Genomic DNA, 115,343 nt, shown 5'->3' with positions numbered 1-115,343 from the left:
TTTGTGCTTAAAAGCAGGTAATGCTGCGATTTTGCGCGGTGGTTCGGATAGCTTTCATTCTTCTCATGCTCTTCATTTAGCTTTGGTACAAGGTTTAGAGCGCTCTGGTTTACCCAAAGATGCTATCCAAATGGTTGGAACGACAGATCGTGCTGCCGTTGGGGAAATGCTCAAAGGATTGGATGGAGCGATTGATGTGATCGTACCACGTGGTGGAAAGAGCCTTGTTGCTCGTGTTCAGTCTGATGCACGTGTTCCAATTTTTGCTCATTTGGAGGGACTTTGTCATATTTATATTGATAAATCGGCAGATTTAGATATGGCACGCAATATTGTTTTAAATGCAAAGCTGCGGCGAACAGGGATATGCGGTGCTGTTGAGACAGTTCTCATTGACGGCCAAGCATTAAAAAAATTTCTTCCTGTTTTAACTGCTTTACAGGAAAAGGGGTGTGAAATTCGTGCCACAGAAGATATTGTTTTTCTTATGCCAGATGTCAAATTAGCTTCTGAAGAAGATTGGTCGCATGAATATCTTGATGCTATTCTTTCTGTTAAAACGGTTGAGGGTGTTGAGGGAGCCATTTCTCATATCAAGCGTTATTCATCAGGACATACGGAATCGATTATTGCTGAGGATTTGGAAGTGGTGAAGAATTTTTTTAATCATTTAGATTCAGCTATTTTATTACACAATGCATCTACACAATTTGCTGATGGAGGTGAATTTGGTTTTGGAATGGAAATTGGTATCGCAACAGGAAAAATGCATGCACGTGGTCCCATAGGTGTTGGACAGCTAACATCATTTCAATATCACGTTAAAGGAAATGGTCAGGTTAGAGCTTGAGAACACCATTTTTTCCATGGAAAAATTGTATGCCACATGTTGAAAGATCTAATGTTGTGGGTCTTTTTGGTGGTTCCTTTAATCCACCGCATGCGGGGCATCTTCTTGTTGCAAAAATTGCCATTCGGCGTTTGCATCTTGATCAGTTATGGTGGATGATCACTCCAGGAAATCCTTTAAAGGATTGTACACAGTTGCCCTCTTTAGAGGAGAGAATGCAATTAAGTTTTAAACTTATTGACCATCCAAAAATTCGCTTAACAGGTTTTGAACAGGCTATAGGGAGCAAAGTATCAGTAGATACGATTTTTCATATTCTTACCCATTACAGTGGCGTAAATTTTGTATGGATTATGGGGGCAGATAGTTTTGCGACGATACATCAATGGTATCGATGGCATGATATCGTCTCTATGCTTCCTATTGCGATTATTGATCGTCCTTTAGGCAATCGGTCAGCACTTTCTTCTCCTATGGCACATATTTATCGCCGTTTTCGTTTGGATGAGAGAAAAAGTAAGCGATTACCTTTTATCAAGCCACCAGTTTGGACTTATTTGCATGGACCTTTATCTTTTCAATCTTCAACAAACCTTCGTTTGAAGAAGAATGATTTTTCTTGAACATTTCATAAGATTCTGCTTCTCTTTAGAGAAGTCTCTTTTTTAGATTCCACAACGATAAGAAAGGATATTGATCTGAAAAACGTTGCACACAAACACTCTTACGATATTATGCCTTCAAAAGAAAAAAAAGTTTTTTCTGTTAGTGAGAGTCTTGAAGTTATTCTCAAGAGTTTAGAAGATACAAAAGCAGAAGATATTGTTGCTATTGATATTCGAGGGAAGTCATCTTTGGCTGATTATATGGTCATAGCTTCAGCAAATTCGCAGCGTCATGTATCGTCTGTTGCTGATCATTTATTACATACTTGGAAAGATAGTGGGCAGGGGCTTGCGCGTGTAGAAGGGCTTGCTGGAGGTGACTGGGTATTGATTGATACAGGTGATATTATCACTCATCTTTTTCGTCCAGAAATTCGTCTTTTTTATAATTTAGAAAAAATATGGATGACACCGGATTTAAACGATACGGCTTTGCTTCTCTTCGGAGATCATTAAAATGCAAATTTCTATTTTTGCGGTTGGTCGTATGAAAAGTGGGGCGGAGCAAAAATTAGTTCAGCATTATTTGGATCGTTTTTCTAAAATTTCTGGAGATGTAGGCTTTCATTTAAAAAAGTTACAAGAGATACCAGAAAGTCGTGCTCACACAGTTTGTCAACGTATGGAGGAAGAGGGGAGAAAACTTATTGAATTTTTACCTGAAAAATGTCGATTAATTGTGTTAGATGAGCGTGGAGAATCGATTTCGTCAATTTCTTTTTCTGAAAAATTGAGGTGTTATCGTGATGAGGGCATTCGAGATGTCGTCATTGCTTTGGGAGGACCTGATGGGCATAATGAACAAATAAAGAAGCGTGCTGATTTTCTTTTATCTTTTGGTTTGATGACGTGGCCACATCAAATTGCACGTATTCTTCTTACAGAACAACTTTACCGCGCTGTAACAATTGAAAATAACCATCCGTATCATCGTTTTTAATATTTTTGTGCAATTTTTAGCACTTATTTATATGTTTATTAATATTGTTTTAGCTGACACCATTTAAAGCATCTCTAATGTATACGATGAGGTGTCATGGTTTTTGCAAATGAAAAAGCTTCTTCATAGAAAGATGCTATATTTATATGAGGAGTGCGTCATATTTGTCATTCTGCTCTTGAGTATGTTTTTTTGCTTTTCTGTATCGCGTGCGGAAGATACAATGAGGAGTACGGAAGTACATAAAGAATTAGGAGAAATTCGCCAAAATATTTCACTTTCGCGTGAGCGTGTTGCTTTTCTTATGCATCAAGTTGAGCATTTAAAAAAAGATCAACGTGTTTTGAGTGATGCACTCATAAAAGCGGCTAAAGAAGAACGTATAGTAGCAGATGATATTGCTAAAAGGGAAGAAAAGCTTAAAAAAATGATAGAAAAGCGGGTACAAGTCTATCAAAGTTTAAAAAATCGTCGTGCTGAATTTGCGGAAGTTCTTGCAATTTTGGAGCGTATGGGATTGAATCCGCCTCCTGCTCTTATGATACAGCCAGAGGACGCGTTGGCTTCTATACGTAGTTCTGTTTTATTAGGTACTGTTATTCCTCAGATGCAGGAGAAAACACGAGATTTAACAGAAAAACTCAAGGAGTTGACCAATTTGAGTAATTCCATTACTACGGAATATAAGGCATTAAAGACAAAACTGCAAAATCAAGCAGAGCAGCGAAAACGTCTAGAGCTTTTATTAGACCAAAAAAACAAACTACAAAAAAAATCAGAAAAAGAACTTACAGAACAGCAACAAAAAAATATTGCTCTTGCTAAAAAAGCGCAGTCTTTGGAAGAATTGATTTTAGAGCTCGATCGTCAGTCAAAACTTAACTCTGATGCATCAGTACAGGTACGGAAAAGTTTGCAATTGTTAGAACAGTCCAATTTTGAAAGCCGAAAAGGTTCTTTACTTTTTCCTGTTTCAGGAAAAAGAATACATCTCTCTAACAAAAGTTCGCAGATTACGCGCTTTGGTGAAACGATAGAAACAGAGGCAGGAGCTGTTGTTATATCACCTGTGGATGCTTTTGTTGCTTTTGCAGGGCCATTTCGTTCTTATGGACAGTTAATCATTCTCAATGTTGGAAATGGTTATCATATCATTCTTACTGGAATGTCGAGAATTAATGTAAAACAGGGGCAATTTGTTCTTTCAGGTGAGCCTCTGGGTATAATGGAGATGCAATTTATTTCAAACAGTGTTGCATTGGATATAGGAAAAACTTCTCCAATGCTTTACATTGAGTTTAGAAAGCAGGGAAAACCTGTAAATCCAACTCCTTGGTGGCAGACTGAAAAAATAAGAAGGAGCCAAAATGATTCGTAAAGTTATTCTTTTGGTCGCTGGGGTATTGCTCGGCGCCTGTTCAATGATTATGGTGCAGTCTGTTGCTGCGAATAATGAAGATAATGCATATAAAAAGCTAGCTATATTTGGCGATGTTTTTGAGCGTGTGCGTATGCAATACGTTACAGTTCCAGATGATAAAAAGCTTATTGAAAATGCTATCAATGGCATGCTCACATCACTGGACCCTCATTCATCTTATTTGAATGCTGAAGAAGCCAAGGATATGCGGGATTCTACGAAAGGAGAGTTCGGAGGTCTTGGTATTGAGGTCACTATGGAAAAAAACTTAATTAAAGTTGTTTCACCAATGGATGATACTCCCGCTTCAAAAGCAGGTATTCTAGCAGGAGACCTTATTTCAAAAATTGATGATGTACAAACGAATGGTCAAACATTGAATGAAGCTGTTAATAAGATGCGAGGTGCTCCTGGAACACCAATTACCTTAACAATTATTCGTTCTGGTGTTGATAAGCCATTTGAAGTGAAGATTGTTCGTGATATTATCAAAGTAAAAGCGGTGAAATATCGGGTTGAGGGTGATATTGGATATTTAAGAGTTATCCAGTTTTCTGAGCAGACATTGAATAATCTTCTGGCGGCAATTAAAGATATCCAATCTAAAATTCCTGAAGATAAGCTAAAAGGTTACGTCCTTGATTTGCGGCTTAATCCGGGTGGGCTTTTAGATCAAGCTGTTAATGTTTCGAGTGCTTTTCTCAATAAAGGTGAAATTGTGTCGACTCGTGGGCGCAAAAAGAGTGATGTGACAAGATTTGATGCGAAGCCAGGTGATGTCATCAATGGAAAACCGCTCATTGTCCTTATTAATGGTGGTTCGGCAAGTGCTTCTGAAATTGTTGCGGGTGCATTACAAGATCATCGTCGTGCAACAATTTTAGGGACGCAGTCTTTTGGTAAAGGATCTGTTCAAACAATTATTCCTTTGGGTGAAAATGGGGCTTTACGCTTAACAACAGCACTTTATTACACGCCATCTGGCACTTCTATTCAAGGAACAGGGATCACACCTGATATTATTGTAGAGCAACCACTCCCTGAAAAATATAAGGGTTATGATGTAAAAGTTGGTGAGTCTGCATTAAAAGGACATATCAAAGGAAAACGAGAGAGTAATAAAGGATCTGGTTCAGCTGCTTTTGTTCCCAAAGACCCTAAAGATGATATCCAGTTGAATGAGGCTTATAAATTGTTACGAGGTGAAATGGCAAATGCCGCATTTCCACCAGATCCCAATAAGGATGTGTTAAAGTGAGAATTGATATCTATAGCTTGCGATTTTGAGGAATATTAAATGGATGCAGGTATTAATTTGAAGGTTCTTCCATATCGCAAATGTGTTGGGATTGTTATCTTTAATCATGACGGTAAAGTGTGGGTTGGGCGTCGTTTAATGATGCCCATTCATGCAGATATTGAAATATCTCATCGCTGGCAGCTTCCTCAAGGAGGGATTGATGAAGATGAAAAACCATTAGATGCAGCATATCGTGAACTTTATGAAGAAACGGGTATTCGATCTGTGAAGTTGATTAAAGAAGCACAAAATTGGTTCCATTATGATTTTCCACAAGAACTTATTGGGTGCACATTAACAAATAAATATCGTGGGCAAATACAAAAATGGTTTGCTTTCCAGTTTACAGGAAAGCTTTCTGAAATTGCGATTAATCCGCCACCAGATGGCAATAAAGCGGAATTCGATCAATGGAAATGGATTGATCTAGAAACCCTTCCGTTGATTGCTGTTTCTTTTAAAAAGCACGTTTATACGAAAGTTGTCAGCGAATTTCGAGGTAGCCTTAGACCATTATAAAAGCTATATGATTACGAGAAAGCTTTTTTTATTAAGATGCTTTATATTATAATAAATAATAAACATGTTTCTCTTTTATGTAAAGAACAGGAATATAAAATGAAAAAGTTATTTAATTTACTTATAGTTTTTACTCTCTTGAGTATTTCATCTGTTGCATTTGCAACAAGTTCAAAACCTCCTGCATCAAAAGATGCGGCAGCGACATTGCCAAATGGAGCTTCTTCTTTGACTGAAACCTACGGTTTGTGGACTATTAACTGTGGTATACAAGAAGGGAAAAGAATTTGTTTTATGCACCGTCAAGAAGTGAATGAGCAGGGGCGTGTTGTTGTGGCTATGGGCCTTACTCTCGATGCTGAGGGTGTTGTATCTGGTAATTTAACAGTTCCTTTTGGCATTTTGGTTTCTAAGCCTGTTCGTTTACAAGTTGATGAGGGAAAAGCTGTTATCGAAACCGGTATCCGGACTTGTGTACCAGCAGGTTGTGTGGTTCCTGTCGTTTTTGACAAAAATCACGTAGCAGCTTTACGTTCTGGAAAACAGTTAAAGTTGGCGATGACAATTGCTGCTGCAGGTGAACCAGCTTTGAATGATTTATTTGTTCAGCTAGATGGTTTTAGCAGTGCTCTTAATCGTTTGACTGCTTTGCAGAAATAATTTTAAAACTAAAAGCGGCCTTTAAAAGGCCGTTTTTAGTTTGTTTGTTTTTTATATATTAATAATTAAGACGATGAGATTTAAGATTAATCCTATAAGGGATATTCAGATTTTTTGCCGTTTCTTCTATTGTATGTGCTATTTTTAATTTTGATATTTGTTTTCTAACTGCATCGTCATTAAATAGAGAGATGAAGAATTTAGATGTCTGGTTTTTATTCAAGAAAAAAGAGTATTGAAATATAAAACCATTTTTTGATACACAGACCTGCTTTAATGAAGGTTTTCTATACGCTCTTCTGTTTCCTTGATTGAAAGGGATGACGCATGATTTATGCATTGCTTCGAACGATTGATTTGATTTTTGAGATTTATATTGATATTTTGATCGCTAGTGTCATTTTTTCTTGGCTTTATGTCTTTAATATCATAAATTCACGCAATCGCTTTGTTGTTTTGATAGGAAGCTTTCTAGATCGTCTTACAAATCCCGTTCTAAGCCGTATCCGGAAAATTTTACCAAATTTGGGAACGATTGATATTTCACCTATTGTAGTGTTCATTATTATATATTTTATTCGTACTTTTATGTGGCGCGTTTACGCAAACATGTATGTATAGAAATATTACTTGAGGCGAATACATGTTTTATCAAGTTGATAAAAATAACTTGATTTTGTTTGTATATCTCATTCCCAAATCGTCCGTTGACAAAATAATAGGGATTGAATGTAGGGATGGTGAGAAACAATATCTGGTTATACGCCTTCGTGCTGTTCCTGAAGATGGAAAAGCGAATAAAGCTCTCATTAAATTTCTTGCCAAGCAATGGAGAATACCATCTTCTTCTATTTCTCTGAAAAACGGTGCAATATCTCGCTACAAACAACTTTACTTTTCAACACATTTAGAAGAGCTAAAGCAGATATGGCAATCCTTTAGAGATTGCATCTCGTAGAAAAAATAAAGAATAAAGCCTATTTTTAAATAGGCTTTATTTTATTAAAATCGTTATATTTTTTTATTGCGCTCAACAGCTTGCTTAATTAATTCATGCGCAAAGTTTTTATCACGCCATCCTTCAATTTTAGCCCATTTTCCAGGTTCCAGATCTTTGTAATGCTTGAAGAAATGTTCAATTTGTTTGAGTGTAATCTCGGGTAGATCTGTATAGTCATGAATATTGATATAGCGTTTTGTTAATTTTGTAGTGGGAATGGCAATAATTTTTTCATCTTTACCACCATCATCTTCCATCATTAGAGCTCCGATGGGGCGAACATTGATAACACAACCAGGCATAAGTGGACGGGTATTACAGATAAGGACATCAATAGGATCACCATCATCTGAAAGCGTATGAGGGACAAAACCGTAATTTCCAGGATAAACCATTGATGTATGAAGAAAACGGTCAACAAATAATGCACCAGACTTTTTATCCATCTCATATTTTATTGGTTGCCCACCAAGGGAGACTTCCACAATAACGTTAATATCTTCTGGTGGATTTTTGCCTACGGGTATTTCCTTAATATTCATAGAGACATCCTTTCTGGAATATAGTGAGGCTCAATACAATTAAATATTTTACCAAAGAGATTATGAAATTAACTTGAAATTGATGCACGTGTTTTTTCAAAACGTTTACGTTCATTAGGATCAAGATAGAGTTTGCGGAGACGAATATTTTTAGGGGTTACCTCCACAAGTTCATCATCTTGTATCCACGATAAGGCACGTTCTAATGTCATTTTAATGGGAGGCGTTAACTTTACGGCCTCATCTTTTCCAGAAGCGCGCATATTGGTGAGTTTTTTCCCTTTTAAGACATTGACTTCTAAGTCATTATCTCGTGAGTGGATGCCAATAATCATACCTTGATAGACTTTCACACCCGCATCGATGATCATAGGACCACGATCTTCAAGATTAAAAAGAGCATAAGCGACAGATTCACCGTTGTCATTTGAAATCATAACACCATTAACACGACCAGCAATGTCTCCTTTATAAGGTTCATAAGCATGGAAAAGGCGATTCATAATTGCTGTACCACGTGTGTCCGTTAAAAGTTCAGATTGATAACCAATGAGTCCTCGGGTTGGTGCATAAAAGACAAGGCGGACACGATTACCTCCAGAAGGACGTAATTCCACCATTTCGCCTTTACGTTCAGACATTTTTTGTACAACAGTACCGGAATATTCTTCATCAACATCGATAACAACTTCTTCGATTGGCTCAAGAGTTATTCCATTTTCATCTTTTTGCATAACAACACGTGGGCGTGAAACACTAAGTTCAAATCCTTCACGGCGCATATTTTCAATGAGAACTGCAAGCTGTAATTCTCCTCGTCCTGAAACGTAGAAAGAATCTTTATCGGCTGATTCTTCAATTTTAAGAGCGACATTGCCTTCTGCTTCTTTTAACAATCGGTCACGAATGACACGGCTTGTTACTTTATCGCCTTCAGTTCCAGCAAGGGGACTATCGTTGACGAGAAAACTCATAGTAACAGTAGGAGGATCAATTGGTTGGGCAGTAAGGGGTTCATTGACAGTAGGATCACAGAAAGTATCAGCTACGGTACCTTTTTGCAGACCTGCAATCGCAACAATATCACCAGCACTTCCTTCTTCAATAGGTTGCCGTTCTAAGCCACGAAACGCTAAAATTTTTGAAATACGCCCAGTTTCTAAAAGTTTTCCATCTTGTCCAAGAACTTTGACATTTTGATTGGGTTTTAGACAGCCAGAATGAATCCGCCCTGTAATAATTCGTCCCAAAAACGGATCCGCTTCAAGAATAGTTCCAATCATGCGAAACGGTCCTTCTGCTACACTAGGAGAAGGGACATGCTGCGTCACAAGATCAAATAAAGGACCTAATCCATGATCTTTTGGTCCTTCAGGGGCTTCAGCCATCCATCCATCGCGTCCAGATCCATAAAGAATAGGAAAATCAAGCTGTTCATCGGTTGCATCAAGAGCAGCGAAAAGGTCAAAAACCTCATTAATGACTTCATCAACGCGTGCATCCGGTCGGTCAATTTTATTAATAGCAACAATAGGGCGCAATCCTACTTTCAATGCTTTGCCAACAACAAATTTTGTTTGTGGCATTGGTCCTTCAGCAGCATCAACAAGTACAATGGCTCCATCAACCATATTTAGAATGCGTTCAACTTCTCCACCAAAGTCGGCGTGTCCTGGTGTATCAACAATATTAATTCGAGTATCTTTCCAAACAACAGATGTCACTTTCGCTAGGATTGTAATTCCGCGTTCTTTCTCAATATCGTTTGAATCCATCATACGTTCGCTTGTACGCTGATTATCACGGAAGTTTCCTGATTGCTTGAGAAGTCCGTCTACAAGCGTTGTTTTCCCATGGTCAACGTGGGCAATGATGGCAATGTTACGCAATTGCATAAATTTTCTTCTTTTCGTTTAATGAAATTTCATTTGAGGCAAAGTCTTTACATTCTTTGCCTGACTATTAAAAAACCTTTTACATGTTTTTTTATAGTTTTGGAAGATGGAGGCAATATTTTTATGACAAAACTATTTATCCAAGTCTTTAGGGTTCTATTAAGCTTCAATTGCTGGAGCTTCGTAAAAGGATTTTTATAGTGCGTATGTTCTATTCTCGAGCTAAGAATTATCCAAAAAATCACCGTCAACTTGATTTCTATCAATATGACACAAGGAGTTTATATAAGCTCTTGTAAGAGTAAGTAAGTATAAAGCTAGCCATATTATTGTTGTTGTTTTGCAAAGAGATTAATAAAAATCCGGAAGATCTCTCAATCCATAGCCAATTTATTGACAATTGTACAACATTCTTATTCTAAATAAAGCTTTTTCTTATTCTATAACTTGTCAATCAAAATCCAGATCTAATGCAACCGTGTATTTGAGGTAAATATTGAGATGATTAAGAATTTTATAAGAAGTTCTAGCTTTTGTATGCCAGATTGGGGCAAGAGTTATATCTATTTTATTTATTTATGAACCCGGAATAGAGTCTTATTTAGAAAGAATATGAAGGCATCCAAAGAAAATTTCCATCTTTGCCGTTAATCCAATTTATGCTTTCAAAGGCATCTAAAGTAATATCTTTTAAACCATGGAGATAGTGCTTTGCCCCCTCACACTTTTGTTAATCGTATTCTCTAATAGGAGCATGCTTTTCATGCCAAACAGAACACTTTAAACAGAATATACTTGTTGTTACATATTCATGTACTTAAGAGAGATTGCTTAACGTACACTACATCCATTCCATGATAGGGCTCATAAATGATATAATATACGCGAATAGTATACTATTAACGCCTTTGTGAAAAAATATAAAGCTGTTGAGCATTATCATTCTTTCTCAGCTGTCAATATTGCGCCAGTTTTTGATACGAGAAAGAAGATATAAGAAGTATTTTATTTTTTCTTGAATAGTTTTTAGCCATACACCGATCTCGTTTGTGACTGGCAAGAAGATGACTTTAATCGATTTAATATGAGAAGCTTTATGATGAGGTAAATTTACGTTATTCGGAGCTGTTATTCAAAAAAAATAATAAATTATCTATGGAGCGGTGCGCTAGAAAATAAATAATAAAGCTTATTTTCTTATGGAAAGAATCTTAGGTTACATGACAAGATCTTTCCATAAGTAAGAGTTTTTACTTTACATGTTTAAAGAAGAGTTCCTGACAAAATGAGGGAAGCTACAGAAAAATAGATTATAATGCCCATGACATCTACTAAAGTTGCCACAAAAGGAGCAGAAGCACTTGCTGGATCAAATTTTAAACCTTTAAGAATAAAAGGCAACATAGATCCAGAAAGAGAACCAAAGGTAACGATTCCAACTAAAGCTGTACCCACTGTTGTCGAAATAGCAATCCAATGTTGTCCATAGTCGTAGATACCCAGTTTTTGCCAAAGAGCAATGCGCGTAACACCAATAATTCCTAGTAAGAGACCAAGGGATAGTCCTGTTGGAATTTCACGAATGATCACTTTCCACCAGTCTTTCAACGTGAGTTCACGTAAAGCCAATGCACGGATAATAAGGGATGTAGCTTGTGAGCCGGAATTTCCTCCTGAGCTCATAATGAGAGGTATGAACAGTGTAAGAATAATCGCTTTTTCGAGTTCTGTTTCGAAATGTTGCATAGCGCTTGCTGTCAGCATTTCACCGATAAAGAGTAAAGCGAGCCATCCGCCACGTTTTTTCATCATTTCAGGAAACTTAATTTGCATATAGGGCTTATTAAGCGCTTCCATACCCCCAAATTTATAGGCATCTTCATTCATCTCATCGACCATAGTATCAAGCACGTCATCAACGGTTACAATGCCAATGACATGGTTACTTTCATCAACTACAGGCACAGAGAGAAGATCATGGCGCTGGAAAAGGCGTGCGATATCTTCATGATGTGTGAAGGGCGATATTGTAATGGGCGAGTCATGGGTAGGGACATTAAGAATTAGTTCATCAGGTGAGGCAAGAATAAGGTTACGCAGGGAGACAGCTTTTAGAAGAGTACCTGTTTTAGGGTCAATTACATAGCTGGTATAAACTGTTTCACGTGTTCGCTCGACCTCACGGATGTGATCCAAAGTTTTTTGTATGGTCCAGTTTGAAGGAACGGCTATAAATTCTGTTGTCATCAGTGCCCCTGCTGTATGGTCAGGATAACTGGTGAGTTTTTTAAGTTCAGCGCGCGTTAAGGGGTTAAGCAAGGCATAAAGTCGTGTGCGGGTTTCTTTATCCATTTCTTGAAAGACGTCTGCAGCAGCATCGGCAGACATGCCATCAAGAATTTCAACAGCACGATTTATAGGGAGAAGTTCTAGGATGGCAGCAGGTTGCTCAAGCTCTGGTTTATCAAAAAGTTCGATAACATAATCAAGAGGCAGAAGACTAAGAATAGTTACACGTTCCATGCTATCGAGGTCATTTATGATATCAATAGAGTCTGCAAAATGCTGGTTCTTTAACTTTTCAGCAAGAGCTTCAGGAGAAAAATTTTTGAAGTCGAAGGCCGTTTTGATTTCAGTCATGATAAAGTACCTCCTGAAGAGTTGGAGAGTTATAAATCTAGATAATAGATGAGATAAAAACAAAAGTTTATGGAAGATTTAAAAAAAACTCCCCAGCTATATTCCCAATTGTTAATATTTGAAGTAAAGTCAAGGGTGAATTATAAGTTATAAACAAGTTTCTGAATCACTAAAACGAGAATACAGCTTAATTTGAGGATAATATAAAAGCGTAAATGTAAAAATCAGTTCTGATTTTTACCATCATTTCTTTAATGCAGTTTTGTGATTTTCAAAAGAATCTACAGCAATATTTTGTAAAGAGTGGAGATTATGCCTTTCTCCAAGTGTTTTTGTTAATATGCAATTCTATTGTGATGTGTGAGCGAATAATCTTTATTGCTTCAATATAATATGGTTTAAAATGAAAGAACTTTGCGATTTTCAGGTTTTTTATTCAATAGCGTTTTGAAAGGTAGTTTTGAAATTCACGAGATAGTTTTAGTATGTTATCAATTTGTGTCGTAAAGATAATTGTTACAGTTTAAATTTATAATGGAGACATAAAGTATTATGGCAAAAGAAGCAGTGCTGGAGTGGAAGGGATTTTCATGTCTTCCTGATTTTTCTTCTATAAGTGATGAAGATTTTAAACCCGCTTTTGAACAGGCTCTTCAAGAAGCCGAAGAAGAACTAGAGGCGATTGCGATGGTGCAAGAACCACCAACGCTTGAGAATTTTTTACAGCCTTTTGAGCTTTGCGGCAAAGCGCTTGATCGTGTCTGTTCAATATTTTTCTTACGCACCAGTGCTCATACGAATGTATTAATTCAACAGCTAGAGCAAGAGTTCGTTGTAAAACTTTCTCGTTATTCTTCAAAAATGATGATGGATGCGCGGATATTTGCGAAAATAGATATGCTTTATAAACAGTCGCAGCTGGGCACATTTGAGAGTGAAACAACACGTGTTCTTGAATTATGGTGGAAAAAGTTTGTTTGTCATGGGGCAAAACTCGATGAAAAAGCTAAGAAACGGCTTTTGGAAATTAATGAAAGACTTGCTTTTTTAAATGCTACTTTTGGACAAAATGTCTTAAATGATGAAGCTGAATGGATTCTATTTTTAAAACAAACAGACTTATCTGGTTTACCGCAAGATCTCATTGCTTCAATGAAGGAAATTGCGTGTGAAAGAGGCAATGAAGAAGCGTATGCATTAACACTAGCACGTTCGATTGTTGAACCTTTTTTAAAATTCTCTGATCGTCGTGATTTGCGTGAGGTTGCATTCCAAGCTTGGGCTAAACGTGGTGAAAATAATAACAAGAATGATAATAAAACAATTATTGTAGAGATTGTTGCGCTTCGAGATGAGCAGGCTAAATTATTGGGATATAAATCTTTCGCAGATTTGAAGCTCGATAATACTATGGCTAAAAGTGTTGATTCCGTTATGGATTTGCTTATGCCTGTATGGGAGCGCGCAAGAGCGAAAGCTTCTACTGAGCAAATTGACTTACAAAATTTTGCCAACAATCAGGGCTGCAATGAATCTTTAGCTGCTTGGGATTGGCGTTATTATGCTGAAAAACTTCGTACTGAAAAACTTTCTTTCGATAGCGCGGAGATTAAATATTATTTTCAGCTTGATCGTATGATTAAAGCGGCTTTTAGGGTAGCAGAAAAACTCTTTGGCATTACATTTGAAGAAAAAAACGCTGTTACACTTTGGCATCCTGATGCACGTTTGTGGGAAGTAAAAAAGTCTGATGGAAGTCTACTTGGGCATTTTATTGGTGATTATTTTGCGCGTTCTTCAAAACGCTCCGGTGCGTGGATGAGTAGTTTGCAATCACAACATAAATTGGATGGCGGACAAAAGCCTATTATCTACAATGTTTGTAATTTTGCTAAACCGCCCAAAGGAGAAGTTGCTCTTTTATCACTTGATGATGCACGTACGCTTTTCCACGAATTTGGACATGCATTGCATGGTTTGCTTTCTGATGTCACATGGCCATCTGTGTCGGGAACATCTGTTGCACGTGATTTTGTTGAGCTACCTTCTCAACTTTACGAACATTGGTTAACCGTGCCAGAGATATTAAAATCTTATGCTATACATACAAAAACAGGCCATCCTATGCCACAAGAGTTGATAGATAAAGTTTTAGTAGCACAGACATTTAATGCAGGATTTTCTGCCGTTGAATTTATCTCATCAGCTTTAGTGGATATGGCTTTTCATCAAGGCGAAACAGTCACTGATCCAACAGTGTTTGAACGCCAAGAATTAGAAAAGCTGCAAATGCCTGACACAATTATTATGCGTCATCGTCCCCCACATTTTATGCATGTGTTTGCAGGGGATGGTTATGCATCTGGTTACTATTCTTATATGTGGTCGGAAGTTCTTGATGCAGATGCTTTTCAGGCTTTTGAAGAAACGGGAGATGTTTTTAATTCAGAGCTCGCTGATCTTTTAAAGCGTTGGATTTACTCCGCTGGAGGAAGTCGTGATCCAGAGGAGCTTTATAAAGCTTTTCGGGGACGGATGCCTTTACCAGAGGCAATGATTAACAAACGTGGACTATAAGATATAACGGTATGGTTAACACCATGCCGTTTTCATATTATTCGAAAGGTGCAGTTGCGAGTTATGCAAATTTCCTCTTCATTATAGCTCTGTAAACAGAGTTTTTTATCTTATTCGCTTTTTGTTTATAGAGGAAAACAGATTTTGTATTTTAAATAGACATTATGGGAAAGAAAAATCATCAGCTCGATCTTTTTGATGCCCATTTGGTGGAAACCATGATTTTTTTATAAAACTTGACTTTCTTTTGCCTAAAAGGTGAGTGTTTTGTTGTGCCATATCATCGAGGCTCATTGGAAGCTGACGCATAATTTTACTCCGCTCTTGATTCTCTGATTCTTGTATAAGTTTTTGAATAGCTTGATCGGTTGAGTAAGGATTTCCATGAGAAAAGGCATAAAAATTTAAAATATTTTTCAATGGCTTTTCTAAATAAGAGGCAAGTTTTTTCTTTCCTTCAGGGGTGAAATGCATGCCATTATTGGTGCGTAATTTGGTTATTTTCCCATTAATATCATAGCCTGAAAAAGAAAAATTTCCTGTCTCATCACTAAAGCCGCTCCAGATATCGAGAAAATACCCTCCTGCTGTTTCTGTTTCTTGTTGATAGAGCGCATTAAAAATTTTTATTTTTTGTGTCAAAAGATCATTTCCAAAAGAAGGCTGACCTATCCATATCCATGGTTTTCCAGAGGCATGAAGACTTTCAGCAATTTCGATAATTCTTTGTTTGTAGATGCGCATCCATTCTGACTGATCTGTGTTAATCATGTTATGAGAGTCTGTGATGGGTTGATTATCATTTGCACCGATCATCATGATAATAACATCGGGATTATTTTGATCAATGAGTTTAGAAATATTGCCTTGCCAAGAATAATAATCCGTTCGAACTAAGCCGGAAGCTGGTATTGTGTTGTTCATGATAACGATATCGCTATTATTTATAAAAGACTTCTTAAGTGCATCGGCAACAGCAGAAGCTGCAAAATCCCCTATGACAAGAACGCGCTTTGCATTCTCATTTTTTAGCTTTTGTATGTTTTTTTGTGTTACGATCTTTTTTTGCGGCTTGTCTATTTTTTGTTCTATAATTTGCGGTGGCTGCTGTGTCTGTTTGTTTTGTTGTGACAACCATTTGAAGAAGTTCGTTGCTTTACTTGGGGATGGCTGTAAGATCCCCACAATAGAAAGTGAAAACAGCAATAATGTCAAGTATATCAGGCGAAAAGAAGACAAAAATTTAGTCTCCCTTATTGTTTGCGAAGGAGAAAAAGCACTTGAGATGATGGATATCCATTTGCTTTTAGACCGTGACGCAGTTGAAAAGCTTTAATTGCTTTGCGAGAAGCTGTTCCGATTTTTCCATCAACATTCCCTTTATAATAGCCCAGTGCACTTAAGCGAGATTGTAGTTCTTTACATTCCTGGAAAGTAAGAGGTTGAAAAGGTCTTTGCCAATCATTTACCAATCCAGGATGTCCAGCAATGCGATCAGCAAGAAGGCCAACAGCAAACGCATAACGATCTGCATTATTATAATGTTTCAGAACAAAGAAATTTTTTGTGACTAAAAATATAGGTCCTTTTGCTCCATCTGGATATTTTAATATTGCTTGTTCAGTTGATGTAGGAAGAGGGTGCCCATTTGCGTGTTTTACACCTAATTTTTTCCATTGTTCAAAGGAATACCAGCCTTCAGGAAGGTTTTTCCCCTGCGGCACTTTTACCTCTACTCCCCAAATAAGATTAGGTTGCCAGCCATTTTTGTGGAGAAGGTTAGCAGCAGTAGCCAGAGCATCTGGAACAGAGTTCCAGATATCACGCCGTCCATCTTGGTCCATATCAACTGCATAGGCGAGATAACTGCTTGGAATAAATTGTGTATGCCCCAATGCACCGGCCCAAGATCCAGTGAGTTGAGAGCGTTTAATTTCGCCACTTTGTAGAATTTTCATAGCAGCAATCAGCTGTGTATATGCATATTTTGCACGTTTTTTATCAGCATAGGCTAAAGTTGCAAGAGAGCGAATGGTATCACGCATTACACTTTTATTGGCTAAAACCTTCCCATAGTTGCTTTCCATTGACCAAATAGCAAGCAGAATATTGCGATCAACACCAAAACGTTTTTCAATTTGAAGAAGCCATTTGTTCCATTTTTGAGTTTGGCGCCGTCCTTCCTCAATTGCAATATCATGGACACGATTATCGAAATAGTTCCATGAAGGAGCAACAAATTCCGGTTGGTATGCGGCGCTTTTTAGAACTTCTGGATCAATGGCATTAACACCTTTAAACGCCATATGAAACGTAGAAGGGGTAATATTGTGAGCAATAGCTATTTTTTTAAATTCTTTAATCCAGTGTTTAAATCCGCTATCAGCATATGAAAGGGATATAAAAAACATAAAAAAAGCAGAAAAAATAACGGCAGAGACAGTGAAAAGAGTTCTCCAAGTTATTGACTTCTCTAAAAAGAGAGTCTTCAATTCTGTTTTTTGCATTTTGAAATCCCCATTAATATTCAATTCATTAGATGTGCAATAACTTTATTTTGTATTTAGTTTAATCGATAATATGATCAAGAAGAGGAAAAAACTGAATAAATAATACGTTTTAATCCTTTCAATAAATTCTCAGACTCTTTTTACATTTTTATTATCCATTATAATGATAATCAAAACAATAAGATATCTTTTTTACCATTTCGTAAAAACATATGATAAATAAAACAAAAAAGTTATATGAATTCATTGAGGAGGGTGAGTGTGCGTAAAATCCGGAAAGCAGTATTCCCAGTAGCAGGTCTTGGGACGCGTTTCCTTCCTGCGACAAAAACGATTCCTAAAGAAATGCTAACAGTTGTTGATAAACCTGTTATTCAATATGTTGTGGATGAGGCGAGGGAAGCTGGTATTGAGCATTTTATTTTTGTGACTGGACGTAACAAAGCAGTCATTGAGGATTATTTTGATGCGCAAGTTGAATTATACACGACACTTGCTGAATGTGGAAAGAAAGAAGATCTTGCACACTTATACCGTTTACAGCCATTACCAGGGTCAACTTCTTTCACTCGGCAACAGCAACCTTTGGGATTAGGGCATGCTCTTTGGTGTGCGCGTGAATTAGTTGCAGGGGAACCTTTTGCTTTATTATTACCCGATATGTTGATACAGGCGAAAAAGGGCTGTCTTTCTGAAATGATGAGCCTTTATGAAAAGGTGGGTGGGGGAAATATTATAGCAGTTCAGGAATGCGATCCTAGAGAAACACATAAATATGGTATTGTTGGGAAAGGCAAACAGATTGCAAATGGTTTTGAAATCACAAAAATGGTAGAGAAACCAGTACAAGGAACGGCACCATCAAATTTGTACATCAATGGACGTTATATTTTGCAGCCAGAAATTTTTAATATTCTTTCTACTCAAGAACGGGGAACAGGAAATGAAATTCAATTAACAGATGCTATGATACGGCTTTCAAATGAGCAAGATTTTTGGGGTTTGCAAGTAAAAGGGCGCACTTTTGATTGCGGTTCTAAAGCTGGTTTTATTGAAGCCAACGTTGCATTTTCTTTGGCACGCGCTGATATGCACAGCCACGTTTCTGCCTCATTGAAAAATTTACTGGAAACCATTAATGTTGAAAAATAATATAGATCTCTCACTTAATTTTATTGATCGAATTTGATTATGATAATACCGTCTCCTCATATGGCTTTGCAGGGTGCTGTTGTATCAGCGCTTAAAACACTTGCCAGTGAAAAGCAGGGGCTTGAAGCCCTTGAAAAAGCTCTTCTGGAAAGTCTTTCTTCTTCTTTTGAAGCGGCTGTTCAAACTATTAGAAATGCTCGTGGACATGTGGTCATTACTGGTCTTGGAAAAAGTGGTCATATAGGGACAAAAATTGCAGCAACCTTAGCCTCAACTGGAACACCTGCCTTTTTTGTTCACGCTGCAGAAGCCAATCATGGTGATCTTGGTATGATTGGATCTGATGATGTTATTCTTGCTTTATCATGGTCTGGTGAAACTCAAGAGTTAAGTGGTATTATGAGTTATGCGGCGCGTTTTCGTATTCCCCTTATTGCGATGACATCAAGTAAGCACTCTGTGTTAGGACGACAAGCTGATATTGTGCTATTATTACCAAAGATAGAAGAGGCTTGCCCCCATGGTTTAGCCCCTACAACTTCAACAATTATGCAATTGGCAATGGGAGATGCATTAGCGGTTTCTCTTTTAGAAATGCGTGGTTTTACCGCAACGGATTTCAAAATATATCATCCTGGTGGTTCTCTTGGTGCAAGCCTTAAATACGTGTGTGATATTATGCATGAGGGTGATAATATTCCTTTGGTAATGCAGGGAACATCTATGACTGAAGCGATGAATGTTTTGGTGGAAAAACATTTTGGTTGTGTTGGTGTTGTGAATCAAGAAGGTGAACTAATCGGAATTGTAACTGATGGCGACCTTGCACGTAACATTCATTTTAATTTATCAAAATTTAATGTTGACGAGGTGATGACCAAAGCTCCTAAAGTTGTAAAGCCAAATACACTTGTTGGTGCAGCAACAGCTTTTATTAATGATCATCAGATTGGTGCATTTTTCGTGGTTGAAGATAAAAAACCGATAGGAATTGTCCATTTTCATGATCTTTTGCGCATTGGCGCTGCTTAGATTAAGCTTCCTTATCAAATAAAATGTTATTTTAGGTTGAAATAGATTGCAGGATACAAAGTTACAATTTTATTGTAGGTGGCTTTACTGATATTTTGTGGAAGAAAATGATTATTTTACGCATTTCATAATGTTTAGAAAATTCTCAGGGTAAAGATTATACCAGCCTCTTTGCGTATTTTAGAGAGGATTTTCTATCAGGAGGAGAACGGATCGCCTCCTGCTTAATGTGTGTGCTCCCTCTGTTCTTAAGAGAGGTTTCCCTTGTACTTTGTTTAAGATTTCCGCTTAAGGAAAAACTGTGCTCCTGTATGTGAGGTGCAGAGAAGTTGTGTGGCGTCATATGACATTGTACAATTGACTCTAGAAATTGTTCCACGGAGAATAGAGCGTATTTCAATTTCTATATTTTGGGCATTGAGATAATTATATGCCCCTTCTGATAGTTTTTCTTCTGTATCTGCTGCACGCGTTTCAAAAACACCATTGTGGAAAGAAGAAATAATACCATTCTCATCAACCCATTTCCCATCAATTCCAGTTGGCATATTTGAATTATAATATTGCGAAAATTTACAGGCACTTAACAGCAAGGCGGTGATTGTAAGACATAAAATATGAAAGGTATGTTTCATTTATTGCACTCTATTTAGATTATTTTCTCTCGAGTTTCTATAACATTATTAAATTACCCCATGAGTCAATATGAAAAATTTAATGAAAATCAATGAAAAAGCAAAAAAATGGAAAAAAATGCCTTAATGTTGTATTTAATTGATAGCTTGATGAAGTTTGTAAGTGAAACACAAGAGGTGAAATATTTCTTATGGTTTACAACAATTTTGATATTAAGCTGCTGAGTAGTCTCAAAGGAGATTATTGACATTATGGTTGGTCCCATTCTTGTTGCGAGTGAAGATTATGGAAGACGTATAGAACTTTCTGCTATGCTGAGAGGTTTTGGTTATCGTGTCATTGAAGCAGAAAATGGTCTCCGTACGATTGATCTTTTACACAGGCGTAAAAACATTGTGCTTGCACTCCTTGATGTCGTTATGAGTGATTTGAGTGTGAGCGATTTGATTAAAATGATTAGAGTTGCTGGTGTTTCTGTTCCTATTGTCGTTATAGCACAACAAGAGAATCAGCATTTACTCCAGAAAGCTTTAACAGCTGGAGCTATTGATTATTGGATCCATCCAGTAACATTATTACGCGTAAGAGTTACTTTGGATATTCTTGCTCTTATTTCTGCCTTGGAGCATGAGGTTCGAGATATTCGGCGAAAAAAAGAGAATCATTTACGGTTTTCTGATCTTTGCGTAAAAAGTAGAGCTATGCAGATAGTGTTAGAACAATCGAGACAAGCAGCAACTTCTTTACAGAATCTTTTGATAGAGGGGGAAGCTGGAACAGGACGTGAGACATTAGCTCGGATTATTCATCATGAGGGATTATTTTCGGAGGGTGTTTTTGTTCGCTTTCAATGTTCAGCCATCGTTGATCCAGAAGAAGAAAATCAGCAGTGGTTTAAAGAATTCCTACCATTGGTTTCTTCTCTTGAAAAAGGGACACTTTGCCTTTGTGATATTGATCGACTTGAGCCCATACAGCAAAAACGGTTTGCTCATTACCTTAAAGAGAGGGAAAGGGATACAAAAGGAGGATTTTTCCCTTTTCGGATCATTGCTATTTCAACATCGCGTTTAAAGGACTTGGTTAATGAGAACTTTTTTTTGCATAGTTTGTTTGAACAATTTTCTCACTTGTCTATTAGCGTCCCTGCTTTACGAGAATTAAGGGATGATTTTCCAGAGATTACACAACGTTTGATTGATCGCATTATCACAGAAACAGGGCGATCACATGTCCATGGTTTAGCAGGCTCTGCTCTTTCCTTGCTTATGCAGTATGATTGGCCTGGCAATAGAAATGAGCTTGAAACCTTTTTATTTCGTGCGATTTTACTCAGTGAAGGACCGTTATTAACTGTTCGAGATTTTCCGCAATTAATGGGAAATTCATTAATGAATGTTCCCAATATCATTGAGGGTAATATACAAGAAGATAATGAACAAGAATCGATAAAATTTTTGAATACTGATGGGCATGTGCGTACTTTTGCAGAGATGGAACATGATATTATAGAGAAAGCGATTAAACATTATAAAGGACATATGAGTGAGATTGCACGCCGCCTTCATATTGGTCGCTCTACACTTTATAGAAAAATGGAAGAATTGAGAGCAATAAGAAATCAAGAACGAAAGTAAAATTCATAACAAATTTCTCTTCATGACAAGCATGAGTTTCAAAAAAATAGAGTGGATTTTGATAAAGTTCGTGGGGGAAGCTTAAGAAAACAATTATTTATTGTAAAATTTATCTATAGAGGATGATTTTGTAGATTTAAATCAAATATAAATTTTATGTGATTATTTTAATCGTTTGTTTCAATTTATACAATTTTAGTTAAGTTTACATTTATTAAAACAGAGAAGCATTTTTAAAAAATTTTAAATACTACCGCTAAAATTTTTGTATCATCAATATTAAATTTATACTCTCTTAAGCAAGAAGTGGCATTTTATCTGCTATACGATTAAGATAAAGTGATTAGTGTTATCGTTTGCATTACTGATGATGTGATAGTTTAAAATAGAAAGTTTATCCTCTTTGACTCTTTTACAGATTGTTATTGGTTTTGTCCTCTTTTTTTTATTGCATCTATGTTGGCAATCTACACCTATGGGCGTTTTGTGAAAAATGCTAGGGGGCAGTGTTCTTATGCGTTACCTATTCAGAAAGATGAAACTAAGCTTGATCGTATCGTCAGTCAATTAGCTGAGGAAGAAAATGGATTGGGGATTGATAAAGATGCCCTTTCCCTCATTATCAGCAATTTGGATGCGTTTTGTGTTCGTGCAATAGGAGCTGCAGAGGCTGGGCGTAGCCTTGATCTGATGTATTATATTTGGGACGATGATTTAACGGGGCGCCTATTATTAAGTGAAATAGTTGAGGCAGCAGATCGGGGTGTTCGGGTACGGCTTCTTTTGGATGATATTAATGCTCAGGCACGTGATCCAGCTTATATTGCGCTAGATAAACATCCTCATATTGAGGTGAGAATGTTTAATCCAGGGCGATCTCGTAAAGGTGGTTTACGCCGTGGTTTAGAAATTATATTACGGGCAATTACCGTAACACGTAGAATGCATAATAAAGCTTTTATTGTTGATGGCAGGGTCGCTTTTGTAGGAGGACGTAATCTTGCAGATTCTTATTTTGATGCTGGTAAAGAATCCCATTTTCGAGATTTAGATTTGATGTTAATCGGTCCCTCTGTTAAAAAGGTAGAAAGTATCTTTGATGATTTTTGGAATAGTGCTGTTGTTTTGCCAATTCATACTTTGGTTGTTCCTAAAAGCGCAAGTGATCTTAGCTATTGGAAAGATAAATTACGAAAGTTTCGTGATTCCAAGGTTGCAAAAGTTTATTTAGATTATGTCAAAGAGCACATTAACTTTAATTGTTTTATCCAAACAGGAAAGCGGTTATTTTTAGCAGACAAAGTTGTTGTTCTTTCTGACCCTCCAGAAAAAGCATTGCGTAAAAAAGCAAGCAATTGGCTTATGAAGGCACTTTCAAAGGTTATTGGAAATGCCCAAAAAACGGTTCAGATTACGTCACCTTATTTTGTTCCTGGTAAGGTTGGCACGCAGAATTTTAGTAATTTGGTTTCAAAGGGTGTTGATGTCAAAATTCTGACAAATTCTTTAGCAGCTACTGATGTAGCATTAGTGCATGGTGGTTATGTACCGTATCGTAAGGCATTGTTGAAAAGTGGTGTTAATCTTTATGAATTAAAAGCGGAAGGCAATACTCATGGGTTACGATTGTTTCGATCGAGTAAGGCAAGTTTACATGCCAAAGCTTTTTTAATTGATCGTAAAACAGCTTTTATTGGATCTTTAAATTTTGATCCAAGATCAGCATCATTAAATACAGAAATGGGCATTCTTTTTGAATGTGCTCCCATTACAGCAAGATTAGATTTGTTGTTTTCTGAAGAAACCACAGGGGAAATGAGCTATCATCTGCGTCTTGGTGATAATAATCGTATTTATTGGGATTTTATTGAAAATGAAAAAAAATATAGCATTGACTATGAGCCAGAAAGCAATTTTTGGCGTCGCGCATTTGCAAAAATAATAAGTTGGTTACCTATTGAATCACAATTGTAAATTTTTATAAACCACACTTAAAAAAATATTTTATTTTTCTTTTCATTTTGTTTGTAGCATGGCATAATTTTTTGCCAATCTACCATGTATGAGAACCGCAGTTGTATTTTAAAGCTCCTTGCGGTGTTTTATTATAAAAGGAATTTTGCTATGGCAAAGATTGTTGAAACGGGGACAGGTGCATTGGCACTGACTTTTGATGATGTACTTTTACAACCCGGTCATTCTCTTGTTATGCCTAGTCAAGTGGATCTCAGTACGCGCATTGCAGCGGATATTAAGCTCAATTTGCCATTGCTTTCTGCGGCAATGGATACGGTAACAGAATCGCGTTTGGCTATTGCGATGGCTCAAGCTGGTGGTCTTGGGGTTATTCATCGTAATATGTCTCCTGCAGAGCAGGCAGAAGAGGTCCGCCAAGTAAAAAAGTTTGAATCTGGTATGGTTGTTAATCCAGTCACCATTGGACCAGATGCAACACTTGAAGAAGCAAAATCTTTGATGCGCTCTCATGGTATTTCCGGTATTCCGGTTGTTGAAAATGGTGCTAAAGGTGAAACTGCTGGACGGCTTGTTGGCATTTTGACAAATAGGGATGTACGTTTTGCATCGGATCCCAAACAAAAAATTTATGAATTAATGACGCATGAAAATTTAATCACAGTGCGTGAAAATGTTCAACTCAATGAAGCAAAGTATCTTTTACACCATCATCGTATTGAAAAATTATTAGTTGTGGATGAACAGAATCGTTGTGTCGGACTGATAACAGTTAAGGATATTGAAAAAGCAAAATTAAATCCAAACGCTGCCAAAGATTCGCAAGGTCGCTTGCGTGTTGCAGCTGCAAGTAGTGTAGGGGACGATGGGTTTGAGCGGGCTGAACGATTAATTGATGCAGGTGTTGATATTCTAGTGATTGATACTGCACATGGACATTCTCAGCGTGTATTAGACACAGTTGAGCGTATTAAAAAAATGACGTTTTCTCCAGCCATTATTGCTGGTAATGTCGCAACTCCGCAAGCAACACAGGCTTTGATTGACAGTGGTGCGGATGCTATAAAAGTTGGTATTGGTCCTGGTTCTATTTGCACAACGCGAATTGTTGCAGGTGTTGGTGTTCCTCAGCTTGCAGCCATTATGAGTGCGGCAGAAATTGCTGATAAGGCCGGTATTCCCGTTATTGCTGATGGGGGGATAAAAGCTTCGGGTGATTTTGCTAAAGCCTTAGCAGGTGGGGCTTGTGCTGCTATGATTGGCTCTCTTTTAGCGGGTACAGAAGAAAGCCCTGGTGAAGTTTATCTATATCAAGGACGATCCTTTAAAGCTTATCGCGGCATGGGATCTGTTGGTGCTATGGCACGAGGATCGGCAGATCGCTATTTTCAAGATGATGTTCGTGATGAACTTAAGTTGGTTCCTGAGGGTGTAGAGGGGCAGGTGGCTTATAAAGGTCCTATAGCATCAGTTCTACATCAGCTTGCTGGTGGACTTCGTGCTTCGATGGGGTATGTTGGAGCAAAAGATCTTGTAGAGTTTCGTGAAAAAGCAACGTTTGTACGTATTACGAATGCGGGACTCCATGAAAGTCATACGCATGATGTTTCTATCACACGAGAGAGTCCAAATTATCGTGGGCCAGTTTAAAGATACAAGATCCTAATGTCATATTGCATAAATATAAAATCTTCCGAGAATAAGAAAGAGAGACTGCGCTTTTTTCTGTTTGTAATTTGGTGTAATAATCCCAAAAAGGAAAGAATTAGAGGTCAAAACTCTAATTCTTTCTGTTAAGACTATATGAAATAAGTTATATAAAATTAGAATTAACTTTTTGTTGTCTTCCGTCCAGTCTTTGACGCACGTTGGCGAGTGTTTGTCTGATCACTTTGGATGGATTTCTTTCCGTTGTTTGAGGGCATTGTATTATGACGGCTTTTAGACGAAGTTGTTTTTCCATTATTATAAGTCATTATTTTCTCCTTTTAAATTGTCTGGCAGTTGCCATTAGAGTAAAAACGGTCATGCCAAATAGTGGTTCCAAGCATTTTCTAAAAAGTTAATTTTTTGTTGAACGTAAGATGAAATTGTTTAATTTTATGAGAAGACTTTTTCTATTTTTTCAGCAGGATAGCCGTACAAAGATGGGAGATATTTGATTTTTTCGTAATGCATGGCGGAAATAAGTTCTTTATGGATGGCTACGTATCTTTTAGCATAAGAGGTAGAAGGATAAAAAGCGAATGGGCAGAAGATGAAAGGAAAAATCTAGATACTCTAAATTGGATTTTATAAAAAAGTATGATCAGATCATTTTAATATTGAATGTAAATTTTTTATGGCTTTGAGAAGGTTCCATTGGCAAGAAGACGATAATATTATTTTTTTAGATGATTTAAAATTTTATTATTTTAATGGGAGAAATGAATGCGATTAGGTGGGCGTTTGCAAGCAGCAATAGATGTTCTCAAAGAGATAGAAATGAAGCATCGCCCAGTAGGAGCAGCTTTAAAGGATTGGGGGCTTTCTCATCGCTTTGCTGGAGCAGGTGATCGCGCAGCTATTGGTACAATCGTTTATGATGTTTTAAGACGACGTTATTCTTTACAATGGCGTATGGAGAGTGATGATATCCGAGATATCGTTTTTGGTGCCTTATTAGATTATGGAAAAATGACGCTGGAGCAAATTGACGGTGAGTTGGCAGAAGATCGGTTTGCACCACAGTTATTAGGGGCTAAGCAGCGTAAATCGTGGCAAGGTCAGCAATTAGTGGATGCTCCAGACTATATTCGTGGTGATATTCCGCAATGGTGTCAAGCGCATCTGCGTCCTTTATTTGGTGATAATTGGATCACTGAAGCGGCTGCGTTAGCAACGCGTCCTTCTTTAGACCTACGGGTAAATAACCTAAAGGCAACACCAGAAAAGGTGCTGAAAGAATTAGCAAAAACCAAACTTAAATCTTTTCCATGGTTTGGGCAAGCTTTAAGAATTGCACCGATTGAAAAGTTTAATCGTCATCCCAATGTTCAAGTGGAACAAGCTTTTCAAAAAGGACACTTTGAAATACAGGATTTAGGATCTCAAATTGTTGCTCACCTTGTGGACGCGCAAGAGAGCATGCAGGTATTAGATTATTGTGCAGGTGCTGGGGGCAAAACATTAGCTTTAGCTTCCGATATGAACAATCGTGGGCAAATTTATGCTTATGATTCCGATAAAGCGCGCTTAGCTCCTATTTTTGATCGTCTTCGACGCGCTGGTGTTCGTAATGTACAAACACGAGCACAAAAAGAAGAATTGAAGCCATTAATAGGCCAGATGGATAGAGTTCTACTAGATGCACCATGTAGTGGGACAGGAATATGGCGTCGTCGTCCAGATGCGAAATGGCGTTTAACATTAGAACAGGTGAAACAACGCCAAACAGAACAGAGGGCTATTTTGAATGAAGCGATAGCTTATCTTAAGCCAAATGGGCGCCTAATCTATATTACCTGTTCTCTTTTTACAGATGAAAATGAGGAACAAATTTCCCATTTCCTTCAACAACATTCTCATTTTTCTCCAATAGATATGCCAGCGCTTTGGCAGAAACATTTTAGTTTTTCTCCTGTGCAACCAGTTTTTTCAAATTATGGACTTACTTTGTCGCCAGCCACAACACAAACAGATGGGTTCTTTTTATCTGTGTTGCAAAAAAAACATTGATCCATATTTTTGCACTTTTTATCATAAACTTTACGAGAATAATCTTTTTCTTAAGAAAACAGGCTTGTGAAAAGAGAAAGATTAAATCATAACTCTCATGAGTTTTCTTTTACAATTGTTGATTGGTTTTCTATGAGCATATCACATCCAGACACTGTTCTTATTATTGACTTTGGTTCACAAGTTACACAACTTATTGCACGACGGGTACGAGCAATGGGGGTATATTGTGAAATTGCTCCTTTTCAATTGGCTTTAGAAGCTGTGCGCCGCATAAATCCTAAAGCTATTATTTTATCAGGGAGTCCTTATTCCGTTATTGATGAGGGCTCTCCGCGTGCTCCAATGGAAATTTTTGAGGCGGGTATTCCGATTCTGGGTATTTGCTATGGTGAACAAGTCATGTGTGTTCAGCTTGGAGGAAAGGTTGAAGTTGGGCATGAGCGTGAATTTGGGCGTGCTTTTTTGGAAGTGCAAGAAGAGAGTGCCCTTTTTGATGGAGTGTGGAAAAAAGGTTCTCGTTATCAAGTATGGATGAGCCATGGTGACCGTGTGGCAGCTTTACCAGAAGGTTTTCGTGTCATAGGAACCTCAAAAGGAGCTCCCTATGCGGCTATTGCGGATGAAAAAAGACATTTTTATGCGGTACAGTTTCATCCTGAAGTTATCCATACACCGAATGGTACAAAACTTTTGCAAAATTTTGTTCATAAGATCTCTGCTATTACAGGCAATTGGTCAATGGCTTCTTATCGTGAGCAGGCAATTGCTACGATACGACAAAAAGTTGGGAAAAGTCGTGTGATTTGTGGTCTTTCAGGGGGAGTGGATTCATCTGTTGTAGCGGTACTCCTTCATGAAGCTATAGGAGATCAACTGACATGTATTTTGGTAGACCATGGGCTGATGCGCAAGAATGAAGCTGAAGAAGTTCTCACGCTCTTTCGTGATCACTATAATATAGAGCTTATTCACGTTAATGCTGCTGATGTGTTTCTTAATGCTTTAAAAGGTGAGACAGATCCAGAAAAAAAACGCAAAACAATTGGTCGCCTTTTTATTGAAGTTTTTGAAGAAGAAACGAAAAAAATAGGAGGTGCAGAGTTTTTAGCACAAGGAACACTTTATCCAGATGTTATTGAGAGTGTGTCTGCTATTGGTGAAACGGTAACCATTAAAAGCCATCATAATGTGGGTGGGCTACCAGAACAGATGAAGATGAAACTTGTAGAACCGTTACGTGAGCTCTTTAAGGATGAGGTTCGCTCGCTAGGACGAGAGTTAGGGCTACCGGAGCAGTTTATTGGTCGCCATCCTTTTCCAGGTCCCGGCCTTGCAATTCGGTGTCCAGGTGCTGTAACACGTGAAAAATTAGAAATTTTACGCGAAGCAGATGCTATTTATCTTGAGGAAATCCGTAAGGCCGGTCTTTATGATGAAATTTGGCAAGCTTTTGCTGTTCTTCTTCCAGTTCAAACTGTTGGTGTTATGGGGGATGATCGCACTTATGAATTTGTTTGTGCTCTTCGCGCTGTCACATCTGTAGATGGAATGACCGCTGATTTTTATCCCTATGATATGGCATTTTTAAGTAAGACAGCAGCACGTATTATTAACGAAGTTAGAGGGATTAATCGTGTTGTATATGATGTAACCTCAAAGCCTCCTGGTACTATTGAATGGGAATAATTGAAATGAAGAATAAGCTTTTATCTGACAATCTGTACGTCAATATCGTTTAAAATTGAGAAGTGTGGGATTTTGCATGTCTGAGAAAAAAATTGTTGCACACCGTGGAGGAGCTCATCTTTATCCTGAAAATACCCTTTCAGCATTTAATAATGCTATAGCGTTAGGTGTTGATGAAGTTGAATGCGACGTTCATTTGCTGAAAAGCGGTGAAGTGGTTGTCTTTCACGACTTCCGTTTAGACCAATTGGTTGGGAAAAAGGGGTATATTCACGACATTGATAATGAAACACGCAAACAACTCTGCGTGAAAGGAAGCCAAGAAGCACCTCCCTTATTAGAAGAAGTGCTTGATCTTTTAGCACCAACGAATGTTGCGTTGCATCTTGAAATCAAAACATGTGGTGAAGTGGAGCGTGAAACAATATTATCCCAAAAAGCGCTTGCACTAATAAAAAGCCGAAATTTATTAGAACGGGTTTCTGCAATTAGTTTTGATCCTTTTATCCTTCGTCCTTTTATTGAAGCAGGAATACCATCTGGTCCATGTGTTGATAATTTTGAAGGTGATATGTACCGTCATTTTTCTGAATGGAAGCAATTAGGTTATTCTGATCTAAGTTTAGATGGCTCTATTGTTTCACAGGACTTTATTGAATCAGCTCTTGAGGCTGGTTTTACTGTAGGGGTATGGACAATTAATGGAAAAGTTCGGTTATCATATTGGCTTGATATGCCTGTACATTATATTACGACAGATCAACCTGATCTCGCATTGCAATTGTGTGCACAAAGGTAAAAAATACATCAACACAAAAGGAACTATATATCCTCGTAAAGCTAGCGTAATGGAAGAAGAAAAATTATCTAATATATAACAATAATACATTGATTTATAATGATAATTAATAGTTTATTCATGTGAATAAGAGTCTTTAATACGTGAGTTTCTCTTATTTCAAGTTTTTTTACAATGAATCAATCAAAATCATTCCTTTACACATTACAAGCAGGGTTGGTGTGTGGATAAAAAATGATTGAGAAAAGAATAAAAATATTCATTTAACGTATTTTAAATGCAAGATTTGTTGAAGCATTAGGGTCTCACATGATGATGTCGTTTTGCACTTTTATGAAGTGTAAAAGTGATGGTATACAAAAAGTCTTATATACTTTAGTGGAGAGGCTTTATGGCTTATATTATAGGAGCTATCACGAAATGTAGATGTATTGAAAGATTTTTTAACAGCATGGAAATTGGTCATACATTGTCATTTTGTTTTGCGTGAGGGGCGTGATCTTGTTACAGGGAAAGAGACTATTAAGCGCTCAAAATGATTTTTAATTTTAAGAAAAGTTTTATTTGTCTCTTCGTTAATACATAAGAATGCTTATAAAAGAAAATGAATAAATTTAAACAAATTCATTTGACCTTTTGGTGGTTCCTGTTTAAATGAGAGAATATGTTTCTGAAATAAAACTGTCATAGCATGTTCATGTGTAATACTATAAATTTAGGGGTAGTTTGTATTCCATCACTTCAGAAAGGGTGAACCATGAGTCGTTTTTATCTTTCCATAGCGGCCACGGTTGCTATCATAATGTCCACAGCGGGAATAACAGCAAGTTTTGCGCAGACAAAAATCAGCTTTTGGCATTCTATGAGTGGTGAATTAGGAAAGCAAACTGAAAGTCTCATTAACGATTTTAATGCAAGTCAATCTGAGTATAAAGTTGTTTCTTCATATCGCGGTGAATATGAAGAGGGGTTGATTTCACTTATTGCAGCATTTCGTGGAAAGAAACAGCCAGTACTTGCCCAAATTTATGACGTTGGTACTGGAACTATGATGGCTGCAAAAGGCGCAATCTACCCATTTTATCAACTTATGGCTGATACAAAACAAGAATTTGATCCTACAGATTATTTCCCTGCTATTAGTGGTTATTACTCCGATGAACAGGGGCGTATGGTTTCTATGCCATTCAATATTTCAACACCCATCCTTTATTATAACAAAGATATCTTTAAAAAAGCAGGGCTTGATCCAGAACAGCCTCCTAAAACGTGGCAAGATATAGAAAACTTTTCCAAAAAAATTCTTGAGACTAAAGCAGCAACTTGTGGTTTTACAATGGCTTATGCCGCTCAATGGATTGGTATAGAAAATTTTTCAGCGTTGCATAATGTTCCGTTTGGAACAAAGGAAAATGGCTTTAAAGGACTTGATTCAGAACTTACATTTAATGGACCTTTACAAGTGCGTATGTGGACTGACCTGAAAAAGTGGTCTGATCAAGGTATTTTCCGCTATGGTGGTCCAGCAGGTGCATTAGATTCAACACCAATGTTTATGGCACAAAATTGTGCAATTTTTATGCAATCTTCAGGATCACATGCTGGAATTGTTTCTGAAGCTCAGTTTAATGTGGGGGTTGGTATGCTACCGTACTATAAGGATACAGAAGGAGCACCACAAAATTCAGTTATTGGGGGAGCTTCTATTTGGGCGTTTAAGGGCCATACCCCAAAGGAATATGCAGGGGCAGCCGCTTTTCTTAAATTTCTTTCGAAAACAGAAAATCAAGCAAAATGGCATCAGGAGACAGGTTATCTTCCAACCACAAAAGCAACTTATGAATTGAGTAAAAAACAACATTTCTATGAAAAAACGCCAGGTGCGGATATAGCTATCAAACAGATTAATCTTAATCCACCAACAGTTAACTCAAAAGGGATAAGATTTGGTAATTTACCACAAATCCGTGCCATTCTTGATCAAGAGTTGGAAGCTGTTCTTAGTGGTTCAAAAACGCCGAAAGATGGTTTAGATGAGACCGTTGAACGTGGAAATAAACTCTTGCGTGAATTTGAAAGATCTAATCATTAATTTCGTTTTATTGTTAAACATTAAAGACTCAACAAAAACAGTTGAGTCCTTTTTGTTTACCTTTTTAAAGTCTCTACATTTAAAGAGCCCTACGAATGCAAGAAAAACATGCATATTTTAAAAATAATCTACTTTCTTATGGACTGCTTTTTCCTCAGCTTTTTGTGACTTTTTTGTTTTTCTTTTGGCCTGCTGCTCAAGCAATAAAATCATCTTTTGAGCGTGAAGACCCTTTTGGCTTTACAACAACCTTTATTGGTTTTGAGAATTATCTAACCGTTCTTTCTGATCCTACTTATCGGCAATCGCTTCTTACAACCGCAGTATTTTCCATCTCAGTTACTGTCGCTTCAATGACAATATCACTTCTCTTAGCTGTCTGTGTTGATCGTGTCATCCGTGCAAAAAAGGCTTATACAATGCTTTTGCTTTGGCCCTATGCTGTTGCTCCAGTATTGGCAGGTATATTATGGCTGTTTATCTTTCATCCCACCATCGGAATTATGCCTTTTCTTCTCGAGAAAATAGGAGTGCTATGGAATTATCGTATTAATGGCACTCAAGCAATGATTCTTATTGTCATTGCGGCTAGTTGGAAACAAATTTCTTACAATTTTCTCTTTTTTCTTACAGGTCTTCAGTCTGTTCCGCGTTCTCAAATAGAAGCAGCCGCCATTGATGGTGCTGGTCCCTTTAAACGATTTTGGACAGTGGTCTTCCCGCAAATTTCACCAACGACGTTTTTCCTTCTTATTGTCAATGTCAATTATGTTATGTTTGATACTTTTGGTATTATTGATAATACAACTTCTGGAGGTCCTGCGCGTGCAACGAGCATACTCGTCTATAAAGTATATGACGATGGCTTTAGAAATCAAATAATCGGTGCATCAGCAGCACAATCAACAATATTGATGTTGATGGTTATTGTCTTAACGTTTATCCAGTTTCGCTGGATTGAGCGCCGTGTACAATATTAGGAAACAAATTATGGTTGAAAATCGCCCTGTTTTGAAATTTCTAACCCATATTACTCTCATTGTTGGTATTATCATTATTTGCTTTCCAGTTTATGTTGCTATCATTGCATCAACTCATAGTTCAGCAGCATTTAACTCAGGAACACTTCCTCTTTTGCCTGGGAAATACGCTCTGGAAAATTATAAAACAATCTTTGGTGATGGCCTTGCACGGCTAGGTTTGCCCAACCTCTGGCCACTCTTAATGAATTCATTCATTATGGCTCTTGGGATTAGTATTGGAAAAATTATTATTTCACTTTTGTCTGCTTATGCAATTATTTACATGCGCTTTCCCTTCCGAAAAACTGCTTTTGTTCTTATTTTTGTTACATTGATGCTCCCTGTCGAAGTTCGTATTCTTCCAACCTATGAGATTGTTGCAAAATTGGGGATGGTTAACACCTATAGTGGAATGATTATTCCACTTATTGCATCTGCAACCGCTACATTTTTATTTCGCCAGTTTTTTTTGACTGTTCCAGATGAACTCTTAGAGGCGGCACGTGTTGATGGTGCAGGTCCAGTTAAATTTTTTAAGGATATCCTTCTTCCTCTTAGTAAAAGCAATATCGCTGCTTTATTTATCATTATGTTCATTTATGGATGGATACAATATCTCTGGCCTCTTATCATCACAACGGATCAAAATCATCAAACGATCCTTATTATTTTAAAACAGCTTATTGTCGAATCACTTCAACATGATCCTCAATGGAATATACTCATGGCAGTATCGGTTGTTGCCATGGTTCCCCCTGTTCTTGTTGTTATCTTCATGCAGCGGCTTTTTATCAAAGGCCTTATTGAAACGGAGAAGTAATTGTGGCCATAATCCAGTTATCAAATATAAAAAAACAGTATGACAACGGCATTCTGGTCATTGATGATTTAAACTTAACTGTTGCCGATAAAGAACTTCTTGTTCTTGTCGGTCCTTCAGGGTGCGGAAAATCGACCTTATTACGTATTATAGCAGGACTTGAACAAGTTACCTCAGGTGAATTATGCATTGATAACGAATGTATCAATGATCGTGAACCAGCTGATCGTGATATCGCTATGGTTTTTCAAAATTATGCCCTTTATCCCCATATGACAGTTCGTGGAAATTTAGAATATGGTCTTAAAAATCGTAAAACCCCTAAAGAAGAAATTAAAAAACGTATCGCACATGCTGCAAAGCTTTTGGAGATAGAACCATTTCTTGATCGTAAACCACGACAATTATCAGGAGGACAACGTCAGCGTGTTGCAATGGGGCGTGTGATTGTACGTCAACCCCGTGTTTTTCTCTTTGATGAACCTCTTTCAAATCTTGATGCAAAATTACGGGCGCAAATGTGTATTGAAATAAAAACACTACAGCGTTCATTAGGAACAACGAGCCTCTATGTTACCCATGATCAACTAGAAGCTATGACATTAGCTGATAGAATAGTCGTTTTGAATAAAGGAGCTATCGAGCAAATTGGAACACCAATGGAAATTTACGATACTCCAGCAACAACATTTGTTGCTGATTTTATTGGTTCTCCTCCTATGAATTTTCTTGATCGCCATGTCTTAGAACAACATTTAGGGCATTCATTTACTTATGGCGAAGAAACTGATCTTTTAGCATTCAGACCTGAAATAATCTTATTGGGCGAACATCCAGATAAAGGACCAGTCTTTCACACAAAAATTGAGCTTATCAAGCCTATTGGAACGGGTTGCCATGTTTTAACGCGTTGGAATGATATCATCTTTACGATTGAAATAAAAGAACGCTTGACATACGAATATGGTCAAAAACTAAGTTTCACAGTTGCTCATCAGAATTTTCATACTTTTAATAAAAACACAGGAAAGCGCACAAATAATAAGTAAGCATTAATTGATGTGACACGACTCTCTTTTATGCTGCGTCATGATAATGTTGCTTTTTGACTTTCTCGATTACATTTACAAAATCAGGTTGTAACCGGCGGGATTAAAAACAAAATTTTAATAGTTTTGGTAATGATCCATTGTCCCATGGCGCTGAGAATGTCAAAACATTTATATGAAAAAATTTTGCGGTTTCACGGTCTGTAAGAAGAATATTATTTTCAAACATCATTTTCATTATAAAAAACAACATATTATCATATGTTTCTTGATGTAATAATTTATGTATCTTATAAAAAGTAAATGAGAGAAATAGAGAGAAAAAATGCGTCACAGATAAGGGAGGATGCACCCCATATCTTAGCTTTGATCCCTAACATAAGAAGTCTATTTGATCCACAAAATACGACGCTGTTCTAAATAGTCTGTACGAGAATAGGCGCATTCTATTTTACCGCTGACCATATGATCTAAAATGGTTTCAGAGCTCCTATAAGAAGCATTTGTTTTTTCTACCAATCACATAAATTAGAGAGAAACCTATGCGCGCATGCTACAAGTTTATTTTTTCTCATGTAAATCACTATGCAATTCTCAGCGAGGGTATCTGATAAGTTGCAAAAAATCACTGAGATATAGAAGGCGTGCTTGTTTTAGAATTTTCATGACTGTTAACGATAAAAGCAGATGAAACACATCTGTAACATCTCATCGATCTTTCTATAGTCTTGAGTTAAAAATTGCCTATAGATCATCCTAAAACAGATCTTTATGAATATAACATAAGGGATTGGTGCGAACACCTATAAGAATCAGCAGAGACAAAGACAGTTATATTATTGTTTTGCAAAGCATTTTATAAAATCTGGTATATTTTTTCAATATATTGCCAGTCTATTAATGGTTTTATGATATTACTTTCTTATAAAGCGCGTGCTTTTTTGTTGCTTATAAATCAACCTAAACTTTATACAGCAGTATGTTTGAGACAAATATGAAGACGGTTCGGTGCTGTATTCAGTTTTTGTATGTCAGAGTGGAATAAGCTTGTCTTCTTATGTAATTTCTAAAATGAGGAGACAGCTTAATTTAGGGAGAATATGAAAGCATCAAGATAAAAAATAGTTTCTATCCTTAGCCTCATCTTTTAATTTAGTATTGCGATTTTCAAAAAAAAATCTGAGCCAATGTCTCTTACATAATGGAGATTACGCATTGCTGAACACATTTTTTTATTACGTTCTTTGAATAGAATTGCACCTCTCATACAAAACAGAATACCTAAACAGAAGGCTATTGGGTTGCCAATTCACGCACTTGTTTTAAAAAATATCTTGCAAGGTTGTTCCAACTATTTTTTCACGCAGTCTTTTATGAGTGGTATAACATAAAATCCATAGTGTATCGCCATCTTTATGCTTATAAAAGTGCAAGCTGGGGACATCATCATACTCTCTTTCAGTCTCCAACATTGCAACAATTATTGTGTTGAGACTCTTTAGAAGAGGCATTTTTTCTTCAAGTGGTTTTTATTCATACGCTAATCCCATTTGCATGTTATAAATGGAGTTGGATAGATAAAAATATTTTAAGAAAGAGACACCAAATGCTTCTTATGAATCGTTTCAAGTGTCGAGAGTTATTGTAAAAGAATCATTGAAAAGTAGAGTGCTACTGCTGATGGTTTGGGCACCATGAGGTAATAAATCCACTTACTTTATCTATCTTAGAATCTATAGAATATAAATTTCTCTGTAAAAGTCACTTTATTTCATATCAATGTTATCAATTATAGATGTTGGGCATCATTAGTAATAAAATCATAGACTTATGATTTTATGAACTCTTTTTTATCTCTTTTGTAGAAGATCTTAATGTTTTGTGATGGCATCAATGATGGTATTCACATTATGTTCCATCATATCGAGATAAGTTGCTGCTGGACCATTTTTGTTTGACAATGCATCAGAATAAAGTGTTCCACCAATTGTCAAACCTGTTTCTTTTGCAATCTGTTTTATGAGACGGGGATTAGAGATATTTTCAACGAATAGTGCAGCTGCTTTATTCGCTTTAATTTGTTTGATAAGTTTAGCAACATCGGCTGCGGATGCTTCAGCTTCTGTTGAAGCACTTTGAGGGGCAAGGATAGTAAAACCATATTCCTTGGCAAAATAGCCAAAGGCGTCATGAGATGTGATAATGATACGTTTATCTTTAGGAATGGTAGCAATTTTTGTTTTCAGGGTATCTTGTGCTATTTTAAGTTTTTGAATGTAGGTTTCGGCATTTTTTTTGTAGCTGGTGCAGGATTGTGGATCGATTTTACAAAAAGCAGCAGCGATATTCTTCACATAGATTTTGACATTGGGAATGGTTTGCCAAGCGTGTGGATCAATAACGCTGTGGTGGTGATGGGCATTATGTTCTTGATTTTTCATTTTGAGGGAGGGAATGTTAGCGCTAACTTCGACAAGAAGTGCTTTTGTACCACTTGCTGTAATGAGGCGATCAATAAATCCTTCTAAATGAAGCCCGTTGATGAAAATAATTTGAGCATTTCTAAGAGCTTGAGCATCATGGGGGGTAGGTTCATAAGTGTGGGTATTCGCATTGGGACCTACAAAAGTGGTCATAGAGATATGGTTGTCTCCTACATTTTTGACGAGATCTGCGAGAATAGAAAAGCTCGCAACAACTTTGATTTTATTGTGTGCAGAAGCAGAAAATGGAGAAAGGGCAAGCAATAAAGCTCCAAGAAGAGCAAATTTTTGAGCAAACTTAGGCACATTTTTTTCCTTAAAGTGAGGAGGTATAAAAGAGGTGGGGAAACCATGTTACAATAAAGCCACGTGGACTTATCAAACAGGAAACAAGATAAATAAATCCTGCGGCAATGATGATAGCAGGGCCGGAGGGAAGTGAAAGATGAAAAGAAAGCAGAAGACCACATACGCTAGAAATGATTCCAAAAAGAGTGGAAAGTGCGCAAATAGGGCCTAGCCGTGAAAACCAAAAACGGGCTGTAATGGCTGGAATCATCATAATGCCAACGGAGAGTAATGTTCCTAGTGATTGAAAGCCTCCAACCAGATTCAACACCACAAGTCCAAGCAATGAAATATGAATATATTTACTCAATGGAGAGAGTGATTTAAAAAAGAGGGGGTCAAAGCTTTCTAAAACGAGTGCACGCCAAAAAATACAAAGGCTGCATAGTGTAATCAGCATTATAGTAGCGATTAACCAAAGGGCTTGTGCATCAAGTGCAAGAACCGATCCGAATAAGAGATGAAGCAGCTCAATTGTTGAGTCTTTCAGTGAGATAATAATGACACCTGCCGCGAGTGCAATAAGATAAAAGACGGTCATGGATGCATCTTCTTTCTGAAAGCTGTTTCGTGAAATCAAAATGGTTGCTAAAGCAACAATAAGACCAGCGAAGATGCCACCAAGTGTCATAGATATGAGGGAAAAACCACAAATCAGAAAAGCAGTTGCAACACCAGGAAGAATGGCATGAGAGATAGCATCTCCTGTCAAGCTCATTCCACGGAGCATCAAAAACACACCAACAGGACAAGCGCTAATAGACAGGAAAATAGAACCGATAAGGGCGTTTTGCATAAATTGGAAATCAACAAAGGGGGCAAGAAAAAATGCATACACGTCTTATAACCTAAGAAAGAGAGGATCATTGATGGGAAGATTTTGTTTTTGTGCGCTAACAGGGAAAGAATTGGATGAGAGAGGTGGCATAACGTGATGAATGGTGTTGTTTAAAAACTGTGTTGTTTCTCCATAAAAGGCGTTTTGTTGATCAATTTGAATCATTTGGGGGAAAAATTCTTGCACGATGAGAGGGTTATGGAGTGCGGTGAGAATTGTGCGTCCTTGCTGTTGCCAGTATGTGATCAGTGCAAGAAGGTCTTTTTGGGTACTATGATCTACACCATTGAAAGGTTCATCAAGCAAAATAATATTGGCATCTTGCACAATGATACGTGCAAAAAGAGCGCGTTGTAATTGCCCGCCTGATAATGTTTCAAGTGAACGGGGTGCGAGTTCTGTAAGCCCAACCATTTTAAGCGCATTTTGAATCTTAGAATCATAAGGGCGTTGATTTTTCCATAATCCACAAAAAGACCACAGTCCTGTTTTTACAAGCGTTTTCACATCAATTGGAAATGTTTGATCTATATCACATTGCTGAGCAAGATAAGCAATGCGACTTTTTTTTTGTTTTATAATTTTTCCCTTAAGAGGTTTAATCAATCCGGCGATGGCTTTTAGCAGTGTCGATTTTCCAGCGCCATTATCACCTGTTATTGCGACCAATGAACCAGCTTTTAACTTTGCTGAAAAGTTCTTTATTGCTATTCTATTCCTATAGCCTAATGTTGTCTTATTGAAGAGCAGATCCATATTTTTTACCATCGTTGCTTATTATTTTGGAAACTATGTAATAATATAACGTTTGTCAACAAAATGTTATATTATTACATAGTTTTGAGTACTGAAAATTTTAGTGGGAAGATCGTGGAAAATTAAAAATAATAATTGAATTCACCTTGACGAAAGAGAGAGAGTATATACTATATATAGTATCAAAATGATTGGTGATTCTAAATAAGCACAAGAGAGGGTGTTAGTGTGTTTCGTTTGGTATCTAAGTTATTTCCATTATTGTAAAGAGTTTATTGACCAAGGGTATAGCAGTATTTTTGCTGAAGGATCTCTTTTGGAAGGATTCCCTTTCATTTTTGTAATTGATTTTTGCCGTAAAAGAGTAAAACAGAGCTCTTGGAAAACGGTAGTTTAGAACGTTAGTTTTTTAGACAGCAGGAGGGAATTGTAATGCAAGCAAAAGATTGTTTTATAACTAGGGGACTTTGCCATTTAAGTTGTAGAATAATCTCTTATTCTCATCATAGTCTTTGAAGTTATTTGATGAGGAATTCTGTTATATTCAGGAAGCTGTGTACTATTTGAAAAATAACCACATGCTTTGCGTACAATTTCTATTTTTTGTTATTCTTGAGTACTTATAAAATTATTAGATTGACCTTTGAGGGTTGATTGTTTGGAATTGTGAAAGTTGAAGAAAATGTCGATCACTATTTATAGTAAACCATCTTGTGTCCAATGTGATGCTACACGCCGCGCTTTTGATGCAAAAGGCATTCATTATCGTGTTGTTGATATTTCCTGTGATGAACAAGCATACAGTTTTGTTCAATCTCTGGGGTATCGTCAGGTTCCTGTCGTTGTTTGTGGTGAAAATCATTGGTCTGGTTTTAGACCAGATATGATTAGTGGTCTTTGTGCTTAATGGGGCTTATTGTTTATTATTCGAGTGCAACGGGTAATACACAGCATTTTGTCTCGCAGCTTGGTCAACGACTCTTCAAAATTGATAAAAGAAAGCCTTCTGCATTGGTTGGTGAACCTTATGTACTGGTTGTTCCTACATATGCAGATGGTGAAGGAAGAGGGGCAGTGCCGAAAGCCGTTGTCCAGTTTCTTAATGAAGCTGAGAACCGAAAATTAATTTGTGGTGTTATTGGCGGTGGGAATCGTAATTTTGGTCGCTATTATAATTTAGCAAGTAAAATTATTGCTGAAAAATGTTGTGTACCTTGCCTTTATCGTTTTGAGCTGCGTGGAACTGATGAAGACGTTATTTATGTAAAAAAGGGATTGGAAATATTTTGGAAACAATTGGTATAGGACAATCGCAGAAATCGGATCAGATTACTGATTATCATGCGCTGAATGCAATGCTTAATCTTTATGATGAAAATGGTCATATTCAATTTGATATGGATCGGCTTGCCGCACGGCAATATTTTCTTCAGCATGTTAATCAAAATACAGTTTTTTTTCATAACCTGAAGGAAAAAATAGATTACTTAATAGAAGAAGGTTATTATGAAAAAGCTTTATTTGAGCTTTATGATTTTTCTTTTATTAAAAAACTTTTTAAACGTGCTTATGCATTTAAGTTTCGTTTTCCTACCTTTTTAGGCGCATTTAAGTATTATACCAGCTATACACTGAAGACTTTTGATGGGAAACGTTATCTTGAACGTTATGAAGATCGCGTCTGTCTTGTAGCTTTATATTTGGCACAAGGGAATAAAGCTCTTGCTGAAAATTTTGTGGATGAAATTATTACAGGACGTTTTCAACCGGCAACACCGACATTTTTAAATGCTGGGAAAAAACAACGAGGTGAATTGGTTTCGTGTTTTTTGCTACGTGTTGAAGATAATATGGAATCGATAGGTCGTGCGGTTAATTCGGCTTTGCAGCTTTCAAAACGTGGTGGAGGTGTGGCGCTTTGTTTAACGAATTTGCGGGAAGCAGGGGCACCAATTAAGCAAATAGAAAATCAGTCCTCAGGTGTTTTACCGGTGATGAAACTCTTGGAAGATTCTTTTTCTTATGCCAATCAGCTTGGGGCACGACAGGGGGCTGGAGCTGTTTATTTGCATGCTCATCATTTAGATATTATGAAATTTTTGGATACAAAGCGTGAAAATGCTGATGAAAAAGTTAGAATTAAAACGCTTTCGCTTGGTGTCGTTATTCCTGATATTACTTTTGAGCTTGCACGGAATAATGAGGATATGTATCTCTTCTCATCGTATGATATCGAGCGTGTGACAGGTAAGCCTTTTAGCGATATTTCTTTAACGGAGCATTATCGTTCTTTTGTTGATAATGCAAAGATTCGTAAAAAGAAAATAAGTGCACGCGTTTTTTTCCAGACATTAGCGGAAATTCAATTTGAGTCCGGTTATCCCTATATTTTATTTGAGGATACTGCTAATCGATCGAATCCGATAGCTGGGCGCATAAGTATGAGCAATTTATGTTCAGAAATTTTGCAGGTGAGTGAGGCGAGTGAACTGGAGACAGATTTAACTTATCGCACGATTGGAAGTGATATATCCTGTAATCTTGGATCCATGAATATTGCCAAAGCAATGGAAAGTCCTGATTTTGGACAGACCGTGGAATCTGCTGTTCGTGCTCTTACTGCTGTTTCGGATATGAGCAATATTGCCTGTGTGCCTTCCATTGCGAAAGGCAATGCTGAAAGTCATGCGATTGGTTTGGGACAAATGAATTTGCATGGGTTTCTAGCGCGTGAGCAGATCTATTATGGGTCTCCAGAAGCGATTGATTTTACCAATATCTATTTTTATATTGTGACATATCATGCCATACGGGCTTCCAATTTAATTGCGCACGAACGTCAAGAAATGTTTGCAGGGTTTGAAAAATCAGCTTATGCAGATGGAAGTTTTTTCGAAAAATATATTGAAAAAGAATGGAAACCGCAATTTGCGCTTGTGCAAGAGCTTTTTGCACGGAATAATATTGTTATCCCAGATCAAAAGGATTGGCAGGAACTCAAAAAATTAGTTATTGAGTATGGGCTTTATAACCGCAATTTGCAGGCAGTTCCACCTACGGGATCTATTTCCTATATTAATCATGCCACTTCTTCTATTCATCCAATTGCTTCAAAAATTGAAATTCGCAAAGAGGGAAAAATTGGGCGCGTTTATTATCCCGCTCCTTATATGGATAATACGAATTTGAATTTTTACCAAGATGCTTATGAGATTGGCCCTGAAAAAATTATAGATACCTATGCTGCTGCAACACAGCATGTTGATCAAGGTCTTTCATTAACATTATTTTTTCCTGATACAGCGACCACACGTGATATTAACCGCGCACAAATTTATGCTTGGAAAAAGGGTATCAAGAGTATTTACTATGTACGGTTACGGCAAGTAGCATTAAGTGGAACGGAAGTTGATGGCTGTGTTTCTTGCAGTTTATAGGAGATCATCATATGACAAAGATTACAACCAAAAATCCTGTTGTGTGCGCTGTTAATTGGAATAGATTACATGATGAGAAGGATCTTGAAGTATGGAATCGCTTAACTGGGAATTTTTGGTTACCTGAGAAGGTTCCACTTTCCAATGACATTCCCTCATGGTCAAGCTTAACGGATGAAGAACGTAAATTGACAATTCGTGTTTTTACAGGACTAACGCTTTTAGATACAATTCAAAACACTGTAGGAGCCATTTCGCTTCTGGCTGATGCGATAACAGAGCATGAGGAGGCAGTTTTGACGAATATTGCCTTCATGGAAGCGGTTCATGCACGTTCTTATTCCTCTATTTTTTCAACCCTTTGTTCGACGGTAGAAGTTGATGACGCGTTTAGATGGTCAGAAGAAAATATTCATTTGCAGAAAAAGGCTAGATTAGTACTTGAGCGTTATGAAGCAAATGATCCACTTAAGAAAAAAATTGCTTCGACTTTGCTGGAAAGCTTTTTATTTTATTCTGGTTTTTATTTGCCCATGTATTGGGCCAGTCGCGCTAAGTTGACCAATACAGCAGACCTCATTCGACTAATCATTCGTGATGAAGCAGTCCATGGTTATTATATAGGTTATAAATTCCAATTGGGCTTTGCAAAGCTTGATGAAGCCAAAAGACAAGAAATTAAAGATTTTGCTTTTAACCTGCTCTTTGATCTTTATAACATTGAGTGCAAATATACTGAAGATCTTTATGATGCGCTTGGATTGACAGAAGATGTTAAAATTTTTCTTCATTATAATGCAAACAAGGCTTTAATGAATTTAGGTTTTGAAGCTCTTTTCCCCCCTGAGGTTTGTCGTGTTAATCCCGCTATTTTGGCAGCTTTATCACCAAACTCTGACGAAAATCACGACTTTTTTTCAGGGGCAGGTTCTTCTTATGTCATCGGCAAGGCGGTTGCTACCACGGATGATGATTGGGAATTTTAATGTTTGCATGCAAATAGAAGTGCGCGGGGTATTCCACTTAGATCTTTGCGCACTTCTAAACATTGAAAACCATTTTTTTCGAACAAATTGCAGACTTCATTTTCTTGAGAGAAACCAATTTCAACAGCGATATAGCCGTTTTCTTTTAAGTAGTTGGCTGCTTCATGGGCGAGTTTTCGATAAAAATCAAGTCCATCTTCTCCTCCTATCAGAGCGCGCAATGGGTCATGTAAGCGCACTTCTTTTGCAAGTTTTTTGATATCTTTTGCGGGAATATAAGGTGGATTGGAAACAATAAAATCAAAGCGATCTGCGACAGAATCAAACCAGTCGCTAAGAAGAGGTGTGAAGCGGTGTGCTACTTCAGCATTTTTTGCATTTTTTTGCTGTTCTAAGGGCATCTTCAGAAATATCGACTGCCACCGCATAGGATTGGGGAATTTGTTTAAGGAGTGCAATAGCAATGGCGCCACTTCCTGTTCCCATATCAAGGAATGTTGTTTTTCTCGAATTTTCGACCTGTTTTTGGAGAAAAGGGAGAACAAGATCTATCAGCGTTTCTGTATCAGGGCGAGGTTCTAACGTCTCTTGAGACAATGTAAAAGATATACCATAAAATTCTCGTGCTCCTATAATACGGTAAACGGGTTCGCCTGCAATACGCCGTTGTAAAGCTTGTTCTATTTGTATAATATGCTCAGAAGATAGATGCATATCTGGTTTAGAAATTCTTTCAGCAGCATTTATTCCTGTTATCCATTCAACGAGTATTTTCGCATCGAGATCGGCTTCAGCAATTCCTTTCGTGCGCAATTTTTCTTGCATTTGTTGGATGACATTCTTGAAAGAATATTTGCTCAATTATTATCCATTTCCATCAGCAGTGTTGTTTGATGATCTGAGATGAGTGCATGAAGAAGCTCATCAAGATCTCCCTCTAGAATGCGATCAAGCTTATACAAGGTTAGATTAATACGGTGATCCGTGACACGTCCTTGTGGAAAATTATAGGTACGAATACGTTCTGAGCGATCACCAGAACCAACTTGGCTTTTACGAGAAGCTGAACGTTCACTTTCCGCTTTTTGTCGTTCGATATCGAATAAGCGTGCCCGTAAAATTTGAAGGGCTCTTGCTCGGTTTTGATGTTGTGATTTTTCTGCTTGTACGACCATAATTCCTGTTGGAATATGCGTGATACGAACAGCTGAATCCGTTGTATTAACATGCTGTCCTCCTGCTCCGGATGCACGCATTGTGTCGATACGAATATCTTCAGGACGAATATCAATATCAATATCTTCAGCTTCTGGAAGCACAGCAACGGTAGCAGCAGATGTATGGATACGTCCACCTGTTTCTGTTTCAGGGATGCGTTGCACACGATGAACCCCTGATTCATATTTCAATTTAGAAAAGACACCTTTTCCTGAAATGGTAGCAATAATCTCTTTATATCCGCCAACTTCCCCCTCACTAAGTGAAATAACTTCTACTTTCCAATGGTGAGCATGGGCATAACGTTCATACATGCGGAAAAGATCACCGGAAAAAAGTGCTGCTTCTGATCCACCCGTTCCTGCACGAATTTCAACAATAGCGTTTTTTTCATCAGCAACATCTTTAGGCAAAAGCAGAATCTGGAGTTCTTTTTCAAATTGCTCTACTTTTTTATATAACGATGGTAGCTCTTCTTGGGCAAGATTACGCATCTCTATATCTGTTTGTTTATCGTTGATAATCGTTTCTAATTCTGTAATCTCTTCGTAAAGAGCATTTAATGCGCGTATAGAGGCAATAACGGGTTGTAGTTCTGCATATTCAGAAGCTAATTTGACATATGTTTCAGCATTTGGATTCGTCGTCATTTGGCTTTCAATTATTTCAAAGCGCTTTTCAAGCTGTCTCATACGATCTTGTGGCAAGGAAACCATGATAATATTGGCCTAATTTTTTATAATACAATTTTTTATAATATTTTGTTGCAATGATTTTTTGTTATAATATTGGCAATGAATTACCGTATAGCATCATACAAAGAGGGGTAATAAAGCAATTCTTTTTTTTTGCCAATGAAAACTATTATATTTTAAAGGTAAATTTTTATAAAATTTGATTTGCCTGAGGTCTTTTATCTAATGATATATGATCACTTTTTTAAGAGTTTTTTTTTCCGTAAAGTTCAAGGCGGTGATGAATAATATCATAGCCAAGAGATTTTGCAATTTCCTCTTGTAGCTTTTCAATAACATCAGAATGAAACTCGATGACTTGTCCTGTTTCTATATCAATGAGATGATCATGATGTTGCCCATCTGCTTGCTCAAAACGAGATGGACCACCACTAAAGCTATGGCGATGAATTGTTCCATTTCCTTCTAATATTTTCATGGTTCGATAAACAGTTGAGAGTGAAATATTCGAATCTATTTTGTTTGCACGCTGAAAAATTTCAAATGCATTGGGATGATCATTTGTATCAGTCAAAATATCAAGAATAACTCGTCGTTGACGTGTTACTCTTAAACCAGCGGTGCGCAATTCTTGCTCATAATTTCGCTTTTTATTCATTTGCATAATTTGCTTTTCAAATAAAGGCTCCATGACAGTGTTTGTATTTTTTCTCTGAACCGCAAGGACAACGCTCATTACGTCCAACTTTTCCCCATGTGGTTATATCGTTAGGGTCACGATCTTGTGGATTAACAAATCTATTTTCTTGTGATCGTGCCGATAAGGTGGGAGCATTTTCTTGACTTTGATCATTAAAGACAGAAGAAGCAGCATCAGTTTGCTCAGGTATGGTCGGTTCTGTGGGGTGTTGAATGATTTCAAAGCGCATAAGCTTAGAAGTGACAATTCGGCGCAAATTTCTCAACATACTTTGAAAGAGTTCAAATGATTCTGTCTTATATTCATTGAGCGGATCCCGCTGCGCATAACCACGAAAACCAACAACAGAACGCAAATGGTCTAAACTCACCAGATGTTCACGCCATAACGTGTCAATAGTTTCGAGCAATACTGCTTTGTGAAAATAAGCCATAACTTCTGGAGAATATCGTTCAGTACGCTCATTTTCAAGTTTTGTAACAGCATCTGATACACGCTCTAGAATTTGCTCCTCGGCAATTCCATCTTCTTTTGCCCATTCTTCCACTGGAAGCTCAAGATTAAAGAGTTGTTGAAGCTCTTCTTCAAGAGTTTTTGCAGCCCATTTTTCAGAATATGTCCCTGATGGAATATAAGCCTCTACGAGATCCTCTACGACTTCATTGCGCATTTCAAGGATCATTTCTGATAAATCATCTGCGTTCATGACCTCCATACGCTGTTCAAAAATAACCTTGCGTTGATCATTCATGACATCATCATATTTTAGCAGATTTTTACGAATTTCAAAGTTTCGTGCTTCGACCTTTTTTTGTGCTTTTTCAAGGGCTTTATTAATCCATGGATGGATAATAGCTTCATTTTCTTTCAATCCAAGTTTTTGCAGCATACCATCCATACGGTTAGAGCCAAAGATACGCATAAGATCATCTTGAAGAGAGAGAAAGAATTTTGAGCGACCAGGATCGCCTTGGCGACCAGAACGTCCACGAAGCTGGTTATCAATACGACGGCTTTCATGACGTTCAGTAGCGATAACGTAAAGCCCTCCAGCCGCTAAAGCTTTTTCTTTAAGCTTCTGAACATCTTTTTTTATTTCTTCAATTTTAGCTGTCCGCTCTGGACCTTCGGGGATATCCTGTAACTCTTGTCGGATGCGCATTTCAACATTACCACCAAGCTGTATATCCGTACCGCGTCCTGCCATGTTGGTTGCAATGGTGAGAGCTCTAGGAACGCCTGCTTGCGCAATGATATATGCTTCTTGTTCGTGATAGCGAGCATTTAAGACTCTAAAATCGGTAATGCCTTCTTTTCGCAAACGCTCTGCCAATTGTTCTGACTTTTCAATAGAGGTTGTTCCAACAAGAATGGGCTGTTCTTTTTCGTGCGCTTGACGGATATCACGCACAATTGCCCGATATTTCTCTTCTGCTGTTCGATAAATCTCATCATCTTCATCAATACGTTGTATTGGCAAATTTGTAGGGATTTCGACAACGTCAAGACCATAAATATTTCTGAATTCTTCGGCTTCTGTTGTTGCAGTTCCAGTCATGCCAGATAATTTCCTATACATACGGAAGTAATTTTGGAAAGTGATGGAAGCAAGTGTCTGGTTTTCTGGTTGAATAGCAACATGCTCTTTAGCTTCTAACGCTTGATGAAGTCCTTCAGAATAACGCCGCCCAGGCATCATTCGCCCTGTAAATTCGTCAATAATAACGATTTCATCATTGCGAACAATGTAATCTTTATCGCGAGCAAACAGTTTATGAGCTTTTAGAGCATTATTGACATGATGAACGATAGCGACATTTTCTATGTCATAAAGACTCTCACCTTTAAGATGCCCAGCTTGTTCGAGCATTTTTTCAATTTTTTCAGTACCAACTTCGGTAAATGTCGTTGTTTTTTGTTTTTCGTCTATTTCATAGTCTTCTGGAGTTAAGGCAGGAATAAATGTATCAATAAGGTTATAGAAGTCAGTACGATCTTCTAGAGGACCAGAAATAATAAGGGGGGTACGGGCTTCATCAATAAGAATCGAATCAACTTCATCGACAATTGCGTAATGATGTCCACGTTGGACCATTTGACTACGATCGAAGGCCATATTATCACGCAAATAATCAAAACCTAGTTCATTATTTGTGGCATAGGTGATGTCGCATGCATAGGCCTCTCGGCGGGCATCACTATCAAGATCATGAAGAATCACGCCTGTTGTAAGCCCTAGAAAACTAAAAATTTTTCCCATTGTTTCAGCATCACGACTGGCGAGATAATCGTTTACTGTCACAACATGAACGCCTTTACCTTCCAATGCATTGAGATAAATTGGTAGAGTTGCCATTAAGGTTTTACCTTCACCAGTACGCATTTCAGCTATGCCGCAGTCGTGAAGGACCATTCCACCAATAAGTTGTACGTCAAAAGGACGCATGTCATAAACACGTTTTGCGGCTTCACGAACAGTCGCGAAAGCTTCTGGTAAGAGCAAATCAACACTTTCACCTTCACTAAGACGTTTACGAAAGGCATCTGTTTTTTGGCAAAGCTGCTCATCACTTAATTTTAGGAATTGTTCTTCCAAAGCATTAATTTGTGCAACTTTTTGGCGGAGTGCTTTGAGATGTCGCTCATGAGCTGAACCAAAAAACTTACGGGCAAAAACACCTAAACTGACCATCTCTGGCCCTTTCTTTTAATTGTTGTCACTCTTGTTGGGAAATTCATATGCTCTCCCCATACTCTACATTTCCTTCAGGTTGTCTGATATCATTGGAGACATCATGAAATGCAGATGGTACCATTATACTTGCTGGTGTGCAATTTTTCACTCTAATTGTAAAGTAGAGATAAGAGGCTAAGCGCTTTATGTCAACTTTAAGTATGCTATTTAACTGATACAATACAAAGTAATTTAAGATACAATATGTCATTTTTCTCTATTATCATGTTTTTCATCTGCATTAGATAGGATTGGAGAAACTGAGATAAAAGGATGATTTTATACTTTTTTAAAATAAAATTACTAATTTATTTCTCTATGTTTAAAGATTAAAGTGTTATGGTAAAGAAAATTGGAATCTTGAACCTGCCTTCATTTTTAAGGAGTATATTTATGAAATTTAACTTTATCACGCTTTTTTTAGCATCAACTTTATTGGCAAGTACAAGTTTAGGGGTGAGTGCTCAAGAAGGTTTGAATTCATCGTCGAGTGATTTAAAGACTTTAGAGAAAGCTTCTGAAAAAGCCGTTTCTCCTTCTCATGTTATGGCGGTTATTGATGGGAAAAATATTACAGCAGGCCAATTGGATGATTTAGCGCTTGAAATAAATCCTAATTTAGCACGTTTTCCTGATGAACAACGCCGTATGATGGTTTTAAAAGCTTATTTAGATATGCAGGCACTCGCAAAAGCAGCAAGAAGCAAGGGTCTTGATAAGACAGAAGCTTACGATAAACGTATGGCAGTCATGCGTGACAATGTTCTTCAACAGCTTTATTTTAAACAGGAGATTGTTGATAAAATATCGGATACTGATTTGGAAGCTCTTTATAAGCAAGAAGTTGCTGCTTTACCTAAAGAGGATGAGGTTAAAGCGCGTCATATTTTGGTCAAAACGAGAAAAGAAGCAGAAGCTATCATTAAGCATTTAAATAAAGGCGAAAATTTTGAAGAGATTGCAAAGAAAAGTTCAACAGATGGTTCTGCTGCCGTTGGGGGTGATCTTGGTTATTTTAGCCATGGTCAAATGGTCAAGCCTTTTGAAGATGCCGCATTTGGTTTGAAAGTTGGCGAATACACAAAACAACCCGTTGAAAGTCCTTTTGGTTGGCATATTATTAAATTAGAAGATCGTCGTGTAAAACAACCGCCTGCATTTGATGATGTTAAAGAGATGTTGCGGACACAGCTAATAAAAAAGCGCTATCAAGAACTGATTGTTGATTTGCGTAGCAAGATAGATGTGAAATACCCTGATCCTAATGTTACCAAAATCATGGAATCGCTTCATCAAAATGGGACGCTACTTCCCGATGAGACATCAGATGAAGAAGATACGGAATAGCTAGGAAAAATAGATAGCCTCTTTAATAGATAATTTGCTAGGTTAGTTTTGTTCAAAAAGCCTAGCAGTTTTCTATGAGAGGTTATTGATCTGCAATCATTTCATTTTTTTATAGAAAGCATATTGTGGTTTTGAAAATCTCTCCTTTGTCGCCTCAAAAGATCCAAGAGCTTTCTCCATTATCTGGTGTACGGATAGCAACAGCTGAAGCTGGGATTAAATATAAAGATCGTACAGATCTTCTTTTCATCATATTCGATAAGCCAGTGAGTGTGGCCGGTGTTTTTACTCGTTCAAAATGTCCATCTGCCCCTGTAGAGCATTGTCGTGCATCGCTTCCTCATGGGGTTGCGAGGGGTGTTGTTGTGAATTCTGGAAATGCAAATGCTTTTACAGGAAGCAAAGGAAAGCACACAACCGATGCAATTATTTGTGCAGCAGCGAACGCTTTAAAGGTTAGAGAAGATGAAATTTTTATAGCTTCTACGGGTGTTATTGGTGAGCCAATGGATGCATCGGGTATTGTCAATCTTTTACCAAGTATGGCAGAGACAGCAGAAGAGGGCAATTGGTTGGAAGCTGCAAAAGCCATAATGACAACGGACACATTTCCAAAACTTGCGACGCGCACTTTTGACTGTGGGGGAGAGCGTGTTACCATTAATGGAATTGCAAAAGGTTCTGGTATGATTGCACCAGATATGGCGACAATGCTGTCATTTGTGGTTAGTGATGCGACTATTTCTTCGGATGCACTCCAATCCATGTTATCAGAGGCAGTTGAGGGTTCTTTCAATTCAATTACTGTTGATAGTGATACCTCCACTTCAGATACGCTTATGTTGTTTGCGACAGGAAAAGAACATTTTCCATGTCTTACAAGTAAATCTGATCCGCGTTATGGGGTTTTTGTGAAACAATTGAGTGCACTTCTGCATGAACTTGCACTACAAGTTGTTTGTGATGGTGAAGGTGCTCGTCATTTAATTGAGGTTAATGTGATGGGCGCTACAACAAACAATGCAGCTAAAACTATTGCTTTATCAATTGCAAATTCACCGCTCGTAAAAACGGCTATTGCCGGTGAAGATGCGAATTGGGGGCGGGTCGTTATGGCAGTTGGGAAGGCCGGTGTTGAAGTCGATCGTGATCTATTGACGATTTGGTTTGGTGAGCATCGTGTGGCCGTGAATGGCGTACGAGATCCTGAGTATTGTGAAGAGACAATAGGTGCTTATATGCAAGGTAAACACATCACAATTCGTGTTGATATCGGTTTGGGTAAGAGCACGGCGACGGTTTGGTCTTGCGATTTAACAAAAGAGTACGTTATGATCAATAGCGATTACAGAAGTTAATGGATGCACTTTATATTTAACAGCTTATTATTTTTCAGAGCAAATGGGGTATGTGAGCTCTTTTAGGAGCAGAGGGGATATGATAGGAAAGTCAGTTATTTTTATGTTCCCTATTGGGGAGTGATATGTGTATGAAAAGTTCTATTCTTCTTGTTGTTGCATGCGCATTGTTCGATCAGAATAATCGTGTTTTGCTTACACAGCGTCCTGAAGGAAAATCACTGGCTGGTTTATGGGAGTTTCCTGGTGGCAAGGTTGAGCAAGGTGAAACTCCGGAAGCATCATTGATTCGTGAATTAGAGGAAGAGCTTGGTATTTATGTTCAACTAAATAATTTACACCCTTTAACATTTGCAAGTCATAACTATAAAACATTTCATCTCTTAATGCCATTGTATCTTTGTGACCATTATGAGGGTGTTGCGCAAGGACGAGAGGGGCAAAATTTAGAATGGGTTTTTATTAATGATCTTGATAAATACTCTATGCCTGATGCTGATAAACCATTGGTTCAGGTATTGAAAAATCATCTTCTTTAATGTGTTATAAGAAGAAAATATAATTCAATATATTGATTTAAAATGATAATTTATAATTTTTTATGTTGAATGGGGAAGTCCAGAGTCGTAAAAAACTTTCTCATTTCAAATCTGTTTTATGTTAAATTAATCAAAACCATTCTTTTGCACGTTCCAAGCGGGGAGGGTTATGTGGATAAAATTATTTAAGAAAGAAATAAAATACGTGCTGAAAGAACACTCTCCAATAGCCAAGGGTTATCGCAACATTGAGAATTGGCAAAGTGTATAACGATGTCTTTACACGATTCATAAGTATAAAGATAGTGGTAGACAATGTATGTTACACTTTTCACGTGTATCATTGTGAGATGGGTTGGGGTGCACTGAGAGGTATAAGGGGTATTTATTTCATGAGATATCGATAATAGGAAAAATTTCAAAAAATGTTGCTTTTGATTAAGAGGGGTACGTTCTTTACGTAATGTAGAATGGCATTGTGTTGCATATTCACGAGCTTTTTTAAAAGAGGCACCTCGCAATGCTCCAAAGCCCATTTCGCGACGGTGCCCGGAATGATATAACGTTAAAGTCCCTATGGAAATAATGTAAAATCTATTGAGCGCCACTATCTTTACGCTTATGAAGAAGTAAGCTGGTCCCAATATTACGATAGCTCTTGGCATTTGAGGGCATTCAGAAGGAATATTTTTCTTTTCATAATCATTTTTACTTATACATCAATTACGCTTGTGATGAACAGACAAGCGGCTTTGATTGATCCAACATAAAAACAGATTTGAAATAAAAAATTTTACGATATTTAGAATGCTTGACGCAGAGTGAATGATGGATAATTATCCTTATAAATCAATATATTGTATAATAAAACATTCAATTAATTTTTTATAGGAGGCATGTATGAAGTTTCTTGAATTGGACGGCGTTTTGCGATGGGATATTGATTTTTTTTAGCGATACGCGTAATTGCGTTTTCCAAGGGCTCAATCATAACGTCCATAGAAAAACCATTTGCGTGAATAATATTTGCGTGATCGACCATAATAGCAACATGATCTTTCCAAAAAATTAAATCGCCTCGTTGAAGTTTATCAGTATCTGTAAGAGGACTGCCTATAGTTTCTTGCTGCATATCGGTGTCACGTAAAACTATTTGATCGGTCATCATCATAGAGAGCTGAATGAGTCCCGAACAATCAATTCCAAAACCGCTGACACCACCCCAAAGATAAGGTGTACGGATAAAGGTTTCTGCAACTGTGACATAATCTTCATATACGCGTCCAATGGGGCTGAGATGGCTCGTAATGATTGCTGTTCCATTTTCAAGAATAGAATACATTGTGTCACGGACTTCAATTTCATCAACAACACTGACTTTGCTTCCCATAGATAAAGGGGACACTATTGGTCCACGTAAGTCAGCGTGTAAATATTTAAATGTACGTGGTACTGAAACCACATGCGTTTGTTTTATGGTTGATGTACAAAGAACTTTTGTATCAATATAACCAACATAACCATCTTTGAGTGATTGTCCCCACGACATTGTTTCCCCTTGTTCAAAAATGAGAAGTTCTTCTCCCAATAAGCATTCTGTTTGTCTTTCACTTTTTTTACTATTTTCTTTAAAAAGTCCAGCGACCGCTGTATTAACACGTCTTTTTTCACCTTGAACAAAGCGCTGAGCTGTAATTTCTGTTTCAAGACGTTGATCTGCTAGATCATCTCTGAATGCATGAAGTCTTGGGTCTTTAGAGATCATCTTTTTGCTTTCCATTTTGTTACTTCTTACCTTTAAACAAACTCATGAAAGCTGTATTGGTAAGATTTTTATCCTCAAACAAAACTAAGAATACTGTGTAAGACCAATTATTCTTTAAGCTGCAAAATTGTCTATTTTTTTGAATATTGTGTGTCAAACTTCATTTTTAAAAATATTATAAAGGGCACGAATAGTTTGTGCTGATCCACCAATAGGGTATCCTGGTTTTTCTTTTGGAATCCATCCATAAAGGTCAAAATGCGCAAAATGTTCAGCTTTTTCAACAAAAGAATTAAGAAATAAAGCAGCTGTTATAGAACCAGCAAAGCTATTTCCAGTTACATTGTTAAGATCAGCAATTGGTGATGATAACATTTCTTGGTAAGGTTTCCAAAGGGGCATTTGCCAAAGAGGATCAAAGACAGCGTGAGCAGATTCAGAAATTTGTTGTGCCCATATTGAATCATTACAATAAAATGCGGGAAGATCTGGTCCTAATGCTATACGCGCTGCCCCTGTTAAAGTAGCCATACAAAGCATGAATTGTGGACTTTCTTCATCACCATAGGCGAGTGCATCGGCAAGGACAAGGCGCCCTTCAGCATCTGTATTACCTACTTCAACACTTAAACCTTTACGACTTCTGAGGATATCACTTGGTCGGTAAGCATTCGCAGAAATTGCATTTTCTACAGCTGGAATCAAAACACGTAGACGGAAAGGCAATTTTGCATCCATGATAAGTTTAGCCAATCCCAAAACGTTTGCTCCACCCCCCATGTCTTTTTTCATAAGCAACATGTTATTGGCTGATTTAATATCGAGTCCTCCAGTATCAAAAGTTACGCCTTTGCCCACCAACGTTATTTTAGGATGATGTTCTTTCCCCCAGAGTAACTCAATCAGTCGTGGTGCAGTGCTGCCTGCTCGTCCTACAGCATGAATCATCGGAAAGTTATGGGTTAAGAGATCATCTCCACAAATACTTTTGATGTGAGCACCGTAGGTTTTTCCTAGTTTTCGAGCTTCTTTTTCGAGAGCATCAGGGGTCATATCATTGGCTGGAATATTAATGAGATCACGGACGAAAAAGACAGCTTCATAAATTCGTTGGAGTTCATTAAGATCAACGGCCTCATTGACATGGATGGATAATGATTTGAAAGAAGAATTTTGACGATAGCGATTAAATTGATAGCTACCGAATGCTAATCCAAGATAGGTATTTATTTCATCAGAGGTTGTACCTTCTAAATGCCATTGACCAGCAGGAAGTTTTTGAGCAAGAACTCCTGTGATAAAAGGATCGCTATCATTGCCAATTCCAAATAAAACTTTTTTTAAATGCCCCGTTTCGTGAGGAACAAAGAGTATTTGTCCCGCTTTTCCAGTAAAGTCATTAACTTTTATCCATGCTGTTGTTGACGCATCAAGTGATAAGTTAGCAAGATTTCTTTGGTTTACCAAGATGATAGGGCAACTGTTATCGATACGCGTTGAGGTAAAATGAATGTGGTGGTGCTGCATAGTTATGAGATCCTTATAGTCGTCTAAGTGCGACATATTCGACCAAATGATTTTTTCCCTTTCGTAGAATGAGATTGGACCGTGGTCGTGTTGGCAATATATTTTCCTGTAAATTTTTTAAATTAATCGTTTGCCAAAGATCCTCAGCGATTTTTGAGGCTTCTTTTTCATTGAGGTGGGCATAACGATGAAAATAGGATTCAGGATTTTGAAAAGTTGTTTTACGCAAACGTTTAAAGCGCTCCAAATACCAGTGACGAATGACTTCTGTTTCGGCATCGACATAGATTGAAAAATCAAAAAAATCTGATACGAAAGGAATAGCTTTTCCATCTTTAGGAAGATCACTGACCTGTAATACATTAATACCTTCAACAATTAAAATATCAGGACGATCGATGGTAATTGTCTGATTTTCTAGAACATCATAGGTCATATGTGAGTAAAGTGGGGCACGGACATTTCCGATACCTGCTTTTATAGCCGAAAGAAAGCACAGCAGTTTTTTAATGTCATAGGAATCAGGAAATCCTTTACGATTCATACGATTTTTTTGCTGTAAGATTGCGTTAGGATAGAGAAAACCATCCGTTGTGATTAGATCAACTTTAAGACTAGATGTCCAACGTTTCAACAGTTCTTGAAGAATGCGAGCCGTGGTTGATTTTCCTACAGCTACAGAACCAGCAATTCCAATAATAAAGGGCGTTTTTCTACTCTCTTCTTGATGGAGAAACTGCTGACGTTTGTGGAAAAGTTCCTGTACTGCTTCAACATGGCATGATAACAGACGCGATAAAGAAAGATAAATGCGTTGGACTTCTTTAAGATCGATAGGATCATCAATAGAGCGTAAACGCTTAATTTCATCAAAAGTCAAAGTAAGAGGTGTGTCTTCACGAAACTCTGACCATTCTTGTGCAGTAAAAACACGATAGGGTGAATATCGGTCAGAAACAGATTTGACCAGATTATCTTTCTGATTAATTTTTTGTATAGTTGTATCAATCATTTGTATTTGTCGAGATTTTTTTGCAGCAGCAATTGATTAAGAGCAGACAGAAGAGCGGCTTTATTTTCAAATAAATTTTGTTTTGCATGCTCTCTTCTTTTAAGATAATAGATCATTTTTCATTAACTTATAGTCCAGTCATTCCAGTTTGCACGGATTTGTGCTAATGAGTGCCCTTGCGCCAAAAAAGCCCATAAAAGTAGACGCGCTTTTACGGCTGATAAATAACCAGACATGAGAGCACCAGAAGCAATCATATCGATTTCGGAGCCTTTATAGCCATAAGTTATACGAGTTGTTGAGCCATTACAACAACGACTAGCAATAATGATTGGTATTTTTTGTGCATATTGTTGTACAAGGTCTGCTTCTTGAAAACTACAGTGCCCCGCACCAAAACCAGCAATAACAGCTCCAGCATAATACCCACTTTCAAGGCATAGTTTCATTAATTGTGCACTAGATGATAAAGAGGAATAGAGGAGTGCAATTTGATGATCATGATTTTGGGGAAGATCAAACGTTGTCGGAAAAAATTTTCGATCATTGAAATAAATAAGTTTTCCCTCTAAAATAGTTCCTAAAACACCTGCAAGACCTGATTGAAATGTTTCGACTTTGACGGTATGGCTTTTATAGAGCCAATAAGGTGAATGAATTGCATCATTTATGACAACGAGAACGCCCCTGTTACGACTTTGTGTGGCTGCTGCGACACGAGTGGCTGCTAAAATGTTGGCGGGGCCATCCGCGCCTGCTTCATGAGGCATGCGCATAGCGCCGGTTATGATGAGTGGTTCAGCCTCCTTCCAATAAAGAGAAAGAAAAAAAGCTGTTTCTTCCAGAGTATCAGTCCCTTGTGTTAAAACAATACCTTCTGCACCAGCGTTTATTTGTTGTTTTGCCCACTTAATTATTTCAAAAAGCATTTGAAACGATAAAGATCCACTTGGTATTTGCATTAATGTTTGTGCATGAATATCAGCAACGTTATTTAAATCAGGAACACTTTTTATAAGGTTATCTGAAGTTAAAGTCGGTTGCATGTGACCAAAACTATCAGCAGTCATTGCAATTGTTCCACCTAAGGTCCCTATGGCTATTTTTTTCATAATTTTCCTCTAAAAAGCACAAACTGTTTATATAAAGCTATTTAGCAGTAATTTACATTGACAACAATGATATCATTTTTCCATTTTCAACAAATTGAGTTATGCTGAATCATTGTGTTTTGCTGTATATGTTCTTAAATAGGACAATAGTAATTGAGTTTTACATTGTATGAAAAGAAATCAATATTAAAAAGTAAAGTTAATATTAAGGAGTTTCCTTATGACAGAACATAAGCCAGACATAATGTATGGTACAACAATTATTACGGTACGAAAAGGTGGAAAAGTCGTGATGGCCGGTGATGGTCAGGTCTCTCTTGGACAGACAATTATGAAAGGCAATGCACGTAAAGTGCGTCGTCTTGGAAAGAACGGAGTGGTTATTGCTGGTTTTGCAGGTGCTACGGCAGATGCTTTTACATTACTGGAGAGATTGGAAACAAAGCTTGAACAATATCCTGATCAGCTTATGCGTGCCTGTGTAGAACTTGCAAAAGATTGGCGAACAGATCGCTATTTGCGTCGTCTCGAAGCAATGATGCTCGTGGCTGATAAGAAAGTAACTTTGGCTTTAACAGGGCTTGGTGATGTCTTAGAACCAGAAGATGGGGTTATGGCAATTGGCTCTGGAGGAAATTTTGCTCTTTCAGCAGCGCGTGCACTCATGGATTTGGATTTGGATGCAGAAACTATTGCTCGTAAAGCTATGGCTATTGCCGCTAAAATTTGTGTTTACACCAATGATCATTTTACGATTGAAACATTGGATGCAGAATTATCTTCTTTAGAGAAAGCTATTTAAATGTGTGTTGTATTTTCCCCTCGTGAGACTGTTTCTGAACTTGATCGTTTTATTATTGGCCAAAATGATGCCAAACGCTCTGTAGCTATTGCATTGCGCAATCGGTGGCGTAGGCAACAGCTTGATGAGCCGATGCGTGAAGAAGTTATGCCAAAAAATATTTTAATGATAGGGCCAACAGGTGTTGGTAAAACAGGAATCGCACGTCGATTAGCAAAACTTTCTGGAGCACCCTTCGTTAAAGTAGAAGCGACGAAATTTACTGAAGTTGGTTATGTGGGACGTGATGTTGAGCAAATTATTCGAGATCTTGTTGAAATTGCCATTTCTCTTGTACGTGAAAAGAAACGAGATGAAATAAAAGAAAAGGCTCACGTGAATGCTGAAGAGCGCGTTTTAGACGCCCTTGTTGGTAAAACAGCAAGTCCTGCTACCCGTGATAGTTTTCGTAAAAAATTGCGTGAAGGTGAGCTGGATGAGAAAGAGATTGAAATTGAAGTCGCCGATAATAATAGCAATAGTGCTTCAACCTTTGATATTCCTGGTATGCCTGGGGCACAAATGGGTATTATGAATTTATCAGATATTTTGGGCAAAATGGGCAGTCGTACAAAAGTCCGTAAGACGACGGTAAAGGATTCTTTTAAACCGCTCATTGATGATGAATCTGAAAAACTCCTTGATCAGGAGCAAATTATTCAAGAGGCGCTTCGTGTTGCTGAAAATGATGGTATTGTTTTTATTGATGAGATTGATAAAATTGCAACTCGAGACGGTGGAGCCAGTGCTGCGATTTCGCGTGAGGGCGTTCAACGTGATCTTTTGCCTTTGGTGGAAGGAACAACAATTGCTACAAAATATGGGCAAATCAAAACAGATCATATTCTTTTTATTGCCTCAGGTGCATTTCATGTTTCCAAGCCATCTGATTTATTACCGGAACTTCAAGGACGTTTGCCCATCCGTGTGGAGCTCAATCCTTTAACAAGGGAAGATTTACGACGCATTCTAACAGAACCAGAAGCCAGTTTGATTAAACAATATATTGCTCTTATGGCAACGGAAGAGGTTCATTTGGAAATTACCGATGATGCAATTGATGCTTTAGCAGATATTGCTGTAGATTTAAATGCAAGGATTGAAAATATAGGGGCACGTCGTTTGCAAACAGTGATGGAGCGCGTTTTGGATGAGATTTCTTTTACGGCGCCAGATAAAGCTGGAACATCGTTTAAAATTGATGCTGCTTACGTAAGAAAATCTATTGGCGAGCTTGCTGCTGATATCGATCTTTCCCGTTTTATTCTTTGAAAGTTATTGCTTGTTTTGTTTATCTGCGCGCTTCGATAATTTTGAAACCATGGGCTTGTTCATGTATCAACACTGTGCGGAAAATATTTTTTAATAATGTTTCATAAGGCAGGTGGCGGTTTGCAACAAAAAGCAGACTGCCGCTTGGTTTTAAGCACTTTGCAGCATTTATAATAAAATTTTTTCCTAATGAAACATCTGTCGTTTGTTGTGTGTGAAACGGTGGATTTGAAATGATTGTGTCATATAGATTTGTGATAGGTTCATGTACAAGGTCATGCCAATAAAAATGAATTGGAAAAGGAGCTGTTATGGATTTAAGGTGCCGTTTTGCTGCTCTCAAAGCGTTGTAGTCGGCTTCATAAAGGTCTAGAGCGGTGAGTTTTTCACTTCTTTCAAGTGCAACGTGAGAAAGATAGCCCCATCCAGCACCAAAATCAGCTGTTTTTCCAGAAATAACTTTGAACATATAAGACGCAAGCGCAGCAGATCCTGGATCAATACGTCCGTGTGAGAACATACCAGAAGCGGTTTGAAAATTACCAAAAGTGAGCGGTGGTGAGCGCAATTGCGCAATGTTATGTCTCTCAATTTGTTGAGGAACTTGCAACCAAAATACAAGACCATGATTTTTAGATAATTTATTGGTGATGGGAACAATTGTTTTGACCCATTTCATCATTGAAGCAGCACCAGCAGTTTTATTCCCACTGATTACAATCCATCCATTGGGTTTAACGCATTCTAATAAATCAAGAAAACAATTTTGGTTCAAACCACGATATTTGCTCAAATGTAAAAATGCACCATCATAGCTGAAGGTTTTATCTATTTGAGGAGAGCAGTGAAATTGAGTATCGACAAATTTTAAAAAATCTGGTCGCCAAGGCGTAATAACTCTTAAATTTTGTGCCCATTCTTGAGCTGGGATTTCTGTTAAACCAAAACTTAGCCAACACTGGTTTGGATCAGGATACGGGAGTTCATGATTTTCAAAAGGCAAAAATAATAACACATATGACTCTTTCAAAGAAAAAAATGCCACTCCAATATTGGGATGGCATTTCATGATACGATAAGAAGAAAAACTTACTCTTCTTTTTTCTTACGGCGGCGCTTATTTTCAGGTTGTTTTTTTTCATCCACGCACTTTTCTTCATTCATCACTTTATCACCGGTGATCTCCTTTCCGGTTGTTTGATCAACGACCTTCATTGATAACCGAACTTTTCCACGCTCATCAAAGCCCATTAATTTAACCCAAACTTTGTCACCTTCTTTTACAATATCGGTTGTTTTGCTGACGCGTTCTGATGCAAGCTGAGAGATATGAACGAGTCCATCACGAGAACCAAAGAAGTTTATAAATGCACCAAATTCTGCAGTTTTTACAACTGTTCCTTGGTAGATAGCACCAACTTCAGGCTCATCGACAATAGAATGGATCCAGCGTTTTGCCGCTTCAATGGTTTTAGCATCAGCAGAAGCAATTTTAATGGTACCATCATCTTCAATATTAATTTTTGCTCCAGTTTGTTCCACGATTTCCCGAATAACTTTACCACCAGAGCCGATAACATCACGGATTTTATCGACAGAAATATTCATAACTTCGATTCGTGGAGAAAATTCACTCAGCTCAGCACGTGCACTGGTTAAAGCTTTTGCCATCTCATTAAGGATATGAATTCGGCCTCCTTTGGCTTGTTCAAGCGCGATTTTCATAATCTCTTCGGTAATACCATCAATTTTGATATCCATTTGCAAGGCAGTAATACCATTTTCTGTTCCTGCGACTTTAAAATCCATATCTCCAAGATGATCTTCATCCCCTAAAATATCAGAAAGAACAGCAAAGCGTTCTCCTTCTTTAATCAAGCCCATAGCAATACCAGCAACAGGGCGTGCTAGAGGAACACCAGCATCCATAAGAGCAAGTGAGGTTCCACAAACCGTTGCCATAGAAGAAGAGCCATTGGATTCAGTGATTTCTGAGACAGCACGAATGGTATAAGGAAAAGATTCTTTCGTTGGCAACATGGGGTGAATTGCCCGCCATGCCAATTTACCATGTCCAATTTCACGACGACCAGGAGAACCAAGGCGTCCCGTTTCACCCACTGAAAATGGTGGGAAATTGTAATGGAGAAGGAATGTTTCCTTATACATTCCCGTTAAGGAATCAACATATTGTTCATCTTCACCAGTTCCTAGTGTTGCAACGACAATAGCTTGTGTTTCTCCGCGGGTAAAGAGAGCTGATCCATGTGTGCGGGGTAAAATACTTACTTCTGATTGGATAGGGCGCACGGTAGAAAGATTGCGTCCATCAATCCGCTTTTGGGTATCAAGAATGTTCCCACGAACAATTTTTGCTTGCAACTGTTTAAATACGGTTGCAATTTGATCTGTACTAAATTGACAGTCTTTTTCTGTTTCTGGCATAAATTTATTGAGGATTTCTGTCTTTAGTGCATCAATTGCAGCATAACGTTCTTGCTTATCAGTAATTGTGTAAGCCTTTCGTATATCCTGTTCTGCCATTTTCTGCATCGCTTTTTCAAGTTCAGAAAGATCTTCAGGAACAAAATCACGAGGATCTTTTGCAGCAACTTCAGCAAGCTTTATAATGGCATCAAGGACAGGTTGAAGGCCTTGGTGACCAAACATCACGGCCCCCAACATGATATCTTCCGGTAATTCTTGTGCTTCTGATTCAACCATCAAAACAGCACTTTCTGTTCCAGCAACAACAAGATCAAGTTTTGATTCAGGCATTTCATCGATATGAGGATTAAGAACATATTGTCCATTACAATAGCCAACGCGTGCACCAGCTATAGGTCCCATGAAAGGAACACCTGACAGGGTCAATGCGGCAGAAGATGCAATCATCGCAAGGATATCGGGATTGTTTTCGAGATCATGCTGTATAACGGAAACAATAACTTGTGTATCATTTTTATATCCCTCAACGAAAAGGGGACGAATTGGGCGATCAATCAAACGTGAAACCAAAGTTTCATTTTCACTTGGTCGACTTTCACGTTTTAAATAGCCCCCAGGTATTCTACCAACAGCATAGAATTTTTCTTGATAATTAACAGTGAGTGGAAAAAAGTCCTGGTCTGGTTTTGGGTTTTTGGCCGATACAACGGTTGCTAAGACAATAGTTTCTCCATAGGTAGCAATCACTGCACCATCAGCTTGACGCGCTATTTTCCCTGTCTCAAGGGTGAGAGGACGCCCAGCCCATTCAATTTCTATCTTGTGCGTTTTGAACATTTTTTATCCTTAATGACCAGTGTTTAAATCTTTGATTGCTTACATTCTGGTTGTGCGCAGCATATTTGCAAGTTTTGGGGTGGACAACAAATTACTTCCTTTGTTGCGAGAAGAGAGAAGTAAATCGCATTAAATGTGAAACGATGAGCAGTCCTATCCCATAATAACTTATCAGTTTTTAAAATTTTTAATTAAAAGCAACACATTGAAAAAATGGGTGGTTTTTTTAAATACCACCTCCATTTTTCTTTTAGCGACGTAAACCTAACTTCTTTATAAGTGTCTGATAACGATTTTGGTCAACTCCTTTAAGATAATCAAGAAGACGCCGGCGTTGAGACACCATCTTCAAAAGACCTCGACGAGAATGATTATCCTTTTTGTGAGATTTAAAGTGGTTTGTTAAATTAGAAATACGTTCAGAAAGTACAGCAATCTGTACTTCTGGTGATCCTGTATCACCAACTTTGTTTGCGTATTCTGCGACAAGAGCTTGTTTACGTTCAGCTGTAATCGACATCGTATTATCCTTTCCAAAAACGAAGAAACATAAAGTCACCCATAGCCGAGATGTCGTTCAGCTAGGGTCTGTGAGAAAACAGGAAAAGTCGAAGACTCTTACCTAATTTCGTTCTTATATAGGAAAGAAGGTTAAAATACTAGTCCTTGACAGCATTTTGAAGTCTTTCTTTAAATAAAAGCTTTTGTTTTGAAATATTGATTTAAATAGAGTTTTATGAGAAGTGTTTTAAACAATTATGCATCCTTTTGATACAAAGATTATGAGTGTGTGTGAGTGGTAACAAAAGTGATAAATAGCGTTGGAGGGAAAAGATGCAGAGCATTTCAACATTAAAACTTTTTCGTAATTCGGTATTTCGAAATTTATGGTCATCTACTCTTATTTCTAATTTAGGTGGGCTGATACAAGCTGTTGGAGCAGGGTGGTTAATGGCGTTGATTAGTTCTTCGCATTCCATGGTTGGGCTCGTTCAAAGTGCCACAACATTACCACTTGTTATGTTTTCTTTGATGGCAGGGGCATTAGCTGATAATTTTAATCGGCGTCAAATTATGTTGTGTGTACAGATTATGATGATGGTCATATCGATGAGTTTATCTGTTTTAGCCTATATGGGATTTCTAACACCTTGGCTTTTGTTATGTTTTACGTTTTTGATTGGATGTGGCACAGCTTTTTATAATCCTTCTTGGCAAGCAACGATAGGAGATATTGTGAGCAGGGAAAATATTCCTGCTGCTGTTAGTTTGAATAGTGTCGGCTTTAATTTGATGCGGAGTGTTGGTCCTGCGATTGGTGGTGCCATCATTGCAACTTTAGGGGCATCGGCTGCTTTTTTGTTTAATGCTATAAGCTATATTCCTCTTATTGGTGCGTTGTTTTTCTGGAAGTCGAATTATGAAAACAACTCATTGCCACGAGAAAGGCTGTTAGGAGCTGTCTCAGATGGTTTGCGTTATGTTGCGATGTCACCTAATCTCCTGAGCATTATGGTTCGAGCGTTCCTTTTTGGTATAGGAGCAACTTCTATTTTAGCACTTTTGCCAATTGTTGCGCATAAAGTTCTTGGAGGAAGTGCCCTTCTTTATGGTACATTGCTCGGTTGTTTTGGGTTAGGAGCCATGACAGCAGGTATTATTAATGCAGTTGTACGGCATCATTTTCGTTCAGAAACAATTATTGCAAGTGCATTTATTGGTTTCGCCTTTTCTTGCTTTTTATTGGGAATCAGCCGTTCACTGATTATAAGCCATATTGCTTTATTTCCTGCAGGGTTATGTTGGGTTTTGGCCTTATCATTGTTTAATACATCTGTACAACTCTCTACACCACGCTGGGTTGTTGCACGTTCTTTAGCTCTTTATCAAACGGCAACTGCCGGGGGGATGGCTATTGGAAGTGCAATCTGGGGAGGTTTAGCTGATGGTTATTCTCCAACAATTGCTTTGAGCGTTTGTTCTTTATTCTTGATTTTTGGTGCTCTTGCAGGGGTAAAATTTAGAATTCAAGAAATTCCTCAGATAGATTTAAATCCTCTTGATCATTTTAGAGAGCCGGAATTATTACTCGACCTCAAAGCAAGAAGTGGCCCGATCATGATAATGATTGATTACCAAATTCATGAAAATGAACTCGAAGAGTTTCTCAAAGTGATGACGCGTCGACGCCATATTCGATTACGTGATGGTGCGCGTCAGTGGGTCCTTTTACGAGATCTTGAAAGACCTGAATATTGGACAGAGGCTTATCATATGCCAACATGGGTAGATTATTTACGCCATAATCATCGTCGCACAAAAGCGGATGCAGAAGTCAATAAGCGTCTGCGTCATTTAAATTGTGCTCCTAACGGTATAAGAGTGCACCGTATGATTGAACGCCAAACAATACCTCAAGCCAATGAGATGCTTTTAAAAGTTTCCTCTGATCATCTCCCTTAGGGTTAAAACAGTTTTTGTAAATATTACATATATTAATATTATTTTCGATCAATTTGTTAGCATAGTCATAACAAAAAATTGCTGCTTCAATAGTTAATGAATTGATTTATAACGGTTATTTACCATTTTTCATGTTGAGTGATAGTTCTGAAAGTCTTAAGCTTTTCTCGTTTCAAATCTATTTAGAGTAAATCAGTCCACATCTTCGCTTGCACATTACAAACGAGGGCTAAAGTGTGAGTAAAAATGATTGAAAAAGAAATAAAAAGCCTCTTATGAATCCCTTCAAATGCAAGGATTATTGCGACATTAAGAGGAAAAAGTGTGTGGTGGTGTTAGCTTATAGCACTGACTTAAATTTTGATATGAATACGGTAAATATAGACAATGAAAAGCACCATATTTTTCTTAATTGATAGAGAAAAATATCTTTTCGCAAAAGGTGGTTGTGGAAAAGAATCGATTAAATTGTGAAAATCCGCTTTGGTTTAAATAGACCTTTGTCGAGAATGCCAATAGCAAGAAGTTGTTCCTTATAGAGGACACAAATTTCCTCTTCATCAAGAGGTACTTTGTGATGATTCAAGAGGATAGAATGACCCTTGATAATTCTCTGTGCTTGAGTTTCATTAAGGATATAGTGAGGGAGGCAATCTAATGCGGCACTTGTGTCAATTAAGAGCCCATCGAGTGTTGAGAAGTTTTTTTCAAAAGAACGATTATTTTCATCTGTAGTATTTTTATTTGGCGGAATGGCCGCTTTTAGTTCCTCCCATGTAATGAGATCTTCTTCATCAAAAGGTGCGACGGCAATACGTCTTAAATCAGCAATATGCCCATAGCAACCGAGATCACGTCCCATATCGCGTGCTAAAGAGCGCACATAAGTTCCTTTTCCGCAGGTTATTTCAAAGACAGAATGCTCTTTAGTAGGCATTTCTAATAACTTGAAAGTTTCTATTTCCACTTCACGGGGCGGAATTTCAACAACTTCCCCTTCACGCGCTAAATCATAGGCACGATTTCCGGCAATTTTGATTGCTGAAAATTGTGGAGGTGTTTGCAAAATAACACCTGTATATTGAGGAAGAAGAGCAAGTATTTCTTCTTGTGTTGGACGTTTGAGAGAAGTTTTCGTTATTTCTCCTTCTAGATCATCTGTTGAGCGCTCTTGCCCCCAAGCAATATGAAAACGGTAAGTTTTTTTGCCTTGCATCACGTAAGGGACGGTTTTGGTTGCTTCGCCCAATGCAATAGGAAGGAGACCAGAAGCAAGAGGATCAAGTGTACCCGCATGTCCTGCCTTTTGAGCATGAAAGAGCCATTTGATTTGTGAGACAGCTTCTGTTGATTTCATTCCTTTTGGTTTATCAAATATGACCCAGCCAGAAACAGGACGCCCTTTTTTCTTGTGTTGCCGCGCCATATCTTTAATCCTCATCTGTATCACTATGGTGAAGATCGCGTGCAACCTCAGGCGAGCGAAGGAGGGCATCAATTTTTGAAAAATTATCAAAACTATTATCAAGCCGGAAACGCAGTTCTGGCATATATTTCATTTGTCGCAACGCATGACTGATTTCTCCACGGAGAAAACGACTATGTTTATTGAGGGTATCAACAACATCAGTATGAGAAGCATTTTTAAGAGTGCTGAGAGGTGATACAAAGCAAGTAGCAATTTTTAAATCTGGTGACATGCGTACTTCAGAGACAGAAATAACAATATCTTTTAAGATATCATCAAGCAAAATATCACGCTGTAATATATGCGCTACTGCATGACGTACTTGCTCTGCTACTCTAAGTTGCCGTTGTGATGGTCCTGCATTTTTCATCAAAGTTTTATCCTTGCTACAAGATCTCTTTTTTTGACCATTTAGATAAGGAAAAAAAGATATTGTGTATAAAATCTAATAACTTTTTCTCATTTTATAACAGAATAAGGTTATTGGATTATTTTATAATGTGCGATTAATATGTTCGATACGGAAGGTCTCAATGATGTCTCCTGCGCGCATGTCGTCATAATTTTCAAAGGCTATTCCACATTCTTGACCACTTTGCACTTCACTGACTTCATCTTTAAAGCGTTTGAGTGTTTTCAGCTTTCCTTCGTGAATAACGATATTATCGCGGATAAGGCGAACACCGGCTCCTCGTTCTATTTTACCTTCTGTAACACGACATCCTGCAACTTTTCCAATTTTTGTAATGTTAAAGACTTCTAGAATTTCAGCATTACCAAGGAAAGTTTCACGCTGTTCTGGTGAGAGTAATCCAGACATGGCAGCTTTGATATCGTCAACAAGATCATAAATGATGTTATAATAACGAATTTCAATTCCTTGTGTTTTAGCAAAATCACGTGCCTGCTTATTGGCTCGAACATTAAAGCCAATTACAGCAGAGTTAGAAGCTTCCGCAAGAGAAATATCACTTTCGGTAATTCCGCCAGCACCAGAATGTACAATACGCGCACGAACCTCATCATTTCCGAGTTTTTCCAATGCTGAAGCAATTGCTTCAATTGATCCTTGCACATCCCCTTTTATAATAAGAGAAAACTCCTTAACACCAGTCGTTTGCAATTTTGTCATCATCTGTTCAAGAGAACCACGCGAACCAGTTTGCCGCGCAACAGCTTTATCACGTGCTAATCGTTGACGATATTCAGAAATTTCACGTGCTTTTGCTTCATGTGTGACAACAGCAAAACGGTCTCCGGCTTGTGGTGTTCCTTGCATTCCTAAAATTTCAATCGGTGTAGAGGGAACGGCTTCTTTGACATGGCGGCCATGGTCGTCAATCAAAGCACGCACACGACCCCATTCATTTCCGGCAACTATAATATCAGAAGGGTGTAATGTACCTTTTTGAACAAGAACTGTTGCAACAGATCCACGTCCGCGATCCAATTTGGCTTCAATGATAACGCCCTCTGCAGTTCGTTGAGGATCTGCTTTCAGATCAAGCATTTCAGCCTGAAGAAGGATAGCTTCGAGAAGTTTATCAAGATTTTGACCAGTTTTAGCAGAAACTTCAACGTCCAAAGTTTCACCGCCCATAGTTTCAACAAACACTTCATGTTGTAGAAGTTCTGTACGTACTTTTTGTGCATTCGCAGCTGGTTTATCAATTTTGTTGATAGCAACAATGATAGGTACACCAGCGACTTTCGCATGATTGATTGATTCAATCGTTTGGGGCATAACACTATCATCAGCGGCTACAACGAGAACAGCAATATCAGTAACACGAGCTCCACGTGCACGCATAGCCGTAAATGCAGCATGACCAGGTGTATCAATAAAGGTAATTTTTTGACCGTTTTGTTCTACTTGATAGGCACCAATATGCTGCGTAATACCTCCTGCTTCGCCAGAAACAACATTTGCTTTACGAATAGCATCCAAAAGAGAAGTTTTTCCGTGGTCAACATGGCCCATAATGGTTACAACAGGGGGACGCTGCTGCATGTTTTGAGGATTATCTTTTATATTAAAGATACCTTCTTCTACGTCAGATTCTAAAACACGTTTAACAGTATGGCCAAATTCAACAGCGATGAGTTCGGCAACATCTGCATCAATAACATCGCCAGGTTTCATCATTTGTCCTTGTTTCATCAAGAATTTAATCACATCAACAGAACGCTCCGTCATACGTTGTGCGAGCTCTTGAATGGTAATCGTTTCAGGAAGAACAACTTCGCGAGAAATTTTTTCTCTTGGTTCTTGATTTTGTGCACGCTTAAACTTTTCCTGTCTACGCCGCATTGCAGCCATTGAGCGCCCACGTGCGTTTCCTTCTTCATCCAGTGCACTATTCAGAGTTAGCTTTCCGCGCCGCCGCTCATCAGCTCCTTTGACAACTTTTGGTACACGTATTTCTGATTTAGCAGGATTAGCACGTCGACTATGCCGTTCTTCCTCTTTATTGTCATCTATTTTGCGTTTTTCAATCACGGTTGTGTTTTTAGGCGCAATAGGAATATCTGTCTGTTCAATGAGAGGGGGAACAGGTGGAGTCTGTACTGGTGATATTTCTTCTTCTTGTTGGAGATGTATTTCTTTTTCTTTACTTTCTTGCTGTAAAATTTCTTCACGCTCTTTAGCGCGTCTTGCTTCTTCTTCGGCTTGTTCTCGCGTTATTCTTTCTTGGATATGTGCTTCTTCTAACGCGCGAAGTCTCGCTTCCATTTCAGTTGATGAAAGATTGCTTTTGGCCACAGATTCTTGAGGCTTTTTTCCCTCAAAACGCGGTTTAGAACGCTGGGGGGCCACATGCGGCTTTGTAATGGGCTGTAGGGTTTCAGCTTTTTCATCAGGTCGCGTAATTTTACGCCGTTTGGTTTCGACAACGACAGCCTTCGTACGGCCATGACTAAAATTTTGTTTAACCGTGCTCGTTTCCAAGACAGACCTCTTGAGAGTTAGTGTCTTCTTGACGGTTGTTTTGTCGTTGTTATTTTCACTCATTGTACTTCCTTCACGGCTTGTGCCGTCATCTCACTAGACTTACTATGCTTGTCGTCACGATAGCTGATCAATTTACATGTCGTTTTGAGAAATCCTTCAGCAGCCTTTGTGTCCAGTAAGGCCGCGTGCATTACAGGATTAGAGCCAAAAGCCACTCGCATTTCATCACTTGTAAATAAAGATATGGTTTTTATAGTCCGATTTGTTTGTTGTTGTATTGAATGGATGGCCTGTGCAATTTTTCGTTTCCCATCTTCTGTTGTTTCTTTAGCATGAAGTACAAGAATAACTTTACCAGAGCGGATAGCAGCGTCAACCTTTGTTGCTCCCATAACAATTGCTCCCGCTTTTCGTGCCATGGAAAGGCTTGAAAGAGCGGCTTTTAGTAAAAGCGTATCAATAACATGCACAAGATTTGGTGCAACCTCAACATCTGTTTTAAAATTTCTATGAAAAGCTTTCTGTTTTATTGCTTTCTCAATAACAGCGTGATGGGCGGAAATCCAAACGCCACGCCCTGGTAAATTCGCTTTAAGATCAGGAACAATTTGGTTATTGGGACCAATAACAAAACGGATCAGCGTTTGTGCTGAAGCATTTTTTCGGGTCACAATGCAAGTCCGTTCATTCATTTAAAGTGTATCCACATCCAAATCATCTATTTTTTCATTTTCTGTAGAATTTTCATCTTCTACAGGATTTTCTGTAACAAGATCAGCTTGGTCTATCCAGCCTGCTTGTACACGTGCGGCTAAAACCATAGCTTCTGCATCTGCGCGTGTAATGTCAAAAGGGGTTAAAATACCAGAAAAATTCTGTGTTTGACCTTCTTTGCGTTCTCTCCAACCAGCTAAATCATCAACGGCATAGCCAGCAAAGTCTTCTATCGTTTTTACACCATCCTCACCTACAGCAACCAACATAGCACTTGTCATTCCAGGAAGTGTTCGCAATTCGTCAGAAACTCCGAGCTTTTTGCGTTTTTCATCAAGTTCTTTTTCTTGATGATCAAGATATTCACGGGCACGACTTTGGATTTCAGCGGCGGTATCATGGTCAAAACCATCAATAGAAGCGATTTCTTCAAGATCAATATAGGCGATTTCTTCAATAGAAGAAAAACCCTCTGATGCCATAACCTGTCCGATCATTTCGTCAACCTCTAAGGCTTCCATAAACAATTTACTCCGTTCAGTAAATTCTTTTTGACGATTTTCAGATTCTTCCTTTTCCGTTAAAATATCAATGTTCCATCCTGTTAGCTGTGAAGCCAAGCGAACATTTTGCCCACGTCGTCCAATAGCAAGGCTAAGTTGATCATCTGGCACAATAACTTCAATCCGTTCAGCATCTTCATCAAGGATAATTTTAGAAACTTCAGCAGGTTGCAGTGCATTAACGACAAATGTTGCCGCATCAGGCGACCAAGGAATAATATCAATTTTTTCGCCTTGTAATTCAGCAACAACAGCTTGTACACGACTTCCTCGCATTCCAACGCATGCTCCAACAGGATCAATGGAACCATCGCGTGAAACAACGGCGATTTTAGCCCGTGAACCTGGATCACGAGCTACAGATTTGATTTCTATAATACCATCATAAATTTCTGGCACTTCCATAGTGAAAAGTTTTACCATAAATTGGGGATGTGTGCGTGAAAGGAAGATTTGCGGCCCACGCGTTTCACGGTGTACATCATTGACAAAAGCACGAATGCGATCTCCATAGCGGAATGATTCACGAGGAATTAATTCATCACGGCGCACAATAGCTTCACCGCGCCCTAGATCAACGATGACGTTACCATATTCCACACGCTTAACTGTACCAGAAATAATTTCACCAACTTTATTTTTGAATTCCTCATATTGCTGATCACGCTCTGCGTCGCGTACTTTTTGTACAATAACCTGTTTAGCAGATTGTGCTGCGATACGTCCAAAATCCATAGGAGGTAAAAGATCAGCAAAAAAATCACCAATTTTTGCTTCTGCTTGATGTTTGAGAGCATCAGACAAAGTAATTTCCGTTGTATAGTCTTCAACGACATCAACGATTTTAAGCAGGCGCTGTAATTTAATTTCACCTGTTTTAGAATTGATTTCAGCACGGATATTGGTTTCTTGACCATAACGAGAACGTGCTGCTTTTTGAATAGCATCAGCCATCGCAGAAATGACAATTTCACGGTCGATTGACTTTTCACGTGCAACAGCATCTGCAATTTGCAGAATCTCAAGCCTGTTAGCGCTTGTAGCCATCAATTTTCTCCTTCTTTGTGCCACACGATGGGTATTCCCCTGTGATATTATTTTTTGAAATTGAGCGTCTGTATAGAGTCGTTAGCGTTCTCTTCGGCAATGAATTGTTGACTTAAATCTTTATTTTGTTTCAATGCATCGCGAATAAGCTCATCGGTAAGCACTAAATGTGCATTTATGATATCACAAAAGGAAATAGGGGTATACATGGCTTCTCCATAAGCAGCTTTATCGGTGTTTAAAATAAATCCATCTTGCGTGATATTTGTAAGTGTCCCGCGAAATTTTCGGCGCCCATCAATTATTATTTTTGTTTCAATTTTTGCAAGATGTCCTTGCCAATGAAAAAAATCAGATTTTCTTACCAATGGACGATCAATTCCAGGTGATGAGATTTCTAAATGATATTTGCGTTCAATAACATTTTGGACATCAAGGAGTGGGGAAACAGTTCGACTAACAGTTTCACAATCTTCTATGGTCATAGAACCATCGGCACGTTCAACCATAATTTGAAGTGTTAAACCATTTTGACCAAGGAGTTTTACACGAACCAAACGAAAACCTAAAGGTTTAAGTAGTGGTATGACAAGAGCAGCAACCTGTGCTTCGATACCATCTTCTTCAAACAAGCGCGGTTCGTCAAGATTGCTTATTTTTTCAGCTTCGTTCATACATTTTATCCAAGTTGTTTTCATCAGTTTTATGATATTAAAAAAGAGCGGGTCCAACGGCCCACTCTTCATCATAAGACCAAGAATTTAACTATTGATACTCTTAAATTCAAAATTTTTCAAGTTGTTTATGAGAAAAGCGCTTGATCATTTATTTCTTGATAAAGGTAAGATAGGCAGGCGTTCGTCCTTCGCGTAAAGCTTTTGCTTCATAGCGGGTTCCACTCCATAGTGGATAAGGGAGTTTCCAGTCTTGAGGGCTTTCTGCTTTCCATTCAAAGTGATCATGTTGTGCACAATGGTACAAAGTCCAGTTTACATAACTGTCTATATCGCTAGCAAAGCGAAAAAATTTTCCTATTTTAAGAACACGAGCAAAACGGTTAAGATTTTTTATGTTGATGAAACGTCGTTTCCAGTGTTTCTTTTTCGGCCAAGGATCGGGATAGAAGAGGTCTATTCCATCAAGCGAGTTATCAGGGAGCCAATCAAGGAGGCGTGTAGCATCATCATTATAGAGGCGAAGACGATTTTGATGGTTTTGATGCTGTTCAAGAGACAACAATATTTTTGCCATGCCATTGATAAAGGGCTCGACGCCGATAAAACCGGTTTTTGGAAAATATTCCATTTCATGAAGTAAATGTTCACCTCCACCAAAGCCGATTTCAAGTCGAATTTCTCTTACTTTGCTTGAAAATAAGGATGTAAGGTTTGAAGGAGGAGGAACATTTAAATCAATATTAAAATTGGGGAGAAGCATTTTTATACGTGTAAGCTGACTGTTTCGAAGTTGTTTTCCTTGTCGGCGTCCAAAAAATGCTTCACTCTTACGTATATTATGTTTAATCATGGGATTTGGATCATTGTTTGAAGCGTTTTCACGAGATCAGTTTTTTCCCATGAAAACGAACCATCGTTTTTTGGTTTACGACCAAAGTGACCATAGGCAGCTGTTTTTGCATAAATAGGTTTATTGAGGTCAAGATGTTTTCGAATGCCGGTAGGTGAAAGGTCCATTATTTTGCGGATGGCTGCTTCAATAACTTTTTCATCGACTTTTCCTGTTCCATGAAGATTAAGATAAATAGATAAAGGTTGTGCAATACCAATTGCATAGGAGAGTTGAATGGTGCATCTCTCTGCTAAATGAGCAGCAACAATATTCTTAGCCAGATAGCGTGCCGCATAGGCAGCAGAACGATCAACTTTTGTTGTATCTTTTCCTGAAAAAGCACCGCCTCCATGGGGTGCTGCACCTCCGTAAGTATCCACAATAATTTTGCGTCCCGTTAATCCGGCATCGCTTTGAGGTCCTCCAATAACAAATTTTCCTGTTGGGTTAATATACCAACTGCATTGAGCTGCAATGGGAATGTCATGTAAAGCTTGGCGAATGTAAGGCTCAACCACTGTACGTACTTTATTGGAATCCCAGCTTTCATCAAGGTGCTGCGTTGAAAGAACGATGGATGTGACCTCTATTGGTTTTCCATTTTTATAGCGTATGGTTATTTGGCTTTTAGCATCTGGTCCTAATTTTCCAGTTTCTCCCTCTCCTTTATGTCGGGCTGCGGCAAGAAGTTTGAGAATTTTATGCGCATAATAAATTGGTGCAGGCATGAGATCAGGTGTTTCACGGCAAGCATATCCAAACATGATGCCTTGATCACCTGCTCCTTCTTCACCATGCCGATCCGTAGCATTATCAACCCCTCTTGCTATATCAGCTGATTGGGGGCGCAAAAGAACATCAATTTTAACAGTTTTCCAATGGAATCCTGCTTGTTCATAGCCAATGGTACGAATAGCACGGCGCGCTGCTGTACGAAAACGTGTAGGATTAATGAGTGGAAAGCTAGTTTCATCGTAGATGAATTCTTTATTTTTATCTTTTTTTAATAGCGTATCGGGAACACGTACTTCACCAGCGATAACAACACGGTTGACACTGACGAGCGTTTCACAGGCAACGCGTACTAACCATGGATCAGTACCAGTCTTTTCAGCTTCTTTATAGATCATATCAACGATTTCATCGGAAATACGATCACAAATTTTATCAGGATGTCCTTCCGATACCGATTCGCTCGTAAAAAGATAATCTTGATGCGGCATAGGAACTCCTTCAAAAAAGAAAACCAACGATTTAATTAATTGCTTACTAAAGTCGCTACCATTTGCTAATTCTGTAGCAAATCGTCAATGCAAATTTATATGAATAAAAGAGAAAAGATATAATTTTAATTTATAACTTATTTGTCACATCTTCCTCAGAAAGTGCTTTTGCCAAGTCAATAATTTTTCGACGCACTTTAGCATCAGATATATTTGTAAAAGCGCGCATGAGCTGAATCCCTTCGCTGCTAGAACAAAAGTCTATAAAATTGTGATCACTTTCGGCAAAACCCTCTACTTGTTGGGAGGTAATACCTTTATCAAAAAAGTAAGAAACAGGAACATCCATAATTTCTGCTATCGCTTGAAGACGACTGGCACCAATACGGTTTGTTCCTTTTTCATATTTTTGGATTTGCTGAAAAGTAATTCCTAATTTTTCACCTAGTTTCTCTTGAGTGAGTCCTAAAATATTACGACGTAAACGGATACGAGTTCCAACATAGATATCTATAGGGTCAGGTTTTTTTCTAGTTTCGGTCATAATGCAACTCTTTATTTCCAGCACTTTTCTTCTAAACCAACATCATATTTATGCGAAGCTGATTTATCATATAATTAAAACAATATGTAATATTTTTTCCCAATACTACTGGTACACGCAACATAATGCCGTACAAAGGGCACTTGAATCATTTAAGCTGTTTTGTAGAACCAAAACCAACACGACACAATAGCATAAGGATGAATAAGATAAAAGTAGAGAAAGTTCTGTATTCATTGCTTCCTATAGGGGTAATGGATGATGGAACTTGTGAATCAATAATGCCCACAGCATTTTGTCGAAGAGCTACAACGATTCGTCCATAAGAATCAATAACAGCTGATATGCCATTATTAGCTGCCCGTATGAGGGGGATTCCCAGTTCAACGGCACGAAGCTGTGCTTGTTGAAGATGTTGATAGGGTCCAGGTGTTACACCAAACCATGCATCATTTGTAATATTAATAATTGCTTGAGGCGGGGAGCCTTGAAAAGTCATTTCATGGGGAAATATTGCTTCATAACAAATTAAGGGTAGATAAGAAAATCCGTTTGGCATTGTAACAATTTTGCGCACACTTGCAGTACTATATCCACCAATATTATCGGCAAGGGTACGCAATCCAATTTTTTTCAATAAATTCTGATAAGGAAGATACTCACCAAAAGGAACCAAATGAAGTTTATCGGAGGTATTTAAAATATTACCTTGAGCATTAATGACTGCAATTGTATTAAAATATTGTGTTTGGGAATGAGGTAGATCATTGCTGGCGCGTATTGCTCCGATAATAGCCCATTGTTTAGGTTTTAAAAGAGAGGCAATGCGCATTGTGATAGATGAGTTATCATAAAGAAGGTAAGGAACGGAAGCTTCCGGCCATATGATAAAATCGGGTTCTGAATTTTGATCGGTTGTTGGTGTTGCACTTAGCTTCATATGCGCTTCCAACATAGCTTCTCGTGTATTATCACGCAATTTTATATTTTGTTGGATGGACGGTTGAACAATACGCACCCAATAAGCACTTTTTTGATCTTCAGCTGTGTTTTCTATAGTATGAAGACGATAAAACCCAAAACCACAGTGAATGAATATAAGTGATAAGCAAAGAGAAAGTGCCACTTTCTTTTTTTCATTCGTTAATAAAACAGTTGGCAAACTGTAGGCTAAGACAGCAAGAATATTCATTCCGTAAAGTCCTACGATTGCATCAGATTGCATGAACATTGGGGTTGGCATAGCTGTATAGCCAAGAGAATTCCATGGAAATCCTGTGAATAAAAACGCACGCAACCACTCGGATAATCCTAATGCAAAGGCTAAAACAAAAAAGCGTGCTATTCCTTTTGTCCATAATAAACCGACAATGAAACCAGAAAAAAACCAATAAAGAGAAAGGTAGAGTGGAGGGAATAAAATGGCTAATGGGACTGCCCAACCAAAAGAATCTGGATCTGTTAACAAAGCATTGCATAGCCACCAAAGGCCGCAAATAAAATAACTAAAACCAAAGGTTCCACAGCTTAAAGCGTAAGTAAAAAAATGTTTTTTATTGTTTTTGGTGGCCCGTATTGAGTCAAGTAAAACAATAAAGAGAGGGAAAGTTAAAAAGCAAAGAGGTGTTAAATAAAAGGGTGGAAGTGCAAAAGAAGTAAGAGCACCACACAGAAATATCCATGCTTGGCGCTTCCAGCCTGTAACAGAGAACAAAAAAACGATGAAATTGTTTAAAAACGCTGGACTATTCTTTAGGGATGGCATTGTTCTCAAGATTCTCATTTTTGGGAATGCGAAAAATGCGCAATCGTTTAATCCGGCGTTTATCAGCTTCTAAAATACGAAATCTATAGCCAGGTACAGCTTCGACAATTTCACCTTTAGCAGGAATGCGATCAAGAATGGAGACGATCAAACCACCAATAGTATCAACTTCATCACCATATTCCCCTACGATAAAATCAGGACCAAGAGCTTTCTCCACATCTTCTAGTTCAGTTCTTGCATCAACGAGCCATTTATTATTTGGTTCACGTACGATAGCATTGTCGACATTATCATGTTCATCTTCGATATCCCCAACGACTAACTCAACAATATCTTCCATTGAAACGAGACCATCTGTTCCTCCATGTTCATCAATAACTAAAGCCATTTGAGTTCGTGTAGTTTGCATCCGTGTTAATAATTTGCTCGCAAGCATAGAACTGGGAACAAAGAGAACTGTTCGGATCAAATCCAATTCACCGATTGGAGTATGCAAGTCTGTATGGTTTAATTGAAGCAAATCGGATTTTTGTTCGGTTTTTGTTGGGTTGATAATAAAGCGAGTGATGTAGTTAAGAATATCGCGGATATGGATCATGCCGCGCGGATCATCTAAAGTTTCAGCATAAACGGGTATACGAGAATGACCAATTTTTGCAAAACATTGAAGGGTTTCTCCAAGAGAGGTGTTTATTTCTAATGCTTCGATTTCAGAACGAGGTATCATAACATCATCCACGCGTGCTTCACGTAAGCGTAAAATGTTATGCAGCATAGTACGTTCTTCAGGTGAGAAGAGGGCGGTATCTTTTTCATTGTTAGTCGTGAGTGCAACGGTAAGATCATCGCGCAGTGACGTAGATGCACAATTACGACCCCGTAAGAATGAAAATAAATGATTCATCAGGGAATATTTCTCTGTATGATTCGTCTGTTGAGAGGGGTCTTTTTCATTATTAGAAGATGCTTGACTATTATTTTGTGCATTTATTTTGTTTGCCATGGTTTTGAAATCTTTTAGACTTTCTTTTTATAACAGATAAATAAGAGGCTTTAAATGGTATGCTGGTAATATTGATTTTAAAAGTTAAATTTTATCATTGATAGACAATTATGCGTAAGGATCTTTTATGGAAAGCTTTTGAAGAATTTCTCTTTCGAGCTTTTCCATTTTATATGCTTCATCATCAGTTTCATGGTCATAACCAAGCAGATGTAAGATACCATGAACAATCATATGCGTTAAATGATCTTGAAATGTTTTTCCTTCTTTCTCTGCTTCGAAAACAACAGTTTCTCGGGCAATAATAATATCACCGAGCATGGGACCAGGTTGATTTCCAGCTTTAAGTGGAAAAGCAGGAAAGGATAATACATTAGTGGATTTGTTTTTGTTGCGCCATTGTGCATTGATTTGTGCCATATGTTCATCATCCGTAAAAAGCAGGCTAATCTCGCTTACAACATTTTCCAATGAAACATGATGCATAGTTGCCATTAATGCTTTTTCAGTGATATTATAAAGCATTTTCTCATCATTCCACCCTGCGCTTTTAATCATTATATCAATAATAATCATGACGAATCAAATTCATTTTTTAATGCATCGCATGCGAATGATTTTTTTTTATTTTGTATTTCGGAATCACGATCATAAGCACGAACGATAGCAGCAACAAGTGGGTGGCGTACAACATCTTTTTCATCAAAATGCACAATTGCAATATTTTCTACATTTGAAAGAATGCGAATTGCTTCAATGAGACCTGATTTTTGCCCTGTAGGCAAATCAATTTGGCTTACGTCACCGGTAACAATCATACGCGTTCCTTCTCCAAGACGTGTGAGGAACATCTTCATTTGCATGGGGGTAGTATTTTGTGCCTCATCAAGAATAACAGCAGCATGGGCAAGTGTTCGTCCGCGCATAAAGGCGAGAGGAGCAATTTCTATGACACCAGAAGCTAAAATGCGTTCTATTTTTTCAGCGGGCATCATATCATAAAGAGCATCATAAAGTGGTCGTAAATATGGGTCGACTTTTTCTTTGAGATCACCGGGAAGAAAACCAAGATGTTCTCCAGCTTCAACAGCTGGACGTGAGAGAATAATTCGCTCAATGATACCACGTTCTAGAAGCATTGCAGCATGAGCAACAGCAAGATACGTTTTTCCTGTTCCTGCTGGTCCTACACCAAACACAAGTTCAGTATGCTCCATAGCGCTTATGTAAGCGTCTTGTGTTGGAGTTCTTGCATGAATTATTTTTTTATGGGTACTCAACCGTGCTGGTATACGTTTCGTTGCAGATTTGTGTGTTATTGTGTCTTCTTTCTGCTTCTTTGGTATATTTACCATAGCAATCGCTCCTTTTATATCTGATAAAGTGAGCTCTTGATGTGTTTTGGCACGTTCATAAAGCTGCTGCAATACATATTGCGCATGTTTTATAACAGAAATATTTCCACGGATTAAGACTTCATTACCACGCGGATGAATACTAAGTTCGAGTTTTTTTTCGATATAAGCGAGATTTTCGTCAAATTTACCAAAAACTGCTTTTGCATATTTATTATTTTCGAAAATCAAAACAACTTGGCTCACATCTGAAGCGCTTGTTTGTTTCAAGGTATCAGCCTTTTCAAGGGACATATTTACTTTTTCTTTAATACGCTTTATTTTTTCGGTTGAAGCTTTCAGCCTATTCTCCATATCTACATAAATATTGCACATTTTGTTAAGTAAACTTTATAAAAGACAATTTTTACAAAAAGTGCACGCTTTAGATGTAATCATTTTCTTTTAAAATAAAAGAGTTTTCAAAAATATTTATTTTTGAACAAGGTGTTAGAGGCATGTTTATCTATTTGTCACTTCACCAACAAAACTGTTTGAGCTTGCATTTTTAATATGAATTTCTATCACGCTACCTGTAGAGGCTTCTGTATCGACAACAACAGGTAAAAGCCAAGGGGAACGCCCTACCATTTGCCCTGAGTGACGTCCAGGTTTTTCGATGAGAACGTTCGTTTTCTGATCAATTTTAGAACGCAAAAACGCATTTTGTTGCTCAAGGAGAAGGGCTTGTAAATGTTGAAGTCGGGAATCTTTTACAGATTCATCAACATGATTTTTCATTGTGGCTCCCACTGTTCCAGGACGGGGGGAATATTTAAAAGAATAAGCTGAACTGTACTGTACTTGTTGAATAAGTTTAATGGTTTCTTCAAAGTCTTCATCTGTTTCTCCTGGAAACCCTACAATAAAATCGCCTGAAAAGGCAATATCTGGCCGTGCGTTTCGAATTTTTTCGATAAGATGAAGATAATGAGAGCTTTTGTGTTGTCTGTTCATGGCTTTTAAGATGCGATCTGAACCTGATTGAACAGGAAGATGGAGGTAAGGCATTAACATATCAAGATCTCGATGCGCGGCAATAAGGCTATCATCCATATCACGTGGGTGGCTGGTTGTGTAACGCAAACGCTTTAAACCATTGAGTTTTGCAAGATGATAAAGAAGATCGCCAAGACGCCAAGTTTTGCCATCAGCACTTTGTCCATGCCAACCATTGACATTTTGTCCAAGCAGCGTAATTTCTTTGACACCCGCTTCGATGAGTTGGCGGGCTTCCTCGGTAATTTGCTCGACAGACCGTGATATTTCAGCACCGCGTGTGTAAGGAACAACACAAAAAGTGCAAAATTTATCGCAACCTTCCTGTACTGTTAAAAATGCGCTAACACCTCGTTTTCTTACCGCATGTTTATTATGGGGCGGCAAATGAGCAAATTTATCTTCAACAGCATAGTCTGTTTCGATAATTTTTTTTCCTTGTTTTGCTTTTTCTAACAATTCTGGCAAGCGATGATACATTTGCGGACCAATAACAAGATCCACTGTTGGAGCACGGCGCAAGATTTCACTTCCCTCAGCTTGTGCAACACAACCTGTTACACCAACCATCAGGGGTTTATCAGGTGTGCGCTCTTGACGCATAACGCGCAAACGACCAAGATCAGAATAAAGTTTTTCTGCTGCTTTTTCACGAATATGACAGGTATTAACAAGAATAAGATCGGCATCATTGGGAATTTGTGTTGTCACATAGCCTTGCGAACTGAGGCTATCAGTCATCCGTTGGCTATCATAAACATTCATTTGACATCCATAGGTTTTGATAAAAACCTTTTTAGGAGCAACAGGAGGCGTATTTTTAGGATTTACTTTATTCATAGCGCATGTGTAAATGTTTTTTACACAAATCTCAATCTATTTGCTTAAAAGTTTTTTGCATGATAATTGCATCACCACGACCATTTTTTGACGCGTAGTAGGCAAGACGTTCAGAAATTTTTTGAAATTCAAAGCGTTGATAAAGGTTCAAAGCAGAAAGATTTGTGGCTTCTACTTCCAAGAATAATTTTATAGCGCCCTTGTCGTGAAGATGGTGAACTGTACGATCGATAAGAAAGGTACCAATTCCTTGTTGACGATAATGAGGATGAACAGCAATTGTGATGATTTCTGCTTCATCAAGGATGAGACGGCATAGGCAAAAGCCTAAAATTTGATCAGAGCGATCAATGAGAAAAACTTTGTATCCGAAGATAGAGTGATCTGTTAAGAAATTATCAAAAGCTTGTTTTTCCCAAGAAGGGGTAAAACAATGTTGATGAATTTGATGAAGAGAAGCACTATCATTAACTTGTAGCGGAGCAATTCCAAAAATCTTTTTTGTCAATGAAAATTTGGGCATTATTTTTTTTGTGGCAAAGCAAAATTGGTTTGTTGTTTTGCATCAGCGCTGCGTAGATAGAGTGGGCGAGGCGAATTTTTTGATTGTTTGTTTGCAGCAAGATAAGCATAGTTTACAATATCGGCCGCTTCGCAGGGGATTTTTTCTAGGACAATTTTTTCGTGTATTTTATGGTTTTTAATATGTTCCATAACGACATCAGCAGCTGGGCCAGTCAGTCGGGTTTTTTTGGGCAAATCTTCGAGGATATTTTCAATTGTTTTTAATCCCGGCTCTCCCAAAGGTGTGAGATCATTATGAAAATTTTGATGGTAGAACATTCCTCTCCCTGCTTCAATGACAACAGTAATTGCCGATACTGTACTTTTACTGTTTATGACTTGTGCTGCTAACGCTTCAAGAGCACTCACTCCAACAGCTGGTATTTCAAGTGCTAATGCCAAAGCGCGTGCTGTTGCAACACCGACACGTACACCAGTAAATGATCCAGGTCCAATATTGACAGCAATACGCTCAACTTGATCAAGCGTCATATCGGCTTGTTTCATTATTTGTGTAATCTGCCCAATAATTTTTTCGGCATGTCCTTTGTTCATGCGTTCATTGATACGCGCAATAACAGATTTATGACGAATAAGCGCAACAGCACAATAAATTGAAGCAGTATCTATAGCAAGGATAAGCATAAAAATATTTTAGTTGAATAAAACGATAAATAAAAGTCCTGCTGTATTTTTAATCTTTTCATTATCGTATATTTCATTTGTAAGAAAGTTACTAGTGCCAATAAGCAACAATATCTTTTTATGAGATAGAACGAGATGTTAATTTAATCCCTATTATTTCACTTTTTGAATGAGTACCTTGAGTATTGTAAGATTCTCTTATTTTAAATTTACTTATGGTGAAACAATTAAATTTATTAGCTTGTATATTACAAGCGGAGTTAGCGTATGAATCAAAACTCCTTTCACGAATCATTTAAATGTAAGGGTTGTCACAACTTTTAAGCTATCAAATAGTACGTTGATGCCACTTGTATCACATAGTAAGTAAAAGTAATTTAAAAGAGGAAAAGTCATGACCTCACATTTTTTCCAAATAAGAATATATTTTATCAGTCTTTGTATAAAAACCTCAGCGTAATGAGAGCAGATGAAAGAAATGGTATTGTTTTGTATGAGTTACGTATTTTGATACTACCCCGTTGCAAATCATTATGGACTGAAAAGCAAAATTGACAGTTTTCACTTAAATATCAGCTCTTTCAATTTTTTGTATAGAATAATGGGCAATATTTTAGAACTTTTTCTGGTTTATGAAAGAACTTATTTTAATAATAATGAGGACTTTGGGTTGATTGCATACTACGTTGAAAAAATAATAATCAATGCACATTTTAAAATGTTATATGATTTAAATCATTCAATTGTATCATAATAAGGCTACAAATACCGAGAATAATTATGGAGCAGGTTGAAGCCAAAATGACGCGCCATCCTGCTTTTTTTAGTGATCGGATATCAACACCTAATCCTAGTGCAGCCATTGAGATAACAGTAAACAACTGGGCAATAAATTTGATGGGATTGATAGCCTTTTCAGGGATAAGACCACTTGAGCGAACAAGCATCATGATAATAAAGCCAATGATAAACCATGGGACGAGGGTATGTAAACGCAAGCGTGTTTCTGCTGATCGGCGATAAATGATTGATAGAGTAAAAATAACAGGGCCTAACATGAGAACCCGTACTAATTTGACAATTGTTGCAATTTGAACACTTAGAAAAGAGATAGGTGCTGTTGCTGCTAAAACCTGTGGTACAGCATACACAACCATGCCAGCAAGCACACCATATTGGCTAAATGACAAATTCAGAGATGGATGTAAAAAGGGTAGAAATAAAATAATAAGAATTCCTAAAAGAGCAGTGAAGGCAATTGACGCGGCTACATCGTCATGTTTTGCTTTTATAACAGGTGCAACGGCGACAATAGCTGAATTGCCACAAATAGCATTCCCACAAGCGACCAGCATTGCCAAATGTGTAGAAAGCCCGAAAAGTCGGCCGATGGCAAAGCTCAGGATAATCGTTACGAATATCACGAATATGATACTAGCAAGCAAATTCCAGCCAGCTGAAAGGACTGCGTTAATGCTAATGCTTGCTCCTAGAAGAACGATAGCAATTTCGAGAAGTGTTTTTGCACAAAAGGTGATACCTTTTTGAAAATATGTTGGCAAAGAAAAACAACTACGGATAATTGATCCTAGAAGAATTGCCAAAACAAGGCTTTCAAGCCACGCTTCCGTGAAAAACTGTTTTTCTACAACTTCTAAGCCATAAGCTAAGGCTGATATGAGTAAACATACTAAAATACCAGGACCAAAGTCGTTTAAAAGTGAGAGATTTTTCTTGATCATTTTAATATTCCCCCGTCATTAAAGAGCTAAAGGTTAAGAAGAAAAAGTTTTAAAGATTTGTTCTTGCTTGTACAGCTGCTGCTAAAGTTCCATCATCAAGATAATCAAGCTCACCTCCTACAGGAACACCATGAGCAAGTCGCGTAATTTTAACTGGAAAATTAGAAAGCTGATCAGTGATATAGTGAGCAGTTGTTTGACCTTCGACAGTCGCATTGACAGCAAGAATAATCTCCGTAATAGGGTTTTGTACAACACGCTGTATTAAGGTGGCAATGTTGAGTTCGTCAGGACCTATTCCATCTAAGGGGGAGAGTCGTCCACCCAACACATGATAACGTGCGGCTAAAGTTTTTGCGCGCTCAAGGGCCCACAGATCAGCAATATCCTCAACAACGATGATTGTTGTATCATCGCGGCGCAAATCTGTACAAATTGAACAAGGATCAATGGTATCGACATTTCCACAAACAGAACAAATACCGACTTTTTCGATAGCTGCTTGTATAGCCGCTCCCAAAGGCTCCAGCAATGTCTCCTTTTTTTTGATAAGATGAAGCGCAGCACGACGCGCTGAACGTGGACCAAGACCTGGTAACCGTGATAAAATCTGAATGAGACGTTCAATCTCAGGTCCTGCAATGTATTTAGACATATTTTTGTCTCACGGGAAAAAACCGTTTCATTAAAATGGAAGCTTGAAACCTGATGGGAGTGGTAGCCCTGCCGTTATACTTTTGGTTTTTTCTTCTATTGCAACTTCGATTTTTGTTCTTGCTTCATTATAAGCTGCCATAATGAGATCTTCAAGAATTTCACCTTCCTCAGGTTTGAGTAATGAAGGATCAATTTGAATTGCTGTTATAATATTTTTGCCATTTAAAGTGATATTGACGAGACCACCCCCTGCAGTGCCCACAGCTTGCAGATTAGCTATTTCCTCCTGAATCTTCTGCATTTTTTCTTGCATTTCTTTGGCTTTTTTCATCATGCTCATCATTTCACGCATAGGAATAGGTATCCTTATTCATCATTGATATCATTTTTATTTTTAAAAATATCAGCATTTTTAAAGGTATTGGAGAGTAAATCAAGATCATTTTCTTCTTTATTGAGTCGAATATCGACAATTTTTGCTTCTGGGAAATGATTGAGGATTTTCGCAATATCAGGATCTGTTTCTGCATTAGAAAAAAGAGTCTTTTGAATCGCTATACTTTCCTCCTGTAAGGTTGGGCCACCTCCTTCATTAACAAAAGTTATTGTCCAGCGTTTTTCTGTCCATTGAGATATCTTTTTTTCTATATCATGAGCAAGAAATTGTGGGGTATTTTCAGAAAGTCTTAAGGTAATATGCCCAGCTTCAAAAGAAACAGGATGAACAAATTCTTTAATAAGGAGTTTGAAAGGAGTGTCATTATGCTGTTCGGCTAATTGAACAATATCGTGCAAAGAATTAATCACGAGAGTTTTAGGTTCAGTAATCTTTTCTGTTGTTTGCGTGACAGAATGCGATAAATTTACAATCTTTTCAGAAAGATCAGTAGATGGAGAAGTTTCTAGAATTTCTGTTACTTCTTGGGCGTTGATTTTGTCATGGTTTTGATTTTTAACTAAATTTTCCGGTTGTAAGGAATGATCTAATTGGTTTTTCAAAGAGCTTTTAAAATCTGATTGATCGGGTAATGTATTTGAAACGCTCGAGGAAGCATGGGCTCCGATCATTGTTTCTTTTGTTATATTATTTGCATTTGTAGATTCTTGATGAGAAGAGTTTTTAACCAGTGTGAGAGGCGTTTTTTCTTGCGTAAGCTTTTTTAAAGCCTCATCAAGAGTTGGTAAGTCAGCCGTGTGAGCAAGACGAATTAAAAGCATTTCAGCGGCTTGAAGAGGACGTGCAGTTTGATTAACTTCCTGTAAACCTTTGAGTAACATTTGCCAGTTTCGGGATAAAATAGGAACGGAAAGTTTTTTTGAAAAGTCTAAACTTCTTAAACGTTGTTCTTCAGTTAGAGAGAAATCTTCCACTATTTCTGGTGTAAAACGTAAACGTGTGACCAGATGATTAAAATCGGCTAGTTCTGTCAATATAGTAAGAGGATCAGCACCTGCTTCATATTGACTGCGTAATTCATGTAACGCATTGACAACATCGCCCTTCATAATAAATTCAAAAAGATCAATGATACGTGCTTGATCCGCTAATCCTAACATTGTACGCACCGCAATAGCATTAACATTGCCATTGCTATGGGCGATTGCTTGATCAAAAATGGATAATGCATCACGTGCTGATCCTTCTGCAGCACGGGCAATCATAGAGAGTGCTTGATCTTCTACTTCTACCTTTTCATATTTCGCAATTTGACGCAAATGTGCACTCAAAGCTTTTGATTCAATACGTCGCAAATCAAAACGTTGGCAACGCGAAAGAATTGTAATAGGAACTTTGCGAATTTCTGTTGTGGCAAAAATAAATTTCACATGGGACGGTGGTTCTTCAAGAGTTTTCAATAAACCATTAAAGGCTTGTGTTGAGAGCATATGTACTTCATCTATAATATAAACCTTATAGCGTGCAGAAACAGGACGATAGCGTATTTGTTCAATAATTTCACGAATATCATCAATGCCCGTATGAGAAGCGGCATCCATTTCTATAACATCAATATGGCGTCCTTCGATAATTTGTGTGCAATGTTCTCCAAGAGAGTCCAATACGGTTGTTGGTTGATCAATATCTTTTGTTTTATAATTAAGCGCACGTGCCAAAATACGTGCTGTTGTGGTTTTACCTACGCCACGAATCCCTGTTAACATCCACGCTTGTGCAATACGACCTTTTTCAAAGGCGTTGGTGAGAGTACGCACCATAGCTTCCTGACCAATGAGGTCAGAGAAGTTTTTTGGTCGATATTTACGAGCAAGAACACGATAGGCTGTTTCTACCGGTAAATTTTCCATGAGTATTTCCAACTTCGAAGTTCTTTATGCGTACATTTTGATAATACAAAAGCATAGATCAATACTGTAGTCTCATATAAAAGGATTTTTTCTTAATCAAATTATTTATGGGACAATTTGTTTAAAAATAACAAAACCCCTTCATTTGCTGCATACAAATGCTGCTCTGAAGATTAAAAATACCTCGCTAAAAGACAGCATAAAAAATAATTTCTTCAGCAAAATAGGAGGTTGGAACGATGACCCGTACCAGAACTCGTTGGGGCTGCTTCTTTCCAGACCTGACCCAGTTGGCGAGTAGTTCGTCCACCACCAACCTCCCAAGCTCATATTGTCGATTTGGAATGAAAAATCAAGATCAGAAACGAAAAATATCCTAAGAACGACGAAGAATTTTCCTTTGCGTTTAATTTATTGACATATAAACAACAAAGAGATTGTGGATTTACCAGTTTTTATAGCAGTAGCTCTTCATATTTATTTGGTATGAAAATATTTTTTCGCTTAAGATAGTCTGAATGTATAATTATTCTCATTCGCTGAAACATGTAAGAGTTTTAGGATAGATACATCTGTTCTAAAACTACGAAATTGAATCATCAAAAATTTACAACAGTCAAAGAAGCAAATAAAGCAGATAGATCATGTAATTGGCTAACATTCGAAAGTCAGGGGGGAAGAGTGCTATTTAAAGAATTATAAAATATTGCTTTAATGGTGTTGCTCCTCTATACAAAACAGAACATCCCAAACAGAACAACTTAATGTTGTACATTCATAGGCTTTTTAAAGAGCTATTGCTCAATACTCTTAACTATATTTCAAACGCCACTCATAATAGTATACATGCTTCCCTTGAGTTATAAATCTATTGTTGCACTACCCTCTTTATGCTTAATACAAAGTATAAATTTTAGCCCTCATGCTATTTAACAACTCCCAATGTTGCGATCCCTTGTACTTGAGAGGCTTTATAAGAAGCATTTTTATTCCTTTTTTTAATCGTTTTTACTCACACACCAATCCCATTTGTAACTTTCGAGGAAACGATTTTAATGGATTCAATATGAGATTTAAGATGGGAGGATCTTACTTTATTCGTGGTTTTAATTCAGTGTAAGAAAATCAAAGTTTTATAATGATAAGCCAGTATCTTAAATATCTTATAAGAGCACCACCTCTTTTAACATAATATAAATATATAAATACTGAGTAGATGTTATCGCTCTTTTTTTGCGTGCTTGTTCTTTTAATTAAAAAACATTGATGTTCATCACAAGGTGGGTCAATATATGAAGTTTCATTATTTGAGAAAAGATTTCATATATTTTTTAAGGGGCTGTACTCATACAAGAGGAGATGCAACATTCAACGCTATAGAAATAAGGGGATACGGATTTTATAAGCATAAAAATGGTTCTTATTCGATATAAGCGACATTTTATAGTTTCAAATAATATATTCTTTAATAAGGAGGGAAAAGCGAGATAATTTTTATAAAAAGCTGAATGAGTATGACTTAAAGTGCAGTGAGGAATGCATCTGTAGAGCAAATTTTACTTTTCCGTTTATCTAAGTGATTTGGGTACGATGTGCTTTATATCACTTAAAATGAAGCAGTTGCGAAGAGAGAAGCATATTCTTATTAAAAAAATAGCTCTGATAGTAGAAAATACAGAACAATTTAAATTTAGTCTTTTAGTTTTCGCAAAAGTTCCTTAATATCTAACCTTATGAGCAACTTAAGGTTTGTCATATTAGGATAAAAACACCTCTTCAGCGATAAGTTTTAATGGCTCATTATGCCCTATTTTGAAAAAAATACCTGAAAAAAGAATAACTCTACTCAAATTTAGATGTTATAGAATATTGTTAATCATAATCTCCTGTGTCACAATTTGTTCCAACAACTTTTTTCTTCGTAATATTTTTAAAAATATAATGTCCTGACGAAGGAAAACTTATATGAAGAGATTTTATATTTTTTAGGATAAAGATCTTCTTTTCTTTATCATGGGTTATTTTCTTTTCATCATCAACAGCAATTCTCAATTTGTTTAAATCAGAAGGGGTAGAGTACGATAAAGTAAAGGATACTTTCTTTGGTTCAAAGATACTACAAGAGTATTCAGCTCCTTGATGGATTGTATCGGATGGTATGATCACAACACTTTCATCCAGCCCAAAATTCCATTTTCTCTCACCAAAGCCAGCAAACGCACCACTAGAGTGGGCGAGAATATTTGCGGCTAATAATCCTTGCATGAAGATTTTTTTCATTATCCTCTCCTTTTTCTAAAGTGAGGTGAATCATAAATCAATTTTTATAAAGATAAAAGCTCAAACTTAACGCTAAAATCAGGGTTGAGTTGCATTTTCTAGTTTTAAACCATGTTCAGACTGATATCAGTCTAAGAAATTTGAATGCTCTATCATGTATAATAATTTGAATTGTTTTGAGAGCTAATTTAGAAGTTCGTTATCTTTATTGGAATATTGTCAGAGGAAATGACTTTTCTCAAGAAGCTCTCTTTGAATATATAAAGGGAAATAGATGGTACAAGCGTTTTTATTTTTGGTTACTGTGTTTTTTACACTGGTTTTTATACGAGTTGAAGTGCTTTTTATCATGATATAATTTGTGAAAAAATATTATGGCAATAATTTATATATTCTTTTATGAGCCGTTTTTTCTTCTTCAGTTTTTATGAAGGGTGTTGAGTAGAAAAAAACCGAGCTCTTTCAAGATACGTTGCATTATGAAATTTTTACGATGCTCTTTGATATCAGCAAAGAATGATAGCAGCCTAATTGCTTTTATATATACGATGTTCGATCGTTTTGTGCTGGATAAGTACCGATAATACGCAGTTCTGCAGAAAAGAAAGATAATTCTTCTAAGGCAAGTTTCATCATCGGGTCTTTAGGATGCCCTTCAATATCAACAAAGAATTGTGTTGCATTGAAATTTCCACCAATTTGATAGCTTTCTAATTTTGTCATATTGATACCATTCGTTGCAAATCCTCCCATAGCTTTATAGAGAGCAGCGGGGACATTGCGCACTCGAAAAAGAAGACTGGTGATGATTTTTTCGCCATTTTGAGGTTTGGGGACATGTCGTTTGGAGCGTGAAAGGATGACAAAACGGGTAATATTATGAGGGTTATCTTCAACATCTCTTTCAAGAATATCAAGTCCATAGAGTTCTGCTGCGATTAAAGGTGCTAAGGCAGCCTGTGAACGTTTAGCATTTTTTTTAATAAATTTTGCAGCTCCAGCGGTGTCAGCAGAAACAACAGGTTTCCAACCGTTGTTTCGTATGATTTTTCGGCATTGTGCAAGGGCATGCGTATGGCTGTGGACGGTTTTAATTTCGTCATGTGTAACGCCGGGTAAAACCATGAGTTGAAAATGGATAGGTAAAAAATATTCATCAATAATATAAAGAGATGACTGCGGTAAAAGATGATGAATGTCTGCAACGCGTCCCGCAAGGGTATTTTCAATAGGGATCATAGCAAGATCAGCTTTCCCGCTTTCCACTAAATTAAGGGCGTCTTCGAAAGTAGCAGAGGGAACAGCATCCATATTGGGGAACATATTGGAGCAAGCAATATGGGAATTAGCGCCGTATTCTCCTTGGAAAGAAATTTTATTGGTTTTTTTAAGTATTTTCATGCTAAAATCTCACAAACTCTATCGAGATCATGTTGTGTGTCTACACCTAAGGGAATTGTATCGACTATTTCCACATCAATACGCATGTTGTTTTCTAATGCACGTAATTGTTCAAGTTTTTCACGTTTCTCAAGTGGTGAGGGTTTGAATGATACAAATTTCTCAAGTGCTTCGCGCCTATAGGCGTATATTCCAATATGGTGATAAAGAGGACCGTCTCCATAGGGTGCTGTGGCGCGCGTAAAATAAAGAGCACGAAGGCGATTTTGAGAAAGCGGTGTACCAATGATTTTGACAACATTGGGATCTCTTGTTTCATTTTCTTCAATGATTTTGGCACCCAAGGTTGCAATATCAGTAAAGCTATTTTCTAAAGGGCGTAGCGCACGAATGATTTCACGAGGCATTATTGTTGGTAAGTCACCTTGTACATTTAAAATGGCATTATAACGTTGTTCCGGATCAATGCGCATTAAAGCTTCATAAATACGATCAGATCCAGACTTATGATCACCTCGTGTTATGATATATTCATGTCCATAATCTGCAACAGCTTTAGCGATATCATTATGATCTGTTGCAACGATTGTACGTCCTATTCCAGCTTTTTTGGCTTGTTCTGCGACATGAACAATCATCGGTTTTCCGCCAATTTCAGCGAGAGCTTTTTGAGGAAGACGGGTTGAGCCTATACGGGCAGGAATAAGAATAATTGGTTTAAGAGCCATTGTAAGATTCCAAATGTCATCTGTGATGCATTTATGATGTTGTGTGTTATAAAGAAAAAGCTTAGACTAAAAATGGTAATGAAACCGTGAACATTTGAGTTTTTATGAATCGCCGGAGATTTATTTATTTTATTTGTGCTTGTTTATGTGTGCTGGTCGCTGTTGTGGGGATTTCCACACTCAGCAATATAATTTACGATCATCCTACATCAGTCCAATATCATCATACAGTTGCCAAGAATGATATATTTCAAGAAAAACAAAAAGCACCTGATGTTTCCCTATCACTAAATAGCCGCCTTCAACAAGGCAATTTTGAAAATGGCCGTAAAGTTTTTCGCCAATGTGCCATATGCCACACATCTGGACGCAATGAAGCAGGGCGTGTTGGTCCAGTCCTCTGGGAGATTGTTAACCGCCCTTTGGCATCAGCAGCAGGTTTTGCTTATTCACGGGCATTACGTGCTCATTCTGATCAAAAATGGGATTTTGTAACGTTAGATCGTTATTTACATTCTCCACGTGAAGCTTTTCCTGGGACCATTATGTCTTTTCGTGGAATTAAAAATGATCAAGATCGTGCCGATCTTTTGCTTTATTTACGCAGTTTATCCGATCATCCTGTTCCTTTACCAATGGATAATAATAAAGCGAACGAGCCAAATTAACTTATACCATAGATGTTAATTTTAGAAAGAAGTCTGACTTTTTGTAATTTTAGTTTCACGGTTTTATAAAAAGAGCTCTTATTGATGTTTTGTTAGGGGGAACGCCCCTCACGCAAAACAGAACACATTTAACATTGCATATTTACTCGCTTATTTTAAAGAGATCTTTTATAAAAATGCACTCTTTACACTGTCGTCTGTGGATTGGTTTTCAAGATTTGTTTGCTTCACTTTTTCTACATATACTTGTCTGTGAAATTATTGCTGAAGGATTATCAATTCATGAGCCGCAGTTTTCTGCTTCTGAATGCAATAATTATGTAATTAAAGCTCTCCATGAGGTTTATCTCAATCCTTCTATACACATCAATCCCTATGTACTTTTACATCAATTTCCATGTATCAGAGACAATTGATTGTTCTTATACGTGCAATGATCCTAAGCTGCATTTTATGATGCTTGATGAATAGACGTTTTCTCTTGAGGTTAGAGGTGTAGGTACAGATCATTGACCTTCTATAGTATCAATCACTAAAATATGACTTAGATTATTTATTTATAGGTTATGGTTTGAAGTAAGCACTTTCATGTGAAACAATTTTCATGTGTGAATAGTAAAATAGTTGAATAGAGTTCTGCTGATTGTATTTTTATCTACGTTGAAAATTTTTTACACAAGAATACTGATGGCAGCTAAGTTTGCACGAGTCTCTGTCCATTTATAGACGATGACATGAAATTATACTGATAATCCATTATAGAGAATTATTTTTTCACAAAAGGTTTTCCATATTTGTGATAAATTTAATAGGTTTCATTGGTTACAATGTTTCGATGACTTGCGATAAAATATTAGTATTTTAATACATATTGCGAGAGTGCTAAAAGTTAGTGGAAGAGAGGACATAATCATAATTCTCCAAGCTTCTTAATAACTATGGCATTTTCTTTATAATTTGAGTGTTTATAAGTAATAATATTAAATTGCGCTAATAATCCATTATAGAGAAGAATCTTTCCTACTAATGGCTCTCCGATGTTTGTGATCATTTTAATAACTTCCATTGCTTGTAGGGTCCCAATAACGCCAGGTAAAACACCGATTATTCCAGTTTCAGCGCATGTTGGGATAGTCCCGTGAGCTGGAGGGGTGGGAAATAAATCGCGATAGTGAGGATTATTGTCTTTATACGGCATAAGGACGGTTAATGAGCCATTAAAACGTTCTACAGCACCACTTATTAAGGGTTTTTTGCATTGGGCAGCGTGATCAGCAAGAAGATAGCGTGTCGTAAAATTATCACTTCCATCAACAATGATGTGGTAAGCATTGAGCAGTTTATCCACATTACTTTTATCTAAGCGTAGGGTGTGTTTTTCAACTACAACATGGGGATTTATTGCTTTTATAGTGGTTTCAGCACTGTCTGTTTTGCTTTTGTTTATTGCATTTGTTTTATGAATAACTTGGCGTTGTAAATTGGAAAGTGAAACGATGTCGTTATCGACAATTCCAAGGGTTCCTACACCTACGGCAGCCAAATAGGTTAAGACAGGAGCACCAAGACCACCAGCACCCACAACAAGAACACGTGCTTTTTTTATCTTTTGTTGTCCTACACCACCAATCTCAGGCAAAATGATGTGGCGTGCATAGCGTTCGATTTCTTTGTTGTTTAATTTTGTATCTGTTTCTTTTGTCATAAATTTTCTCTTGTCATAGTTCTTTTATTGTTTACTAAGTTTATGATGCTTAGACCAGTCTGCTTTTAGGATAGGGAGGATTTATTTATGAAAATTGCCATTCAGATGGATCATATTTCAACAGTTCGGATTCAAGGAGATACGACATTTGCACTCGCTTTAGCAGCACAAGAACGTGGACACTCTCTCTTCCATTATACACCAGATCGTTTATCTCTGTATGATGGTTGTGTGATTGCACGACTAGAGCCATTGATTGTACATGATAAAGAGGGAAGCCACTATCAATTAGAAAAGCCTGTTCGCACGGAATTAACAGATATGGATGTGGTTCTTTTACGCCAAGATCCACCTTTTGATCTCAATTATATCACAACGACTCATTTGTTAGAACGTATTCATCCTAAAACACTCGTTGTGAATGATCCGGCATGGGTACGCAACAGTCCAGAAAAAATTTTTGTGACTGAATTTTCTGATCTGATGCCAGAAACATTAATTACCAAAGATATTGAAGAAATAACAGCTTTTAGAGAGACATTTGGCGATATTATTGTTAAACCACTTTATGGAAATGGGGGCGCTGGTATTTTTTATTTAAAACAAGATGATCGCAATTTAGCATCATTGTTGGAAATGTTTTCAGAAATTTATCACGAACCTTTTATTGTTCAGCGCTATTTAGAGGCAGTACGAAAAGGAGATAAAAGGATTATTTTGCTTGATGGTACACCTGTTGGAGCTATTAATCGAATTCCGACAGAAACAGATGTGCGCTCTAATATGCATGTTGGAGGCCGCGCGGAAAATGTTGAGTTAACAAAACGTGATTATGAGATTTGTGAACGCATTGGTCCAGCTTTAAAGGAACGAGGTCTTCTTTTTGTGGGGATTGATGTGATTGGAGATTATATAACAGAAATTAATGTGACGTCTCCTACGGGAATTCGTGAAATTAAACGCTTCTGCGGTACAGATGTTGCTCATTTGTTTTGGGATGTTATTGAGTTCAAGCGTTCAAATGAATTTATTTGACAGAGGACAAAAACATGGTTTTAAAAAATGATCCATGTTGTTTTTTATATTTGTTATGTTGCAAATGTGAACTAGAATGACCGTATGATATAAATTAAGAGGCTTTATCCTCAATTTTTAGGGAGCTTATAGATGAACAGAGTATTATCAATTGGAGTGGGATTGTTTTTTGCGCTACTGCTGTCAGCAAATGGAGGCAATGCGCGCGATCAAATACAGATTACTGGTTCATCTACAGTTTTACCTTATCAAAAGATTGTTGCTGAAACATTTGGAGAAATTTATCCTCATTTTAAGGTTCCTGTTATCGAATCGGGTGGAACAGGAGCTGGTATTAAGGAATTCTGCCGTGGTATTGGGGAGAACACTGTTGATATTGTTAATGCTTCGCGAGCAATGAAACCGAGTGAATTACAGTCTTGTTTTGATGCTGGTGTAAAAGATGTTGAGGAAATACGTATTGGGTATGATGGCATTGTTTTTGCAACTGATATTAAGGGACCTGATTGGAAATTACAGCCAGTAGATGTTTATAAAGCCCTTGCTGCTCGAATTATTATAGACGGAAAGTTGCAACCGAATAATGTTTTGAAATGGAGTGCAGTCAATAGTGCTCTTCCTGATTGGACGATAGCAGCGTATATTCCTGGGGAGAAGCATGGGACACGTGAAGTTTTTGAGGAAAAATTACTTACTAAGGGGTGTAAAGAGAGTGGGGCAGTTGAAGTGATGAAGTCTTTAGGAATGGATGATAAGGAGATACACACTGCTTGTATTGCGGTACGTAAGGATGGAAAAGCGGTTGATATTGATGGTGATTATTCTGAAACATTTGCGCGTCTAACTTCTAATAAAACAGGGGTTGGTATTTTTGGTTTGTCTTTTTATCAAAATAATGCTGATAAACTAAAAGTTGCCGATATTAACGGTTTTGCGCCAACAGTTGAGACGATTTCTAGTGGACAATATCCGGTTTCTCGTCCGCTTTTTTTCTATATTAAGAAAGCACATTTAGGTATTATTTCAGGTTTGCGAGAGTATGTTGACTTTTTTCTTTCTGATCAAATGATTGGTCCAGAGGGTCCTTTGGCTGAATATGGTTTGATTGTTTCTCCTGAAAAGGAGCGTCAAGCACAGCGTTCTGATTTTTCTGCTGGTCGAGTAATGACATTGAAATAACTTGCAGGGAAAATTTGTTGGATTTCTGGGATAGGGAATTTGGATGCTATTTTTTTATAAAAACTGAAAGATAAAATGCGCATTTCCTTTATTATTTTGTTATTATTGATTTTTGGATTTTGTGGTTTTTGTATTTCTTATATGCGAGCACGCATTCTTGAATACAGACAACATAAAATGCATTCTCGTGCGTATTATTATGGCTGGTGGACATTTTTGATTACTGTTATTCCAGCTTTTATTTTTTTAATTGTTTGGGATGCTGGGAGTACAATTTATTTAGAATATAATGCCTCTCGAGAGCTTGAGGCGTATAGTGCGCATGTAACAGAGCCTGTAAATCACGATCTACTTTGGGAGACACTTCGAAGTCTCGTCAAAAAGATTCATCGCTTTGAGGGGAATCTTTCTACCGCTTCCTATAAGGAAGTGCAGGCACAATTACTCGCGAAGGGATGGATTTTACCCGATGAAGCATCAGATGATGTGTTCAAAATAGCACAGTCGTGGGTATTTTCTTCTGAAAAGCTTAAATTTATAGGTTATGTTTTCCTTTTTGCTATTGCGTCCTTTGGTTTTATCTGTGGAATGATGCAAATTGCGCCTCATCAACGTGCGCGTAATAAGGTTGAATCTTTTATTATTATTGGATTGATTTGTGCATCTATTGTTGCAGTCTTGACAACAATAGCCATTGCGCTTTCTATGCTTTTTCAGACAGTAAGCTTTTTTCAGTCTGTATCCTTTTCAAGTTTCTTTTTAGGAACAGTTTGGGATCCACGTTTTTCCGCGAGCGGTTCAGGCGATGAAGTAGGACAATTTGGTTTAATACCGCTTCTTGCTGGTACGCTTTATATTGCATTTGTTGCCATGCTTTTTGCTGTACCTATAGGACTATTTTCAGCTCTTTATATGGCTGAGTATGCTTCTGCGCGATTGCGAGCAATTGTGAAGCCATTGTTAGAAGTTCTTGCTGGCATTCCAACCATTGTTTATGGCTTTTTTGCTTTGAAGGTTGTGGGACCATTTTTACGAGATCTTTCTGTTTCTCTCTCAGGTGGGGTTGGTTTTATTATGGCACAAAGTGTTTTGACCGCTGGAGTTGTGATGGGAATTATGTTGATACCTTTTGTTTCCTCTTTATCGGATGATGTTATTACGGCTGTTCCACGCATTTTACGTGAAGGTTCTTATGGTTTAGGCGCAACGCAATCTGAAACAATTAAAAAAGTTGTTATACCAGCAGCACTTCCAGGGATTATGGGGGCTATTTTGTTGACGGCATCGCGTGCAATTGGAGAAACAATGATTGTGGTTTTGGCGGCAGGTGTTGCAGCAAACTTAACACTCAATCCTTTCGAAGCAATGACTACGATGACTGTTAAGATTGTTAATCAATTGACCGGTGATTTTGAGTTTAATTCTCCACAAACTCTGGTGGCTTTTGCCTTAGGGATGACGCTTTTTGTTATGACACTTTTGATGAATATTCTGGCTCTTTATATTGTGCGTAAATATCGGGAACAATATGAATGAATGAAGATTTTTTTCCTCGTCGCAATATTAGTCTCAAGCGTCGATATTGGGCTGAACGTCGTTTTCGTGCCTATGGTTTGATTGCCATTTTTATTGGTTTGTTTTTTTTATTTGCGCTTTTATGGTCTATCATTAGTCAGGGTTATACAGCTTTTTTTCAAAGTGAAATGACATTGTCGATTTATTTGGATGAAAAGATCATTGATCCAAGTGGTCAACGTAAAACAAAACCACAAGTGCTCATGACGGCGAATTATCCACTTCTTGTACGCAATGCTTTAGCAAAGAAACTTAATATCAATCAAAATGATCGAGCCTCTCTTCGGGACGTTAACCGTATGTTTTCAAATGGTGTCCGCGTTCAACTACGTGAAATGGTGACAAAGAATCCAAAATTGATTGGCACAATGCAAAAAGTTAAAGTTTTGGCATCTGCGGATATTGATTCTGCTTATAAGGGACAGATTGATCTGCGTGTAGCAGAAAAAAACCGTAAAGTTTCTAATCGACAAGTGGAATGGATAAAACGTTTAGCGCATGATGGTACGCTTCATAAAACATTTAATATTGGTTTTTTTACATTTGGCGCTTCAAGTCGTCCTGAGACTGCGGGATTAGGTGTTGCGATTATTGGTTCTCTTTATATGATAGGCATCGTTTTATTAGTTTCACTTCCAATAGGCATAGCAACGGCTCTTTATTTGGAAGAATATGCACGCAAAAATAAATTTACAGATTTTATAGAGGTTAATATCAATAATCTTGCAGCTGTTCCTTCGATTGTGTTTGGTCTTTTAGGACTCTCTTTTTTTGTTAATTTTTTAGGATTACCACGTTCAGCCTCCTTTGTTGGTGGTCTTGTTTTAGCGCTCATGACTCTTCCCACGATCATTATTGCAACACGTTCTGCTCTGCGTGCTGTTCCTCTCTCTATTCGTGCAGCAGCTTTAGGACTGGGAGCATCAAAAACACAAATGATTTTTCATCATGTTGTTCCTTTAGCAGCGCCTGGCATTTTGACAGGCACAATTATTGGAGTTGCTCAGGCTTTGGGTGAAACAGCTCCTTTGCTTTTGATTGGAATGGTTGCTTTTGTTGTTAATATTCCTACGACCCCCATGGATCCAGCAACGGCTTTGCCTGTTCAAATTTTTATGTGGGCGGGGGAAGCAGAGCGTGCTTTTGTTGAAAAGACATCAGGTGCTATTATTGTATTGATGATTTTTCTTGCGATCATGAATATTTCTGCGGTTTTTTTACGACGACGATTTGAACGCCGCCAGTAATTTTAATAAAATAACAACTTTGATAAGATTTTTGTAAGGTGAATTTTTGTAATGAAGATTAAAATGCGTGGTGAGGATGTGAAGGTTTCTTATGGAGACAAAGAAGCACTCCACGGTATTACACTTGATATTCCTGAACATCAAGTAACTGCTTTGATTGGTCCATCAGGATGCGGAAAGTCGACTTTTTTGCGTTGTTTTAACCGTATGAATGATACGATTGAAGGCGCTAAAACAACCGGTCTTATTACCTTAGATGGGGAGAATATTTATGACACACGGATTGATGTTGTAGAATTGCGCGCTCGTGTTGGAATGGTTTTTCAAAAGCCCAGTCCTTTTCCAAAATCTATATTTGAGAATGTTGCGTATGGTCCACGCATTCATGGTTTAGTAAAAACGCGCTCTGAATTGCATGATGTCGTTGAAAAGAGTTTGAGGCAGGCAGGTTTGTTTGAAGAAGTAAAAGACCGTCTTCATGATCTTGGAACAAGTTTATCAGGGGGACAACAACAGCGTTTGTGTATTGCACGTGCTATTGCGGTTAGTCCTGAAGTTATTTTGATGGATGAGCCTTGTTCAGCTCTTGATCCTATTGCGACAGCACGGATTGAAGAGCTTATCGATGCATTACGGCAAAATTATACAATTGTTATCGTAACGCATTCTATGCAACAGGCTGCACGTGTTTCTCAATATACGGCTATGTTTCATTTAGGGCATTTGGTAGAAGTTGGTGCGACTGAAATGATCTTTACCTCACCAAAAGAGCAACGGACACAAGATTATATTACGGGGCGTTTTGGATAGGTGAATTGAGGAGTGTAAGATATGTCTATGAACCATACTGTCCGTTCTTATGATGCAGAACTAAAATATTTAAGAGCAAGGATTATAGAAATGGGGAGCCATGCAGAAAGGATGATTGAACGTTCTGTCGCATCGGTTGTGTGTAGTGATCTTCAACTTGCAACGACAGTGATTGCCGATGATGTATTTTTAGATGAAGCAGAACGTGACATTGATGAAAAAGCGGTTGCTATTATTTGTAAACGCCAACCGATGGCTGTCGATTTGCGTGAAATTATTGGAGCCATTCGTATTTCTTCTGATCTTGAGCGGATTGGGGATATGGCCAAAAACATTGCTAAAAGGACGGTTGCACTTTCAGAAATACGACAATCTGCTTCTGTTTATCATGGGCTTGAAACAATTACAGCTTTAGCACTCAATCAATTAAAAGAAGTCTTAAATGCTTATACGAGTCGCCTATTAGAGCGTGTTGACGCGGTGCGTGAGCGTGATGAGAAGATTGATGCTTTGTATACTTCTCTTTTTCGTGAACTTTTGACGTATATGATGGAAGATATGCGCAATATTACGGTTTGTACGCACTTACTGTTTTGTTTAAAGAATATTGAACGAATTGGTGATCATGTTACTAATATTGCTGAAATGCTGCATTATATCATAACGGGTTACCATATGTCCTCTGATCGTCCTCGCGATGACCTTACTTATAAAGTTGGAGTAGGTGAGAAGAAAATAGATTAAAATTTTTCTTATATGTATAAAATAAGTTTGTAGATATGTGAGTATTTTCTTACAGTGCAGCTATAGAAAGAATAAGATAACCGTCTTATGGAAAAGCACAAAGAAGCAACAAAGAGTTTTTTCAGAGAAGCGTGGCAGATTGCTAACTCTTGGTTTGACATATTTGTATATTAGATGATATCATCACTCGTATTGTGGCCGGAGGGGAGTTTTCTAGGGGAATTTCCTTTCAGATCATTTTGTTAAAATTTTATATTAAAGGGGATATCTGTATTATTTTTCGTATGTAGAAGAAATGGATAGCGTTATTTTACTATAATTGAAACGTATGGGTTATTATAGCCTATATTGAACCATGAATAATAACAATATTGATCTGTAAATTAAGAGTTTTTTATTTTTTATTTTGCATAGATACTTTTTGATTACCTCTTGTATTAAAATTTTGCTGAGTGGTAACAATTAGCTATGTACTTTATTGAGAGATACATTTAAAGCTCATTTCAAGACTTGAATATCTCAGAGATTATAGGAATGTGTTGCATAAGATGAAAAAAAATCGTTGGAATGTTTTTGTTACCTGTTGTGTAGCGCCGTTAGTTGTTGTGGGATGTGCTTCAAGTCATTTAGATGCTGGAAAAATAAATAATAATAAGACAAAAACGGTTACATATCCATTGACAGAGCGTCAATGTCTTATGCGAGCGATGTATTTTGAATCAAATCGCACAAGCCGTGAAGGAATGATTGCCGTTGGAACGGTTGTTATGAATCGTGTTAATTCGACCGCCTATCCTAAGACGATTTGTGGTGTTGTTGGTCAATATAGGCAATTTGCTCCTGGTGTTTTAACGCGTCCTATGACGGAGAAAGCATCTGTTGCTCGTGTAAGAGAGGCAGCTGATGCCGTTTTACAGGGTGAACGAGATAAGAAAGTTAAACACGCTAAGTTTTTTCATACCGCTGGTTTGTCTTTTCCGTATAAAAACATGCATTATGTTCAGGTTGCAGGGGGAAATGCTTTTTATGAAAAACGATCAAGTGATGGGGCACTTCAAGTTCCTACAAATAATCGCCCTTATGATGTTGCTTATGCTTTTGCTCAAGAACGTTCTGGTCATGCGCCAAGCTTTATAGATGAAGGCTTAGAGAGTAGGGGAGTAAAGGCAGAGAAAAGTACATCTCATTCGACAGAAGTAGCACAATCCAAGACGTCACATCCAGCGCCTTTTGCTATGGTACAGCTTGATAAAGTTCCTATCCCTGCCTATGCACCTCAACATCTAGCTAGGAAAGAGGAAAATAAAACGATTATGGCTTTACCTTCATCCGATCAGTTAAATGCAATTGTTGCAATGTTAGAAAAACGACACAGAAACTGGTAAGTTTTTCATGACCAAAGAAGGGTTATACACCCATTGCGGTTTATGAATTAAGTGAATTTTAGCGATAATGATATGCATAAGTATACGTAGAGAAAGTGAACTCAAAGGATCTGAAAAACAATTTATAATATGACGACATAAAGAACGCATTTTATTTAAAGAAGGGTATTGGTAATGTACTTTGATATTCATGAGACAATTTCGCCTGAAATGCTTAATCGTCTTGCAGAAATTACAGTGAAAGTGGGGTTGAATTTACAAGAGGGGCAAGATCTTGTTTTAACTGCTCCAGTTTCAGCGTTACCTTTTGTTCGGCGTATTGCATATCATGCTTATAAGGTTGGTGCTGGTGTCATTACACCAATTTTTAGTGATGATATGTTATCGCTTACACGGTTTGAAAATGCTCATACAGCTAGTTTTGATTGTGCTCCTTCTTGGCTTTATGAGGGAATGGCAAAGGCTTTTGAAAATGGGGCAGCGCGTTTAGCGATTGTTGGTGATAATCCTTTGCTCCTTTCCAATCAGGATTTTGATAAGGTTTCACGTTTAAATAAAGCCACTTCAATAGCTTATCAGCCGGCACTCAAGCAAATATCAAATTTTGCTATGAATTGGTCGATTGTTGCTTATCCAACAGCAGGGTGGGCTGAGGCGATGTTTCCTTCTTTATCGCTTAATGAGGCGATTAAAAAATTAGCTGATGCAATTTTTTCTGCTTCACGTGTTACAGAAGAAGATCCGGTACAGGCGTGGACTGTCCATAATGCACATTTGAAGAAACGATCATCTTGGCTTAATGAGCAGCGTTTTTCTGCCTTACACTTTACAGGGCCAGGAACTGATTTGACGGTTGGTTTGGCAGATGATCATGAATGGCATGGCGGTGCATCTATTGCTCAAAATGGTGTTATTTGCAATCCGAATATTCCGACAGAAGAAGTTTTCACGACTCCTCATGCTCATAAGGTTGAAGGTTTCGTTCGCTCAACAAAGCCCCTTTCCTATCAAGGAACTCTGGTTGATAATATTGAAGTACGTTTTGACGCAGGGCGTATTGTTGAGGCTCGTGCATCAACAGGCCAAGAAGTTTTACAGCAGGTTTTGCAAAGTGATGAGGGTGCAAGCCGGTTGGGTGAAGTTGCCCTTGTGCCCCATTCTTCACCAATTTCTAAGAGTGGCCTCCTTTTTTATAATACCTTATTTGATGAAAATGCTGCATGTCATATTGCTTTAGGGCAGTGTTATTCCAAATGCTTTTTAGATGGGGCATCATTGACGTCAGAAGAGATTGCAGCACGTGGTGGGAATAAAAGTGTCATTCATATTGACTGGATGATTGGTTCTGGTGAAATTGATATAGATGGCATTACCCAAGATGGTGTAAGAGTTCCTGTATTTCGTAAGGGTGAATGGGCTTAATTTTGTTACCATAAAACACGGTCATTTGAGGTGGGGTGGGATGTAAGCCTCATTGATACGTTAAGTATTTTAGAGTGTGTGGTATATATTCAAGGCAGGTCTTGGCCATAAAGCCTTTAGTTAAATGACTCACATGAGTAGGAATCCAAGTAAAATCCACTCATCAAGAATTTGTTTAGTAGATGTAGAGGAAGTCTTCGTTCTTTGAGGGGGAAAAGAAGTTAATATATCAGTGATACGATTGGAAAGTGTATAATTATTAAAGAAGAGAGATGCCTGAACTTCCTGAAGTAGAGACAGTTCGTCGTGGACTTGAGTCCGTTGTAACTGATGCAAAGATAGTATCTGTCAAACTTAATCGTAGAGATTTGCGCTTTCCTTTTCCTGAGGCTTTTTCTGAGCGCCTTATTGGCAGAACAATTATAGAACTTGGTCGGCGTGCAAAATATTTATTATTTCATCTTTCTCAGAATGAAACGATTTTAAGCCATTTAGGAATGTCTGGTTCATGGCGTATAGAGAATGATCTTTTAAGAACAGTTTTTTCAACGACAAGTAAATTGGTTAAGCATGATCATTTTGTCATGGATATTCAAACAAGGGATGGTGAAGTTTATCATCTTATTTATAATGATGTACGTCGCTTTGGGTTTATGCTTTTAGTCGATACGGATAAGCTTTATGAACATCCACTTTTAAATAAGCTAGGTCTTGAACCTATGAGTAATTCGTTTTCTGGTCGTTATTTACAAAAGGCTTTTGTTAATAAAAAAATGTCTCTCAAGGGTGTTTTACTTGATCAGTCTATTGTTGCAGGTCTTGGGAATATTTATGTTTGCGAAGCACTTTGGCGGAGTCGTTTGTCTCCACAACGTGGTGCATTTACATTGGCATCACAAACGGCACGGGCACGTGAATTTGCAGATTCTTTAGCACAAAATATACGCAATGTGATTTCTGAAGCCATTTTGTCTGGTGGCTCTTCTTTACGTGATTATATGCATATAGATGGTTCACTTGGTTATTTTCAGCATGCTTTTTCAGTTTATGGACGAGAAGGCAAGCAATGTTTGGAATGTGGAGCGCCTATTATGCGCATTTTACAGGCTGGACGTTCAAGTTTTTACTGCTCACAATGTCAAAAATGAATAAGGCGTCTTGCAAAATCTTACAAGAGGCTTAAAGTCATCGTATCTATAATATAATTACACAAGGCTTGAAAGGTTTTTTTTATGCTGAATAAAGTACTAACACATCTTGATGGAAATATAGAGAAGAGCCTTGAACGCCTTTTTTCTCTTTTACGTTTTCAATCGATTTCTACAGACTCGGCTTACAAGGATGCATGTCGTAAAGCAGCTGATTGGTTAGTAGAGGATTTAAAAAGCATCGGTTTTGAGGCTTCACGCCGTGATACACCGGGGCATCCAATGGTTGTTGGGCATCATCCTGGACCTTCAGATGATTGTTTGCATGTGTTGTTTTACGGACATTATGATGTTCAACCTGTTGATCCATTGAGTTTATGGGAGGATGATCCATTTACACCTTCTTTAAAAGAGAGAGATGGAGAGAAAGTTATTTGTGCTCGTGGAGCTTCAGATGACAAAGGTCAGTTGATGACTTTTATTGAAGCATGTCGTGCATTTAAGAAAGAAACAGGGCAGCTTCCTATTAAAGTTACTATTTTATGTGAAGGCGAGGAAGAGAGTGCTTCTCCTTCCCTTATTCCTTTTTTAAAAGCAAATACAGATGAACTTAAGGCAGATTATGCATTGGTTTGTGACACGTCAATGTGGGATGCGAATACACCATCTATTGCTCTTTCTCTTCGGGGAATTATGGCAGAAGAGATTATTATCACAGCAGCTAATCGTGATTTGCATTCTGGTTATTTTGGAGGAGTAGCAGCTAACCCCATTCGTATTTTAACGAAAATCTTAGCAGGACTTCACGATGAAAATAATAGGGCAACACTTCCTGGTTTTTATGATGGAGTAGAAGAAACACCTCCACATATTTTACAATCATGGAATGCGCTTAATTGTACTGCTGAAAATTTTCTTGGTCCTATAGGACTTTCCGTTCCAGCTGGTGAAAAAGGGCGGAGCATTTTAGAGCTTGTATGGGCACGTCCTACCATGGAAATTAATGGTATTAGTGGCGGCTATGAAGGGGAAGGGATGAAAACGGTTATTGCTTCTCAAGCGAGTGCAAAAGTATCGTGTCGTTTGGTGCATAAGCAAGATCCAGAGAAAATACGCCAAGCGTTGCGTGATTATGTACGTAGCTCAATTCCTGCTGATTGTAAGGTTGAATTTAAGAATCACGGTTCTTCTCCGGCACTTCAGATTTCTGATGATTCATCTTTTATCAAGGAGGCGAAGGATGCCTTATCACAAGAGTGGGAAGTGCCTGCTGTCTTGACAGCCATGGGGGGCTCGATCCCAATTGTAGCAGATTTTCGGTCAATTCTTGGCATGGAAACTCTTTTGGTTGGTTTTGGACTGGCTGATGACCGTATTCATTCGCCTAATGAAAAGTATAATTTAAAATCATTTCATAAGGGGCAGCGGTCTTGGGCGCGTATTCTTGCAGCTTTAGCAAATAGGAGGGTAAATGGCTGAGATTCGTGTTCATCAAGGTGATTTACCAAACTTAGATAATTATCAAACTGATGCTGTTGCGATTGATACCGAAACTTTAGGATTACAACCCCATCGTGATCGTTTATGCGTTGTTCAGCTTTCTTCTGGAGATGGTACTGCCGATATTATACAGATTGCTAAAGGACAAAAGAATGCACCTAATTTGGTCAAGCTTCTTAAAGATAAAGCAGTCGTAAAAATATTCCATTTTGGGCGTTTTGATCTTGCTATTTTAGCACATACATTTGGTGTTATGCCAGAGGCTATTTTTTGTACAAAGATTGCTTCGAAACTCACGCGTACTTACACGGATCGTCATGGCTTGAAAGAAATTTGTAATGAATTGCTGAATGTGAATATTTCTAAACAGCAACAATCTTCGGATTGGGCGGCAGAAACGTTATCACAGGCGCAAATTGAATATGCTGCGTCGGATGTGTTATATTTGCATCGTTTAAAGGTTATATTTGAAGAACGTTTAAGACGTGAAGAGCGAGAAAATGTTGCCAAGGCATGCTTTCAATTTTTGCCTATGAGAGCTAGGCTTGATCTTTTAGGATGGGCGGAAGTTGATATTTTTGCGCATAGCTAACTTTAAAATTAGCTTTTTAATGGAGTTAATTATTGATGTGAGAGGACAAAATGCTTGTACATTATGGACATTTTATCCTCTCATCTTTTCTGATAAGAATTATAATAAATTCTTAAGTGCTATTTCATTTGAAGTTTAGGTAATAAAAGTACTTTTGCGAATTCATATTTTTTATTTTTGTAACAGCTTTTATTTGAAACAAAGCAATTTTGAGGAGAGGCTGAAAACATACGGTAGGTTGGAAGACTTAAATCTCTGCAACCGGTATACAGCCTAATTGGGGGAGAATATGAATGTGTAAATGTAAAAAACAAATCTCATCTTTACCATCATTTTTAATTCGGCTTTACGACTCTCACAAGTATTTAAAGCAATGTCTGTTAAATAATAGAGATTACGCATTGCCTCATGTTTTTAATGGATTTACGTTCTTCGTGTAAAACAGAACGCCCTAAACGGAATATATTTGTGTTGCTAATTCATGTGCTTTTTTAAAGAAACCGGCACCCAAATCCATTTTACAGCGGCGCTTATGAATGGTATAACGATAAAGCCCCCAAAAATATGATATAAAATTCATTGAGCACTCCCATTTTTACGCTTACGGAGTAACAAGCTGCTACCATCACACCACTTTGCCAACTCCCAATGTTGTGTAGCCCTTGGCACGGTTCATAAGAGACATTTTAGTTTTTTAGTGTTTTTTATCCACACAGCTCTTCCAACTTATAACGTGCAAACAAATGGTTTTAATTGATTCAACATGAAAAAGATTTTGAATGAGAGAATCTTATGATATTTAGGGTTCTCAGTCAATATGAATAACGCTAAATTATCATTATAAATCAGTATATTATATGAAGTTCGTATAGTTTATTATTTTCAGACGATACTTTGTGCCTTTATTTATTACTCAATAAGTAATTTCTATGTTGGCAGAGTAGGGCAATTTGCTTTTATTTTAAAAGCAAAATGCTCCAAAGCTTTATTTTTAAGGATTTTCACTTTTTATCTATAAACATATTATTTTTCTCTGGAAATTTGCAATGAAGGTACTAGATAAAATCCATTATGAATATTTGATGAGGTTAAATTTATGAATATAAAATATTTTATTACAGCTTTTGCTACTTTTGCTTCAATCTCTATGGCTCAAGGTGCAAGTTTTTTAGCGTCTCAAAACCTTATACAGAGAGCATCTTCGGCTGTTCCTCCAATAGGTCTTTTTTCTGCTGAACAGCTTTGCAAGTTATTATCTGAAGTTTTTCAGATAGAACTTTCTTGCACAAATAACAGCGAATGCATAACAGCAGCTAAGTTAGTACCTGTGTTACATTCTGGTAAAAAAAGAGATCATTATCCTAAAAGAAGACCAGGGAAAAGAGGACGGCCAAACCCATTTGCACGAGGTCCAATGAGTTTTTAAAAAGTGAAAAAACAACATCAAGAAGTATAATATATGCTTTGAAGTTGAAAAAGAGGGATATTTTTTCTGTCAAATTCATGATTTTTAAAGCAAGGGGTGGTTTGAAAACTTTAAGAAAGATTTCTCATTTTTTCAGCTTTAAGGAGATTTCTATATAAGTTTTAATGTTTATCATACCGGTTGTCTGTCTTTAGGTATTTTTTTCAATTTCGTCTTGTAAAGGAGTATGAAATGATAGCCTACAAATAAGGCTGAAGCTCTGAAAAAGACTTTACTATAAGGTTGAGAGAAGAAAAAAATGGTAAGTATGTCAAAAAGGAATAAATGCCTAAATTAAAAACAAAGAGCAAATGTAATGAAATTGCATGTAATCTTGTTGCAGTTCATAGGGTAGTGGAGATCTTGTTCTGTCGGGTACAAGCATTCTTTACAGTGATGAAAAAATAATCAAAGAGCTATTCACATTTGGTTATACGAAGGATGAAGCTAAAAACGTTGTTTGTATGAATTTAAATGGAACAGTTACATTTAGCTGCTCTCAATATTGTAACGGTCTTCACTATTACAATATTGAGAGTATTAATAGGAAGCATTTTAGCTTTTAAATAGTTTTATTTATTCACACACTTGCTCGTTTGTGAGGTGCTGGGGGGGCTTTAATATAAAAAGGCTTAAGATAAGAACATCTTCAATATTGCAGACGAATTAATATAAAAGATATTTTTTCATTATAAATCAATATATTATATTTTCATTCCAATAGCACACGCTTTACACGGAGGGTACTGTGGCGCAGTTTTTTTATCAAAATGATAAAGGAGAGAAAACGTGAGGAAAAGAGATCATTTGTGCATGGGCATAGTTTAATTCTCATTTATTACAGATCAAGCAATTAAGGGTACTTTGATTGGCTTTTTGTTTTTTTTATAAGTGTATCATTTTTGCTACAGATATCTGAAGATGGGGCTCTATATGAAATGGTGTGTTCAAATAAATATTCAGCTATGGAGAGAAAATATGAATATGAAATGGTTAATAACAGCTTCTGCTTTCGCTTTTGTTTCAGCTTCAGCAGCTCAAGCAGCAGATGTTATTGTTCCCCCCAGTCCAACACCTGTTGCTCCCGTTATTGTTGCTCCAACTTTTTCTTGGACAGGTTTTTATGTTGGGGGGCAGATTGGTGGTTTTTCGGGTAAGACGAAAATGGATATTCTCAGTAACGGAAAAAAGATTCCAGCACCTGATGACCTTTTGCCTAAACTATCTGGTTTCATGGGTGGTTTTTACGCAGGTTCCAACGTTGATCTCGGCAATGGCCTTATTTTAGGTGTTGATACAGATATCATGTGGTCTAATAAAGATGACACGAAGACAGGAAAAACATATGTTATTCTTCCAGATCACATAAATTATATTAAGAAGATATTAACAGAATCTGGAATTAATATTGGTAAAGATGCGCTTGTACCTGGTGATAAACGAACCCACAGTTTCACTTTTAAAGAAAAGTGGGCTGGTGCGACACGTGTACGTATTGGTTTTGCAGCTGAACGCATTATGCCTTATGTTGCTGGTGGTATCGCCTATACACAGCTTCAAGATAGTGCATTGATTTCAATAACAGGGAAAGATTCAGATAAAGTAATAGCTTCTGGTACTCTGTCTGATGAAACAAAGACCCTTGTTGGTTACACGCTTGGTGCTGGTGTTGATTTAGCAATGACCAATAACGTTATTGTCCGTGCGGAATATCGTTACTCAGATTTTGGTAAAAAGAAATTCTCAAATGATAAATATGAGACATCTTACAAAACCAATGACTTCCGTGTTGGTGTTGCTTACAAATTTTAAAAGATGGTAAGTAAAATAACAGAGGCTCTGTCAAAGATAGAGCCTTTGTTATTCTTTGTTGCTATATTATCACACAACACATAATTTATTGTGGATGTGAAAAGATATTATTCAGATTTTTTAAAAAAAATTCATAGACAACAAAAAAAAATTACATTTAAAAATCAATAATATATATATATATATATCTTTAGGTTTCTCGTACAAAATCAAGTTATGAAGCAATTTTGTCTGGGATGTGCCCTCCATTTTCTGTGACTGTATCATTTTTACTACAGCTTTTCTTTCTGTAATCTTGTAGCACTGTGCTCATAAATAAATTAGGAGCAAAGTTTATGAATATAAAATCTTTAGTAACAACTTCTGTTATCGCTATAGCGGCAGCTTCTGCAGCACAAGCTGCTGATGTTGTCATCCCTCATGAAACAGCCCCAGCAGTCATCGCAGCAGCCCCTTCATTTTCTTGGACAGGCTTTTATATCGGTGGTCAAGTTGGTAACTTTTCAGGTAAAGTTGATGAATATGATTCAGAAACAAAAAAGAAAATTACAGATAAAGACTGGACACCTAAGCCTTCCGGTTTCATGGGGGGTATTTATGTAGGTTCTAACGTGGATCTTGGAAATGGCCTCATTCTAGGTGTTGAAACTGATGCCGTCTGGGCTGACCGCGAAGATTCAAAAGCGCATTCAGCAGTCATTGGAGCAATTGGCCTTGATGCTTTCAAAGATGAGCTTATAGCAGCGAAAGCTACACCTGCTACAGGAAAAACTATTACTGGTATCGCGGCGACTGACAAACGTGTAGATAGCACCTCTATAAAAGAAAAATGGTCTGGTGCAACACGCGTTCGTGTTGGTTTTGCAGCCGTTGATCGCATTATGCCTTATGTTGCTGGTGGTATTGCTTATACGCAGCTCCAGATAGTCGATTCTCTTAAGGCGGAAGGAGCTGATGGTGCCGAAATCGCTTCTGCTAAAGTGTTTGATGAAACGAAAACGATGGTTGGTTTCACTGTAGGTGGTGGTATTGACTTTGCAATGACAGACAATGTTCTGTTGCGTGCAGAATACCGTTACTCAGACTTTGGTAAAAAAGCATTTGTAAAGGACGGGGATAAAATAGCTTACAAAACCAATGATTTCCGTGTAGGTGTTGCATACAAATTCTAATTTCGTCAACAACGAAATGATGAAGATAAAATAAATTGTCATGAGGCTCTGTTAAAGACGGAGCCTCTGTTATTTTTCTATTGTTATATTATTACACACTCCATATTTATTGGCGGTGTAAAAGATATTATTCAGATTTCCTTAAAAAGATTTTTATAAACGACAGGCAATAATTACGCGGTAAAATCAATGAATTATACGTATTCATAACTTACAATTTCTTGTGAAACGTGAAGTTATGAAATGACTTTATCTTGCGTCAGCTTTCGTTTCCTATGATTGTATCATTTTACTACAGTGTTTTTTTGTAGTCGTATAATACTGTGCTCGTAAATAAATGAGGAGCAAAGTTTACGAATATAAAATCTTCAGTAACAACTTTTGTTATCGCTATGACTACAGCTTCTGCGGCACAAGCTGCTGATATTGTCATTCCTCGTAAAAAAGCTCCAACAGTTATCATAGCTCTTTCGTTTTCTTAGACAGGTTTTTATCTTGGTGGTCAAGTTGGCAACTTTTCAAGTCAAAGTTTATGTATTTGATTTAGAGACAAAAGAAAAAAACTTCAGATAAAGATGCACTACCTAAGCCTTCAGGTTTCATAGGTGGTATTTATTTTAGGTTCCAACGTAGATCTTAGAAATGTCCTAGGTGTTGAAACCGATGCAGTCTGGGCAGACTGAGGAGAGACGAAGACGGTCTCAAAGATTCTTGCGATTGATGAATTTGATGATTTTAATGATGAATTTAAAGATGCTGGTGTCACATTGGATGAAAATGAAAAGTTTCAAAAGGGTGACACAGCAGTGTATTGCATTGGTTTCAAAGAAAATGGTCTGGTGCAACACGGGTTCGTGTTGGTTTTTCCGTCGCTGACAGTATTATGCCTTATGTGGCTGATGGTATTGCTTATGCGCAAATACAGGGTGTTGGTAAAGTTTCAGGAACAAACAAAATTGGCAAATGGGTAAGCCAAGTAAAGAAGTTTCTGCTACAGTATTTGATAAAATAAAAACGATGGAGGGTTTCACCCTTGGTGGTGGTATAGATTTCGCGATGACAGATCATGTTCTGCTTCGTGCGGAGTACCGTTACTCAGACTTTGGTAAGAAGGAATATAAAAAGTATTACCTTAAACTAGGCTACACAACCAATGACTTTCACGTAGGTATCGCTTACAAGTTCTAATTTCATCAAAAGTGCAATTATGAATAAAAAGTATTAATAAAAAATTAAATTTCCAAAAGATATTGACTTTTACAAAAGCGCTGTTTTCTGGGCTTTTATTTGTACGACTGTGACATTTTTACTACAGCTTTTCTATCTATAATCTTGTAAGGTCATTTTATAGTTAATTTAGGAGCAAAATTATGAATACAAAATCTTTAATAGCAACTTCTATTGCCGCTTTAATTTCAGCTTCTGCAGCACAAGCTGCTGACGTGGTGATCCCTCGTGAAACAGCCCCAGCAGTTATCGCAGCAGCCCCTTCGTTTTCTTGGACAGGCTTTTATCTTGGTGGTCAAGTTGGTAACTTTTCGAGTAAAACTAAAGTAACTATTCCAGGAGAAGATAAAGAACTTTTCAAAAAAGATAACACACCTAGTCCTTCTGGTTTCATGGGTGGGATTTATGCCGGATCTAACGTAGACCTTGGAAATGGTCTCATTCTCGGTGTTGAAACCGATGCAGTTTGGGCAGACCGTGAAGAATCAAAAACAGCCCGTGAATTGACTCTTACTAAAGAAGATGTGGCATTTTTTAATAATGCCCTTGAAAAAGCTAAGGTTGAATTAAAAGATCAGCAACGGTTTGAAATAGGTGACAAGGTAACGGAAAAGCACAGTTACAAAGAAAAATGGTCTGGTGCTACACGCGTTCGTATCGGTTTTGCTGCTGTTGACCGTATTATGCCTTATGTTGCTGGTGGTATTGCCTATGCGCAGGTACAGGGTATTCAATCAGTTACAGGAAAAGGAGAGAGAGTTAAAGTTGAACAGAAAGCTGATGTGGTTGAAAACCCATCAATTAAGAAAAATGTAGATTTGACTGGTGGTACTTGGGCCGATGACACGAAGACAATGGTTGGTTTCACTATTGGCGGCGGTGTTGACTTTGCAATGACCGACAACGTTCTTTTACGTGCAGAATACCGTTACTCCGATTTTGGTAAAAAGAAATTCGCCAACGATACACGTGAATTCAACTACAAAACCAATGACTTCCGTGTAGGTGTCGCTTACAAATTCTAATTTCGTAAAAATGAAATTATTAGCACAAAAAATACTAAGGCCTCGTTTAACGGGGCCTTTATTTTATTAGCTCTCTATTTTATTTCTCTTAATCTCTTTTATTTTTTATTGGTATCATTTTGTATTATAAGGCTTAAAAAAGTTTTATATTATAAAAGGCGAATTAGTAGTATGCAGTGATTTTATAACTACTTATTACATAAAATCTTATATTACGGCTATCATTTTACACTTAAGTGAAAAGTATTTAATTAATCTCAGAAATAAGACAATATCATAACCAGTGACGAACTTTAGTCTACTTTTATATACTAGATTAGAGCGAGCATACTACATATATCTGTTAGAGTAAGTTCTGAAACGGGAATACAGCCTCATTGGGGAAGAATATAAAGTTACAAAGAGAAAAACTAGTTTCCAACTTTATCATCTTCTTTTAATTTAGCTTTACGTTTTTGTTTATTGCATTTCTTAATGGGATCATACTCCTCATGCAAAACAGAACGCCCTAAACGGAATACACTTGTTGTTGTGTATTCACACATTTGTTTTAAATAAATATTTTTCAAAGTACATCAAGCCCACTTCTCTCTGGAAAAGATATCCATATTGCTGCTTCCGATATAGATGCCAAGGGCAATGTTGGACTTGGCGCCCAAGGGGAGGTAACAATAGGGGTGAGAAACGATGAGATGGAGTATCATCTTCGCACCAAAAACACGAAAGTGGACATGCAAGCTTCTCATGCCGTTGGCTCTTCGATAAAATCGGGAGGTGATACCACTGTCATTGCAGGGCAGGATGGCAAACCGCATGATCTTAGCATCACAGGCCGTTCCATTGCGGCTGATGGCACGGTAGGGCTGAAAGCCAGCAACGATGTCCTGATCAATAAAGCAGAGGATAGCTTACATTATGAGATGTCGTACCATAAAGACGGGGGGGTGTTTAGTAGCAGCAAATCTGAGGATAACAAGATGGATGTGAGCCAAGTTGTGGGGTCAAGCATAACAGGGGGTGAAGGCATTGCCATTGATTCCGGAAACAACACGGAAGTTGTAGCCTCGACGCTCATAGCCGGTAAGGCAGAGGAAACGTCAGGAGAGAAAGCACCAGGAGAACAGAAACAAGCGGATATTACCATTCACTCTGGGGGAAAGATTACTATCAAAAGCGCCCAAGAACACTTGGACCAGCAAGCACAATCGTCATCAAATAGCTTTTTGCATGAGAAATCGTCCGATACATCTCAATCGCATACCACAGCGGTCTCCTCTATCCTTGGGGCAACGGGCAACATCGTGTTAGACGCACAAGGAGAAGCCAAGATTTCTGCTTCTCATCTTCTTTCCGGTCAAGATATCAATGTG

94 protein-coding genes, 1 other RNA gene and 5 pseudogenes (1 of these 100 running past the window's edge) are annotated in these 115,343 nt (G+C 37.7%); 51 read left to right on the top strand and 49 right to left on the bottom strand.

Annotated elements, in window-relative coordinates:
- The 10 genes from ACFILD_RS07430 to ACFILD_RS07385 form a co-directional block, all read left to right on the top strand.
- Window positions 1-850: the 3' portion of a glutamate-5-semialdehyde dehydrogenase gene (locus tag ACFILD_RS07430; RefSeq protein WP_375631101.1), read on the top strand. The gene continues 407 nt to the left of window position 1, outside the view; 850 of the gene's 1,257 nt are visible here — the last part of the coding sequence; the start codon falls outside the window, past its left edge; the stop codon is at window positions 848-850.
- Between the two features lie 29 nt (window positions 851-879).
- Complete coding sequence (locus ACFILD_RS07425; protein WP_375663567.1) at window positions 880-1,473, top strand: nicotinate-nucleotide adenylyltransferase; 594 nt, start codon at window positions 880-882, stop codon at window positions 1,471-1,473.
- A gap of 111 nt (window positions 1,474-1,584) precedes the next feature.
- Window positions 1,585-1,971: a ribosome silencing factor gene (gene rsfS, locus ACFILD_RS07420; protein ID WP_273790636.1), complete on the top strand. Its 387-nt coding sequence runs from the start codon at window positions 1,585-1,587 to the stop codon at window positions 1,969-1,971.
- 1 nt (window position 1,972) lies between these two features.
- Window positions 1,973-2,455: a 23S rRNA (pseudouridine(1915)-N(3))-methyltransferase RlmH gene (gene rlmH / locus ACFILD_RS07415; protein WP_375631100.1), complete on the top strand. Its 483-nt coding sequence runs from the start codon at window positions 1,973-1,975 to the stop codon at window positions 2,453-2,455.
- Window positions 2,456-2,588: 133 nt separating this feature from the next.
- Window positions 2,589-3,833, top strand: a complete 1,245-nt coding sequence (locus ACFILD_RS07410; protein ID WP_375660858.1) for a murein hydrolase activator EnvC family protein — start codon at window positions 2,589-2,591, stop codon at window positions 3,831-3,833.
- The gene (locus tag ACFILD_RS07405) at window positions 3,823-5,133 is read left to right on the top strand and encodes a S41 family peptidase (RefSeq protein WP_273790634.1); all 1,311 of its coding nucleotides are present in this window, start codon (window positions 3,823-3,825) and stop codon (window positions 5,131-5,133) included. Before ACFILD_RS07410 ends, ACFILD_RS07405 begins: the two co-directional genes overlap by 11 nt.
- A 39-nt stretch (window positions 5,134-5,172) precedes the next feature.
- Window positions 5,173-5,694 (top strand): RNA pyrophosphohydrolase, encoded by a 522-nt coding sequence (locus ACFILD_RS07400; RefSeq protein ID WP_273790633.1) that lies wholly within the window; start codon window positions 5,173-5,175, stop codon window positions 5,692-5,694.
- A gap of 99 nt (window positions 5,695-5,793) precedes the next feature.
- Window positions 5,794-6,354, top strand: a complete 561-nt coding sequence (locus tag ACFILD_RS07395) for an invasion associated locus B family protein (RefSeq protein ID WP_273790632.1) — start codon at window positions 5,794-5,796, stop codon at window positions 6,352-6,354.
- 327 nt (window positions 6,355-6,681) lie between these two features.
- Window positions 6,682-6,975: a YggT family protein gene (locus ACFILD_RS07390; protein WP_273790631.1), complete on the top strand. Its 294-nt coding sequence runs from the start codon at window positions 6,682-6,684 to the stop codon at window positions 6,973-6,975.
- Between the two features lie 22 nt (window positions 6,976-6,997).
- A complete protein-coding gene (locus ACFILD_RS07385) occupies window positions 6,998-7,312 on the top strand; it encodes a DUF167 domain-containing protein (protein WP_273790630.1) in 315 nt (104 codons plus the stop codon).
- 53 nt (window positions 7,313-7,365) lie between these two features.
- Here the strand turns inward: ACFILD_RS07385 and ppa are convergent, their stop codons facing one another.
- From ppa to mgtE, 3 genes are all read right to left on the bottom strand, one after another.
- Window positions 7,366-7,896 carry an inorganic diphosphatase gene (gene ppa, locus ACFILD_RS07380; RefSeq protein ID WP_273790629.1) on the bottom strand — a complete coding sequence of 177 codons (531 nt, stop codon included), beginning with the start codon at window positions 7,894-7,896 and terminating at the stop codon, window positions 7,366-7,368.
- A 68-nt stretch (window positions 7,897-7,964) separates the two neighbouring features.
- Complete coding sequence (gene typA, locus ACFILD_RS07375) at window positions 7,965-9,791, bottom strand: translational GTPase TypA (RefSeq protein WP_273790628.1); 1,827 nt, start codon at window positions 9,789-9,791, stop codon at window positions 7,965-7,967.
- A 1,263-nt stretch (window positions 9,792-11,054) separates the two neighbouring features.
- Window positions 11,055-12,431, bottom strand: coding sequence for a magnesium transporter (gene mgtE, locus ACFILD_RS07370; protein WP_273790627.1), 1,377 nt, complete (start codon window positions 12,429-12,431; stop codon window positions 11,055-11,057).
- A gap of 552 nt (window positions 12,432-12,983) precedes the next feature.
- Here mgtE and ACFILD_RS07365 point away from each other — a divergent pair.
- Window positions 12,984-15,008, top strand: coding sequence for a M3 family metallopeptidase (locus tag ACFILD_RS07365; RefSeq protein WP_375659963.1), 2,025 nt, complete (start codon window positions 12,984-12,986; stop codon window positions 15,006-15,008).
- A 162-nt stretch (window positions 15,009-15,170) separates the two neighbouring features.
- Here the strand turns inward: ACFILD_RS07365 and ACFILD_RS07360 are convergent, their stop codons facing one another.
- Together ACFILD_RS07360 and ACFILD_RS07355 are read right to left on the bottom strand one after the other, a co-directional pair.
- Window positions 15,171-16,247, bottom strand: coding sequence for an SGNH family hydrolase (locus ACFILD_RS07360; RefSeq protein WP_375659964.1), 1,077 nt, complete (start codon window positions 16,245-16,247; stop codon window positions 15,171-15,173).
- A 14-nt stretch (window positions 16,248-16,261) separates the two neighbouring features.
- Entirely contained in the window at window positions 16,262-17,515 is a 1,254-nt protein-coding gene (locus ACFILD_RS07355) for a lytic murein transglycosylase (protein WP_375659965.1), read from the bottom strand.
- Between the two features lie 264 nt (window positions 17,516-17,779).
- Here ACFILD_RS07355 and ACFILD_RS07350 point away from each other — a divergent pair, with 264 nt between their 5' ends.
- Both ACFILD_RS07350 and ACFILD_RS07345 read left to right on the top strand, forming a co-directional pair.
- Window positions 17,780-18,670, top strand: a complete 891-nt coding sequence (locus ACFILD_RS07350; protein ID WP_375631096.1) for a UTP--glucose-1-phosphate uridylyltransferase — start codon at window positions 17,780-17,782, stop codon at window positions 18,668-18,670.
- Between the two features lie 39 nt (window positions 18,671-18,709).
- The gene (locus ACFILD_RS07345; RefSeq protein ID WP_273790622.1) at window positions 18,710-19,702 is read left to right on the top strand and encodes an SIS domain-containing protein; all 993 of its coding nucleotides are present in this window, start codon (window positions 18,710-18,712) and stop codon (window positions 19,700-19,702) included.
- Window positions 19,703-19,977: 275 nt separating this feature from the next.
- Here the strand turns inward: ACFILD_RS07345 and ACFILD_RS07340 are convergent, their stop codons facing one another.
- Window positions 19,978-20,337 (bottom strand): hypothetical protein, encoded by a 360-nt coding sequence (locus tag ACFILD_RS07340; protein ID WP_375631095.1) that lies wholly within the window; start codon window positions 20,335-20,337, stop codon window positions 19,978-19,980.
- Between the two features lie 252 nt (window positions 20,338-20,589).
- On the opposite strand from ACFILD_RS07340, the gene ACFILD_RS07335 reads away from it, so the two are divergent.
- The 3 genes and pseudogenes from ACFILD_RS07335 to guaB all read left to right on the top strand — a co-directional run bounded on the left by ACFILD_RS07335 (window position 20,590) and on the right by guaB (window position 25,599).
- Window positions 20,590-21,975 (top strand): sigma-54-dependent transcriptional regulator, encoded by a 1,386-nt coding sequence (locus tag ACFILD_RS07335; RefSeq protein WP_375631094.1) that lies wholly within the window; start codon window positions 20,590-20,592, stop codon window positions 21,973-21,975.
- A 403-nt stretch (window positions 21,976-22,378) separates the two neighbouring features.
- Window positions 22,379-23,949: pseudogene (locus ACFILD_RS07330) on the top strand (phospholipase D family protein).
- A gap of 150 nt (window positions 23,950-24,099) precedes the next feature.
- Entirely contained in the window at window positions 24,100-25,599 is a 1,500-nt protein-coding gene (guaB, locus tag ACFILD_RS07325; protein ID WP_375643381.1) for an IMP dehydrogenase, read from the top strand.
- A 179-nt stretch (window positions 25,600-25,778) separates the two neighbouring features.
- Here guaB and ACFILD_RS07320 read toward each other — a convergent pair whose 3' ends face one another.
- Window positions 25,779-25,925 carry a hypothetical protein gene (locus ACFILD_RS07320; protein WP_375631092.1) on the bottom strand — a complete coding sequence of 49 codons (147 nt, stop codon included), beginning with the start codon at window positions 25,923-25,925 and terminating at the stop codon, window positions 25,779-25,781.
- A gap of 454 nt (window positions 25,926-26,379) precedes the next feature.
- On the opposite strand from ACFILD_RS07320, the gene ACFILD_RS07315 reads away from it, so the two are divergent.
- The 7 genes from ACFILD_RS07315 to ACFILD_RS07285 all read left to right on the top strand — a co-directional run bounded on the left by ACFILD_RS07315 (window position 26,380) and on the right by ACFILD_RS07285 (window position 35,137).
- Window positions 26,380-27,666 carry an RsmB/NOP family class I SAM-dependent RNA methyltransferase gene (locus ACFILD_RS07315; RefSeq protein WP_273790617.1) on the top strand — a complete coding sequence of 429 codons (1,287 nt, stop codon included), beginning with the start codon at window positions 26,380-26,382 and terminating at the stop codon, window positions 27,664-27,666.
- 132 nt (window positions 27,667-27,798) lie between these two features.
- The gene (gene guaA / locus ACFILD_RS07310) at window positions 27,799-29,355 is read left to right on the top strand and encodes a glutamine-hydrolyzing GMP synthase (protein ID WP_375664941.1); all 1,557 of its coding nucleotides are present in this window, start codon (window positions 27,799-27,801) and stop codon (window positions 29,353-29,355) included.
- Window positions 29,356-29,431: 76 nt separating this feature from the next.
- Entirely contained in the window at window positions 29,432-30,154 is a 723-nt protein-coding gene (locus tag ACFILD_RS07305; RefSeq protein ID WP_375664939.1) for a glycerophosphodiester phosphodiesterase, read from the top strand.
- A gap of 757 nt (window positions 30,155-30,911) precedes the next feature.
- Window positions 30,912-32,246, top strand: a complete 1,335-nt coding sequence (gene ugpB / locus ACFILD_RS07300) for a sn-glycerol-3-phosphate ABC transporter substrate-binding protein UgpB (protein ID WP_375663560.1) — start codon at window positions 30,912-30,914, stop codon at window positions 32,244-32,246.
- A 95-nt stretch (window positions 32,247-32,341) separates the two neighbouring features.
- Window positions 32,342-33,226, top strand: a complete 885-nt coding sequence (gene ugpA / locus ACFILD_RS07295) for a sn-glycerol-3-phosphate ABC transporter permease UgpA (RefSeq protein WP_375643385.1) — start codon at window positions 32,342-32,344, stop codon at window positions 33,224-33,226.
- 10 nt (window positions 33,227-33,236) lie between these two features.
- Window positions 33,237-34,088, top strand: coding sequence for a sn-glycerol-3-phosphate ABC transporter permease UgpE (gene ugpE, locus ACFILD_RS07290; RefSeq protein ID WP_375637593.1), 852 nt, complete (start codon window positions 33,237-33,239; stop codon window positions 34,086-34,088).
- A gap of 2 nt (window positions 34,089-34,090) precedes the next feature.
- The gene (locus ACFILD_RS07285) at window positions 34,091-35,137 is read left to right on the top strand and encodes a sn-glycerol-3-phosphate import ATP-binding protein UgpC (protein WP_375631088.1); all 1,047 of its coding nucleotides are present in this window, start codon (window positions 34,091-34,093) and stop codon (window positions 35,135-35,137) included.
- Window positions 35,138-35,165: 28 nt separating this feature from the next.
- Here ACFILD_RS07285 and ACFILD_RS07280 read toward each other — a convergent pair.
- From ACFILD_RS07280 to ACFILD_RS07265, 4 genes and pseudogenes are all read right to left on the bottom strand, one after another.
- Window positions 35,166-35,366, bottom strand: a pseudogene (locus ACFILD_RS07280) (DNA-binding protein).
- Between the two features lie 1,642 nt (window positions 35,367-37,008).
- Complete coding sequence (locus ACFILD_RS07275; RefSeq protein ID WP_375631087.1) at window positions 37,009-37,926, bottom strand: metal ABC transporter solute-binding protein, Zn/Mn family; 918 nt, start codon at window positions 37,924-37,926, stop codon at window positions 37,009-37,011.
- Window positions 37,927-37,936: 10 nt separating this feature from the next.
- Window positions 37,937-38,806: a metal ABC transporter permease gene (locus tag ACFILD_RS07270; RefSeq protein WP_375631086.1), complete on the bottom strand. Its 870-nt coding sequence runs from the start codon at window positions 38,804-38,806 to the stop codon at window positions 37,937-37,939.
- Window positions 38,807-38,809: 3 nt separating this feature from the next.
- Window positions 38,810-39,562: an ABC transporter ATP-binding protein gene (locus ACFILD_RS07265; RefSeq protein ID WP_273790609.1), complete on the bottom strand. Its 753-nt coding sequence runs from the start codon at window positions 39,560-39,562 to the stop codon at window positions 38,810-38,812.
- A 682-nt stretch (window positions 39,563-40,244) separates the two neighbouring features.
- Between ACFILD_RS07265 and nrdH the strand changes: the two genes are divergently transcribed.
- Genes nrdH through nrdF form a run of 4 tightly spaced genes read left to right on the top strand, consistent with a single transcriptional unit; the run spans window position 40,245 to window position 43,985 of the window.
- Entirely contained in the window at window positions 40,245-40,469 is a 225-nt protein-coding gene (nrdH, locus tag ACFILD_RS07260; RefSeq protein ID WP_005774163.1) for a glutaredoxin-like protein NrdH, read from the top strand.
- Window positions 40,469-40,867, top strand: a complete 399-nt coding sequence (nrdI, locus tag ACFILD_RS07255; protein WP_273790607.1) for a class Ib ribonucleoside-diphosphate reductase assembly flavoprotein NrdI — start codon at window positions 40,469-40,471, stop codon at window positions 40,865-40,867. Before nrdH ends, nrdI begins: the two co-directional genes overlap by 1 nt.
- A complete protein-coding gene (gene nrdE / locus ACFILD_RS07250; RefSeq protein ID WP_273790606.1) occupies window positions 40,849-42,999 on the top strand; it encodes a class 1b ribonucleoside-diphosphate reductase subunit alpha in 2,151 nt (716 codons plus the stop codon). The genes nrdI and nrdE overlap by 19 nt, the downstream gene beginning before the upstream one ends.
- 11 nt (window positions 43,000-43,010) lie before the next feature.
- Window positions 43,011-43,985, top strand: a complete 975-nt coding sequence (gene nrdF / locus ACFILD_RS07245; protein ID WP_273722534.1) for a class 1b ribonucleoside-diphosphate reductase subunit beta — start codon at window positions 43,011-43,013, stop codon at window positions 43,983-43,985.
- Here the strand turns inward: nrdF and ACFILD_RS07240 are convergent.
- The 5 genes from ACFILD_RS07240 to secA form a co-directional block, all read right to left on the bottom strand.
- On the bottom strand, window positions 43,982-44,458 hold the full coding sequence (locus tag ACFILD_RS07240; protein WP_375664938.1) for a N5-glutamine methyltransferase family protein: 477 nt from the start codon (window positions 44,456-44,458) through the stop codon (window positions 43,982-43,984). The genes nrdF and ACFILD_RS07240 overlap by 4 nt on opposite strands.
- The gene (locus tag ACFILD_RS07235; RefSeq protein WP_375664937.1) at window positions 44,349-44,846 is read right to left on the bottom strand and encodes a N5-glutamine methyltransferase family protein; all 498 of its coding nucleotides are present in this window, start codon (window positions 44,844-44,846) and stop codon (window positions 44,349-44,351) included. Before ACFILD_RS07235 ends, ACFILD_RS07240 begins: the two co-directional genes overlap by 110 nt.
- Window positions 44,843-45,919, bottom strand: a complete 1,077-nt coding sequence (gene prfA, locus ACFILD_RS07230) for a peptide chain release factor 1 (RefSeq protein WP_375631085.1) — start codon at window positions 45,917-45,919, stop codon at window positions 44,843-44,845. Before prfA ends, ACFILD_RS07235 begins: the two co-directional genes overlap by 4 nt.
- A 223-nt stretch (window positions 45,920-46,142) precedes the next feature.
- Window positions 46,143-46,634: a Fur family transcriptional regulator gene (locus ACFILD_RS07225; RefSeq protein WP_273790603.1), complete on the bottom strand. Its 492-nt coding sequence runs from the start codon at window positions 46,632-46,634 to the stop codon at window positions 46,143-46,145.
- Complete coding sequence (gene secA / locus ACFILD_RS07220; protein WP_375664936.1) at window positions 46,573-49,290, bottom strand: preprotein translocase subunit SecA; 2,718 nt, start codon at window positions 49,288-49,290, stop codon at window positions 46,573-46,575. The genes ACFILD_RS07225 and secA overlap by 62 nt, the downstream gene beginning before the upstream one ends.
- 435 nt (window positions 49,291-49,725) lie before the next feature.
- On the opposite strand from secA, the gene ACFILD_RS07215 reads away from it, so the two are divergent.
- From ACFILD_RS07215 to mutT, 3 genes are all read left to right on the top strand, one after another.
- Entirely contained in the window at window positions 49,726-50,679 is a 954-nt protein-coding gene (locus ACFILD_RS07215; protein ID WP_273790601.1) for a peptidylprolyl isomerase, read from the top strand.
- A gap of 125 nt (window positions 50,680-50,804) precedes the next feature.
- Window positions 50,805-52,037, top strand: coding sequence for a bifunctional glutamate N-acetyltransferase/amino-acid acetyltransferase ArgJ (argJ, locus tag ACFILD_RS07210; RefSeq protein WP_375659968.1), 1,233 nt, complete (start codon window positions 50,805-50,807; stop codon window positions 52,035-52,037).
- Between the two features lie 125 nt (window positions 52,038-52,162).
- Complete coding sequence (mutT, locus tag ACFILD_RS07205) at window positions 52,163-52,576, top strand: 8-oxo-dGTP diphosphatase MutT (protein WP_273790599.1); 414 nt, start codon at window positions 52,163-52,165, stop codon at window positions 52,574-52,576.
- Window positions 52,577-53,453: 877 nt separating this feature from the next.
- On the opposite strand, the gene ACFILD_RS07200 is transcribed toward mutT, so the two are convergent.
- From ACFILD_RS07200 to ACFILD_RS07185, 4 genes are all read right to left on the bottom strand, one after another.
- Window positions 53,454-54,341 carry an NlpC/P60 family protein gene (locus tag ACFILD_RS07200; RefSeq protein ID WP_375643406.1) on the bottom strand — a complete coding sequence of 296 codons (888 nt, stop codon included), beginning with the start codon at window positions 54,339-54,341 and terminating at the stop codon, window positions 53,454-53,456.
- 153 nt (window positions 54,342-54,494) lie between these two features.
- Entirely contained in the window at window positions 54,495-55,868 is a 1,374-nt protein-coding gene (locus ACFILD_RS07195) for a M17 family metallopeptidase (RefSeq protein WP_375659969.1), read from the bottom strand.
- A gap of 13 nt (window positions 55,869-55,881) precedes the next feature.
- Entirely contained in the window at window positions 55,882-56,880 is a 999-nt protein-coding gene (coaA, locus tag ACFILD_RS07190; RefSeq protein WP_273790598.1) for a type I pantothenate kinase, read from the bottom strand.
- Between the two features lie 122 nt (window positions 56,881-57,002).
- Window positions 57,003-57,992, bottom strand: a complete 990-nt coding sequence (locus ACFILD_RS07185; RefSeq protein ID WP_375657913.1) for an asparaginase — start codon at window positions 57,990-57,992, stop codon at window positions 57,003-57,005.
- Between the two features lie 220 nt (window positions 57,993-58,212).
- On the opposite strand from ACFILD_RS07185, the gene hslV reads away from it, so the two are divergent.
- Both hslV and hslU read left to right on the top strand, forming a co-directional pair.
- Window positions 58,213-58,794: an ATP-dependent protease subunit HslV gene (gene hslV, locus ACFILD_RS07180; protein WP_012754621.1), complete on the top strand. Its 582-nt coding sequence runs from the start codon at window positions 58,213-58,215 to the stop codon at window positions 58,792-58,794.
- The gene (gene hslU, locus ACFILD_RS07175) at window positions 58,795-60,105 is read left to right on the top strand and encodes an ATP-dependent protease ATPase subunit HslU (protein WP_375631079.1); all 1,311 of its coding nucleotides are present in this window, start codon (window positions 58,795-58,797) and stop codon (window positions 60,103-60,105) included.
- Between the two features lie 19 nt (window positions 60,106-60,124).
- On the opposite strand, the gene ACFILD_RS07170 is transcribed toward hslU, so the two are convergent.
- The 3 genes from ACFILD_RS07170 to rpsO all read right to left on the bottom strand — a co-directional run bounded on the left by ACFILD_RS07170 (window position 60,125) and on the right by rpsO (window position 63,910).
- Window positions 60,125-61,120, bottom strand: coding sequence for a class I SAM-dependent methyltransferase (locus tag ACFILD_RS07170; protein WP_375643389.1), 996 nt, complete (start codon window positions 61,118-61,120; stop codon window positions 60,125-60,127).
- Between the two features lie 74 nt (window positions 61,121-61,194).
- On the bottom strand, window positions 61,195-63,390 hold the full coding sequence (pnp, locus tag ACFILD_RS07165; protein ID WP_375664935.1) for a polyribonucleotide nucleotidyltransferase: 2,196 nt from the start codon (window positions 63,388-63,390) through the stop codon (window positions 61,195-61,197).
- 250 nt (window positions 63,391-63,640) lie between these two features.
- Window positions 63,641-63,910, bottom strand: a complete 270-nt coding sequence (rpsO, locus tag ACFILD_RS07160; RefSeq protein ID WP_005774142.1) for a 30S ribosomal protein S15 — start codon at window positions 63,908-63,910, stop codon at window positions 63,641-63,643.
- Between the two features lie 314 nt (window positions 63,911-64,224).
- On the opposite strand from rpsO, the gene ACFILD_RS07155 reads away from it, so the two are divergent.
- The gene (locus ACFILD_RS07155) at window positions 64,225-65,853 is read left to right on the top strand and encodes an MFS transporter (RefSeq protein ID WP_375643392.1); all 1,629 of its coding nucleotides are present in this window, start codon (window positions 64,225-64,227) and stop codon (window positions 65,851-65,853) included.
- 463 nt (window positions 65,854-66,316) lie between these two features.
- On the opposite strand, the gene truB is transcribed toward ACFILD_RS07155, so the two are convergent.
- From truB to ACFILD_RS07035, 24 genes are all read right to left on the bottom strand, one after another.
- Window positions 66,317-67,279, bottom strand: coding sequence for a tRNA pseudouridine(55) synthase TruB (gene truB / locus ACFILD_RS07150; protein ID WP_273790592.1), 963 nt, complete (start codon window positions 67,277-67,279; stop codon window positions 66,317-66,319).
- Window positions 67,280-67,283: 4 nt separating this feature from the next.
- Window positions 67,284-67,691 carry a 30S ribosome-binding factor RbfA gene (rbfA, locus tag ACFILD_RS07145; protein WP_375637598.1) on the bottom strand — a complete coding sequence of 136 codons (408 nt, stop codon included), beginning with the start codon at window positions 67,689-67,691 and terminating at the stop codon, window positions 67,284-67,286.
- 123 nt (window positions 67,692-67,814) lie between these two features.
- On the bottom strand, window positions 67,815-70,334 hold the full coding sequence (infB, locus tag ACFILD_RS07140) for a translation initiation factor IF-2 (RefSeq protein WP_273790590.1): 2,520 nt from the start codon (window positions 70,332-70,334) through the stop codon (window positions 67,815-67,817).
- On the bottom strand, window positions 70,331-70,966 hold the full coding sequence (locus ACFILD_RS07135; RefSeq protein WP_273790589.1) for an RNA-binding protein: 636 nt from the start codon (window positions 70,964-70,966) through the stop codon (window positions 70,331-70,333). The genes infB and ACFILD_RS07135 overlap by 4 nt, the downstream gene beginning before the upstream one ends.
- Entirely contained in the window at window positions 70,967-72,598 is a 1,632-nt protein-coding gene (gene nusA, locus ACFILD_RS07130; RefSeq protein ID WP_375631074.1) for a transcription termination factor NusA, read from the bottom strand.
- Window positions 72,599-72,645: 47 nt separating this feature from the next.
- The gene (gene rimP, locus ACFILD_RS07125; protein ID WP_375654450.1) at window positions 72,646-73,296 is read right to left on the bottom strand and encodes a ribosome maturation factor RimP; all 651 of its coding nucleotides are present in this window, start codon (window positions 73,294-73,296) and stop codon (window positions 72,646-72,648) included.
- Window positions 73,297-73,423: 127 nt separating this feature from the next.
- The gene (locus ACFILD_RS07120) at window positions 73,424-74,125 is read right to left on the bottom strand and encodes a tRNA (guanine(46)-N(7))-methyltransferase TrmB (RefSeq protein ID WP_375631073.1); all 702 of its coding nucleotides are present in this window, start codon (window positions 74,123-74,125) and stop codon (window positions 73,424-73,426) included.
- Window positions 74,122-75,390 (bottom strand): methionine adenosyltransferase, encoded by a 1,269-nt coding sequence (metK, locus tag ACFILD_RS07115; RefSeq protein WP_273790586.1) that lies wholly within the window; start codon window positions 75,388-75,390, stop codon window positions 74,122-74,124. Before metK ends, ACFILD_RS07120 begins: the two co-directional genes overlap by 4 nt.
- 130 nt (window positions 75,391-75,520) lie before the next feature.
- Window positions 75,521-75,934 (bottom strand): helix-turn-helix domain-containing protein, encoded by a 414-nt coding sequence (locus ACFILD_RS07110; RefSeq protein ID WP_273790585.1) that lies wholly within the window; start codon window positions 75,932-75,934, stop codon window positions 75,521-75,523.
- Window positions 75,935-76,082: 148 nt separating this feature from the next.
- A complete protein-coding gene (gene lnt / locus ACFILD_RS07105) occupies window positions 76,083-77,717 on the bottom strand; it encodes an apolipoprotein N-acyltransferase (RefSeq protein ID WP_273790584.1) in 1,635 nt (544 codons plus the stop codon).
- Window positions 77,680-78,705, bottom strand: a complete 1,026-nt coding sequence (locus tag ACFILD_RS07100; RefSeq protein ID WP_273790583.1) for a hemolysin family protein — start codon at window positions 78,703-78,705, stop codon at window positions 77,680-77,682. Before ACFILD_RS07100 ends, lnt begins: the two co-directional genes overlap by 38 nt.
- Before the next feature lie 108 nt (window positions 78,706-78,813).
- Window positions 78,814-79,281, bottom strand: coding sequence for an rRNA maturation RNase YbeY (gene ybeY / locus ACFILD_RS07095; protein WP_375637600.1), 468 nt, complete (start codon window positions 79,279-79,281; stop codon window positions 78,814-78,816).
- The gene (locus ACFILD_RS07090) at window positions 79,278-80,402 is read right to left on the bottom strand and encodes a PhoH family protein (protein ID WP_375637610.1); all 1,125 of its coding nucleotides are present in this window, start codon (window positions 80,400-80,402) and stop codon (window positions 79,278-79,280) included. The genes ybeY and ACFILD_RS07090 overlap by 4 nt, the downstream gene beginning before the upstream one ends.
- Before the next feature lie 159 nt (window positions 80,403-80,561).
- Entirely contained in the window at window positions 80,562-81,938 is a 1,377-nt protein-coding gene (gene miaB, locus ACFILD_RS07085; RefSeq protein WP_375631070.1) for a tRNA (N6-isopentenyl adenosine(37)-C2)-methylthiotransferase MiaB, read from the bottom strand.
- A gap of 31 nt (window positions 81,939-81,969) precedes the next feature.
- Complete coding sequence (gene rimI / locus ACFILD_RS07080) at window positions 81,970-82,461, bottom strand: ribosomal protein S18-alanine N-acetyltransferase (RefSeq protein ID WP_273790580.1); 492 nt, start codon at window positions 82,459-82,461, stop codon at window positions 81,970-81,972.
- Window positions 82,461-83,147: a tRNA (adenosine(37)-N6)-threonylcarbamoyltransferase complex dimerization subunit type 1 TsaB gene (tsaB, locus tag ACFILD_RS07075; protein WP_375663549.1), complete on the bottom strand. Its 687-nt coding sequence runs from the start codon at window positions 83,145-83,147 to the stop codon at window positions 82,461-82,463. The genes rimI and tsaB overlap by 1 nt, the downstream gene beginning before the upstream one ends.
- 713 nt (window positions 83,148-83,860) lie before the next feature.
- Window positions 83,861-84,889 (bottom strand): YeiH family protein, encoded by a 1,029-nt coding sequence (locus ACFILD_RS07070; RefSeq protein WP_273790578.1) that lies wholly within the window; start codon window positions 84,887-84,889, stop codon window positions 83,861-83,863.
- A gap of 49 nt (window positions 84,890-84,938) precedes the next feature.
- A complete protein-coding gene (gene recR / locus ACFILD_RS07065; protein WP_273790577.1) occupies window positions 84,939-85,544 on the bottom strand; it encodes a recombination mediator RecR in 606 nt (201 codons plus the stop codon).
- A gap of 30 nt (window positions 85,545-85,574) precedes the next feature.
- On the bottom strand, window positions 85,575-85,898 hold the full coding sequence (locus tag ACFILD_RS07060; protein WP_375631067.1) for a YbaB/EbfC family nucleoid-associated protein: 324 nt from the start codon (window positions 85,896-85,898) through the stop codon (window positions 85,575-85,577).
- Between the two features lie 14 nt (window positions 85,899-85,912).
- Window positions 85,913-87,853 (bottom strand): DNA polymerase III subunit gamma/tau, encoded by a 1,941-nt coding sequence (locus ACFILD_RS07055; RefSeq protein ID WP_375659974.1) that lies wholly within the window; start codon window positions 87,851-87,853, stop codon window positions 85,913-85,915.
- Between the two features lie 223 nt (window positions 87,854-88,076).
- An RNA gene (gene ffs / locus ACFILD_RS07050) (signal recognition particle sRNA small type) lies at window positions 88,077-88,174 on the bottom strand.
- 1,551 nt (window positions 88,175-89,725) lie between these two features.
- Complete coding sequence (locus ACFILD_RS07045; protein ID WP_375664934.1) at window positions 89,726-90,133, bottom strand: hypothetical protein; 408 nt, start codon at window positions 90,131-90,133, stop codon at window positions 89,726-89,728.
- 537 nt (window positions 90,134-90,670) lie between these two features.
- Window positions 90,671-91,534 (bottom strand): prephenate dehydratase, encoded by an 864-nt coding sequence (locus ACFILD_RS07040; RefSeq protein WP_375664933.1) that lies wholly within the window; start codon window positions 91,532-91,534, stop codon window positions 90,671-90,673.
- Window positions 91,531-92,262: a 3-deoxy-manno-octulosonate cytidylyltransferase gene (locus ACFILD_RS07035; RefSeq protein ID WP_375657910.1), complete on the bottom strand. Its 732-nt coding sequence runs from the start codon at window positions 92,260-92,262 to the stop codon at window positions 91,531-91,533. Before ACFILD_RS07035 ends, ACFILD_RS07040 begins: the two co-directional genes overlap by 4 nt.
- 104 nt (window positions 92,263-92,366) lie before the next feature.
- On the opposite strand from ACFILD_RS07035, the gene ACFILD_RS07030 reads away from it, so the two are divergent.
- The gene (locus ACFILD_RS07030) at window positions 92,367-92,930 is read left to right on the top strand and encodes a c-type cytochrome (RefSeq protein ID WP_375632302.1); all 564 of its coding nucleotides are present in this window, start codon (window positions 92,367-92,369) and stop codon (window positions 92,928-92,930) included.
- A gap of 910 nt (window positions 92,931-93,840) precedes the next feature.
- Here ACFILD_RS07030 and ACFILD_RS07025 read toward each other — a convergent pair.
- Window positions 93,841-94,635, bottom strand: a complete 795-nt coding sequence (locus ACFILD_RS07025; protein ID WP_375664932.1) for a molybdopterin-synthase adenylyltransferase MoeB — start codon at window positions 94,633-94,635, stop codon at window positions 93,841-93,843.
- An 87-nt stretch (window positions 94,636-94,722) separates the two neighbouring features.
- Here ACFILD_RS07025 and gshB point away from each other — a divergent pair, with 87 nt between their 5' ends.
- The 11 genes from gshB to ACFILD_RS06970 all read left to right on the top strand — a co-directional run bounded on the left by gshB (window position 94,723) and on the right by ACFILD_RS06970 (window position 107,272).
- Window positions 94,723-95,670, top strand: a complete 948-nt coding sequence (gshB, locus tag ACFILD_RS07020) for a glutathione synthase (RefSeq protein WP_375631061.1) — start codon at window positions 94,723-94,725, stop codon at window positions 95,668-95,670.
- Window positions 95,671-95,802: 132 nt separating this feature from the next.
- A complete protein-coding gene (locus ACFILD_RS07015) occupies window positions 95,803-96,849 on the top strand; it encodes a substrate-binding domain-containing protein (RefSeq protein ID WP_375631060.1) in 1,047 nt (348 codons plus the stop codon).
- A gap of 75 nt (window positions 96,850-96,924) precedes the next feature.
- Window positions 96,925-98,385 carry a phosphate ABC transporter permease subunit PstC gene (gene pstC, locus ACFILD_RS07010; protein ID WP_375664931.1) on the top strand — a complete coding sequence of 487 codons (1,461 nt, stop codon included), beginning with the start codon at window positions 96,925-96,927 and terminating at the stop codon, window positions 98,383-98,385.
- Window positions 98,382-99,671, top strand: a complete 1,290-nt coding sequence (pstA, locus tag ACFILD_RS07005) for a phosphate ABC transporter permease PstA (protein ID WP_273790566.1) — start codon at window positions 98,382-98,384, stop codon at window positions 99,669-99,671. Before pstC ends, pstA begins: the two co-directional genes overlap by 4 nt.
- 51 nt (window positions 99,672-99,722) lie before the next feature.
- Entirely contained in the window at window positions 99,723-100,481 is a 759-nt protein-coding gene (pstB, locus tag ACFILD_RS07000) for a phosphate ABC transporter ATP-binding protein PstB (protein WP_273790565.1), read from the top strand.
- Window positions 100,482-100,502: 21 nt separating this feature from the next.
- Window positions 100,503-101,225: a phosphate signaling complex protein PhoU gene (phoU, locus tag ACFILD_RS06995; RefSeq protein WP_273790564.1), complete on the top strand. Its 723-nt coding sequence runs from the start codon at window positions 100,503-100,505 to the stop codon at window positions 101,223-101,225.
- A 548-nt stretch (window positions 101,226-101,773) separates the two neighbouring features.
- Entirely contained in the window at window positions 101,774-102,610 is an 837-nt protein-coding gene (locus ACFILD_RS06990; protein ID WP_375664929.1) for a cell wall hydrolase, read from the top strand.
- 174 nt (window positions 102,611-102,784) lie between these two features.
- Entirely contained in the window at window positions 102,785-104,032 is a 1,248-nt protein-coding gene (locus ACFILD_RS06985) for an aminopeptidase (protein WP_375664928.1), read from the top strand.
- A gap of 272 nt (window positions 104,033-104,304) precedes the next feature.
- The gene (gene mutM / locus ACFILD_RS06980; RefSeq protein ID WP_375664067.1) at window positions 104,305-105,180 is read left to right on the top strand and encodes a bifunctional DNA-formamidopyrimidine glycosylase/DNA-(apurinic or apyrimidinic site) lyase; all 876 of its coding nucleotides are present in this window, start codon (window positions 104,305-104,307) and stop codon (window positions 105,178-105,180) included.
- An 84-nt stretch (window positions 105,181-105,264) separates the two neighbouring features.
- The gene (locus ACFILD_RS06975) at window positions 105,265-106,659 is read left to right on the top strand and encodes a M20/M25/M40 family metallo-hydrolase (protein ID WP_273790560.1); all 1,395 of its coding nucleotides are present in this window, start codon (window positions 105,265-105,267) and stop codon (window positions 106,657-106,659) included.
- On the top strand, window positions 106,652-107,272 hold the full coding sequence (locus tag ACFILD_RS06970; RefSeq protein ID WP_273790559.1) for a ribonuclease D: 621 nt from the start codon (window positions 106,652-106,654) through the stop codon (window positions 107,270-107,272). Before ACFILD_RS06975 ends, ACFILD_RS06970 begins: the two co-directional genes overlap by 8 nt.
- Before the next feature lie 250 nt (window positions 107,273-107,522).
- On the opposite strand, the pseudogene ACFILD_RS06965 reads toward ACFILD_RS06970, so the two are convergent.
- Window positions 107,523-107,957, bottom strand: a pseudogene (locus tag ACFILD_RS06965) (integrase); the annotation flags it as partial.
- A gap of 411 nt (window positions 107,958-108,368) precedes the next feature.
- Between ACFILD_RS06965 and ACFILD_RS06960 the strand changes: the two are divergent.
- The 6 genes and pseudogenes from ACFILD_RS06960 to ACFILD_RS06935 form a co-directional block, all read left to right on the top strand.
- Entirely contained in the window at window positions 108,369-108,698 is a 330-nt protein-coding gene (locus tag ACFILD_RS06960) for a hypothetical protein (RefSeq protein ID WP_375664927.1), read from the top strand.
- 1,017 nt (window positions 108,699-109,715) lie between these two features.
- Window positions 109,716-110,549: an outer membrane protein gene (locus ACFILD_RS06955; protein WP_375631054.1), complete on the top strand. Its 834-nt coding sequence runs from the start codon at window positions 109,716-109,718 to the stop codon at window positions 110,547-110,549.
- 335 nt (window positions 110,550-110,884) lie between these two features.
- On the top strand, window positions 110,885-111,721 hold the full coding sequence (locus ACFILD_RS06950; RefSeq protein ID WP_375652515.1) for a porin: 837 nt from the start codon (window positions 110,885-110,887) through the stop codon (window positions 111,719-111,721).
- Between the two features lie 392 nt (window positions 111,722-112,113).
- Window positions 112,114-112,909, top strand: a pseudogene (locus ACFILD_RS06945) (outer membrane protein).
- Between the two features lie 182 nt (window positions 112,910-113,091).
- Complete coding sequence (locus ACFILD_RS06940) at window positions 113,092-113,973, top strand: outer membrane protein (protein ID WP_375664069.1); 882 nt, start codon at window positions 113,092-113,094, stop codon at window positions 113,971-113,973.
- Between the two features lie 584 nt (window positions 113,974-114,557).
- Window positions 114,558-115,343: pseudogene (locus tag ACFILD_RS06935) on the top strand (hemagglutinin repeat-containing protein); the annotation flags it as partial.

The sequence above is a fragment of the Bartonella sp. CL162QHHD genome, assembly GCF_042195435.1.
GTDB lineage: Bacteria > Pseudomonadota > Alphaproteobacteria > Rhizobiales > Rhizobiaceae > Bartonella.
The sequence above is the reverse complement of the archived record's forward strand: the minus strand, read 5'-3'. Positions and strand labels throughout refer to the sequence as shown.

Coding starts and splice junctions, on each gene's coding strand:
- ACFILD_RS07425 (WP_375663567.1), top strand. CDS start 880: ATGCCACATGTTGAAAGATCTAATGTTGTGGGTCTTTTTGGTGGTTCC.
- rsfS (WP_273790636.1), top strand. CDS start 1,585: ATGCCTTCAAAAGAAAAAAAAGTTTTTTCTGTTAGTGAGAGTCTTGAA.
- rlmH (WP_375631100.1), top strand. CDS start 1,973: ATGCAAATTTCTATTTTTGCGGTTGGTCGTATGAAAAGTGGGGCGGAG.
- ACFILD_RS07410 (WP_375660858.1), top strand. CDS start 2,589: ATGCTATATTTATATGAGGAGTGCGTCATATTTGTCATTCTGCTCTTG.
- ACFILD_RS07405 (WP_273790634.1), top strand. CDS start 3,823: ATGATTCGTAAAGTTATTCTTTTGGTCGCTGGGGTATTGCTCGGCGCC.
- ACFILD_RS07400 (WP_273790633.1), top strand. CDS start 5,173: ATGGATGCAGGTATTAATTTGAAGGTTCTTCCATATCGCAAATGTGTT.
- ACFILD_RS07395 (WP_273790632.1), top strand. CDS start 5,794: ATGAAAAAGTTATTTAATTTACTTATAGTTTTTACTCTCTTGAGTATT.
- ACFILD_RS07390 (WP_273790631.1), top strand. CDS start 6,682: ATGATTTATGCATTGCTTCGAACGATTGATTTGATTTTTGAGATTTAT.
- ACFILD_RS07385 (WP_273790630.1), top strand. CDS start 6,998: ATGTTTTATCAAGTTGATAAAAATAACTTGATTTTGTTTGTATATCTC.
- ppa (WP_273790629.1), bottom strand. CDS start 7,896: ATGAATATTAAGGAAATACCCGTAGGCAAAAATCCACCAGAAGATATT.
- typA (WP_273790628.1), bottom strand. CDS start 9,791: ATGCAATTGCGTAACATTGCCATCATTGCCCACGTTGACCATGGGAAA.
- mgtE (WP_273790627.1), bottom strand. CDS start 12,431: ATGACTGAAATCAAAACGGCCTTCGACTTCAAAAATTTTTCTCCTGAA.
- ACFILD_RS07365 (WP_375659963.1), top strand. CDS start 12,984: ATGGCAAAAGAAGCAGTGCTGGAGTGGAAGGGATTTTCATGTCTTCCT.
- ACFILD_RS07355 (WP_375659965.1), bottom strand. CDS start 17,515: ATGCAAAAAACAGAATTGAAGACTCTCTTTTTAGAGAAGTCAATAACT.
- ACFILD_RS07345 (WP_273790622.1), top strand. CDS start 18,710: ATGATAATACCGTCTCCTCATATGGCTTTGCAGGGTGCTGTTGTATCA.
- ACFILD_RS07340 (WP_375631095.1), bottom strand. CDS start 20,337: ATGAAACATACCTTTCATATTTTATGTCTTACAATCACCGCCTTGCTG.
- ACFILD_RS07335 (WP_375631094.1), top strand. CDS start 20,590: ATGGTTGGTCCCATTCTTGTTGCGAGTGAAGATTATGGAAGACGTATA.
- guaB (WP_375643381.1), top strand. CDS start 24,100: ATGGCAAAGATTGTTGAAACGGGGACAGGTGCATTGGCACTGACTTTT.
- ACFILD_RS07320 (WP_375631092.1), bottom strand. CDS start 25,925: ATGACTTATAATAATGGAAAAACAACTTCGTCTAAAAGCCGTCATAAT.
- ACFILD_RS07315 (WP_273790617.1), top strand. CDS start 26,380: ATGCGATTAGGTGGGCGTTTGCAAGCAGCAATAGATGTTCTCAAAGAG.
- guaA (WP_375664941.1), top strand. CDS start 27,799: ATGAGCATATCACATCCAGACACTGTTCTTATTATTGACTTTGGTTCA.
- ACFILD_RS07305 (WP_375664939.1), top strand. CDS start 29,432: ATGTCTGAGAAAAAAATTGTTGCACACCGTGGAGGAGCTCATCTTTAT.
- ugpB (WP_375663560.1), top strand. CDS start 30,912: ATGAGTCGTTTTTATCTTTCCATAGCGGCCACGGTTGCTATCATAATG.
- ugpA (WP_375643385.1), top strand. CDS start 32,342: ATGCAAGAAAAACATGCATATTTTAAAAATAATCTACTTTCTTATGGA.
- ugpE (WP_375637593.1), top strand. CDS start 33,237: ATGGTTGAAAATCGCCCTGTTTTGAAATTTCTAACCCATATTACTCTC.
- ACFILD_RS07265 (WP_273790609.1), bottom strand. CDS start 39,562: ATGGATCTGCTCTTCAATAAGACAACATTAGGCTATAGGAATAGAATA.
- nrdH (WP_005774163.1), top strand. CDS start 40,245: ATGTCGATCACTATTTATAGTAAACCATCTTGTGTCCAATGTGATGCT.
- nrdI (WP_273790607.1), top strand. CDS start 40,469: ATGGGGCTTATTGTTTATTATTCGAGTGCAACGGGTAATACACAGCAT.
- nrdF (WP_273722534.1), top strand. CDS start 43,011: ATGACAAAGATTACAACCAAAAATCCTGTTGTGTGCGCTGTTAATTGG.
- prfA (WP_375631085.1), bottom strand. CDS start 45,919: ATGGTTTCCTTGCCACAAGATCGTATGAGACAGCTTGAAAAGCGCTTT.
- ACFILD_RS07225 (WP_273790603.1), bottom strand. CDS start 46,634: ATGAGCGTTGTCCTTGCGGTTCAGAGAAAAAATACAAACACTGTCATG.
- secA (WP_375664936.1), bottom strand. CDS start 49,290: ATGGTCAGTTTAGGTGTTTTTGCCCGTAAGTTTTTTGGTTCAGCTCAT.
- ACFILD_RS07215 (WP_273790601.1), top strand. CDS start 49,726: ATGAAATTTAACTTTATCACGCTTTTTTTAGCATCAACTTTATTGGCA.
- mutT (WP_273790599.1), top strand. CDS start 52,163: ATGTGTATGAAAAGTTCTATTCTTCTTGTTGTTGCATGCGCATTGTTC.
- ACFILD_RS07200 (WP_375643406.1), bottom strand. CDS start 54,341: ATGATCTCTAAAGACCCAAGACTTCATGCATTCAGAGATGATCTAGCA.
- ACFILD_RS07195 (WP_375659969.1), bottom strand. CDS start 55,868: ATGCAGCACCACCACATTCATTTTACCTCAACGCGTATCGATAACAGT.
- coaA (WP_273790598.1), bottom strand. CDS start 56,880: ATGATTGATACAACTATACAAAAAATTAATCAGAAAGATAATCTGGTC.
- ACFILD_RS07185 (WP_375657913.1), bottom strand. CDS start 57,992: ATGAAAAAAATAGCCATAGGGACCTTAGGTGGAACAATTGCAATGACT.
- hslV (WP_012754621.1), top strand. CDS start 58,213: ATGACAGAACATAAGCCAGACATAATGTATGGTACAACAATTATTACG.
- hslU (WP_375631079.1), top strand. CDS start 58,795: ATGTGTGTTGTATTTTCCCCTCGTGAGACTGTTTCTGAACTTGATCGT.
- pnp (WP_375664935.1), bottom strand. CDS start 63,390: ATGTTCAAAACGCACAAGATAGAAATTGAATGGGCTGGGCGTCCTCTC.
- rpsO (WP_005774142.1), bottom strand. CDS start 63,910: ATGTCGATTACAGCTGAACGTAAACAAGCTCTTGTCGCAGAATACGCA.
- ACFILD_RS07155 (WP_375643392.1), top strand. CDS start 64,225: ATGCAGAGCATTTCAACATTAAAACTTTTTCGTAATTCGGTATTTCGA.
- truB (WP_273790592.1), bottom strand. CDS start 67,279: ATGGCGCGGCAACACAAGAAAAAAGGGCGTCCTGTTTCTGGCTGGGTC.
- rbfA (WP_375637598.1), bottom strand. CDS start 67,691: ATGAAAAATGCAGGACCATCACAACGGCAACTTAGAGTAGCAGAGCAA.
- infB (WP_273790590.1), bottom strand. CDS start 70,334: ATGAGTGAAAATAACAACGACAAAACAACCGTCAAGAAGACACTAACT.
- ACFILD_RS07135 (WP_273790589.1), bottom strand. CDS start 70,966: ATGAATGAACGGACTTGCATTGTGACCCGAAAAAATGCTTCAGCACAA.
- nusA (WP_375631074.1), bottom strand. CDS start 72,598: ATGGCTACAAGCGCTAACAGGCTTGAGATTCTGCAAATTGCAGATGCT.
- rimP (WP_375654450.1), bottom strand. CDS start 73,296: ATGAAAACAACTTGGATAAAATGTATGAACGAAGCTGAAAAAATAAGC.
- ACFILD_RS07120 (WP_375631073.1), bottom strand. CDS start 74,125: ATGATTAAACATAATATACGTAAGAGTGAAGCATTTTTTGGACGCCGA.
- metK (WP_273790586.1), bottom strand. CDS start 75,390: ATGCCGCATCAAGATTATCTTTTTACGAGCGAATCGGTATCGGAAGGA.
- ACFILD_RS07110 (WP_273790585.1), bottom strand. CDS start 75,934: ATGACCGAAACTAGAAAAAAACCTGACCCTATAGATATCTATGTTGGA.
- lnt (WP_273790584.1), bottom strand. CDS start 77,717: ATGAGAATCTTGAGAACAATGCCATCCCTAAAGAATAGTCCAGCGTTT.
- ACFILD_RS07100 (WP_273790583.1), bottom strand. CDS start 78,705: ATGGCAAACAAAATAAATGCACAAAATAATAGTCAAGCATCTTCTAAT.
- ybeY (WP_375637600.1), bottom strand. CDS start 79,281: ATGATTATTATTGATATAATGATTAAAAGCGCAGGGTGGAATGATGAG.
- miaB (WP_375631070.1), bottom strand. CDS start 81,938: ATGAATAAAGTAAATCCTAAAAATACGCCTCCTGTTGCTCCTAAAAAG.
- rimI (WP_273790580.1), bottom strand. CDS start 82,461: ATGCCCAAATTTTCATTGACAAAAAAGATTTTTGGAATTGCTCCGCTA.
- tsaB (WP_375663549.1), bottom strand. CDS start 83,147: ATGCTTATCCTTGCTATAGATACTGCTTCAATTTATTGTGCTGTTGCG.
- ACFILD_RS07070 (WP_273790578.1), bottom strand. CDS start 84,889: ATGATCAAGAAAAATCTCTCACTTTTAAACGACTTTGGTCCTGGTATT.
- recR (WP_273790577.1), bottom strand. CDS start 85,544: ATGTCTAAATACATTGCAGGACCTGAGATTGAACGTCTCATTCAGATT.
- ACFILD_RS07060 (WP_375631067.1), bottom strand. CDS start 85,898: ATGCGTGAAATGATGAGCATGATGAAAAAAGCCAAAGAAATGCAAGAA.
- ACFILD_RS07055 (WP_375659974.1), bottom strand. CDS start 87,853: ATGGAAAATTTACCGGTAGAAACAGCCTATCGTGTTCTTGCTCGTAAA.
- ACFILD_RS07045 (WP_375664934.1), bottom strand. CDS start 90,133: ATGAAAAAAATCTTCATGCAAGGATTATTAGCCGCAAATATTCTCGCC.
- ACFILD_RS07040 (WP_375664933.1), bottom strand. CDS start 91,534: ATGAAAATACTTAAAAAAACCAATAAAATTTCTTTCCAAGGAGAATAC.
- ACFILD_RS07035 (WP_375657910.1), bottom strand. CDS start 92,262: ATGGCTCTTAAACCAATTATTCTTATTCCTGCCCGTATAGGCTCAACC.
- ACFILD_RS07030 (WP_375632302.1), top strand. CDS start 92,367: ATGAATCGCCGGAGATTTATTTATTTTATTTGTGCTTGTTTATGTGTG.
- ACFILD_RS07025 (WP_375664932.1), bottom strand. CDS start 94,635: ATGACAAAAGAAACAGATACAAAATTAAACAACAAAGAAATCGAACGC.
- gshB (WP_375631061.1), top strand. CDS start 94,723: ATGAAAATTGCCATTCAGATGGATCATATTTCAACAGTTCGGATTCAA.
- ACFILD_RS07015 (WP_375631060.1), top strand. CDS start 95,803: ATGAACAGAGTATTATCAATTGGAGTGGGATTGTTTTTTGCGCTACTG.
- pstC (WP_375664931.1), top strand. CDS start 96,925: ATGCGCATTTCCTTTATTATTTTGTTATTATTGATTTTTGGATTTTGT.
- pstA (WP_273790566.1), top strand. CDS start 98,382: ATGAATGAAGATTTTTTTCCTCGTCGCAATATTAGTCTCAAGCGTCGA.
- pstB (WP_273790565.1), top strand. CDS start 99,723: ATGAAGATTAAAATGCGTGGTGAGGATGTGAAGGTTTCTTATGGAGAC.
- phoU (WP_273790564.1), top strand. CDS start 100,503: ATGTCTATGAACCATACTGTCCGTTCTTATGATGCAGAACTAAAATAT.
- ACFILD_RS06990 (WP_375664929.1), top strand. CDS start 101,774: ATGAAAAAAAATCGTTGGAATGTTTTTGTTACCTGTTGTGTAGCGCCG.
- ACFILD_RS06985 (WP_375664928.1), top strand. CDS start 102,785: ATGTACTTTGATATTCATGAGACAATTTCGCCTGAAATGCTTAATCGT.
- mutM (WP_375664067.1), top strand. CDS start 104,305: ATGCCTGAACTTCCTGAAGTAGAGACAGTTCGTCGTGGACTTGAGTCC.
- ACFILD_RS06975 (WP_273790560.1), top strand. CDS start 105,265: ATGCTGAATAAAGTACTAACACATCTTGATGGAAATATAGAGAAGAGC.
- ACFILD_RS06970 (WP_273790559.1), top strand. CDS start 106,652: ATGGCTGAGATTCGTGTTCATCAAGGTGATTTACCAAACTTAGATAAT.
- ACFILD_RS06960 (WP_375664927.1), top strand. CDS start 108,369: ATGAATATAAAATATTTTATTACAGCTTTTGCTACTTTTGCTTCAATC.
- ACFILD_RS06955 (WP_375631054.1), top strand. CDS start 109,716: ATGAATATGAAATGGTTAATAACAGCTTCTGCTTTCGCTTTTGTTTCA.
- ACFILD_RS06950 (WP_375652515.1), top strand. CDS start 110,885: ATGAATATAAAATCTTTAGTAACAACTTCTGTTATCGCTATAGCGGCA.
- ACFILD_RS06940 (WP_375664069.1), top strand. CDS start 113,092: ATGAATACAAAATCTTTAATAGCAACTTCTATTGCCGCTTTAATTTCA.